Origin of the sequence: Aromatoleum evansii, from assembly GCF_012910805.1 — a bacterium.
GTDB lineage: Bacteria > Pseudomonadota > Gammaproteobacteria > Burkholderiales > Rhodocyclaceae > Aromatoleum > Aromatoleum evansii.
In genome coordinates, this window is sequence record NZ_WTVK01000015.1 from 1 (window position 1) to 109449 (window position 109449).

Here is a 109449-nt window from a genome sequence, read left to right on the forward strand (position 1 = left end):
ACGAAGCCGTCTAACGTCCGCCCCTTGCTCATCCACCACCTGATCAGTTCGGCACGCCCAACGGTGGTCGCCAGATCAACGGAAGCCTGAAGCTCGGGTAGCGTGAGCGCGAGCGCATGTAATCCACACGTGATCACCAGCGGCTGATCCTGCTCGATCAACGGCGATGCCTCGGCATACATCCCGGGGGCGACCAGATCCACGAAGCCGTCTAACGTCCGCCCCTTGCCCATCCACCACCTGATCAGTTCGGCACGCCCAAAGGTTGTCATCAGATCAACGGAAGCCTGAAGCTCGGGTAGCGTGAGCGCGAGCGCATGTAATCCACGCGTGATCACCAGCGGCTGATCCTGATCGACCAACGGCGATGCGTCGGCATACATCCCGGGGGCGACCAGATCCACGAAACCGTCTAACGTCCGCCCCTTGCTCATCCACCACCTGATCAGTTCGGCACGCCCAACGGTGGTCGCCAGATCAACGGAAGCCTGAAGCTCGGGTAGCGTGAGCGCGAGCGCATGTAATCCACGCGTGATCACCAACGGCTGATCCTGCTCGACCGACGGCGATTCTTCCTGGCACACGTACAACGGCACCAGATCGGCGCCATGAGCCTGCCTACGACCGTTTAGCAGCCACCATCCGGTCAAGGCCATCCCGCCATCATAAGTCGAGAGATCGATGACTGACTTCAGGGATGGAAGCGCCAGCCGGATTACCTCTAGGCCACGCGTCAATGGTATTGGAAGCCCCTCAAAGCCATGATCAGACAGGGATCCGTAGCAAGTCGGTGGCAACATTGGTGGCATGGACGCCTCAACCCGTCCCTGCAGAATCCACCAACACAGCAAATCGGAGCGCCCCTCGGAAGTATCTAAATCAATCTGCCCAACCAATTCGGGGCGAGAAAACGCCAGCGCAAGCAATCCGTTAGAAATAGGTAGCGGTTGATCCTGCTCTAACTGGTTACATTCGAATTGTAGCCATTTCAACTGTGTCTCGGTGAAAGCAGCATCATGAAGCGCCATCAGGGTCGCAACTTCGAGCTCACGGGGAACGCCTCTCGGCAACTGGTCGAACGGGGTGCCAGCCCTGAGCGCCGATACAAGGAGCGTCTCGGAGAAAGGCTCCGTACCGCCGCTCCCCAGTATCCTCTGAATCGCCACACGCGCTGGATAAGCTTGGCACTGCCCGGTGCCCGAGGACTGTCGAGGCACGGGATCCACATGACCCGAAACACCCACAGCTATCACTCAACGAGCTCCTTCAACAATGCTCTCGTGGCCAGTGCCTCGCTCCACCAACTGTGTATGCCAGCTTGGCACGTCTGAAGGAACAGAACCGCCTGCGATTTTTCTGTGCAGCCATGTCATATCCACCAGCGCACAGCCCTGTGCCTTAAGGCGATTGCTTAGCGACATTTCGTTGATGATCGCCTTGGCCTTGGCCTTGAAAAAAGGCAGTGAAGCCACATCGAGAACAAACCTGGAATGCCATTCAACCCCTTGTCCTGTGCCCTCTCCGGTTAGCCAGGAGGTCAGATTGTGGGCATAAGACGGGCTGACATCGCCCCCCGACACGAAGGGAACTGTCGGATCTCCGGAGAAAACTCCCTCCCCACCCTTGACGGTCGTGAGATCGCCAAGCATCACAACTTCGGCCGGAGGAATGAACATATAGGAACTGCGCAACCACGACTGAAAGCGAATGGACCGGAACGCCACCGGTTCGTTGTATACCTCTATATGCCCGAGAGCCACAGCCCGACCGCGATACAGCTCAAGCATCTCCTGCGAGACGAAACGGTGAAAATCCACATAGCCAAAATAGAAAGCCGACGTTACAAAATGAATGTAATCGAACTCCATCAGACGATGCCTGCAATACTCAACGCCTCGCCCCCAGGCGCCGAACTCCCAGTGGTCGTTTGAGGCTCCGAGGATCACCACGCCATCGCCGCGCACTTCCATAACATCCGGCCCCATGGCCGTATCTACAATAACGAACTCCCGATCTACACCAGCAAGGTCTTCTTGCAGTTGGCGACGAATCCTGGCGTCAACATCCCGATACTTCTCCGTTCCGTTTCGCGCAAACAACGTAAGTATTCGCATGCAACAACCTCTCAATTCGACTCAAGCACAAATCATCCGAACCAGTTTCTCGCGCTTCATCCACTGAGTCACATCGGAATTGGCCAGACGCTGCTCGACAGCATCAAGCATCCGTTGCGCGCAGGCTTTCCAGTCGAGCGGTTCTACGCCAACCAGACGCCCCTGCCGCAAGACCCGCGTAACATCGCCTCGAATGACGGAAAACAAAATTTCGCCCAGGGACTCTGCGTCGTCAAATGACATTAAAGTGCCGGGCAAATCAACATGGTCGGCAATCTCTTGCCATAGCGGCAGATCACGCACTATCACAGGTCGCCCATAGGCCAGAGCTTTCACGACCGGCAAGCCGAAGCCTTCATTCCAAGACGGGAACACCACTGCCCTCGCCAAAGCCACCAAGGACTCAATCTGCTCCTCGGGCAAACCGCCACTGGGGAGGAAAGTCACCCCGTCGAGACTCCCGCACTCTGGTCCAATAGCGACGATCGCCAGATCAGGAAAGCGGGCACGAATCCGTTGTACCGTGGGGAAAACATCCTTGTGGTCGTAGTTGTTTCCAAACACCAGCACGTAATTCTCAACTGCCCGGCCGTCAAAGCCATCAACCACATTCTCGGACCGCGCAAAGCTAAGGTAGCTGACCGACTCCATCACACCATCTGCCACCGGGAATCGATGATTGAATTGCATTCGGGAGAACTCGGAAATATAAAAGAGGATATCCAGGTACTCCGCATCAAGACTCCAGATGCGGCCAACATGAGCGGGAGCCCCCAGAACCATGTCCCACATGATGGTGTCGAGTATGTTGCACCCCCCCACGAAACCATGCCGATGCAGATCGGCAAGGATCCCCGAGAAACACAACTGGTTCATGTGAATCACTGCCGCATGGTTTCCGTTGGGCTGCTCCGAAATATTCAGCTTTGGGAAGCGTTCTGACAAACGATGCGCCTTGATGGCGAAATCCTGAGCCCACACATGGATATCCCAGTCAGTCTCCATAGACTGGAATCCCTCAAGAAACCCCAACTGCGCAACAGTCGTTCCACAAAAATGGGCCAGCATCCCCCGACAATCGATCACGATACTGCGCTGCCGACCTACAGGCGGATACGCCGCCACAAGCGATCTCTCCAGGCGATGAACGGGCAATTCGGCATACCATTCAGCCACCGAATCCTTTGACGGAAAGGATTTCGAAAAATAATCCGCGCCATCTCCCCCTGCTTGAGGAAACGTGAACCGGGAAAACACCGTCTCCACAAATGCTGCGTGATCGACCTGGGACAATTCGGGGAAAAGCAAATCACCCTCCGCATCCACTGATACGACAACCCGATTGGCAATCACAGGCCGGAAAGTACGACGCCGGATCGCGCAGAGAAGATGCTTCAAAACGCTCGCCGCTGCTTCGTAGTGCCCCAGCGGCGGCGGGTTGGCCACCACGGAGCTCCGAATCAAGCAGCATGCCACCGGAAATTCGGAAACGATCCAATATTCGGGCAGCGCCGCCAAAGCACGCCGGGTCAAAAGAGCCTTCGACTCGTCCCCCTCTTTAGGCAACAACCAAACCAGATCGGTAGCCGAATCCGCAAAGCGCGGGATCGCAGCACCAAACAAGGCGTCCTTGGCAAGGATCTCATGCAACCCAGCAAGCATGGAGTCGGTAAGCACAACCGGAGCTTGCAAATACAGAAGGTGCGAGCACGAAGCTTCCGCCGCCTCGAAAGCTCGAGTGAAGGCTTCGGCAGCGCTCAAGCCGGTCAGCACCTCCGAGCACGCAGGACGAGCCTCGACGTCGTCCAGTCCATAAATGAACAATTTTCCCCTTGCGCTCAGGGAGACCGTTAGTGCCCTGAAGTAGCTCCCAAGGCTCCCTGCTGGACTGCCCGTGACATCCACAAGTACTGTGGTTTCCAGCTTCATTTCAGCCCTCTTGAGCATAGTTCTCGAAAGATCCACAAACAAAATCTGCAATACCGGTGCCAGCCGGCCCGAGACGTTCGTCGACGACATCGAAAACATCCCTCACGAACACGCTGCGGGGGCGCGTCGCCGCATAGCGTTGCAATTTCGGCAGCACTTCCGCAAATCCATAACTACGACTGAGGCGTTGCACCAATCCAGGATCGCCAATACCACGCCTATTCAACTCGCCAAAGTACTCCGCCATACTTATATATAGATTGAGATACGAGGCAAGATGCCTGCGAGTTGGGACAGAATTGCAAATCGACGTCTTGCTTTGAAAGTAGTTCATCACAACTTTGCTAATCGAAACATAACGCATGCACTCGAGCGCAATTCGTGCGGTAAAGATAATATCCTCATGAAAATACCCTTCCACAAATCGAATTTCGTGCCGATCGAGGAATGACTTTCGGTATAGTTTGTTCCAGGCAATGGCTCCGATCTTGTATTGGGAGAAATAATCAACGCCTTCGATACCGCCTGAAGACTCGAAGTCCCAGGCATGATAAGGCTTTACTTCGCCATCCTCGGAAACTGTCTGTACGCCACAGGCGACAACATCCAAACCACGGGCTCTCGCAACCTCAAGGAGCCCAGCAACTCCACCCGGCTCCAACCAGTCATCCGCATCCACAAAGTAGACGAATTCACCCCTAGACGCATCGATACCAGTATTGCGAGCAGCTCCCAAATTTTTGTTGACTTCATGGGAGATAACCCTGAGAAATGAAAATTGCCGAGCGAACTCATCCAAGACCTCGAGCGTATCATCGTTGGAGCAATCATTGACAATCACGATCTCGAAAGCACTCAGCTTCTGGTTCATGATTGATTCGATCGCACGTCCAACAACCTTCGAGCAATTGTAGGCGGGGATCACAAATGAAACGTCGACATTTTCCATACAATATAATCCGTTAAACTAATTATTATTACCATCTCAACAGTAGAGCCTAGCTTCCTTTACACCGTAGGCCCAATAGTGATGATATGGATCCACGCCAGCCTCATGCACATCACGATTCAACTTCAAATATGTTTCAGCATCAAAACCATTCGGCACATAACTCACAAATGGAGAGTCTCGAAACAATTCAACCTGCTCTAGCATTGACAGACCTCTCTTTACTGCATATCCGCCATATCTTCCATAAATCACGTAATGCCGATACGGATCTAGCATTTTTACTTCTTCACACGACATCATGCCCAGAATCCCGCTCAACTCCACATAATCTTTGGCCGAAAACTTTTCTGGACAAAACTCTCCCCAAGGCGACATATTCCTCCGCAACTCAATTGCACGGCGGATAAAATCTTGTTGGGGAAGCGAGTCGACAACACGCCCCCCTGAGTTCGAAAAAGCGCCGCCGACCGGCAACTGGATCAACCCGTTACACTCGATCTCGTTCATTGCCTTGAGCAACACATCAATGCTCCGCCCCGAAAAACTGCTCGTGGTGAGCGCATCTTGATCAGTCGATGATGCCAAGCGATGCTCGCCTATAAACTCCGCTGACCTCACATTCAAATAGCCAGACAAGTAATCAAACAATCCTGAATGATGAGAATACGCGGTAGCAAAGTGGGCCGGATCAGGCTTGGGGACATCCCCTATCACTCCGGACTCTTCATAAATTAGCGAAAACTTCCGGGCCAAAGCATTAAGGCCGTTGCGATTCAAGCTAATTAGCATGGCATAAAATTCGCCACTCAAGGATACATTCCGCCTTAGCGCTCCCGTCGATTCTGGGACCAAATCGCCATCCGCCCTATCACAAACTCGAAAGAGAGCCTCAACAATATTCCCCTTGACGCGCTTAAAGGAAACCACCCTTATCTCCGGGAACGCTTCGCACCATTCTCTATAGAACCGGAATTGTGGCGAACCAGCAGGCATCGCATATAAAAATTCGTGAAACGATCCGCTGTAGTGTGAGAATTTAATTGCTTCGAGATAAGAGGAAAACACAAACTCGAGAGGATCTCTAATTACTACAATAGGCGTGACATTGAACCGTCTTTTTAACTCCAAAATAAACGGAGACCCGGGATTAGAAAAAACTGAAAGGCTCTCATCGGAAATGACGACATCTACGTTTTTTTCTCTCGCGACCTCGTCAATTCTCGCCAGCAAAGAAAAAGGAGCCGAACAGGCTAGAATCCGCTGACCATTATTGTGACGGACTTCATTGATGGAAAAATACTCCTCACTACCAGGCACAAATTTAAATCCGGGCAGAAGACTATCTTGTTCACAAAAAGGGTAGTAGAGGCTAAAATCCCTCAGCATAAAAGCGAAATTGTGATTCAAATAGTGCTGAAATGAAGTCGTCCCCGTCTTAGGACTTCCGATATGTAGATAAAGCCTAGGTTTCACGAAATAATCCCAAGCATATTACGTCGCTCACATATTGAAGAAGTGGATCATGACGATATTTCACAGCCCCCTAGTAGCTTCGGCCTTCAAAAAAACCGTACTCGAGATAATGGTTTTCTGCAGACACCCCTGCAGCCCTAACATCCGGATTTAGGTTCAGGTATTTTTCTGAATCAAACCCATTGGGAATACGAACCATTTCGTACAATTCGATCGGAACCCCGTTGCGCAATACCTTCGCTGCCTTTAGGGGAAAATCGCATGGCCGGACCCTTTCAAGAAATTCATTTTCACGCTCCACAGGAATCATAAAGAAGTCGTAATATATTGAGTCAACCGCCAACTTCCAGACATCCCGACTTACGAGCGGGTTCAGAAAAATGTCATAAATTCGATACCCTAAAGCCACCGAATAATCGTATAGGGTAAATTCATCGTTACCGTACGCGCTGTAACTTCCGCGACCATATTCAACCGAGACTATTGGGCGATATCTTTCAAGTACGCCTCCAGCACCTTTCAGCACCTCCATCTCTGCGCCCTCGACATCAATCTTTATGAACGACAGGGATGGCAAATCCTCGATAAATGTATCCAACTTTGTTGTTTCAACGAGAATCTGAATCGGGCGAGCATTCTGCGGATCTTGGAAAATTCGATTACGCAGACCGCTCTCCTGCGGCGAACCTTCCGCATAGGTAAACCATGAGGATCCTATATCATTGCAAAGTGCAAGATTCTTGATCCACACATTTGATATGCAAAAGTTGTTTTTCAGATAATCGAACTGAAGCGGAAGAGGTTCGAAGCCCATCACCTTACCCGCAACACCGACGCATTCAACAAATTTACTCAGGTGCCGGCCATGGTGAGCCCCAACATCGACAACCGTATCCCCCGGCCTAACCCACTTTGTATAGCAGTTTTCGAGGAGCGCCTCGTAGTCAATACTTAAAAGCCCCCTGAGCTTTAGATCGCGAAGCAACCACATAGGAAAATACATAGTGCTCATGTTCTAGTAGACTCCGATTAATAATAAATAAAGAACTATTCTTGCCCCAAAGCTGCATCAAGACATTCGGCGCCAGCATCCGACAAGCGCATACCCGTCTTATTTCCACCGAGTTTGCTCAGCATGACAAGAGTCCGCTCTATCCAAGTGCACCCTGCAACGAGATCAGCAACCTTCTCGGCCGAGTATCTACCGCCGTTCAGTAGGTCGTTAATCACGGCAGCAAATTCGGAAACATCGAGTCCTGTCCTGAGCCCTGCACAATGGGTGTGCGTAAAGTCCAATGGGGTAGCAGCTATAGGCAATCCGGCCGCCAAGTATTCGTAGTACTTCATCGGGAACATGCCGCGGGTGTAGTCGTTGATCAACGAGGGCAACAACCCTACCCGCACCCCGCGCAGGTAGTCCGGCAGCTCGGCATAGGGTTTGTAGCCCAAAAAGTGCACGTTGGGCAGCCTTGCCAATTCGGCCATGAGCGGGCTTTTCTGGCCTTCTCGCTCTTCGCCGATGAAGACCCAACTCCATTCGGGCTTCATGCGTGCCACATCGATCAGGAGCTGGAAGTCGATCTTGAAATCCGACAGCACGCCGTGGTAGCAGAGCCGCGGCTCGGGAATGCCGGCGAGGTCTTCCGGAATGGGGCCGGGCTCCAGCGCACGGCCGAAATGTTCCGCATCGACCACATTGGGCAAGAAATGCGTGTTCGCGTTGTGTTGGCGACAATGCTCGGCAAGGGATGGCGACGTCGCAAAGACAACGTCGGCACGTTGCAGCAGTATCCGCTCGGCAGCGCGGAAGGCTTCGGCATCCATGCCGGGCACAGCGGCCAGATCATCGACACAGTGGTAAAGCAGGGCACCGGTATCCATCCCCTCGATCGCGTCGAGCATGAAAGGATGGTAGGTCCAGACCAAGGGCTTCCGGAAATGCTGTTGCCCGGCAGTACGGGCAATGGAAGCCCTGAGCAGCCAACGGTTGAGCGAACGGGTGAACGGATGGCGATGGCCGGCCGGGACGAGTAGCGGTGACAGGACGAAGATGCCTGGCGAACGTTCGACCGCACCGGAGATCAGTGACGACAGCCCTTTGCACAAGCGCTTCCACAGTCGCCCCCAGTCTTTCGCGCTTCCCGCCTTGGGGCTGCGCAGGCCGACGCTTTCCACATAGAGCACCTGGGCGCCAAGCTCAGCCAGTGATTTCGCACAGTGCTGTTTATTGGTCCAGTAAGGTTCATCCCAATCTGCCGTAGCGAACAGGATACAGCTCTGCGGAACAATGATTTCGCGTTCAGCCATGGAAGGCCTCGCATGGCTCGCCATACAAAGCAGAAGCAATGCGCATGGAGGCGCAGCCGTCGCCATAGGGATTGGCAAGCGCGCGCAGGGCCGTGCGTCGGTCCGCATCATTGAGCCAGGCATACACCGCGGTCTCGATGTCAGCCGGATCCTGCCCTGCGAGCGTAGCAAAACCCGCCATTATCCCCTCGATACGTTCGGTGTGCTGGCGCATGACCACCACCGGCGTGCCGAAACTGGGTGCTTCTTCCTGGATGCCGCCGGAGTCACTCAGCACCAGGATGGCGCGGCTGATTAGATAGAGGCTGCAGTGGTAGTCCACTGGCTCGGTCAGCAGCAGATTCGGCAGCCTGGCCAGCAGGTGGTGAACCGGTTCGCGCACTGCCGGATTGAGATGTACCGGGAAAATCCACTGAATGTCGGGATACTGCACGCACAGGCGCACGAGCATGTGGCAAAAGGCCTCGAGCACGCTGCCGAAGTTCTCCCTGCGATGACAGGTGACCAGCACCGCCGGACCGGCCCCCAGCCGCTGCCGGATTTCCGCAGGCAAGCCCGCCGGAACACCACTTGGCCAAGCGGATCGCGCCTGCGCTATGGCATCGACAACGGTATTGCCGGTGACACGAATGCTGTCCTCCGGGATCCCTTCGCCGCGCAGGGCCGCAGCCGCCAGTTGCGTCGGCGCGAAATGAAGCGTGGCGATGCGTGCGAGCAGGCTGCGATTGGCTTCTTCAGGGAAAGGGCTGGCCAGATCACCGGTGCGCAACCCGGCTTCGACATGGCCGACCCTGATCTGCCTTTGAAAGGCGGCAAGGCCGGCGCAAAAAGCCGTGGTGGTGTCGCCTTGTACCAGCACCCAGTCCGGCTGCTCCTGTTCCAGCACGCCATCCAGCCCTTCCATCAAGCGGGCGGCAAGAACGTTCAGCGAGCGCCCCGGGGACATCGTTTCCAGCATGATGTCCGGCTGCAAACCAAGAGCATCGAGCGTCTGTTGCAACATTTCACGGTGTTGGCCGCTCGCGCAGACTCGCACCTCGGCCCGTCGCTGCAGCGCAACTATGACCGGCGCCAGTTTGATGACTTCGGGACGCGTGCCAAGAGCGACAAGAACCCTCATGCCAGCCTAGTCCCACAGGCGAGCGGCTGGACAGCATTCCGGAATTCGACGCCAAAGGCCAAGCCCTTGGGAGCGTCCGCCGCATGGCAAAGCAGGCCCGAGGCGTCTTCAGCGATCCTGATTGCTGCCCGCGAGCGCAGGAAATCCATGGCCTGAGTTTCATCCATAAATAGTGGACTGGTTGCACGGGAACGGATGTGCTGTATCAAACGCATGTGCGCCTCGATACGCTGATCTTCGTCGGACCAGCCATACTGATAGCGTGTGGAGAAGGGATGATCGAGATAGCCGAAGAGCGTGCGCGTTTCGAAAGCGCGGTCGTAAGCCGCTTTGAAGATGCGCAACGGATCGCCCTCGACGAGCATGCAGTCGCCATGCAACATGGTCTGCTGGCTGTGGCCGATGAAACCACGTGGCAGACCCGCCAGTTCGCCGCCACGTGCGAGCAGAAACTCGGGGTCATTGCGGATGATGCCGCCGATGCACCCCCGATAATCGGCATCGCACAGGCCGGCAAGCGCATAGGGTGGAGACTGGTGGAACGGAGAAACCGCATAGACCACCGACACCCCAGTGGCAGCCATGATCCGCGCACGCGACTCCCGCCCCTCCGTCAGCGCAGCCTCATAGCTGCCACCCCAATTGGGCGCATGAGTCGCAGTGTGGGAAAGCAAAGCCCCCCCCGCTTCAGCAAACCCGCGCACAAAGGCGTAATGCGTATCGTCATGCAGATTGCTGCTGTGAATGGCCAGAGACAGCGGCACGTTCATCTGGCGGTAGGCGTCCCACAAGGGCCGGGCAGAGGTGATGTCCTCGTCGCAATCGAGACGCATCGTGATGGCGCTATCGTACCCCCAGGGGATCTCACTGATCACCGGACAACAGGGTTGCGTGTCACTGCGCCAGTTGCTCAGGAAGCGTTCCACCAGGCGCCATTCGAAGGAGTCGAGCGGACCTACCGGGCGATTGAACCACAGCACCGAGGACGCTCCCACTTCAAACAAGGCACAATAGGTCAGCCGGGCCTCGCCATCGATGACCAGATCGGCCAATCCGCAATCATCCGGTGCCTGCAAGGGCTCGGCCAGCGCCCAAAGGCCGCCATCCGCACGAATCGCACCATAGGCCAGGTTGTTCCATTCGTCGGCGAAGTCGAAGCGTTCCAGCGCCCGCTCCCAGCCCGCTGCAGCGAAAGCCGAAGCCTTCGGGCGATAGACGATGCGCCCTGCGCTCTCGGCGCAGCCGCCAACCGGCGCCGGCGCACTGCGCGCCCAGCCTCCGGGCGACGCAGGCCATTCGACGGCTTTGACGTCTAACGGCACACGCAGGGAGGAAGGAAGGCGGCCGAACACGATCGACTTGCGAGGCTGCTCGCGGAGCCAGCGCCAAAGTTGTTCGCCCCGCGCTTCATCCGGGTGAATGCAGACAGCGATCGCGGCCTCCGACAAACCGGCAGACACCGCCGGGGTAACTAGGCCATGGCTGACGGAGCGACGGAGCGCGGCAATGACGAGACCCGACGCTTCTGCACCCGGCCGGGCGGCAACAACGTGGATCATGCCGTCACCACATGCCGGAACTTGGCACGATGGCCGACACGCACGAAGGCCTCATGACCGACGAACTCCACGATGAGCGCACCAGGCCAGTAGCCCTCGATCTTCGCAGCGATCTGCGCCGGATTGGCATGTGGCTCGGGCACGATGCGTAGCACGGGTTTCTCTCCGCGCACGTCGATCTGGAATTCCTGGATGCCCCCCACGCGATGGTCCAGCATGTCCTGGATGGTGTGGGTGGGATACGCGACGCCGGAGAGGTAGACGATGTCGTGAATGCGGCCGACGATGTCGGTGAGATAGAAGCCGTCCTCGCGTTGCTCAACACGCGCCAGATCCCCGGTGGCGTAACGTATGAGCGGCATGAGGCGATTGCGGAAACCGGTGAGCACCAACTCGTGCTCGCGATTGTCCAGCTCACGACTCTCGGGCCAGCCTTCGGAATCCAGCACCTGCAAGCCTTTCTCGGCACCATCCAGTTCGTAGGCCATCACCCCCAGTTCAGCCAGACCATAACGATCGACGACGCGACAGCGCAGGGCGCGAGCGATTTGCTCTCGCTGGTAGGGCTCCAGCAATTCACCGCTGGACTCGAAAACATCGAACGTCTTCGCGCTGCCGTGCTGCCGCTCGATGTAGCAAGCCAGCGCGTAGATCGTGGAAGGATGCGCATGCACCATGTAGGGCTTGCGGCGCTTCAGCATTTCCCAGATCTCGGCCAGGCCGATGTCGTCCAGACGATCGAAGAAGATATTGCTGCGGTTCATCGCGAAGCACTTAAGATCTTCACGCGACGGCCAGCCTGGATCACCCGTGTCTGGAAAACGGCAGGCGAAATGCAGCTCGGAGCGCCACTTATAATTGCCGGCCCGTTCGCGTGCATATAGTGTGACGGCGGACGAATAATCTGCCCCGGGCTGGTCGTAGGCAATATGACAAGCAAGACCGGTTGATCCACCTGTCTTGCACATATGATACCGAAGGCCTTCCAATGGCTGGGAGTACATGCGCTCGCCCTGCTCGCGCATGATTTCCTTCGTGAGATACGGCAGGTCGTTGAGATAGCGAATATCTTTCTCGATCGACTCCGGATTGAACCGCGTCTGAGCAAAAAGATCGCGGTAATACGGCACCTCACGCCCTGCAAAGCTCAAGGTTTCCAAGAGCCGGTTTCTGACTTTCGCCAAGCGTAACTCGAACGGTTGGCGGTAATGTTGGCGTAGTTCGCGGAGCTTAGAGCGCACGTCCCGCTGCTCGCGACGCTCCGCAATCGGATAGGCGATGACAGCACTGGCGAGACCTTTCATCAAACGGAAAGGCTGCAGGGAAAAGAGCTTCTCGGAGGCCAGCAAGGCCGGATGATTGGCGGAAATTCTCATATCAAGCCGCGGCCGCAACGTCCGATGCAACGGGGGCGAGCTTCTCGTCACTCAGAATCACGCCGTGTTCGAGATGAATCTTGCGATTACAAACTTTGGAAATCAGTTTCGGATTGTGAGACGCCAAAACAAGAATGGCTGCTCGGCTAACCAGCCTATCGAGCCTGGCCTGAGCCTTCTCGCTGAACTCGGTATCCCCTACACTGAGCCATTCATCCATGACCAGAATGTCAGCTTCCACGCTGGTGGAAATCGCGAACGCCAACCGCAGCAACATCCCACTAGAATACGTCCGAACAGGCAGATTGAGGTAATCCCCCAAACCAGTGAAGTCTGCAATCTCGTCAGTCTTGGCGCGAATCGCCGCAGGGAGCAGCCCATCCATGATGCCGCGGAGATAGATATTCTCGAAGCCGGTGGCATCGGGGTCCATGCCCATCGAGACATCCAGCAGGGAGGCCACACGACCAGTTATGCCCAGCCGCCCGCGCACTGGGCCATAGACGCCTGAGAGCACGCGCAATAATGTGGTCTTGCCCGAACCATTGTGCCCCACCAACCCGACGCGATCTCCTTCCCGGATATCCAGATCGATTTCATTGAGCGCCCGTACCACCGGATGCCGACTTGCGTCCACGCCGATTCGGCCGCCAGTCGACAAATTCATGACAACATTCTTCAGGGAACGATGCGAGTTCTCGTAAATGGGGAACTCCACGCACAACTTTTCAGCATTGATATGTGCAGTCATGTCACAACCAGTAAGCAACGCGCTCGCGGAACCGAGCCATCAGGTAGTGCGCGGCGGAAAAACCAACAATCAACAAAGCCACCGACCACACCCAGGATTCAAGGGCAACCGGGACCCCAAGAATGGGGCCGCGAACGATCTCAATCAGGTGATTGAAAGGGTTGATGTCAGCAACCCACGCTCTGTCTTTCAAATCTTCGGCACGCCAGAAGACCGGGGTCAGGAAAAACCCAACCTGAAAGAGGTTACCGATAATCGGAGCGACATCACGGTAACGAGCACACAGGACGCCGAACACGATACCGGACCAAACTGCATTAAGCGTCAAAACCAACAGACCGGGAATGAGTAGAATCGCCTCCAGCGTGAGCGCGTGCCCAAAGAAAATCATCAGCAGCACTACGACCGGCAAACTGTGCAAGAGGATGATGAAATTTCGCCAGACCATGCGTAGGACGTGCGTGGTTAATGGCATACGAACTTGCTTAATGATATGTCCCGCTCCAATCATCACGTTGCAGCCTTCGTTTGCCGCCGTGCTGATGAACTGCCAAATCACCAGTCCAATTCCGACGTACGGCAGATAGTCAGAAATCTCTTGCCCAAGCAATTGAGAATAGAGAAACCCAAGAACCCCCACCATAATCAGGGTGGTCAGCGTAAACCAGAAAGGACCCAATACCGAGCGACGATAGCGCTGGCGGATATCGTGCCAACCGAGCGCCAGCCAGACATGCATGGCGCGCATACCAGTGATAATGTCATTGCGCCCAGTATGGTTCCGCCACCTTACAAAAAGTCGGCTCTTGTCGTTGCTGATCATGGAACCTAAAGGGGGCACTGTTTGAAAATCGTTTGATGCCATTGAGAAGCGAATTCATCCATAGTTATTTTGAAAGAGAACGATACCATCCTCGGCGCAGCATTAACTGCGCAGCCCCTCGACCATCGCGCGATCGAGACTGCAATAACCCGTGACCAGCGTTCGCTACGTTCCGGGTAAGTTTGGGGCACGGCCGTAGGTATCCTCGAAACGAACGATGTCATCCTCACCAAGATAGCTCCCCGACTGCACCTCGATAATCTCGAGCGGCACCTTGCCGGGGTTCGCGAGGCGGTGCACATGGCCGAGGGGGATGTAGGTCGATTCGTTTTCCGACAGGAGGAACACCTTTTCGCCGTTAGTGACTTCGGCGGTACCCTTGACGACGATCCAGTGCTCGGCTCGGTGGTGGTGCATCTGCAGGCTGAGCTTGGCGCCGGGGTTCACAACGATGCGCTTGACTTGGAAGCGGTCGCCGCAGTCGATCGAGTCGTACCAACCCCAAGGGCGATAGATCTTACGGTGCGAGTCGGCGAGCGTGCGCCCTTCGGCCTTCAGGCGAGTGACAACTTTCTTAACATCCTGAGTTCGAGACTTATCGGCAACCAAGACCGCGTCGGCGGTCTCCACCACGATAACGTCCTTCAGGCCGACACCGGCAACAAGACGCCCCCCACCGTACAGCAGGCTGCCCTCGCACCCTTCGGCGATCGTTTCGCCGAAATGCGCATTTCCGCTTGCATCCTTCTCCATCACATCCCAAAGGGCGTCCCATGCACCGACGTCCGACCAGCCGGCGGACATGGGGATAACCACGCCCTCGATGCCGAGAGCACTCTGACTCGCAAGTTTTTCCATCACCGCATAGTCGATCGAGTCCGAGGGACATGCCACAAAAGAGCTCGATTCGATACGCAGGAAGTCGACGTCCTCGGTCGCTGCACCGTAGGCGTCGGCACAAGCATCGTACATCGAAGGATTCAACGCCTTCAGCGCCCTTAGCCAAATACTTGCGCGCATCATGAACAGGCCGCTATTCCAGAGATACTCACCCGAAGCAACGTACTCCATTGCGCGGTCCAAATTCGGCTTCTCGACGAAGGCGACGAGTTTGAGGGCACCGTCGTCACGACGAACACCGATACGGATGTAGCCATACCCCGTTTCGGGGCGAACCGGGACGATTCCGAAGGTGACGATCGCACCATTCGTCGCCGCGGGAAGGCCACTTGCGACGGCAGACTGGAAAGCATCGCGATCGGTGACAACGTGATCGGCCGGCATCACGAGCAGGATCGGATCCTCAGCTTCGGTTCTGGACGCGGCAAGCGCCGCGAGGGTCAGCGCTGGCGCAGTGTTTCGCCCTACGGGCTCAAGAACAATCCGAGGGTCCGAAACCCCCACCGAACGGAGCTGCTCAGCCGCCATGAAGCGATGTTCGCTATTACACACCACGATGACTGGGCCGCCCCCCCGCCCCTGCATGAATCCCTCAAGACGCAGCGCGGTCTCCTGCAGCATCGTACGTTCGCCATTAAGGGCGAGAAGCTGCTTGGGTTGCATTTCGCGGGACAACGGCCAAAGCCGCGTTCCCGAACCACCAGAGAGAATCACAGGAGTTATCATGTTCAACCGCGCGTGTATTTGAGTTAGACTAGATACGCAATGCCTTTGGCATTAGCATCCCTCAGGGAGCACCCCGCAAGGGCAACCCACAATGAGCGAGCACTTGCACGCCCCTATCGGGTAGCAAAAACCAAACATTATCGCACCGCGACAGGTGAGCTACTACTGGACCAAAGTAATAGAAAATTACATATGACAGAAAAGTAGCTGTAACACCTGCCTACGAAGCCCCCTTCACGGACGTCGTTGCCGGCACAAACCCTGTCCAGACGTTGAGTTCCGCTGTATCGGCATAGATTGCCGGCACTAACAACCATCCCGACAGGACTAGCAAAATAATCACGCATCACGGAAACAACTCCGCGACCGATAGCGACTGGGCGTCTGCATCTTTTGCTGCCAGTTTGGGCACACCATCGATCGGCCAATCGATCTGCAGGGCCGGGTCGTTCCAAAGCAAGCTGCGCTCGTGCTCCGGAGCGTAATAGTCCGTTGTCTTGTAGAGGAATTCGGCGGTCTCGCTCAACACCAGAAACCCGTGCGCGAATCCCTCCGGCACCCAGAGCTGACGCTTGTTTTCCGCACTTATGCGAACTCCGACCCACTGACCAAAGGTATTCGAGCTTCTGCGCAGATCGACCGCGACATCGAAGACCTCGCCCTGAACCACCCTTACGAGCTTTCCTTGCGGCTTCTGGATCTGGTAATGGAGGCCACGCAGGACGTTTCTGGAGGACTTCGAATGGTTGTCCTGCACGAAATCGCGCCTCAGTCCCGTTGCCAGCTCAAACACTTTGGCATTGAAGCTTTCAAAGAAAAAACCACGATCATCGCCAAATACTTTAGGTTCGATCAAGAGCACGTCTGGGATTCTTGTCGGGACGACGTTCATCAGTACACGGTTTCCTTGAGGATAGACATCAAGTATCGGCCGTAGCCGTTCTTGCATAGAGGTCGCGCAAGCGCCTCGAGTGCGCCCGCATCGATCCAGCCAAGGCGATAGGCAATTTCTTCCGGACAAGCCACCTTCAGCCCTTGGCGCTTTTCGATGGTCTGTATGAACAGGCTGGCGTCGAGCAGGGATTCATGCGTACCGGTGTCGAGCCACGCATAGCCGCGCCCCATGATTTCCACGCTGAGACGGCCTTGCTCTAGGTAAAGACGGTTCAGGTCGGTGATCTCGAGTTCGCCACGCGGCGATGGCTTGAGGCTCTTCGCCAGCTCGACGACCTGTTCGTCGTAGAAGTACAGACCGGTGACGGCGTAGTTCGACTTGGGCTTTGCGGGCTTTTCCTCGATCGAGAGGACCTTGCCGCCGGAGTCGAATTCGGCCACGCCGTAGCGTTCCGGGTCGTGCACGTGGTAGGCGAAGACGCTCGCGCCATTGCGCCGCTCCATCGCGTTGGCAAGCAACCCGGCGAAGTCGTGCCCGTAAAAGATGTTATCGCCCAGAACCAATGCGGACGGATCCTGCCCAATGAAACCCTTCCCGATAATGAAGGCTTGGGCGAGACCATCGGGTGACGGCTGCACCGCATACTGCAGGTTCAGCCCCCAGCGCGAACCGTCGCCGAGCAGGTGTTCAAAACGGGGGGTGTCCTGGGGTGTCGAGATGATCAGGATGTCACGCATCCCCGCAAGCATCAGGGTGCTGAGCGGATAGTAGATCATCGGCTTGTCGAAGACCGGCAGGAGTTGCTTGCTGATCGCCAAGGTGGCGGGATGAAGCCGGGTGCCGGATCCGCCGGCGAGAATGATGCCCTTGCGCGTCATTGGCGCTCCTCGTAGTTCTTGCTGATCCATTCCCGGTATGCACCGCTCTGGACATTCGCGACCCACTGGGGATTGGCGAGGTACCACTGGACAGTCTTGCGGATACCCGTCTCGAAGGTTTCCGCAGGTTTCCAGCCGAGTTCGCGCTCGAGCTTGCGTGCGTCGATGGCGTACCTGCGGTCGTGACCGGGGCGGTCGGTGACGTGCGTGACCAAGCGGCGATAGCTGCCTGCAAGGTCCGACTTAATCTCATCGAGCAGCGAACAGATGGTGTGGACGATCTCGATATTCGGCTTCTCGTTCCAGCCACCGACGTTATAGGTCTCCCCGAGGCGCCCCGCCTCCAACACTCGCCGTATAGCGCTACAGTGATCCTTGACATACAGCCAGTCGCGGATCTGCATGCCATCGCCGTATACGGGGAGCGGCTTGCCGGCCAGGGCATTGGTGATCATCAGCGGAATGAGCTTTTCCGGGAAGTGATATGGGCCGTAATTGTTCGAGCAGTTCGTGGTGAGGACCGGCAATCCGTAGGTGTGATACCAGGCACGGACGAGGTGGTCGCTGGCCGCCTTGCTCGCCGAATAGGGGCTGTTCGGCTCGAATGGATGCGCCTCGGTGAAGGCTGGATCGCCGGGACGAAGGCTTCCGTAGACCTCATCCGTGCTAACGTGCAGAAATCGGAAAGCCGCTTTGTGTTCCGCTGCCAGGTTGCTCCAGTACAGTCGCGCGGCCTCGAGCAGAGCGAAGGTACCGTCGATGTTCGTACGGATGAAGTCGGCCGGACCATGGATCGAACGGTCGACGTGGCTTTCAGCCGCAAAGTGAACGATCGCGCGCGGCCGATGTTCTTCAAGCAGACTTTCGACGAGCCCTCGGTCGCAGATATCACCGCGCACGAAGATGTGCCTGGGATCGCCGGACAGCACAGAGAGGGTCTCAAGATTGCCGGCGTAGGTGAGCTTGTCGAGATTAACCACGGGCTCGCCTACCAACGAAATCCAGTCGAGCACAAAGTTGGCACCGATGAATCCGGCACCCCCCGTTACGAGAATCATTCTTTATCCCTGCGAAGACTGAAGCTAGATGGCTTCACGAACTCCCGCGCCATCGACCACCGTGACCGCCATAAGTGGCAACGCGAGTGCCAAGTGAAAATCTTGGTGAAAAACAGAGAATTATTGCATTGCGGCAAACTTGTCGCCATTCACCGAAAGTAATAAGACATTACCTTCCGTAGTAGGCGCGATACCAGTTAACGAAGCGCCGGACCCCTTCGCGCACGCTCGTAGCCGGCGCAAACCCAGTCCAACCATTGAGTTCCGCCGTGTCGGCATAGGTGGCCGGTACGTCACCGTCCTGCATCGGCAGAAAGTTCTTCTCGGCCCTGGAGCCGATCGAGTCCTCGATCGCCTCGATGAAGCTCATCAGCTCGACGGGGTTGTGATTGCCGATATTGAAGACCCGGTAGGGGGCTGAGCTGCGGCCGGGGTCGGGCTGAAGGGGGTCGAAGGCGGGGTCCGGTTCGGCGACATGGTCGAGCGTGCGGATGACGCCCTGGACGATGTCGTCGATGTAGGTGAAGTCGCGTTTCATCTTGCCGTGGTTGAAGACGTCGATCGGACGGCCTTCGAGGATGGCATTGGTGAAGAGGAAGAGCGCCATGTCGGGGCGCCCCCAGGGGCCGTACACGGTGAAGAAGCGCAGGCCGGTGGTGGGCAGGCCGTAGAGGTGGCTGTAGGTGTGGGCCATCAGCTCGTTGGCCTTCTTGGTAGCCGCGTAGAGGCTGACGGGGTGGTCGACGCTGTCGTGCTCGGAGAACGGCATCTTGGTGTTGCCGCCGTACACGCTGGAGCTGCTGGCGTACACGAGGTGCTGCACCCTGTTGTGGCGGCAGCCTTCGAGGATGTTGATGAAGCCGACGAGGTTGCTGTCGACGTAGGCGTGCGGGTTCTGCAGCGAGTAGCGCACGCCGGCCTGGGCGGCGAGGTGGATGACGCGGTCGAACTTTTCCTCGGCGAAGAGGCGCTCCATGGCGGCGCGGTCGGCGACGTCGAGTTTGACGAAGTGGAAGGCGGGGTGCGGAGTGAGGCGCGCGAGGCGGTCGAGCTTGAGCTGCGGGTCGTAGTAGTCGTTGAGGTTGTCGAGGCCGACGACTTCGTCGCCGCGGGCGAGGAGCGCCTCGCTGGTGTGCATGCCGATGAAGCCGGCGGCGCCGGTTACGAGGATCTTCATACGCGTTACGACCGTTCGTGGGAAATTTGTCCGCGGATTATCTCATGCCCGAGGGGCGCTTTCGTTACAGGACGTTATCCGGGCAGGGCTATCGGATGATGAGAATCGCTTTAGTGCCGACGGCGGATCATGCTCGTGGGTTATGGGGCTCGATTGCGCCCGACATGCGGCGGAAGGCGCTTCGCTTTTCGGCCCGACGGTCCCTACCATGCAGTCCAGGGGGCGGAAGCGGCCCAAGGGCCGCACGGCGGGATACGCCTTTGGCTCCTCCCGCCCTACGTACCGTTACGCGGCGGCTCCACCTATCGTGCTCCGAACGTGGAGTAGCTCGGTTGCGGCAGGCCCGACAATTGCGCGATAGAGTTTGGCCTGCTCTTCGGGCAGGTATTCGTGGGCGATGCGATTGCGCGTGTCGCGCATCTCGAGCCACGCCCCGGTCGAGGTGATCGCCCGATACCTTTCCCTGCGATTCAGCAGGTCGCGAAAAGATTCCGAGGGAGCGACCTCGCGAACACCCTCCAGCGTGCGGAAGTAGCGGATGCTCGACTCGAATGCACGCAGGAAGCGGTCGCTCAGCGCGTCGTAGGGCTCGAGTTCCTTTGGCGTGTAGGCGCGGGCAGGATCGAAGTCGATGTAGGCATCGATCGAGGCAAAGAAGATGTCGAGCGAAGCCCGCAGCTTGCGGTCGGCGCCCTGCAGCAGGACGTCGTCGTTCATGCCAGATCCACGCGGTTGATTGATGCAAGGAAGGCGCGTTGCTCGGGGACTCCCCCGTCGGGCGGGAGCACGACGACATCGATCTTTTCCTCGCAGCGCTCGAAGAATCGCGTGGCGACGCGGCGCGATGTCTCGAAGGCCGGCGCTTCGGTGAGCACCAGGAGATCGATATCGCCGCCGCGACGCTCGGCTTGCGTGCGGGACCCGAAGAGCGCCACGCCTGCAGCGGACACCCCATCGAGGGCATAGGCGAGCGCGTCGATCTCCTCGCGGTCGAGCCGCACACGACCGCAGCGCTGCAGGTCGGAAAGGCGCTGCCTGAGATGCGGAATGGGACGCTCCATGGAAATCACCGTCGATGCGGACACCGGATAGCTTAGCGCATCGCTACCGTTTTCACCCGCCCTGCCCTACTCCCGGCCGGTCGTGGCGGCAGGCGACGATATACTTGGCGGCTCGCCAGAACCGGACGCCCGATGCTTGCCAGATTCTCCTATGCCTTATTGTGGTTGTGCGCCCTGCCTTTCGTGCTGCTGCGCCTGGCCTGGCGCGCGCGGCGGCAACCTGCCTACCTGAAGCATCTGGGCGAGCGCTTCGGACATTACGCGGGCCGCGCGCCGCTGCCGGTGATCTGGGTGCATGCGGTGTCGGTGGGGGAGACGCGCGCAGCGGAACCGCTGGTGCGGGCGCTGCTGGCGCGCTGGCCGGATCACATGGTGCTGCTGACGCACATGACGCCGACGGGGCGGGAGACGTCCGAGAGCCTGTTCGGCGGGGAGCCGCGCGTGATGCGCTGCTATCTGCCGTACGACTTGGGCTGGCCGTGCCGGCGCTTCCTCGCTCACTTCCGGCCGCGGGTGGGCATTGTGATGGAGACGGAGCTGTGGCCGACGCTGTTGGCGAGCTGTCGCGCGCGCGGGGTGCCGGTGCTGCTCGCGAATGCGCGGCTTTCGGAGCGTTCGGCGCGGCGCTATGCACGCTGGCCGACCCTGACGCGCATGACCGTGGGTGCGCTTGCCGCGGTTGGCGCGCAAACCGAAGCGGACGCGCGGCGACTGGGGGAGTTGGGAGCGAGCGGGGTTGCAGTGACGGGGAACATCAAGTTCGACATCTCACCGCCGGATGCGCTGATCACGCTGGGGGCGAGTTTCCGCGAACGCTTTGGCCGGCGCCCGGTCCTTCTCGCGGCAAGCACCCGCGAGGGGGAGGAGACGCTGATTCTCGATGCGTTCCGGGCGCAGGCGCCGGACGACGCGCTGCTCGCGCTTGTGCCGCGGCATCCGCAGCGTTTCGATGAGGTCGCACGGCTGGTCGAAGCCCGCGGGTTCAAGCTGCAGCGGCGTTCGGACGAGACGGCGGTCGCGGCCGACACGCGCGTGTGGCTGGGCGATTCGATGGGCGAGATGTTTGCGTATTACGCGGCAGCTGACGTGGCGCTGATCGGCGGCAGTTGGTTGCCTTTCGGCGGGCAGAATCTGATCGAGGCGTGCGCGGTGGGAACGCCGGTGGTGCTGGGACCGCATACCTTCAACTTCGCGCAGGTTGCGGAGCTGGCAATTGCGGCCGGGGCGGCGCGACGCGCGGCGGACGTCGATCAGGGGATGCGGATCGCTGTCGCGCTAGTGAAGGACGCGGCGGCGCGGCGGGCGGCGGGCGAAGCGGGAAGGAGTTTTGCCGCGGCTCATCGCGGGGCGACGGCGAGGTCGATGCAGATGGTGGAGCGACTGGTTCGCGGCTGACGCAGAATCGCTCGGAGGTATCTGCTTCGGACTTGTGACCTGAAGAATCAGAAGTGCTTTGGCAGACCGGCCTGCTTGAGCACCGCATTCGCCGTATGGCGCGATTTGATCTTGCTGTCGACGGGAAAGTGAATACCCGTGTGCGGGGAATGCCAGATGTCGTGATCACCCTTCCCCGGCCGGACGAAACGGCAACCCGCCTCATGCAGTAGTCGCTTCAGCTCAGGGGCGAAATTTCCGCCCACTATTAGACCCCGCGGTGAGCGACGGCGAATTTCCGAGCCCACAGTTCGAAAGGCACTTCCGGACCGTCAGGGTAGCCGTTGGCATCGAGCAGTTCCGGAACCATTGCTTCGAGCTTGTGCGACAGGGCTTCGATGGTTTCCGCCTCCGTTGCAAGCCCCGGAACGTCATCGGACGTCGCCACCCAGACACCCGCGTCGTCGTCCCACTCTGCACGAATGAAAAGAATCTTGGGCATTGCCGGCTCTCCTTCCGTCAGCGGCGAGTTCCCATTATCGCCCGAATCACTCCGCCAGCAGCGCGTCGATGAGCTGGATGTCTTCTTCGCCGAGGGTGCCGGCGGCGGCCTTGAGGCGCAGTTGGGCGAGGATGGTGTCGTAGCGGGCGCGGGCTAGCTGGCGCTGGGTGTCGGCGAGCTGGGACTGGGCGTTCAGGACGTCGATGTTGATGCGCACGCCGACTTCGTAGCCGAGGCGATTGGCTTCGAGGGCGGAGGTCGACGAGACCTGGGCGGCTTCCAGGGCTTTGACCTGCGCCATGCCGCTGGTGACGCCGAGGTAGGCCTGGCGCGCGGCGAGGGCGGCGGAGCGGCGGGCATCGTCGAGATCGGCGTCGGCCTTGATCTTGAGGGCCGCGGCTTCGCGTTCGCGCGACGAGACGGCCCCACCGGCGAAGATCGGGACGTTGAGCTGCAGGCCGACGGTGTTGGCGTCGGTGCGCGTCGAGCCGCCTGCTGCGCTGGAGCTGAAGCCTGCGCTGTTGTGACTGCGGGCGGCGACGACATCGAGGGTCGGGTAGTGGCCGGCGCGGTTGCGCTCGACTTCGCGCGCGGCGATTTCGCGCGCGATCTGCTGCGCCTGAACGGCATAGCTACCCTGCTCTGCCGCGGTGGCCCATTCGGCGATGCTGTCGGGCTGGGGGCGGGCCAGGGAGACGCCCTGTCGCAGGCCGGCGAGCGGCGACGGATCCAGACCAACGATCTGGACGAGGGCCTGGCGGCGCACATCCAGGTCGTTCTGCGCAGCGATTTCCTGCGCCGAGGCGAGGTCGAAGCGCGATTGCGCTTCATGCACGTCGGTGATCGTGACGGTGCCGACCTCGAAGCTGGCCTTGGCGAGTTCGAGCTGCTCGGAGGCGGCCTTCTTCAGCTGCGACTGCGCCGCGAGGGCGTCCTGGGCGTTGAGGACGTCGAAATAGGCTTGCGACACGCGCAGGATCAGGTCGTGGCGCGCCTGCCCGAGCTGGACTTCGGCGAGCGCGGTCTGGAGTTCGCCCTGCTTGTACTGGATCCAGTTCTGCCAGCGGAACAACGGTTGCGTGAGTTGCACGCCGTAGCCGTTGCTGTTGTATTCGCGTGTGCCGAAGACCCGGGTGTGCGTATCGACGTCGTTCCAGGTGGTGTTCGCATTGGCGCCGATCGTCGGCAGAAGCCCGGCGCGCCCCTGCACGACCCGTTCCTGCCCCGCCTCGTACTGGGCGCGGGCGGCGGCGAAGCGCGCGTCGTTGGCGAGCGCGTCGCGATAGACCTGCAGGAGGTCGGCCGACCAGGCGCTGGCCGAAAAGAAGGTGACGAGACTCAGGGCGATTGCGCGCTTCATTGACTTCTCCGTGCTCAATTCGCGGTAAGGTCAGTACTGCGGCATGGTCGGGTCGACCTGGGCAGCCCAGGCGGCAACCCCGCCGGCAAGATTGATGACTCGGGAGAAGCCCTGACGCTCGAGAAACATGCACACCTGGGCGCTGCGGCCACCGTGGTGGCAGATGACGACGATCTCGTCGTCGGGATCGAGTTCGGTCTGGCGCGCCGGAACGGAGGCCATCGGCATCAGCAGGGAGCCTTCGATGCGACAGATCTCGAACTCGATCGGCTCGCGCACGTCGAGCAGGAATGGCTTGTCGCCCTGAGGGGACGCGAGCCGTTCGGCGAGTTCGGTGGCGGTGATCTGTCGCATGCGGGGGTTCCTCAGAAGCGGAATTCGTCCTTGCGCTGGGCGTTCTTCAGCATCGGGACGACGGTTTCGAACACGTCTTCGGTCTGGTACTGGTCTTCCGAGACGCGGGTGATGAGGCGGGCTTCCATGACGGGCGCCTCGCCGACGAAGGCGAACATGCGGCCGCCGACCTTGAGCTGGTCGAGCAGGCTCTGCGGCATCATCGGCAGGCCGCCCGTGACGACGATGACGTCGTAGGGCGCGCGGCTGCTCCAGCCACGCGCGGCGTCGCCTTCCTCGACGATGACGTTCTCGACACCCGCGCGATTGAGGTTGTCGGTCGCGAAGCGGGCGAGTTCGGGCTCGATCTCGATCGAGCGGACCCAGTCGGTGCGCGCGGCAAGCAGCGCTGCGAAGTAGCCGGAGCCGGTGCCGATCTCGAGCACGGAGTCGGAACGCTTGAGCGGCAGCGCCTGCAGGATGCGGCCCTCGATGACGGGCTTGAGCATGGTCTGGCCGCAGCCGATGGGAATCTCGACGTCCGCGAAGGCAAGCGTCTTGTGGGCGGGAGGAACGAATTCCTCGCGCTTGACCGTCATCAGGAGGTCGAGAACGTCCATATCCAGCACATCCCAGGGGCGGATCTGCTGCTCGACCATGTTGAAGCGGGCGCGTTCGAAGTTCATGGCATTGGCTTCCTGTGCAAATATTAGCACACGCTAATTTAGTGAGCGATAAGTAAACTTGTGCATTTTAGCGTACTTGCTGCACTGGGGCGCGATGCATTCGCAAGGGAATCGCAAGCGGGGCGGGGGAAGACGGCCTTGTGGGAGCGGCTTCAGCCGCGAATCGGGACTATGCCATGTCGGAAAGCCCATTCGCGGCTGAAGCCGCTCCCACAGCGAAGGTTTCCATAAGGAAGGTTTCCACATGGCCTCACATGGGACGGCGCACGCGGTACCACGCCGCATACAGCGCGGGCAGGAAGATCAGGGTCAGCACGGTGGCGACGGTGAGGCCGCCCATGATGGCGACGGCCATGGGGCCGAAGAAGGCGCTGCGCGAGAGCGGGATCATCGCGAGGATCGCCGCGGCGGCGGTGAGCATGATGGGGCGGAAGCGGCGCACGGTCGATTCGACGATGGCGTCCCACGCGCTGCGGCCGTGTTCGCGGTCCTGCCGGATCTGGTCGACGAGGATTACCGAGTTGCGCATGATCATGCCGGAGAGCGCGATCGTGCCGAGCATCGCGACGAAGCCGAAGGGCTTGCCGAAGGCGAGCAGGAAGGCGGTCACGCCGATCAACCCCAACGGCGCAGTGAGCACCACCATCGCGACGAGCGAGAAGCTCTGCAACTGCAGCATGAGCACCGTGAGCACGGCGATGAGGAAGAGCGGCATGCCCGCGGCGACGGACGTGCCGCCCTTGGCGCTCTCCTCGACGGCTCCGCCGACCTCGACGCGGTAGCCCAGCGGCAGCGCGGCCTCGATGGACGCCATCTGCGGGGCGAGATCGGCGACGACGACTGCGGGCTGCACGCCGCCGTACAGGTTGGCGCGCACCGTGACGGTAGGCATGCGGTTGCGGCGCCAGACGACGCCCTGCTCGAATCCGTATTCGGCGGTTGCGACCTGGGCGAGCGACACGCTGCGGCCGCCGCCGACGGGGATTGCGAGGTCCGGCAGCAGGCCCAGATGCACGCGCTCGGACTCGGCACCGCGCAGCATCACGTCGATCGTTTCGGTGCCTTCGCGAAACTGGGTGACGGCAAAGCCTTGCACCGAGGTGTTGAGCAGGGTCGCGAGGTCCTGCGTCGTGAGGCCGAGGAGGCGCGCCTTGTCCTGATCGACCCTGAGACGCACGCGCTTGGACGGCTCTTCCCAGTCGAGATGCACGTTGGAGAGCTGCGGGTGGACGCGCATCTTCGCCGCGACCTCGTGGGCGATGCGCCGCAGTTCGTCGGGATCCTGGCCGCTGACGCGGTACTGAACGGGGAAGCCGACGGGCGGGCCGTTCTCCAGCCGATTGACGACACCGATGAGCTCGGCCGGGGCCTGCTCGAATAGCCCGATCAGTTTCGCGCGCAGGGCCTCGCGCGCCTCAGGGCCTTCGGTGAGGATCACGAATTGGGCGAAGCTGGTCTGCGGCAGCTGCTGGTCGAGCGGAAGGTAGAAGCGCGGGCTGCCGCCACCGACCCAGGCGACGTAGTTCTCGATGCCGGTTTGCGCATCGAGGAAGGTTTCCAGGCGCCTGACCGCGCGTTCTGTGGCCTGATGCGAGGCGCCTTCGGGCAGGCGCAGGTCGACGAGCAGTTCCGGTCGGGTGGATTCCGGGAAGAACTGCTGCGGCACGAAGCGGGCGAACACGAACAGCGAGCCGGCGAAGACGAACAGGGTCACGAGGATCACGAGCCAGCGATGGGCGACGCAGGTATCGACGAGGGCACGCAGGCGCGTATAGAAGGCGGTGTGGTAGATGGCGTATTCGTCGTGCAGCTCGTGGGCGCGGGCGTCGCGCTCGGCGAGTTTCGCTCCGAGCCGCGGCGACAGGCGACCGAGGAGACGCGCGAACACCGACTGCTTGCCGCGCTGCGCACGGAAGTCGGGCAGGATGTGGTAGCCGAGCCAGGGTACGAACAGCACCGCCGCGATCCAGGACACCAGCAGCGCGATGACCGTGACCTGGAAGATGGAGCGCGTGTATTCGCCCGTTGCCGACGCCGCGGTCGCGATCGGCAGGAAGCCCGCCGCGGTCACGAGCGTGCCGGAGAGCATGGGCATCGCGGTGGAGACGTAGGCAGCACTCGCGGCCTTTGCGCGCTCCCAGCCCTGTTCCATCTTTGTGGCCATCATCTCGACCGCGATGATCGCATCGTCGACGAGCAGGCCCAGCGCGAGGATCAGGGCACCGAGCGAAATCTTGTGCAAGCCGATGCCCAGAAGGTTCATGAAGAGGAAGGTGATCGCGAGCACGACCGGAATGATCACGAGCACGACGACGCCGGTGCGCAGGCCGAGCGAGAGCAGGCTCACCGCCATGACGATGACGACCGCCTCGGCGAGCACGCGGACGAACTCGCCGACCGAGCGCGCGACCGCGCGCGGCTGGTCGGCGACGCGCTCGAGGCGCACGCCGACGGGGAGCTGGGCGTCGATGCGGGCGGTAGCCTCGTCGAGGTGGCGGCCGAGCGCGATGATGTCGCCGCCGGCGCGCATCGACACGCCGATGCCGAGCGCGTCCTCGCCCCTGAAGCGCATGCGCTCGCGCGGCGGATCTGCGAAGCCGCGGCGCACCTCGGCGACGTCGCCGAGACGGAAGCTGCGCCCCTGGGCGCGGATGACGGTGTCGCGGATGGCATCGAGATCCTCGAAGGCACCGCTCGGGCGCAGCCACACGCGCTCGTCGGCGGTATCGAAGAAGCCGGCACCGGTGGTCGCGTTCTGGCCGGCGAGTGCGCCGGCAATGTCGCGCACCGAGAGGCCGAAGGTCGCGAGCTTGGTGTTCGAGAGTTCGATGTATATGCGTTCGGGCTGATCGCCAAAGAAGCTCACCTTGGCGACGTCCGGCACGCGCAGCAGTTCGCTGCGAATCGCCTCGGCGTAGCGCTTGAGTTCGGCATAGTCGAGCCCCTCGCCGACCAGCGCGAAGATGTTGCCGTAGGTGTCGCCGAATTCGTCATTGAACGTCGGGCCGACGATGCCCTGCGGCAGGGTGTGGCGGATGTCGCCGACCTTCTTGCGCACCTGGTACCAGACTTCGGGCATCTCGCGCGGCGGGGTCGAATCCTTTGCAACGAAGAACACCATCGACTCGCCGGGACGCGAGAAGCTGCGCAGCACGTCGACCTGGGCGACTTCCTGCAGCTTCTTCTCGATCTTGTCGGTGACTTGGCGCGCGACCTCCTCGGCGGTGGTGCCGGGCCACTCGGTGCGGATCACCATCACCTTGAAGGTGAAGGGCGGATCCTCCGACTGCCCCAGGCGCGAGTAGGAATACAGCCCGATCACGGCGAGCACGGCCATGAAGTAGAGCACCAGCGTCTGGTGGCGCAGGCCCCAGGCGGAGATGTTGAATCGCCCTTCGTGGAAATCGCGCGGGGTCGTCATTTGCGAGCATCCAGCGCGACCGGGGCGGCTTCATCGACCGCGCGCACCACTTCGCCCGCGACGAGGCGATGCACGCCCGTGACCACCACGCGCGCCCCGGCTGGCAGGCCGCTTGCGACCACGACGCCGTCTTCGCGGAACGCCCCCGTGTCCACGGCGTGCGGGACTAGTTTCGAAGCCTCGTCGACGACCCAGACGGTTGCGCGTCCATCCATGCGGGTCACCGCGGTCAATGGCAGGATCGCCTGCGCCGCATCGGGGGACTGCGCAAACGCAACGCTCGCCGTGGCACCGAGCGGCAGCGCATCATCTGCATCGACCACGCTGACGCGCACGGCGTAGGAGCGGGTCGCCGCGTCGGCCGCGGGAGCGATCTCGCGCACCGCAGCCACATAGGCATGTGCAGGGTTCGCCCAGGCGCGCACGGCGGCGGGCAAACCCGGCCGCAGTTCCGCGATGCGGCTTTCCGGAACGTAGATCAACACCTCGCGTTCGCCGGGGCGCGCGATGCGCAGCACGGGCTGGCCCGCCGCGACCACCTGCCCGGCTTCCGCAATGACCGCTGTGACCACCCCCTCGTCGGCAACCGTCAGGGCGGCGTAACCAGCCTGGTTGCCTGCCGTGGCGAGTTGCGCGCGGACCTGGCGCAGACGCGCTTCGGCGGCCTGCAGGGCGGTGCGTCGGCTGTCCAGCGCGGAGGCGCTGATGAAGTTGCGTGCGTGGAGATTCTGCACCCGCTCGAATTCCGCGCGGGCCAGCGCCACATCTGCCTCCGCCGCCGACACCTGCGCCGCTGCGGCCTGCTCGGCGAGCTTCACGTCCTGCGGATCGAGGCGGGCGAGCACCTGCCCTGGTCGCACGCGCGCGCCGGCGTCCACACTGCGCTCGATCAGCTTGCCGCCGATGCGAAAGCCGATGTCGGCCTCATGGCGCGCGCGCACCTCGCCGGTATAGACGCGCAGTTGCGGCTCCGAGGCGGCAGTCCCGATGGTGCGCACCAGGACGGCGCGGGGCGGCTTGTCGACCGGTGCGGGGCCGGAGCATCCGGCAAGCAGGGTAAGCAGGACGGTGCTCGTCAGTATTGTCTTCATCGTGCAGCTCCCCCGGGCGCCCCGGTCAGGAGGCCGTTCAGGATCAGGTCGAAATAGGTGCGCAGGTACTGCGCCGTATCGGTTTCCTGTCCGCAAGCAGGGCCGAAGGACTGTCGCCACATCGCCCGGTAGACGAGCGGCGCGATCAGGACGCTGCAGATCGCGTCGGTGTCGACCTGCCGGAACACGCCGCGCTCGATGCCGCGCATGACGGCCTTGCGCAGCAACGCGGTGCCGCGCTGCAGGACTTCCTGCTGGTAGTAGGCGGCAACGTCGGGGAAATTGCGCGCTTCGGACATCATCAGCTTCGGGATGCCGCCCAGTTCGGTATTGCCGATGCGTTCCCACCAGCCCTGCAGGATGGTGCGCAGCAGTTCCAGCGGATCGTCGTACTCGTCGAATAGCGCCTCGCCCGCATGCAGCGCGGAGACGATGCCTTCCTGGATCACCGCCTTGAACAGCGCGTCCTTGCTTTCGAAGTAGAGGTACAGGGTGCCCTTGGAAACGCCTGCGCGCTCGGCGATGTCATCGAGCCGCGTCGCGGCGAAACCCTTCTCGACGAAGAGCGACAGCGCGGCAGCGGTGAGTTCCTGCGGACGCGCCTCCTTGCGGCGTTGGCGTGCGGGCGGGCGGATGGAGTCGGACATGGGGGCGGGAAACCGGCGCGTGTCGCCGAATTAATGACTAACCAGTCAGTAATTTAGGCTGTCTCGCGAGCAAATACAAGGTGCGCCGGATTCATCTCATTGCCGCGACGCTGACGGGCACGCGTTCGGTCGCTAGCGTCCATTACCACATCGAACACGCCAGACATGTCAAAATGTTATGCTTTTGGTCTTTTCAAACCTCCACCGGCTCCACGCTCGACGACATGCACCCGCTCGCCGCCCACTCCCGCCTGTACGACCTGCACTGGCACACGGACGGCCCGCCGCTCGCGGTCGAAGCCTGGCGGGGACGCGAAAGCCTGTCGGGCGGCTTCGAGTTCCACATCGACACCCTGTCGCAAGATGCCTTCCTCGCCCTCGAGCCCCTGCTCGGACAGGCGATGACGCTGCGCACCGCGCTCTCCGACGGCAGTCACGGCGAACGCTCGGGCCTCGTGCGGGCCGCCGCGCATATCGGCAGCGACGGCGGCTGGAGCCGCTACCGGCTCACCGTGGTGCCGTGGACCTGGCTCCTCACGCGCGGCCGCCACAACCGCGTGTTCCAGGACAAGTCCGTGCCCGAGATCCTCGACGCCGTGTTCGCCGATTACCGCGAACATGCCGCGTGGCACTGGCAAGAGGACGTCGCACCCTTCCTCGCGGACGCCCGCCCGCGCAGCTACTGCGTCCAATACCGCGAATCCGACTATGCCTTCGTTTCGCGCCTGCTCGCCGAGGAAGGCCTGGGCTGGTGCATCGAGGAGGATGCGGAGGCCCCGGCGCGCCACCGCATGCGCCTCTTCGCCGGCAGCACGCGCTTCCCGGAAGACCCTCTCTCGGCGCACGCGCTCGGCGGTCGCGGCATCCGCTTCCACCGCGCCGATTCGCAGGAAGACCAGGACAGCATCGTCGCCTTCGGCGCGCAGCACCGCCTCGCACCCACCCTCGGCACCGTGCTCGGCTACGACTACCGCGCCAAGCGCTCGATCGCGGCGAGCGTGCCGACGGCGCATCGTGTCGGCAGCGCGGACCTGCCACCGCTCGAGCACTACGACTACGCCGGCCAGTACGCCCACGCAAACGTGACCGAGGCCGAGCGCTACCAGCGCCTCGCGATGGAGGCCGCGGAGGCACGCGCAAGCACCTGCCTCGGCCGCGGCACCGTGCGCAGCCTGCGCCCCGGCTGCTTCGTCGCGGTGAACGGCCTGCCGCTCGACCCCGCTGCGCCGCCCGCCCCCGCCGGCGAACGCTTCGCCGTGCTCGACGTCCTGCACGTCGGCATCAACAACCTCGACGCCGAGCGCATCGACGCGATCGCGGCGCGGCTGGCACAAGGCGATGCAGACGAGGACGACGCCGCGCTCGCGACCGGCGACACGCTCGAGCCGGTGAAGGCCCCGTCGGAACTCCCCGCCGCCCTCATTGACCTCGCGCGCAGCCGCGGCTACGGCAACGCCTTCGACGCGCTGCGCGCGGAGCGGCCGTGGCGCCCGGCGCTCGCCGACGACACTGGCCTGCGCATCAACCCGCGGCCCACCGCGCCCGGCCCGATGTGCGCCATCGTCGTCGGCCCGCAGGGCGAGAACGTGCCCAACGGCGCCGACGAGCTGTGGTGCGATGCGCTCGGCCGCATCAAGGTGCGCTTTCACTGGCAGGCGGGCGACACCCCGGACGACCGTTCGAGCTGCTGGGTGCGCGTCGCCAGCCGGCAGGCCGGCGCGGGCATGGGCTGGCAGTGGCTGCCGCGCATCGGCCAGGAAGTGCTGGTGAGCTTCCTCGGCGGCGACATCGACCGCCCCGTCGTGCTCGGCGCGCTCTACAACGGCCGCGGCGAAGGCGGCGTCGCCCCCACGCCGGGCGGCCGCCCCGGGCCGGCCTCCGACACCAGCGTGTTCGACGGCGCGAGCGACCATCGCGCGGCCGGGCAGGGCAATCTCGTTGGTCACTTTACGGGCGGCAACAGCCCCGCCTGGCACGGTGCGGCAGCGACAAGCCACCGCCACCCCGGCGCGCTGAGCGGCTTCAAGACCAGGGAATTCGGCGCCCACGGCCCCAATGCGGGTCACAACCAGCTCGTCTTCGACGACAGCGACCAGCAACTGCGCGTCCAGCTCAAGAGCACGCAGCATGCCTCGGAGCTCAACCTCGGCCACCTCATCCACCAAGCCGGCAACTACCGCGGATCCTTCCGTGGCAGCGGCGCCGAGCTGCGCACGGACGCCTGGGGGGCGCTGCGTGCGGGCCGCGGCATCATCATGAGCACCTGGCCCACCCGCCACGCGGGCGAACCGGCCGGCGATTTCGCTCCCGGCATGGCGCTACTGAAACAGGCTTGCACGCTTGCGGACACACTGTCGCGCGCGGCCGAGACACACCAGACCGTCAAGCTCGCGGCCGCGATCGGCAGCACCACGGCCCACGCCAGCGCCGCCGACCCGGACCACCCGCCCCTCGATGCGCTGAGCCGGCTCGCCGCCGGCATGGTCTCGGCGCGCGATCCGGCCGAGGCCATCGCCGACGCGGACGCCGGCAACACCGCCGTCACCGGCCAACGCGTCCCCCACCTCACCGCCCCCGCGATCCTGCAGGCCGCCCAGGCCGGCATCGGCCTCGTCGCCGGCCAGAGCGTGCAGATCGCCGCCGGAGACACGGCCACCCTCATGAGCGGCGCCGACACGAACCTCGCAGTGGCCGGAGCCGCGCGCATCCACGCCGGCGAGGCGATCGGCCTTGTCGTCGGCGCCATCCGGCCCGGCGACGACAACATCGGCATCCGCCTCATCGCCGCCAAGAACGACATCGCGCTGCAGGCGCAAAGCGACGAGATGAAACTCCTCGCCCGGGACGAGATGAAACTCGTCAGCGCTGGCGCGCACATCGACTTCGCCGCGGCGAAGAAGATCGTGTTGAGCGTCGAAGGCGGCGCCAGCATCACGATCGACGGCGGCATCACTGTGGCGTGCCCCGGGACGATTACGGTGCATGCGTCGAAGAAGAGTTTTGGGGGACCGACGAGCCTGAGTTACGACGCCCCGGCCTTCATGCCGCCGGACGCCTTCCACCGCCGTCCGGTCCTGACCTGGAACGGCAGCGACGATCCGATCGTCAATCGCCGGTTCCGCATGACTCTGGAGGACGGCCGCGTAATCGAAGGGCGGACCGATGCGCAAGGTTACGCCGACACTGCCGATGCCGCCCACTTCCAGCATATCGCCATCGAAATCCTGCCTGAAGACACCTCCGCTTCTGCCTGAACCCGCCCCGCCATGAAGAATTACTCGCCCAATCGACGCATCGAAGAAGCTCGCCGCAACGGCGACGTAGTGCGCACAACCACCACGGTCCCGAAGGCCGCCGCGGCCGAGGCGCGCGTCCGGATGCCTCGCCCCATGCCCGGCGTCGTCATTCTGGTACACGGCGTCAATGACATCGGCGAAGCCTATGCCACTCAGGCACGCGGCTTATGCGCGGGACTCAATATCCGCCTCGGGCGCAAGGATCTTACCCCGGGAGACTGGGACATCCCCAAAGCCTGCAAGGACAACCGCATCGCAAGTTACCAGCGCCGTGCCGACGCACAGGGCTACAACCCCATCATCCCGTTCTACTGGGGTTACCGGCCGGTGGACAACGTGACCTACGACGCCGACCAGGCGCGTTATCGCGAAGAGCTCAATCGCCGCGGTCCGGCGGGCGCCGAAGCGCCCTACGACGCATACTACATCGACGGCAAGAGCGATCCGAAGCGCGGCTTCGAAAATGTCGATTGCTTCAACAACCGCCTCGACGAGCACTTCGCCAAGAACGGCGGAGTCTTCGCCAACGCCACGACCACCCTCATCGATATGTGGGGGCCGGGCGGCGACATTCTCGGCCTCGCCCGCTGGGCCTCCCGCCATGTTGGCGAGGATCTCAGCCACCCCGTGTATGAGAATCCGCACCGCATCTACTTCGTCCACGCAGCGCAACGACTGGCAAACCTTGTCGCTAAGATTCGTGGTGAGCAGCGGACAGAGAACGATTCCATCAACATCGTCGCCCACAGTCAGGGCACGCTGGTGGCGCTGCTCGCCAATTTCCTCGTGACGCAGGCGACTCCGGCGAGACGCCCCGCCGATTGCCTGATCCTCAATCATTCGCCCTACAGCCTAGAGACGCCCCGCCTCGAGGGGATGCAGTCCTTCGGCCCGCAGCAGTCGCAGCGCGCACGCACGGCGACCCTCGCCAATCTGTGCCGGCTCATCGACGCGCAGCGCATGCCCGGCCCTGCCGCCACGCAACTCGCCGCAAGCGGCATCGCCAGCCGCGACGCCGCCTCGATCGTCGCCCACATGCGCGACAACCACGGCAAGGTATTCAACTACTTCTGCCCACACGACATGACCGTGTCGCTGCGGAACGTTCAGGGCATCGGCTGGCAGGGAGTCCCCCCGGGGGTCGCCGAACGGCTCGGCCCCGCCTTCGCGCAGCGCGCCTTCCTGCATGGCCGCCCGCTTCACGCCCCGCCGGGACGGATCGATCTGCCGGATCTGCAGCGCAAGGGGGCCAAGCCGGTAGCCACCAACGCCGATATTCCTACCGGCGCCCCGCGCGACATCAACGCCCCGGCACTTCCGGATCTCGGCTATACGTTCGCCCTGCCGGCCGGCTGCACAACGCTCGGCCCCTCCGACTGGGACGTTTTCGCGGCTGCGGCCGCCGAAACTGGCAACAATCTGATTACTGACCCCCGCCCGATGCCCGATCCGCGCCCGAACGCCCCCCCGTTGCGACCCGGCCAAATCCTGGAACTCCCGCCGAGCGACCTCGCGGCCGTCGAGGCGGCTTTCGACGCGCAAGGCAAGCGCTGGCAAATCGTTCGCGCGGTAAAGACGTCGGACGGCAATCTGCGTATTACGCGCGCCATGACTTCAGACGAGCTGCGCGCCAAGGCGCGCAATACCGAAACCGAAATCTCGAATCACTCCGCCATCGTCCTGGACGACAACGCCGCTCGCTGCGCAGCGGCCTTCGATCTGGCCATCGGGCGCTGCCGTAGCTATGACGAGACCAAGGTAGACGGCGGGGCATTCTGGCAGGAGTTGCTGCGGCAGGCGGACTGGCGGTTCAGCCAGGCAAAGGAAGACCACGAATATTACGCTCGCGGTCTCTTGCCGGATGGCATCAAGAAGCAGATGAACAGGCCTCCCATAATGTCAGGCATCGTGAATGAGCGTACCGCCACGGAACACTATTTCCTGGAGTTGCAGAAGATTGACGAGCGCATCGCCCGTCTGCAAAGCGAACGCCACAAATGGCCTCAGCGCGAATGGGAGGAGCGGATGCGCGATCTGCAGCGCGAACGGCAGACCGTAGATCACCTACACAGGGTCTCCCGAAATAAGCCCGCTGCCTTCCCCGTCGTGCACGGACAATAGGGAACTCAAAATGAGTACTCCGCTACTCTGGCTCATTTCTGCCTGGACCCTGTTACTTGCCGCGGGCTGTGCCCGGCTCGCCCGCGGCAAGCTCAGACGCGCCGCACAGCTATCTGCCGCGGCCCTCGCGCTTGGCGGTCTGGTTCCCATATTGCCATCGAACCACGCGCAACCGCCCCGAAAGCCAGCCACTCAAGTTATTTATCGCTTCGACGACCATCGCCACCTTGAGATCGTCGGCTACGCCTGCGAAGGGGCGGTTTACTACGTCGATATAAAGCGCGGCATCCGTAGTTCCTATATGGATCAATTCGCCCGACTGTTCCTTCCGCGTATTGTCCACGCCGACAATGACGGGGATTTCATCTTCATGCCGTATTCGGATGTTTCCGGTTTTGCCGTCTCCAAGGACTATGGCAAGACCTTTGAGGAAGGGTCGTGGGTCGGCACACGTTATTTCGGGGCCGAGAATATCTCCGCCATCACCGTCGTCAATCAACAGGCCTTCATCGAAACCAAGGACGGCCGCCTGTTCATGACCTCAAAGCCCTTCGGCGAAGGCTGGGGGCGGAACGTCATCGATCCCGTCAACGAACTCCCCACACACGTTTTCGATCGCCTGCCCGAATTCCAGAACCTCCCCCGGAAAATCCCCGAAGTGAAGAACTACACCGGCTGGACCGAGATGCACTGCGATCCTGATCTCGAAGGCGAGCCGATCGTGACGCCCGGTGTGCGCTGGAATCGCCTGCAAGGCGAAGTGCTCGACCTTCTGGGCCGCAGCGTCGCGCTGCCGGTCACGTTGATCGCACGAGCGATCGGTTGAGCGATCAGCAGGTCCGGGAGCGTCCCCACGACCGCACGCGCTGCGGGGTGCGCGACGCCACCTACCGGGCTGGCGCGACCGCCGTGCTCGCCCGTCAGCGCGACTCGAGAATCAGCCGGCCGTTGTGCGGCTGGATCGGGCGCCCGTTGCGCGCATAGAGGCGGGCGAAGATCGCGAGTTGCTCGGGCGAGAGGTATAGCGGTTCCTTCATCACCGCCCACAGCACGCCTTCGGTGCAGGGCGGGGATTCGAGCGAGCCCATGAAGAGGTAATGCGACGCGCTTGCGGGCAGCAATTGGGCGGGGTCTATCGTGACCGTGGGCGTGTAGTCCGTGCCGCGCTCGAGCGGCAGGTTGTTCCACAGGGTCTGGATCAGCGGATGCGGGCGTTCGCCGCTTTCGAGCAGTACGGCGACGATCGCGATGTCGCCGGCGGCATTGCGGTGATGGAAATGGACGACCATGTCGGAGGCCTGGCCGCCGATGCGCTCGACGGAGGGGCGGTGGAATTCGAAGGATTCCAGCTCGTAGCGCTGGCCGCGCAGCACGACACCCATGCCGGCTCCGACGTGCACGCGCAGCGTGCGGCCGGTGTCGGCGATACGGAAGCCGGTTTCGCGGTAGTCGAAGCGCGGCGCTTCTAGGTCAACCTTGATGCCGTTGCGCAGGTCGATCGGCGACTGGCGCTTGCCCTGCGCGCAGACGGCCCACTCCGGGCGCAGCGCCGACCATTTTTCGGGGCCGGTGTCGCCTTCGTAGCTCCACTCGGGACGCCGAAATGCGAAGTCGGGGGCAAGCGGCGGCCGCGATGCCGTGGGCGCGAGGGCAGCGACGGCCTCGCTGGCAGGTGCCGCGTTGCGTCGCGACGACGGCGCTTGCTTCGCAGGTGGCGAGGATTCCGCGGACGCGGTTTTCGTCTCGGTTGCCGGCGTCCGGCTCCGCGCGTGGCGCGCGATGCGCTCGGTCTCGCGCGCCGGCGTATCGGACGGCACGGCCGCCGAACGGCTGAGCGGCACCAGTGGGGTGATGCCCGCGTCGGCATTCGCGGCCTCGGCGATCGCCGTCACGTCGCGCGCAATTTTCTTGAGATCGGAGACCGAAGGCGGTTTGCACACTTCCTGCCATAGGCGCTCGTCCACGCTGTTGCGTGCCGCGAGCACCGGGCTCTCGTCGAGACCGCCCTCCTCGCGGAGGACCACGTGGCGTTCGTCCAGATAGACGCGTTTGAGGGTGAAGAAACTACGGTTGTAGCAGTCGTAGCGGTTCATCGCCTTCACCGAAGCGTAGCCCTCGATCGCGGCACGCTCGGGCGAGAGCACGATGCGCGCCCACGCGACCTTCTGCCCACCGTCGGACTGGATCACGCTGGAACGGTCGATCTCGACCGTGCGCTCACGATCGCGCACGACCATGTCCCAGGTCTGCTCGGCCGAGACGAGGCCCGGCAGCAGCAGGGCCGCGAGCAGTGCGTAGCGGACGGGAAGGCGAACGATCATGGCGGGCAGGAAGACGGACAACGCAACGCATCGACCTTACGGTCAGGTACCCCCGTTCGCCCCGAGCCTGTCGAAGGGCTCAGCCCGAACGGAAATTCGTCGGGATTCACAAACAGACCCGGCGATGGCCGGATCCTCCATGCAAAGATCTTCGGCCGCAATCCGCGAATCTTTAGCACGATCTTCTCCCCACCCTTCCCTTTGCCGCCGGCCAGCGGTTACAATCCGCGCCGTCATTAGGGAGTAGCCGCCTCCGAACCCATCGGAGGGACCACGTCAACAAACTTGCCCGTCCGGGCATGGCGTGTTCAGTCCTCGGACCTGGCGAGACTTTTGACCGCATGCTCTCCGATTGTTCGGGCCGGGGAGGCGTGCGGTCATCGGTCATGCGCCGGCCCGGAGAACCTGATGAACCTGCCTCTCGAAGCTTTTTCCGTATCCACCGGCATCGTCGCGCTCGCTGAAATCGGCGACAAGACGCAGTTGCTCGCCTTCATGCTTGCTGCGCGCTTCCGCAAGCCGTGGCCGATCATCGCCGGCATCTTCGTCGCGACGATCGCGAACCACGCCTTCGCCGGTGCAGTCGGCACCTGGGTCACGACGGTGCTCGGACCCGACGTGCTGCGCTGGGTGCTGGGTCTGTCCTTCATCGCGATGGCGGTGTGGATGATGATCCCGGACAAACTCGACGAGGACGAGATCACGGTGCCGAAGTTCGGCGTGTTCGCGACCACCGTCGTCGCCTTCTTCCTCGCCGAGATGGGCGACAAGACACAGATCGCCACCGTCGCGCTGGCGGCGCAGTACGGCGCCTTCGCCGCGGTGGTCACCGGCACGACGCTGGGGATGATGATCGCGAACGTGCCGGCCGTGCTCGCGGGCAACGGCATCGCGCAGCGCCTGCCGGTGCGGCTGATCCACGGCGTGGCGGCGTCGATCTTCGCCGTGCTGGGCATCGCCGCGCTGCTGGGGTTCGGGATGGCGTGAGGCCGCGCCCGGCCGGAGGCGGCCGGTTCAGCCGGCGCCCCCGTCGGCGCGCCCGATGAGGCCGCTCGTTGGCGAACTGGGCGACGCGCCGTAGAACTTGCGCGGCATGCGGCCGGCGAGGAAGGCCTCGCGGCCCGCGGCGACCGCCTTGCCCATCGCATCGGCCATCCTGACCGGATCGCCCGCGGCGGCGATCGCGGTGTTCATCAGCACGCCGTCGCAACCCAGTTCCATCGCGATCGCGGCGTCGGACGCGGTGCCGACGCCGGCGTCGACGATCACCGGCACTCTCGCGCGGTCGATGATGAGATTCAGGTTCCACGGATTCAGGATGCCCATGCCGGAGCCGATCAGGGACGCCAGCGGCATGATCGCGACGCAGCCGAGTTCCTCGAGGATGCGAGCCTGCACCGGGTCGTCGGCGCAATAGACCATCACGCGGAAGCCGTCCCGCACGAGACGCTCGGCCGCGCGCAGCGTCTCGGGCATGTTCGGGTACAGCGTGTCGCGGTCGCCGAGCACTTCGAGCTTGACGAGATCGTGACCGTCGAGGAGTTCGCGCGCGAGGCGCAGCGTGCGCACGGCGTCCTCGGCGGTATAGCAGCCGGCGGTGTTGGGCAGGATCGTGAAACGGTCCGGCGGCAGCACGTCGAGCAGATTCGGCTCGCCTGGATGCTGTCCGAGGTTGGTGCGGCGGATTGCGACGGTGACGATCTCGGCACCACTCGCGTCGAGCGCCGCGCGCGTGTGCGCGAAGTCGCGGTACTTGCCGGTGCCGACGAGCAGGCGCGAGCGATAGGCGCGACCGCCGATCACGAGCGGGTCGTCGCCCGCGGACAAGGCGTGCTGTTCCTTTGCGTGCATCCTTCAGCCTCCCCCGACTGCGATGACGATCTCGATGCGGTCGCCGGCGTTGAGCGCGATCTCGTGATGGCGTCCGCGCGGCACGATGTCGCCGTTGAGCTCGACCGCGATGCGCTTGCCCGCGTGACCGAGCGCGTTGACGAGGTCGACGACGCGCCCGCCCGCCGGGATCGGCATCGGCCGGCCGTTGACGACGATGGCGCTCATGTCGCCGCTCTGTCGGTCGCTGCGCGCGCCACCTCGTCGGCGCGATAGGACGAGCGCACGAGCGGCCCCGCGGCGACTTCGGCAAAACCCAGCGCGAGCGCCGCATCGCGCAGGCGTTCGAACTCCGCCGGCGACACGTAGCGGTCCACCGGCAAATGCGCGCTCGACGGGCGCAGGTACTGGCCGAGCGTGACGATGTCGCAGCCGTGCGCGCGCAGGTCGCGCAGCGTCGCGAGCACCTCGGCGTCGGTCTCGCCCAGGCCCAGCATCAGGCCGGACTTCGTCGGCACCTGCGGCAGCCGGCGCTTCACGGCCTGGATCAGCGCGAGCGAACCGGCATAGTCGCCGCCGGGGCGTGCGGCACGGAAGAGGCGCGGCACGGTCTCGATGTTGTGGTTGAAGACGTCGGGGGGCGACGCGGCGAGGCGGTCGAGCGCGACGGCCTCGCGGCCGCGGAAGTCCGGCGTCAGGACTTCGATGCGGATGCCGGGCACCGCGTCCCGGACGGCGGTGATGCAGTCGGCGAAATGGCCGGCGCCGCCGTCGCGCAGGTCATCACGATCGACCGAGGTGATTACGACGTAGCGCAGGCGCATCGCGGCGACGACCGCCGCGAGCTCGCGCGGCTCGTCCGGATCAGGCGGCAGCGGCCGGCCGTGCGCGACGTCACAGTAGGGGCAGCGCCGCGTGCACAGGCTGCCGAGGATCATGAAGGTCGCCGTGCCGCTGCCGAAGCATTCGCCGATGTTCGGGCAGGCGGCCTCTTCGCAGACGGTGTGGAGCTTGTGCTCGCGCAGCACGGATTGCAGGCGCAGCACTTCGGGCGTGCCGGGATCGCGGGCGCGCAGCCACGGGGGACGCGGCTCGGACGCGACGGCCGGGTCGATGCGGACCGGGATGCGCGCGAGCTTTTCCGCGCCGCGCGCGCCGGTGGCGACGAGAGTGGTTTGCATGAGGATTTCTCCTGTGGATGACCGCAAGTTGTCCGCCCGGTCCGCGCGGGCTTTATTTACCCGTAAAGCAATTAGTTGGACCTCCCTCCCCTTCAAGGGGGCGAAGGCGGGGTTTTGCAGAGCACTGCTCTGCGCCGCCGGAGCGGCGGAGCGAAGCGGAGACTCCCGGGTTGGGGTTGGGATGGGTTCATCAGACGCGGCCGAAACCCATCCCCCTCCTAACCTCCCCCTTGAAGGGGGAGGAACCATACCCGAACGGGCTGCATAAATTTGATCGCCAGTTGCTAGCCGAGGAAGCGCTTGACGAGTCGGTTCACCTCGTTCGCCGCCTCCATCTGCACCATGTGCCCCTGCCCCGCCAGCACTTCAACGAGCGCATCCTTGCCTGCGGCCCGCGCGTGCGCGACCGGGATGATCCGGTCGTTCTCGCCCCAGATCACCAGCACCGGTTTGCCGAGGCCCCCCGCCACCGAGGCGAGCACGGTCGCCTGCCGGCCGTTCCCGAACAGCGTGCCGCTGATCGTGCGCAGCGCGGCATCGACGCCTTCGAGGCGCTTGTACTTCAGCATGTCGTCGATGAGCTGGCGCGTGACGAGGCCGGCGTCCGAGAACAGCTCGGTCAGCACGGGCTTGAGCGCGCGGCGATCGCCCGCGGCGACGAAGCCGTCGAGGTAGGCGCCGTTGATCTCGTCACCGAGCGCGGCGCTCGCGATCAGCGTCAGCGATTTCACGCGCGCGGGCGCCGCCTGGGCGAGCGCGAGCGACACCGCACCGCCCATGGAGTGGCCGACGAAATGGGCCGAGTCCAGCCCCACCGCGTCCATGAAACCGGTCACGGCGGAGGCGAGCGTCGCGAGCGAGCCGTCGCCGACGTCCTTCACCGATTCGCCATGGCCCGGCAGGTCGAGCGCATACACCGCGCGATCGGCCGCGAGCGCCTCGTGGTTGAAAAGCCAGTTGTTGAGGTCGCCGCCGAAGCCGTGAACCAGGATCATCGGCTCGCCGCCCTCCCCACGTTTCAGGTAGCGCAGCTTGCGGCCGCCAACCTCGATCTTCTCGGGCTTCGGCCCGGCGTCCTCGTCTTCACCCGAATCCGGCGTAAAGTTCGCGAGGAAGTCCGCGACGGCCGCGTCGATCTCGGCGTCGGGCACTTCGGCATCCGCGACGACGCCGAGGAGCCCGCCGACCGGCAGCACGTCCTCGGCCGCGGCGATCTGGCGACGCAACACGCCCGCGACCGAGGCTTCGACCGCGCCGGCGATCTTCTCGCTCTCGACCTCGACGATCTCGTCGCCCACGGCGATGCTCTCACCGATCTCCTTCAACCAGCCATTCACCTTCCCCTCCTGCATCGAGAGGCCCCACTTGGGCATGGTGAGCTTATGAATCGCAGACATCAGCGGTACTCCTTGACTCGGGTGACGGCCGCTTCGATGCGGGCCGGACTCGGAACGTAAAGATCTTCCAGCGCGTCGCTGAAGGGCACGGGCACGTGCGGCGCGGTGACCTGCTCGATCGGCGCCTTGAGCGCGCCGAAAGCCTTCTGCGCGACGATGCCGGCGATGTCGGAGGCCATGCTGCAGCGGGGCGTCGACTCATCGACGATCACGAGCCGCCCGGTCTTCTCGACGCTTTCGAGAATCGTGTCCTCGTCGAGTGGCGAGGTCGTGCGCGGGTCGATCACTTCGCAGTGGATGCCCTGGTTCTGCAGCGCCGCGGCCGCGGTGAGCGCCTGGTTCACCATGCGACCGAAGGCGACGATGGTCACGTCGTCGCCCTCGCGCGCGACATTGGCCTCGCCGAATGGGATCGCGTAACTCTCCTCCGGCACCTCGCCTTCCATCGTGTACAGCACCTTGTGCTCGAGGAAGATCACCGGGTCGTTGTCGCGGATCGACTGGATCAGCAGGCCCTTCGCGTCGTACGGGTTCGACGGCACGACGACCTTCAGCCCCGGGATGTGCGTGAACATGTTGTACAGGCACTGCGAGTGCTGCGCGGCCGCACGGAAGCCCGCGCCGTACATCGCGCGGATCACGACCGGCGTCTCGGCCTTGCCGCCGAACATGTAGCGGAATTTCGCCGCCTGGTTGTAGATCTGGTCGAAGCACACGCCAATGAAATCGACGAACATCAACTCGGCGACCGGACGCAGTCCGTTGCAGGCCGCGCCGACCGCCGCCCCGACGTAGCCGGATTCGGAGATCGGGGTGTCGAGCACGCGGCCCGGGTACTTGTGGAAGAGGCCCTTCGTGACGCCCAGCACGCCGCCCCAGGCATCCTCCTCGCCCGGAGCACCGGCGCCACCGGCGTTGTCCTCGCCCATGATGATGACGCGCGGATCGCGCGCCATTTCCTGGTCCAGCGCCTCGTTGATGGCCTGCTGGTAGGTGATCTTTCTTGCCATTTGGATGTCTCCTTCGATTTCTTCGAGGTCACTCAGTACGATACGTAGACGTCGGTCAGCAGGTCGGCCGGCGCGGGCTTGGGATCGGCCTTCGCGCGCACGACCGAGTCGTCGATCAGCGTCTTCACCTCGCGATCGATCGCATCGAGCTGCTCGTTGGTGATCTCGCCGTCGGCGGTGATGCGGCGGCGGAACTGCAGCAGGCAGTCCTTCGTCTCGCGCAACTTCTGCACTTCGCCGGGCGCGCGGTAGGTCTGCTGGTCGCCCTCGAAGTGGCCGTAGTAGCGCGACAGCTTCACCTCCAGCAGGGTCGGACCGCCGCCTTCGCGCGCGCGCCTGATCGCCTCGCCCGCAGCCTTGTGCACGGCGAAGAAGTCGAAGCCGTCGACGATCACGCCCGGCATGCCGAAGGCGGGCGCACGGTCGGCGATGTTCTCGCAGGGCACCGAGTACTTCGACGAGGTCGCCTCGGCGTAGCCGTTGTTCTCCGCGACGAAGATCGCCGGCAGCTTCCACACCGCCGCCAGGTTCATCGCCTCGAAGATCGTCCCCTGGTTCGATGCGCCGTCGCCGAAGAAGCACACACCGACGTCCTGCGTGCCGCGGATCTTCGCGGCTAGCGCGGTGCCGCAGATCAGCGGACCGCCGCCGCCGACGATGCCGTTCGCGCCGAGCATGCCGACCGACAGGTCCGCGATGTGCATCGAGCCGCCCTTGCCCTTGCAGGTGCCGGTCGCCTTGCCCCAGATCTCGGCCATCATCCCGACCGGATCCACGCCCTTCGCGATGCAGTGGCCGTGGCCGCGGTGGGTGCTGGCGATGTAGTCATCGCCCGTCAGGTGCATGCACACGCCCGTCGCGGAGGCTTCCTCGCCGGCGTACAGATGCACGAAGCCGGGAATCTCGCCGGTCGCAAAATCGGTATGCACGCGTTCCTCGAACTCGCGGATCGTGCGCATGATCCGGTAAGCCTTGAGCAGGCTCTCGCGGTTCAGTGTCTCGCTCATCATTGCTCCTCGCTTGGTTGAAGGTGTCGAGTGCCGCGGCGCCTGCACCGATTGCCGCGGACCTGGACTTCCTTCCGCACGGGGCGTGCCACCTCCCCGCCCACACGCCTCGCCGACTGCCTGCACCACTACGCAAGCACATGAAAAGACAGATGAAACCGCAGACATGCTGTCGCACCGGATCCCCGCGATCGACTTCGGAGGGGCCCCAAATCCACGTCGTCCGCCACATCCGCTGAGACACCCGGCCCGGGAATCGCGGGACAGCCGTCTCAGGCGAGTGAGACACCTGTCCGCATTGATTTCACGCCGGTCCGGGAATAGGCTGAAAGCAAAGGAAAAAGCACTTCTATCCAATACATCCGGCGCGGGACGCCGGAGACGAGAGGAAGGCAATGAGGAGACCTCAGGAGATCGTCCAGCACGTCGGACGCGTGATCGACGTCGTCGAACGCGGCCTGCCGCTCGGACGCGACAGCACTTTCGAGCGCCTCGCGCGCTCGTGGCGGCGGTCGCTCAGTACCCATCAGGTCGACCCGGCGCTCGCGACCACGCCGCGCGTCGTCACTGCGCAGGAGCTGCGCGAGCATCGCGACCGCATCGACGCCTTCATGCGCATCGCGCGCGAAGGCATGGACCGCCTGCACGCGCAGCTGCGGCCGGTGAACTACTGCGTGCTGCTCACCGACGCCGACGGCGTGACGGTGGATTTCCGCACCGTCCCCGAACTCGACAAGGAATTCAAGGCGGAAGGCTTCCGCGTCGGCACCTGCTGGTCGGAGGCGCTCGAAGGGACCTGCGGCGTCGGCACGGCACTGATGGACGGCCAGCCGATGCTCGTGCACCGCGACGAACACTTCCGTTCGCACAACATCGCTTTCAGCTGCAGTTCGGTGCCGATCTTCGGCCCCGACGACCGCCCGGTCGCCGTGCTCGACGCCACCGCCCTGCACGCCCCCACTCAGCGCGAAAGCCAGCTCCTCGTCTATCGCCTCGTGCTCGACCGCGCGCAGCAGATCGAGAACGCCTTCGCCTGGTACAACCTGCGCCCCTACTGGGTGCTGCAGCTCGGGCGGCTGGCCGAATACCTCAGCGTTCAGACCGACTACCTCGTCGCCTTCGACGACAGTGGCCACATCGTCGGCGGCAACCGTCGCGCACGGCTGGAACTCCTCGACGGCGACGGCGGGCCTGCGCCGGCCTTCATCGACGACCTCTTCGAATGCACGACGAACGAGATCCTCGCCGCCGCGCACGCGCACCCCGGACAGGCCTTCCCGTTGCGCGTCACCGCGAACGGCGAACGCCTCTTCGCGATCCTGCGCGCCCCGGCGACGCGCACCCGCAGCGGACTCGCGCGGTCGCAGAGCGAGGACGAATCGGCCGACGACGGCGTGCGCGCGCAGATCCCCGGCTTCTCGCACCTCGCGCTCGACGACGCGCGCCTGCGCGGCAACGTCGAACGCGCGCTGAAGGTCGCCAACCGCGACATCCCGGTCATGCTGCTGGGCGAGACCGGCACCGGCAAGGAAGCCTTCGCGCGCGCGATCCACGACTACAGCGAGCGGCGCGACAAGCCTTTCGTCGCGCTCAACTGCGCCGCGATCCCGGAGACGCTGATCGAGAGCGAGCTTTTCGGCTATCGTGACGGCGCCTTCACCGGCGCACGCAGCAAGGGCGTGCGCGGCAAGATCCTGCAGTCCGACGGAGGTACGCTCTTCCTCGACGAGATCGGCGACATGCCGCTGCAACTGCAGAGCCGGCTGCTGCGCGTGCTCGCCGAAGGCGAAGTGCTGCCGCTGGGCGCCGAATCGCCGACGCCGGTGCGCCTGCACGTGATCTGTGCGACGCACCAGGACCTGCCCGAGCTCGTGCAGCAGGGGCGCTTCCGCGAAGACCTCTACTACCGCCTCAACGGTGCGGTCTTCCTGCTGCCCCCGCTGCGCGAGCGCGACGACATCCGCGGCGTGATCGACAAGGTCACGCGCGAGGAAGCCGCGGCGATGGAGCGTTCCGACCTGCGTCTCGCCGCGACGACGCTCGACGCGCTGGCCCGCCACGACTGGCCGGGCAACATCCGCCAGTTGCGCCACGCGATGCGCTACGCCTGCGCGATCGCCGACGGCGACGCCGTCGAACTCGAGCATCTGCCGCCCGATCTGTTCCGCGCTCGCCCCGGCGGTCACGCCGCGGCGCCACGCACCGATGCCTTTGACGACGCCCCGCCGCTGCGCCTGCCCGCGCCCGCCGACGCCCCGCGCCGGCCGCTATCGAACGCCGAAGCGGAACTCCGCGCCCTGATGCTCACGGCATTGCGCCGCCATCAGTGGCAGGTCACGGTGACCGCCCGCGAATTGGGCATGTCGCGCGCCACTTTCTACCGCAAGATGGCGCGGCTGCAGATCGTCAGCCCGAACCGGCGGGAGTTCGATGCGTGATGATGCGCCTCGGAGACTGACCATGACCGAGAATTCCCCCGGCACCGGTTCCACCGCCGACCGCCAGTTCGTCCATTCGCGCCTGATCGATGCCCCGCGGGAGCGCGTCTTCAAGGCGTTCAGCGATCCGTCGCACCTTGCCCGTTGGTGGGGCCCCAAGGGCTTCAGCAACACCTTCGACGAATTCGACTTCCGCCCCGGCGGCGCCTGGCGATTCGTGATGCACGGTCCGGATGGCACGAACTACCCGAACGAGAGCGTCTTCACCGAAATCGTCGCGCTCGAGCGGATCGTCCTGGAGCATCTCTCCGGGCATCACTTCGAATTGACCGTCACGCTCACGGCACAGGGCGAGCAGACGCTGCTCGGCTGGCGGCAGGTCTTCGATACGGCAGAAGAACGGCAACGCATCGCCGCGTTCGTGACCGAAGCCAACGAGCAGAATCTGGATCGCCTCACGGCGGAGTTGCGGCACGTGAGCCGACACCGCGGCGGCTGACGTCGACATTGTCGGCTGCCATCCGGACCCGTCTTCCACGCCAGCGACCTAGGACTGCGTCCCGAGAAAACGCAGGTAGGCCACCAGCTCCCAGATCTGCTCCGCGCTGAACGCCGCGCCCCACGGCGGCATCACGTCCGCACCGACGCGCCCGTGCGTGATCGTCTCGAACATCACCGCCACCGGCAGATCCTTGCGTCCCTTGAAATCCGGCGCGCGACCGCCGACGCCCTCGAAGCCGTGGCAATAGCCCGCGCAGGTCTTGTTGAAGCGCTTGCGGCCGGCCTCGATGCGCGCCGGATCGGCGAGGTCGAAAGGCGCGGCGAACTGGCCGCCGGCGGGGGCGGCCTCGCGCGCCGGCTCGACGGCCGCGGGGCCGACCGCGACGCTGTTGAAGGACAAGCCCGCGAGAAGGCTCAACAGGGAGAGGGCGCGCACAAACATGATTGTTCCATCCATGGCAAGGCGAGTGCAGAAAGGACGGGGCGGCGATCCGCAGCCGCCCCGTGAAGAAGGGCGGGAAGCAGACCCGCCCAAGGAGGAAGAAGGAACGGAAGCGCTCAATCCACCGTGAAGGCGATCAGCGCCGCCCCGCCCGGCAGATCCTTGATCTGCGGATAGGCCCCGGCGAGGAAGCCCGGCGCATGCGAGCCCAGCCCCGTTGGCACGACGACGTACTGGCGCCCGCCCGTGGCATAGCTCACCGGCCCGCCACGCAGCCCCGAGCCGGCGTTGAAGCGCCACAACTCCTTGCCGTCGTCGGCGTCATAGGCGTAGATGCGCCCTTCCATGTCGCCCGTGAACACCAGCCCGCCGGCCGTGGTCAGGACGCTTGAGAGCGGCGGCAGCTCGTAGCGGATGCTCCACTTCACCTTGCCCGTCAGCGGATCGCGCGCATCGAGCCGGCCGTGCGGCTTGTCGGCGGGCGGCGGCACGAGCTTGATCTCGTCGATGCCGAGCGACAGCGAGGAGATCGCCGTGAGGTTCGCCGGATCGTCGCGCCCGGCGACGACCTCGTTGCACACTTCCATCGCGTGCGAGTACCACAGCCCCGTCTGCGGGTTGAACGCACCGTGGTTCCAGCTGCGCGCGCCGAGGAGGTTCGGGCAGAACAGCTTGCGCTTGCCCTCCTCCGGATACACCGGGTCGATCAGCCGCCCGGTCTTCGGGTCGATGCCCTTCACCCAGTTCACGTGCTGCGCGAACTGCCACACGTTCTCGAGCTTGCCGTCGTCCTTGTCCATCACGAACACGAAGCCGCTCTTGTTCAGATGCACGATCACGTCCTTGCCGTCCGCGCCCTTCACCATCAGCGCCTCGTACGCGGAATCGAAGTCCCAGGAGTCGTGCGGGATCTCCTGCCGCGCCCACTTCAGCTTGCCGGTCTTCGGATCGAGCGCGAGCAGGCTCGCGGTCCACTTGTTGTCGCCCTTGCGGTCGGCGTTGAAGTAGTCCGGCGCGGCGTTCGAGGTGCCGATGTAGATCGTGTCCGTGCGCGGGTCGTAGGTCCCCGGCATCCACGCGCTGCCGCCGCCGCGCTGGCGCGAGTCGCCCGGCCAGCTCTCGGGGTCGTCGCGCAGGATCTCGAAGGTCCACGCGGGCTTGCCGGTGTCGGCATTCACCGCATGGATCTTCCCGCTGATCGGCTGGTCGCCGCCCGTCGTGCCGCCGAAGAGCACGTCGCCGGCGAGCTGCGGCGGCGCCGAGAAGAGCGCCCCGTACTGCGACTTGAGGTCCGTGAGCTGCGTCGACCAGACCTCCTTGCCGGTCTTCTGGTCGAGCGCGACGAAGCGCCCGTCGAGCGTGCCGAGGAATACCTTGCCGCGCCCCACCGTCACGCCGCGGCTCGCAGCCGCATAGAAAGTCTGCTTCGACAGCGGATCGAGCTTCGGCTCGTAGCGCCACAGCGTGCGCCCGCTCGCCGCATCGACGGCCCACACGTTGTTGTTCGCCGACACGTAGTACAGCACGCCATCGACCACGATAGGCGTGGCCTGGATGCCGTGGGTGATGTTGCCTGGCTGGTGGATCCACGCGACCTTCAGCCGCGCCACGTTGTCGCGGTTGATCTGCGCCAGCGGGCTGAAGCGCCACGCGTTGAAGCTGCGGTGGTACTGCGGCCAGTTGTCCGGGTCGTCGTAACCCGGGCCGCTCGCGGCTCCGACGCTTCCCGACAGCGCCCCCGCACAGGCGAGCGCGACGACCAGTTTCTTCATCTTCATGGTGTGTTCCTCCGCAATCGATCGCGCTTACCAGGCGTAGGCGTACTTGAGATTGAGGCTGTCGGTCGCCCCGTGGCTTTCGCCCGCGATGCCGCGCGAGTAGCGCAGGGTGATCGACTGGTTGCCGTAGTACTTGAACATCACGCCGATACCGGCGGTCGTCTCGTGGCTTGCGGGCCGCTTCACGCCGGCGGCGCGGTCCCGCCAGCCTTCCTGACGCTCGTAGTCGAGCGCGAGGAAGGGCTCGATCGCGTCGTTGATCTGGTAACCGAGGCGGTGATTGGTGTGGAACAGCGTTCCCGGCGTTGCATCCGCCGCGGTCGATTCGCCGAAGAACACGAAGCCCGCATCCGCCGTATAGGTCAGCCTGCCCAACTGCACGTCCCAGAACAGGCTCGACAGGTTCTTCCACACGTCGCCGCCGCCGATATCCTGATCACCGACCGGCACCTGCATGAAGGTCTGGAAGCCCAGCGTCGAGTTCGCGCTCGGCTTGTACCAGGCCGCGAAGCCGGTGATCGGGTCGCCGATGCCGCTCGCCGAGCTGCGCGTGTCCGAGTTCCGCACCCCGACTTCAGGGACGATGATCTCGTACGCGAGCCCGACCTTCGGATTCGACTCCGGCGTCCAGAAGCGCACGTATTTCGACAGGCCGACGATCGTGCGCGTCCTCGCCGCGCGCCGGCGGTCGCCGTCGGCGTCCCACTGGCGATCACCGTCCTGGAAGGTCGCGTACTGCACGAACACGTTGAAGGGCTTGAAATCGACCGGCAGGTCATACTCGTGCGGGCCGATCACGTCGAGCGTGACCTGCGCCTGGGCCGGCACGACCGCGCCGAGGGCAGCGGCGACGAGTGCCGCCCGCCAGGGCCGCGACGCGGCGACGGCGCGGCCGCGGCGGCGGCCGGATTGTTTCTTGTGCATTGAATGTCTCCTCGTTGTGTAGTGCTTGCACAGGAGACGAGCGCACCGATCGCTGCCCGCCCCCCTGCAGCTCACGCGAATCCCGTGCCACGACCGGTTTTCTTTTTCTTCAATGACTTGCGGGACACCGATGGCCCGCCGCGAGACAGCCGTCTCGATACGCGGGTGAGACGAACGAAACATCTGTCGCAGAAGCAGGCGGTCGGCTACATGAGTTCGCGATTAGCCTGGCGACTTGTCAGCTCGGGGAGGTTTCGGTAGCGTCGCCCGCCTGCTCTCCCATTTCGAGGTAAGACCGTGCAGCGCCAGATTCCCAACGTCGTCAGCATCGCCGGGGTCGACCCCAGCGGCGGGGCCGGCGTGTTCGCCGACATCAAGACCTTTTCCGCACTCGGCGCCTACGGCTGCGGCGTCGTCGCCGCGCTCACCGCGCAGAACACGCAGGCGGTCACCGGCGTGCACACGCCGCCGACCGACTTCCTGCGCCTGCAGATCGACACCCTGTTCGCGGATGTCGCGATCCACGCGGTCAAGCTCGGCATGTTGGGCAGTGCCGAGATCGTCGCGACGGTCGCGGACCGCCTCGCACACTTCGACGCGCCCTTCGTCGTGTGCGACCCGGTGATGGTCGCGAAGAGCGGCGACCATCTGCTCGCACGCAACGCGGTGGCGATGCTGATCGAAGCCCTGCTGCCGCGCAGCTTCATGATCACGCCGAACCTTCCGGAAGCCGGCGTGCTGCTGGAGCAGCGCCCGCCCGAGACGGTGAAGGAGATGTACCGCGCCGCCGAGCGCCTGCGCGAGATGCTGCCGCTCTCGTCCGAGCGCTGGGTGCTGCTCAAGGGCGGTCACCTCCCCGGCAGCGATGTCGTGGACCTCTTGTTCGACGGCGACCGCATGATCGAACTGCCCGCGCCGCGCATAGAGACGAAGAACACGCACGGCACCGGCTGCACGCTGTCGTCGGCGATCGCCGCCCTGCTGCCGCAGCGCGCCGGCGGCTTCCGTCCGGTCGAAGCGGCTGTGCGGGATGCGCGCGATTACCTGCTGCGCGCGATCGCCGCTTCCGGCGCGCTGTCAGTCGGCAAGGGGCACGGTCCCGTGCACCACTTCCACCGCTGGTGGCCGTCCGCCTGAAGCGACGGGCACACCACGGCGCGCCGGTCGGCGCCGATGCGCCAAGGCGTCAAGCCGCGGCAATCTCCCTCACGCCGACTTGAGCCGCTTCCACAGGGTCGTGCGCGACATCCCGAGACGTCGCGCCGCCTCCGCCTTGTTGCCCCCCGATTCCTCGACGACGCGCAGAATCTGCGCACGCTCCTCGTCTTCGGTCAGCCCTGACGTGTAGTAGTGCGTCAGCGGGACGCCAGCAGGGGGCGGCGCTGCAACGGATACCGCCAGTTCCCGCTGCAGGTGCCGCGGCAGGATCGTCGGGCCGTCGGCGTTCACCACGGCGTATTCCAGCGCGTTGAAGAGCTGGCGCACGTTGCCCGGCCAGGCGAAGGCTTCCATCATGCCGATGGCCTCCGGCGACAGGCGCAGGTCGGGCCGCCGGTAGCGCTCGCCCAGCTCGCCGAGCAGCCTGCCCGCGAGCAGCGGGATGTCCTCGCGGCGCTCGCGCAAGGCCGGCACATGCAGCGGCAGCACGTGCAGCCGGTAGTACAGGTCCTCGCGGAACTCGCCGCGGGCGACCATCGCGGCCAGGTCGCGGTGCGTTGCGGCGACGACGCGGACGTCGACCTTGCGCGGGTGGTTCTCGCCGACACGCACGACCTCGCGCTCCTGCAGCACGCGCAGCAGCCGCGTCTGCGTCGCGGGCGAGATCTCGCCGATCTCGTCGAGCAGCAGCGTGCCGCCATTGGCCGCTTCGAAACGGCCGACCCGCATGCCGGTGGCGCCCGAGAAGGAGCCCTTCGCGTGACCGAACAGTTCGGACTCCTGCAGGCTCTCCGGCAGCGAAGCGCAATGCACGGCGACGTACGGCCCCCTTGCGCGCGCCGAGTTGTCGTGCAGCGCACGGGCGACGAGCTCCTTGCCGACACCGCTTTCGCCGGTGATCAGCACGTTGGCGTCGCTCGCGGCGATGCGCAGCACCTTCTGGTAGAGCTCCTGCATCGCTCGGCTGCGGCCGGTGAGTCCGCCGAGTTGCCAGCGGTCGCGCACCTCGGCTTCGAGTTCGACCTCGCGGGAGCGGTCGCGCAGGATGATTGCGCAGTACAGGTCGGAATCATTCGGCGGCAGCAGCATCGCCCACATGCGCAGCGGCATGTCGAGGCCGGCGGGCGTCCGGAGGACGATGTCCTGGACCTTGTCGTCCTCGCCCTTCGCCGGCGTCAACGAACATCGGCCGCGGTCTTCGCACGCGCGCGCGCATTCGGTGCCGGAGAACAGCGTCGGGCACAGCCCATCGATGACGCGCTGATTGTCGCACCCGATCATGCGGCCGGCCGCGCTGTTCATTTCGAGCACACGCCGGTCGGCGTCGAGAAACAGGACGCCCTCTTCGAGGCTGTCGAGAAACACGCGCAAGGTAGCCAAGCTCGGCATGGAGATCGCCCTTCCGTTCAGATTGAACGTTCGCAATGAACGTCCAGTGTGGATCGATGAACGCATTTGAACATCCACGCCGCGACGGAAAAATGATTGGCATCAAGCGGTTGGCGAACGTGGCACGGCACTGGCTATGTGCAGTTCAGGGGGACACCCATGTCCCGACCACGAACACATGGACAGGAGAACCCATCGTGCAACCCATTGCCTGGCAACTATCACTCGTCTTGATGACGCTCGTGGCGTTCGGCTTCGCCTTTGTCGCCATCAATTCCGGCCGGCGACAGGACGACTATGCGCCGCTGCAGAAACGCGCCTACCGCCTGCGCACCCGTCTCTTCTGGGGGCTCGTGCTGGTGTTCGGACCGGCCATGATCTACACGCTCACGGATCTGCCCTATGGCGCCGCGCGTGCCCGGACCGGCTCGGGCCCCTTGCAGGTCATCGACGCCACCGGCTACCAGTGGCGCTGGGAACTGAGCCAGGACCACGTCACCGCCGGCCGGCCGGTCGAATTCCGCGTCACCAGCGCGGACGTCAACCACGGCTTCGGCATCTACGACGCGAACCTGCATCTGGTCGCGCAGACACAGGGGATGCCCGGCTACACCAACACGCTGCGCCACACCTTCGAGGAACCGGGGACGTACCGGATCCTGTGCATGGAGTACTGCGGCGTCGCACACCACAACATGATGACCGAAATCCGCGTCGACGCTCGGTAAGGGAGGACTCGAACATGGCGACCTACGCATACGAACACCGCCCCGACCACGGGGCGAAGGCCGGCGTGCTGGCCTATCTGGCGACCTCGGCGGCGGTGTTGCTGCTGATGATGGTCTTCGGCCTGCTGATGCGCCTCGAGCAGGCGCAATGGATCTCGATCGGCGCCGACCGCTTCTACCAGCTGATGACGCTGCACGGCGCCGGCATGGTCGGCATCGCGGCGATCGCGGGCGCGTCGGTGATGTGGCACTTCCTGCGCCAGTACGTCGACCTGTCGTCGCGCATCTTCATCGCGAACCTCGTACTGTTTCTCGCCGGCGTCGTGATGATTCTCGCGAGCGTGCTGCTCGGCCGCTTCCACGGCGCATGGACCTTCCTGTTCCCGCTTCCCGGCAAGTCGATGGGCATGTGGAGCGCGGACGCGGCGGCGCTCTTCATGGGCGGGCTGCTCGTGATCGGCGTCGGCTTCCTGCTGCTGCACCTCGACGTCGCCCGCGCGATCGTCGCGCGCTACGGCAACTTCGCGCGCGCGCTCGGCTGGCCGCAGCTCTTCGGCCACGACGACGGCAAGGCACCGCCGCCGACGGTGGTCGCGAGCGCGATGGTCACCATCGTCAACGTCATCGGCCTGGTCGTCGGCGCGAGCATCCTGACGATGATGCTGGTGAATCTCTACGTGCCCGGCTTCGACATCGACCCGCTGCTCGCCAAGGGGATGATCTACTTCTTCGGCCACGTCTTCATCAACGCGACGATCTACATGGCGGTGATCGCGGTGTACGAGATCCTGCCGCGCTACACGCAGCGGCCGTGGAAGTCGAACAAGGTGTTCCTCGCCTCGTGGACCGCGTCGACGCTGATGGTGCTGTTCATCTTCCCGCATCACCTGCTGATGGACTTCGCGTTCCCGAAGTGGATGCTGATCATGGGCCACATCATCGGCTACCTGAACACCGTGCCCATTCTCGTCGTCACCGGCTATGGCGCGCTGATGATCGTCTATCGCTCCGGCATCCGCTGGGACATGGCGTCGAAGCTGCTGTTCCTGTCGTTGTTCGGCTGGGCGGCGGGCGCGATGCCGGCCTTCATCGACGGCACGATCACCGTCAATTACGTGATGCACAACACGCTGTGGGTGCCCGGGCACTTCCACACCTACCTGCTGCTGGGCATGGTGACGATGGTGTTCGGCTTCATGTACTACCTCGGCAAGCCGGACCACGAGACCGACGACCGCCCGATCGACCGCATCGCGTTCTGGCTGTTCACGTCGTCGGTGCTCGGCTTCACGCTGAGCTTCCTGTATTCCGGCAAGGAAAGCGTCGCGCGTCGCTACGCCGCCCACCTGCCCGAATGGGTGCCGTACGACCGCATCGCGTCGGTGTTCGCGGTGCTGGTGATCGCCTCGGCGCTGCTGTTCGTCGGTCGCTTCTTCGCCCGCATCGGCCTGGCGCGTCACGACTACCAGCGTGCGCCGCTCGCGCGCGCCGCGACCGCGTGAGCTGCAAACAATGAAAGCGGTCGCGCGCAGCGTCACCGTCACGGCCCTGGTGACCGTCCTCGGCACCGGCGCCTTCTGGTGCGGCACCGACGGTTTCAAGGCCTTCACCGCCGAGACCGCACGCCGGGCCGACATCCTGCGCACGCCGCGCCCCTTGCCCGCGGCCATCCTCGAAGACCAGGACGGCCGCGTCTTCCGCCTCGACGACTACCGCGGACGGCTGCTCGCGGTGGAATTCATCTATACCCGCTGCACGACAATCTGCAATAGCCTTGGCGCGGCGTTCAAGCAGATCCGCGACCGCGTGCCGGCCGACGCGCTCGGGCGCGACGTCGCGCTGCTGAGCATCAGTTTCGATCCCGGGCACGACGATCCTGCGAACCTGAAGGCCTACGGGACCCGCCACGGCGCCGACGGCGAGCACTGGCGGATCGTGCGCGTGCGCGACGCAGATCAGCTGCAGGCGCTGCTCGGCGCCTTCGGCATCGTCGTGATTGCCGACCGCTTCGGCGGATTCGAACACAACGCCGCGATCCACCTCGTCGGCCGCGACGGCCGGCTCGCGGAGATCGCCGACCTCGATGCCCCGCTGCGCTTCGCCGACAGACTCAGGGAGGCGCTGTGATCAACGCCGCCACGCGCGCCGGCATCGGCCTGCGCATCCTCGTCGCGCTGTACCTGCTGCTGGCGACGCCGGCAGCGCGCACATGGCTCGAAGCGACGATGAGCGGCCACATGCTCGTGCAGATCCCGCTGCTCGCGGCCCTCGGCTTTATCGCCTGCCGCCTGTTGCCGGAGGCCTGGCAGGAAACGCTGCTCGCCGCCGCGGGCGGCCCGGTCCCGCACGTCGTCGTCGCGCTGTTCGCATCGACCTGGTGGATGCTGCCGCGGGCGCTCGACGAGGCGCTCACGCACTTGCCGGCCGAAGCGGCCAAATTCGTCAGCCTGCCCCTGCTCGTCGGGCTGCCGCTCGCGCTCGCATGGCGCCGGCTCGGTTCGATCGGCCGCGGCTTCCTCTGGACCAACTTCATCAGCATGCTCGCCGTGCTCGGCTGGCTCTATATCGCCGCGCCGGTACGGGTGTGCAACAGCTATCTGGTCGACCAGCAGGAGAGCGCCGGCTGGCTGATGGTGAAGCTCGCCGTGCTGCTGTTCGCAGGATGGCTCGCCTCGCTGTTCGTCGGCGGCCACGCGGAGTGCGGCGCCTCCGACATTACCGGCGCGAAAGCCGCAGGCACGCTAGGGCGCGCCTCTCCGCAGAATTCCACGTAATAGAATGTTTCGTTCCGATTTTTGGTGATTTACATGCGCCAAAGTTTGGCGTAACGTGTCGCAACTTACCTAGGGGTCCTTGCATCCGCCTTCGTTGCGGCTGCCGGGTGAGAAAAACCCTTTGAACCTGATCCGGGTAATTCCGGCGAAGGGAAGCGTAGGTGCAGTCTTGCGCCTCCTCCTTCCGGTCGTCCGCCCGGCCCTGCCCCACCGAGGAGAACGCATGAACGCCACCGAAAAATTCATCGCCGCGCAGGCCCACGTCGACGAGGCCGCGATCGCGCCGCTGCCCAATTCCCGCAAGGTCTACGTCGAGGGCTCGCGCCCGGACATCCAGGTGCCGATGCGCGAGATCTCGCAGGCCGACACCCCGACCGCGTTCGGCGGCGAGAAGAACCCGCCGATCTTCGTCTATGACACGTCCGGGATCTACACCGACCCGACGGCCAAGATCGACATCCGCTCCGGCCTGCCCGCGCTGCGCCAGCAGTGGATCGAGGAGCGTGGCGACACCGAAGTGCTCGCCGACCTGTCGTCCGAGTTCGGCCGCATGCGCGCCGCCGACAAGAGCCTGGACGAGCTGCGCTTCCCCGGCCTGCACCGCCATCCGCGCCGCGCCAAGGCCGGCGCGAACGTCTCGCAGATGCACTACGCGCGCAAGGGCATCATCACGCCCGAGATGGAATACGTCGCGATCCGCGAGAACATGAACCGCCGCGCCTACATAGAGACGCTGCGCGCTACGGGCCCGACCGGCGAGAAGATGGCCAAGCTGCTGACCCGCCAGCACCCGGGCCAGCATTTCGGCGCCTCGATCCCCGAGGAGATCACACCGGAGTTCGTGCGCTCCGAGGTCGCGCGGGGCCGCGCGATCATCCCCAACAACATCAACCACCCGGAAAGCGAGCCGATGATCATCGGCCGCAACTTCCTCGTGAAGATCAACGCCAACATCGGCAACTCGGCGCTCGGCTCGTCGATCTCGGAAGAGGTCGACAAGATGACCTGGTCGATCCGCTGGGGCGGCGACACGGTGATGGACCTCTCCACCGGCAAGAACATCCACGAGACGCGCGAGTGGATCATCCGCAATAGCCCGGTGCCGATCGGCACGGTGCCGATCTACCAGGCGCTCGAGAAGGTGAACGGCAAGGCCGAGGACCTCACCTGGGAGATCTTCCGCGACACGCTGATCGAGCAGGCCGAACAAGGCGTCGACTACTTCACGATCCACGCCGGCGTGCTGCTGCGCTACGTGCCGATGACCGCCAACCGCATGACCGGCATCGTCTCGCGCGGCGGCTCGATCATGGCGAAGTGGTGTCTCGCGCACCACAAGGAAAGCTTCCTCTACACGCACTTCGAGGACATCTGCGAGATCATGAAGGCCTACGACGTGGCCTTCTCGCTCGGCGACGGCCTGCGCCCCGGTTCGATCTACGACGCCAACGACGAGGCGCAGCTGGGCGAGCTGAAGACGCTGGGCGAGCTCACCGACATCGCGTGGAAGCACGACGTGCAGACCATCATCGAAGGTCCGGGCCACGTGCCGATGCACCTCATCAAGGAGAACATGGATCTCCAGCTCGAGCACTGCAAGGAAGCGCCCTTCTATACGCTGGGGCCGCTCACGACCGACATCGCCCCCGGCTACGACCACATCACCAGCGGCATCGGCGCCGCGCAGATCGGCTGGTACGGCACGGCAATGCTGTGTTACGTGACGCCCAAGGAGCACCTGGGCCTGCCGGACAAGAACGACGTCAAGGAAGGCATCATCACCTACAAGCTCGCCGCCCACGCCGCCGACCTCGCGAAGGGCCACCCCGGCGCGCAGATCCGCGACAACGCGCTGTCGAAGGCGCGCTTCGAGTTCCGCTGGGAAGACCAGTTCAACCTCGGCCTCGACCCGGACAAGGCGCGCGAATTCCACGACGAGACCCTGCCCAAGGAGTCGGCCAAGGTCGCGCACTTCTGCTCGATGTGCGGCCCGCACTTCTGCTCGATGAAGATCACGCAGGACGTGCGCGACTTTGCCGCGAAGGAAGGCCTCAAGGAAGAGGAAGCCCTCGCGAAGGGTATGGAAGTGAAGTCGGTCGAGTTCGTGAAGGCCGGCGCCGAGGTGTACAAGAAGCTCTGATGCCGCGTCGCAACGCAGGCAGGTGACAACGGGCCGCCCAGTGCGGCCCGTTTCTTTTGTACGTCGTTCCGCGGGATCAAGGTAAACCCCGAGCCCAATCCGGGCAGCCGCGGCGTCTGAGCTGTTGCACAGGCCCGCCGGACTGGGTAAAGTTTTTCTATAAGCACTTAATAATTTACTTACATCAATAGAGAGAGAAATTCATGGATGCACGTATTGTGGCAGGGAGCCTTGCGCTCCTGCTCGCGGCGGCGCCTGCGCTCGCCCAGGACGCCTCCAGGGTCAGCCTGATCGACCGTCCCGCCCCCGCCCTCGACAAGCTGCCGAAAGACGCCTACGGCGAGCTCGTGCGCTACGGCTACGAGCTGTCGACGCGCACCTTCGCGTTCATCGGACCGGAGGTGCAGAATCGCAAGATGCGCTTCGCAGGCAACAACCTCGCCTGCACGTCCTGCCACCAGAACGACGCCACCAAGCCCTTCGCAATGCCGTGGGTCGGCGTCTCCGCGACCTTCCCGCAGTACCGCGCACGCGAAGACGCGATCAGCACGGTCGAGGAGCGCGTGAACGGCTGCATGGAGCGCAGCATGAACGGCAAGCCGCTGCCGCTGGATTCGCATGAGATGAAAGCCTTCGCGGCCTACATCCACTACGTGTCGCGCGGGGTCCCGATCGGCGCGCGCGTCGAGGGCGCCGGCACGAAGCCGATCACTGTGCCCAACCGCCGCGCCGACCTCGCCGCCGGCGAGGCCGTGTACGGGGCCAAGTGCGCGGCCTGCCACGGCGCCGACGGACAGGGACAGCGCCGCGGCAAGGCCGGCGACGCCGAGGGCTACGTATTCCCGCCGCTGTGGGGCAAGGACACCTTCAACAACGGCGCCGGCATGAACCGCATGCTCACCGCAGCCGCCTTCATCAAGCACAACATGCCGCAGGGCACGACGCACGCGGCCCCGGTCCTGAGCGACGATGAAGCCTTCGACGTCGCCGGCTACGTGCTGTCGCAGCCGCGCCCGATCAAGGCCGGTCTCGACAAGGACTTCCCTGCGCGCTGGAACAAGCCGGTCGACGCCGCCTTCCCGCCCTACGTCGACGGTGCCTCGGCCGAGCAGCATCGCTACGGCCCCTATCCGCCCCTGACGGAGCTTGCAAAACAGCGCGCCGAAGCGTTGAAGGCCGCGCGCGAGGCAGCGGCAAGCCGCTGAGTTCGGGCCGCGGGGGCGAACTTCGCCCCCATCACCCCCTCCAATGTGAGTGCGCCGCTGCAGCCGTGCGCAGCCGCGGCGCACCCGCAATGGAGGATTCCACCATGCGCAAATTGCTTGCAGCGGTATTCACGGCGCTCGTTGCAGCCGTTCTCGTGCCGGCCACAGGATGCGCGACGGCCGCAAAGGACGGCACGCAGTCGCCCGCGCCATCGCGCGACAGCATGCGCGGCGGCGGCGGGGGCTACTGACCGGGCCGCCGACAGTTTCGTCCGGGCGCCTCGCGGTGCGACAATGGCGGATCACCCACGCGTGCCGCCGCCATGACCACCGACCAGTCCCTGCCGATCGCTGCCATCGTCTATCGCCCCACCGACCATATCGAGCCGGTGCTCCTGGAGGCTGCACGCGCACTGGCCGAACTGGGGGTGCGGCTCGGCGGCATCCTGCAACACGACATCGCGACGACCATCAACGATCCCTGCGGCATGGAGCTCGAGGACCTCGCGACCGGCGAGCGCTTCCCCCTGTCGCAGGATCTCGGCAGCGGTTCGGAAGCGTGCCGTCTCGACCCGAACGCGCTCGCGCACGCCGCGGTCGCGGTGCGCGGCGCGCTGGAGCGCGGGACGCAGGTGGTGTTCATCAACAAGTTCGGCGCACAGGAAGCGAGCGGATCGGGCCTGCGCTCCGAGATGGCGATGGCAGTGACGAGCGGCGTGCCGGTCATCACGGCGGTCGGGGAGCGCTTCCTCGCCGAATGGCAGCACTTTACCGGCGGCCACTCCACGCTGCTCGAACCGAAGGTCGCCGACATCCTCGCATGGTGGCGCGCACTGCCCGCGCGCACCTGAACGATGGAGTGCCGCCCGGCCTGCGCGGCCTGCTGCATTGCGCCGTCCATCTCCAGCCCCATCCCCGGCATGGAAGGCGGCAAGCCTGCCGGCGTGCGCTGCGTGCAGCTCGACGAGGCCGACCGTTGCCGCCTGTTCGGCGACCCGCGCCGTCCGGCCGTGTGCGGCAGCCTCGCGCCCAGCCCGCAGATGTGCGGCACGCATCGCGAGGCCGCGATGCGGTGGCTCGCCGATCTCGAGCGGCTCACCGCCCCGGCCTGACGCTTACTTCCCGTTGCAACTGAGGGACGATTTGTGCGGCCCTGCAACATGACGAGGGGTATCATCGCGCCTTTCGTTCATCATTGCCCCGGCACACGCCGTCACGCCTCATGGATCTCGCCCAGCTGTTCGTCGCCCTGATTCTCGGCATCATCGAAGGCCTCACCGAATTCCTGCCGGTCTCCTCGACCGGCCACCTGATCATCTTCGGCGACCTGCTCGGCTACAACGACGAGGCGAGCAAGGTGTTCAAGATCGTGATCCAGCTCGCGGCGATCCTCGCCGTGTGCTGGGACTACCGCGAACGCCTCGCGCGCGTCGCAGCCGGCGTCGCCAGCGATCGCGCCGCACAACGCTTCGTGGGCCTGCTGATCGTCGGCTTCCTGCCCGCGGCGGTGCTGGGAGTGATGTTCCACTCGAAGATCAAGGCCCTGCTCTTCAACCCACTCACGGTCGCCACCGCGCTGATCGTGGGCGGCCTCGTGATCCTGTGGCTGGAAAAGCGCAGCTACCATCCGCGCATCAATGCCGTCGACGAGATGCGCTGGCCCGACGCACTCAAGGTCGGCTTCGCGCAGGCGCTGGCGATGATTCCCGGCACCTCGCGCTCGGGCGCAACCATCATGGGCGGGCTGGTGTTCGGCCTGTCGCGCAAGACGGCGGCGGAGTTCTCCTTCTTCCTCGCGATCCCGACGATGTTCGCCGCCACCGCGTACGACCTCTACAAGGCGCGCGACATGCTTCACGCCGGCGACCTACCGGTGTTCGCCGTAGGCTTCGTCGCCTCCTTCGTCGCCGCGATGTGGGCGGTGAAGACCTTCATCCGCTTCGTCTCCAACCACACCTTCATCGTCTTCGCGTGGTACCGCATCGTCTTCGGCCTCATCGTGCTGGCGACATGGAAGTTCGGGCTGGTCGCGTGGAGCGAGATCTGAGCGACCGGGAAGCCGCCGGACGTGGTTAAACTAGGGGTTCCGCCCCAGCCCCTGCATACGCGATGATCATCTACCTGCACGGTTTCCGCTCCGCTCCCGCGTCGATCAAGGCACAGGCGCTGCAACGCCACATGGCCGAAAAGGGGCTCGCCGACGAATTCTGGTGCGAGCAGCTGCCGCACGAGCCGGACGCCGCGATTGCGCTGATCGAGCGCCGCATCGCGCGCTGCCGTGCAGAGCGCCCCGAGCTCCCGCCCACACTGGTCGGCAGCTCGCTGGGCGGCTACTACGCGACGCACCTCGCCGAAAAGCACGGCCTCAGGGCCGCGCTCGTCAACCCGGCGGTCGTCGCGCCGCTGTCGCTGGAGGCCTACGTCGGCATGCAGACCAACCTGTACACCGGCGAATCCTTCGACTTCAAGCACGAGTACATCGCGCAACTGCGTGCCATGGATGTCGCGACGATCACCCGCCCGCAGGACTTCTGGCTGCTGGTCGAGACCGGCGACGAGGTACTGGACTACCGCGATGCCGTCGCGAAATACGCCGGTGCGCGCCAGACCGTGCTCGAAGGCGGCGACCACGGCTTCTCGCGCTGGACCGACTACCTCGACGAGGTGATCGCCTTCGCCGGAATCACCCGATGAGCACGCACCCAGGCTTCGACGTGCGCCGCTTCAAGGCGCAGGAGCGCGCCGGTTTCAACCGCATCGCCGCGCGCTACGCGGAAGGCGCTCACCTGCGCGCCGACCTCGCACAAGCCCTGCTCGACGCGGCCGACCTCGCGCCCGGCCAGCGGGTGCTCGATCTCGCGAGCGGGCCGGGCCTCCTCGCCCGCGACGCTGCCGCCCGCATCGCACCGGGCGGCTGGGTGCTCGCGAGCGACATCGCCGAGGGCATGCTCGCCGAGGGCGCCCGCCGCACCGCCGCCGAGGGCAAGGCCGACGCCCTCGCCTTCGCCGCCGCCGACGCCGAACACCTGTGCCTGCCGGACGCGAGCTTCGACCGCGTGCTCGCGGGCCTCGCGCTCTTCATGTTCCCGCACCCGCAGCAGGCGCTCGCGGAGATGCGCCGCGTGCTGCGCCCCGGCGGGCGCATCGCGCTGTCGGTGTGGGGGCTGCGCGAGTACGTGCCGCTGATCGCGCGTGCGCAGGACTGCATCGCGCGGCTGCTGCCGCCGCCCAAGGTCGCACGTCCCTCGGTGTTCCGCTTCGGCGATGCCGCGGCCCTGACGGCCATCCTCGAAGACGCGGGCTTCGCGGACGTGCGCATCGCCCCCTGCCCCTTCCGCTGCCACTTTGCCGACGCCGAAGGCTACTGGCAGGCCTTCCTCGATCTCGCCGGCGGAGCGGCCGAGGCCCTGTCGCGCCTGCCCGAGGCCACCCAGGCGACCCTGCGCGCGGCGGTCGCGGCCGACCTCGAAGGCCACCGCGGCGCGGACGGCGGCTACACCGTCGAAGCCCTCGCGCTCGTCGCCACCGCCGCCGCATGACGGGCGCCGCGGCCGAATCGCACCGGCGCCGCCAGGGTGTCATCGCGACGCTGATCGCCTTCACGATGTGGGGGCTGATGCCGCTCTACTTCAAGGCGGTCGGCAGCGTGCCGCCGGGCGAGATCGTCGCGCATCGCGTGCTGTGGTCGGTCGTCTTCCTCCTCGCGCTGCTCGCGCTGTGGCGCGGCTTCGACGGCCTGCGCCGCGTCGCGGCCCAGCCGCGCCTGATCGGCCTGCTCGCGCTGTCGGCCTCGCTCACCGGCAGCAACTGGCTGGTCTTCGTGTGGGCGATCTCCGCCGACAAGCTGCTCGAAGCGAGCCTGGGTTACTTCATCAACCCCCTGGTGAGCATCCTCCTCGGCCGCCTCGTGCTCGGCGAGCGCATGCGCCCGCTGCAGCAGGCGGCCGTCGCGCTCGCCTGCGCCGGCGTGGCGTGGCGCGTGTGGCAGGTCGGCACGCTACCGTGGATCGCGCTCTTCCTCGCGGGCACCTTCGGCCTGTACGGCCTGCTGCGCAAGCGCGCGCCCGTCGATGCGATCAACGGCCTGTTCGTCGAAACCCTGGTCACGGCGCCGCTCGCGCTCGGCTGGCTGGCCTGGCTCGCCAGCCACGGCACGCTGCAGTTCGGCCAGGCGTTCGCGACCGACGCGCTGCTACCCCTCGCCGGCGTGCTCACGGCCGTGCCGCTGATGCTGTTCGCGCTCGGCGCCCAGCGCCTGCCGCTGTCGACGATCGGCTTCCTGCAGTACCTCGCGCCCAGCCTCAACTTCCTGCTCGCCGTGTTCGTCTTCCGCGAACCCTTCGATGCCGGCCAGTTCGCCGGCTTCGCGCTGATCTGGGCCGCGCTCGCCGTCTATTCGGTCGACATGCTGCGGGCGAACCGGGCAGCCCGATAGTCCCCGCCCCCTCTGCGCCCGACGGTCGAATCCTTTAAACTGTCGGGCTTGCTCAAGTATGGCGGTTCCGATGTTCGTGCTGTTCGAAGAGGATGGGGCCTTCAAGGCCGGGACCGTCCTCGCTGATAACGATTCCTCGCTGCAGGTCGAGACGTCCCACGGCAAGCGCGTGAAGCTCAAAAGCAACCACGTGCTGATGCGCTTCCGCGAGCCCGCGCCGGCCGAACTGCTCAACCGCGCCGAAGCCGGCGCCGAGGAGCTGGACACCGCCTTCCTGTGGGAAGTGTGCGGCGACGACGAATTCGCCTTCGACGCGTTCGCCGCCGAATACCACGGACACGCACCGAACGCGGTCGAGTCGGCGAGCATCCTGCTGCGCCTGCACTCGGCGCCGATCTACTTCCACCGCAAGGGCCGCGGCCGCTTCCGCAAGGCGCCCGCCGACATCCTGCAGGCCGCGCTCGCCGGCCTGGAGAAGAAACGCCAGCAGGCCGAGGCGATCGAGCGCATGCGCGCCGAACTGGTCGAGGGCCGCATGCCGCCCGAGATCGCCGGCATGCTGCCGCAACTGCTCTACCGCCCGGACCGCAACCGCGTCGAGACCAAGGCCTTCGAGGCCGCCTGCGTCGACACCGGGCTGTCGGCGCCGCGCCTGCTGCTGCAATGCGGCGCGCTGGAGTCGAGCTACGACTTCCACTACAACCGCTTCCTGTTCGAATACTTCGAGGAAGGCACCGCCTTCCCGGCCTTCGAAGCCCCGGCCGACCCGGCGGATCTCCCGCTCGCACGAGTCGCCGCGTTCTCGATCGACGACGCCACCACCACCGAGATCGACGACGCCTTCTCGGTAACGCCGCGCGAAGGCGGCGGCTGGCGCATCGGCATCCACATCGCCGCGCCCGCGCTCGGCTTCGCGCGCGGCTCCTCGCTCGACGCGATCGCGCGCCGGCGCCTGTCGACCGTCTATATGCCGGGCAACAAGATCACGATGCTGCCCGACGCGGTCGTCGAGACCTTCACGCTCGCCGCCGGCCGCGACTGCCCGGCCGTGTCGCTGTACCTCGACGTCACCGCGGCGCTCGCCGTCCAGCGCCACGAGACCGTCGTCGAGCGCGTGCCCATCGTCGCCAACCTGCGCCACCACGACATCGAGCCGCTCTTCAACGAGCAGGTGCTGCACGACCACTCCGGCGGCCCCGACTTCGAATGGAAGCGCGAACTCACCCTGCTGTGGGACCTCGCCAACGTGCTCGAGGCCGGCCGCGGCAAGGCCGAGGACAACCGCAACCAGGTCGACTTCAACTTCTACGTCGATTGGCAGACGCACACCGCGGACGGCCCCGGCTACGTCACGATCACCCAGAGGAAGCGCGGCTCGCCACTCGACAAGCTGGTGGCCGAGATGATGATTCTCGCCAACTCCACCTGGGGCAAGCTCCTCGACGAGGCCGGCATCCCCGGCCTGTATCGCGTGCAGAGCGGCGGCAAGGTGCGCATGTCGACCGCCGCCGGCCCGCACGACGGCCTGGGCGTGGACTGCTATGCGTGGTCGAGCTCGCCGCTGCGCCGCTACGTCGACATGGTCAACCAGTGGCAGATCATCTCGGTGCTGCGCGACGAGGCGCCCGCGTTCGCGCCCAAGTCCGCCGACCTGATGGCCGCGATGCGCGACTTCGACGTCACCTACGCCGCCTACGCCGAGTTCCAGCGCCAGATGGAGCGCTACTGGTGCCTGCGCTGGCTGCGCCAGCAGCCCGGCATCGCCGTCGACGGCAAGGTGCTGCGCGACAACCTCGTGCGCCTCGACGCGATCCCGCTGATGGTCAAGGTGCCCTCGCTGCCGGTCATGCTGCCCGGCACGCGTGTGCGCCTGACGGTCGAGCACAGCGACCTGCTCGACGTCGACATCAGCGCGCGCTTCGTCGAGATGCTCGCCGAACCCGACCCCGCCGACGCGGCCGACGCGGCGCTCGAAGGCAACTGAAAACCGCACGGCATGGCTCGCAACCAGGACCTTCGTTCCCCGCACATGAACGGCGCCCCGGCGCGCAGCGCGCCTGCCGCCCGCGCCTCCGGCGGCGGCATCCTGCAGGGCGACCCCTTGCTCGCGATCGCCTTCCTGCTGTCCCTCGCGATCCATGCGCTGGCGCTGTCCGTCGGCTTCACGATGGACAGTGGTCCGCGCCCGCGCGAACTCGATCGCGGCCTGGAAGTGGTGCTGGTAAACGCACGCCACGCCCGCGCCCCCGAGAAGGCCGATGTGCTCGCTCAGGCCAACCTCGACGGCGGCGGCAACAGCGAACAGAACGCGCGGCCGAAGTCGCCCCTGCCGCCGCAACCGACGCAGCGCGACGGCGACGCCCTCGCCGAATCCCGCAAGCGCACCTCGGATCGCAGCGCCGCACGGCCCGAGGTCATGACGACCCAGAAATCGGCCGCACAGACCCAGGCCGCGGTGCAGCAGCCCGACCCCGCCGCCGTCGAGCCCAAGCCGTCCGGCCTCGATCTCCTCGACAGCGTTGCCGCCGCCGCGCGCCTCGAGGCCGAGATCGACCGCAAGCTCGACGAATACGCCAAGCGCCCGCGCAGGAAGTTCGTCGGCGCGAAGGCGAAGGAGTATCGCCTCGCCCAGTACGTGGAGGACTGGCGCCAGAAGATCGAACGCGTCGGCACCCTCAACTACCCCGATGCCGCTCGCGGCCGCCTGTACGGCAGCCTGCTGCTGCTCGTCGCGATCCGCGCCGACGGCTCGGTGGAGCGCGTCGAGGTGCAGCGCTCGTCGGGCGAACCCGTCCTCGACGAAGCCGCCAAACGCATCGTCACGCTCGCGGCCCCCTTTTCGAGTTTCCCGAACGACGTCCGCGCCGACACCGATATCATCGAGATCGTCAGGACCTGGACCTTCACCAACGCCGACCGCCTCACCGCCCACTAGACCCGTCCATGGACCGCTACGCCGTCATCGGAAACCCCGTCGCCCACAGCAAGTCCCCGACGATCCACGCGGCCTTCGCCGCACAGACCGGCCAGACGCTCGCCTACGAGGCCCTGCTCGCGCCGCTGGACGGCTTCGCCGCGACGGTCGCGGCCTTCCGCGCTGCCGGCGGGCGCGGCTGCAACGTCACTGTGCCGTTCAAGCTCGAGGCCTTCGCGCTGGCGGAGCGCCGCTCGCCGCGCGCGCAGGCCGCCGGCGCCGTGAACACCCTCAAGTTCGACGCCGACGGCATCTACGGCGACAACACCGACGGTGCCGGCCTCGTGCGCGACCTCACGCACAACCTCGACTGCCCGCTCGCCGGCCGCCGCATCCTGCTGCTGGGCGCAGGCGGCGCTGCGCGCGGCGTGATGCTGCCGCTGCTGGCCGCGGCCCCCGCCCGCCTCACGCTCGCCAACCGCACGGTCGCACGCGCCGAGGCGCTGGTCGCCGAGTTCGCCGCCGGCGCCGGCAACACGCCGCTCGCCGCCGGCGGCTTCACCGACCTGGCCGGCGCGCAGTTCGACGTCGTCATCAACGCAACCGCGGCGAGCCTCGCCGACGAGGCCCCGCCGCTGCCTCCCGGCCTGTACGCCCCCGGCGCGCTGGCCTACGACATGATGTACGGCCGTGGCGACACCGCCTTCCTCGCCGCGGCCCGCCGCGACGGCGCGGCGCGTCTTGCCGACGGGCTCGGCATGCTCGTCGAGCAGGCCGCCGAGAGCTTCCTGCTGTGGCGCGACGTGCGGCCCGAGACCGCGCCGGTCCTCGCCGAGTTGCGGCGCCAGATCGAAGGCCGATGAAGGCACTCCTGCGGCGCGCCGGCTGGGTGGGCGTGGCGCTCCTGGCGCTACTCGCGCTGTACCAGCTGTGGATCTTCCTGCTGGTGCTGTGGTGGAGCCACTTCAACCCGTCCAGCACCAGCTTCATGGACATCCGTCTCGACGAGCTGCAGGAAAAGCGCCCCAACGCCGAGCTGCGCCACGAGTGGGTGCCCTACGAACGCATCTCCATCCATCTCAAGCGCGCCGTGATCGCCGCGGAAGACGACAGCTTCGTCGACCACGAAGGCTTCGACTGGGAAGGCATCCAGCGCGCGATGGAAAAGAACCAGCGCAAGGGGCGCGCCGTCGCGGGCGGCTCCACGATCAGCCAGCAGCTCGCCAAGAACCTGTTCCTGTCACCCGCGCGCAGCTACTTCCGCAAGGCGCAGGAGGCGGTCATCACCGTGATGATCGAAACCGTGTGGAGCAAGCGCCGCATCCTCGAGGTGTACCTCAACGTGGTCGAATGGGGCACCGGCATCTTCGGCTGCGAGGCGGCCGCGCGGCGCTACTACGGGGTGCCCGCCGGCCGGCTGGGCCCCGACGAGGCCGCCCGCCTCGCGGTGATGCTGCCCAATCCGCGCAAGTACGAGAAGCAGTTCGGCCCGCGGCTGGCCGCCCACGCGGCGCGCATCCGCGGGCGCATGGCCTACGCGCAGGTGCCCTGAACGCGCCCCCGGCGGCAGCGCGGCACCGCACGCCTGCCGCGATGCAACATTTTCGGTTTTCCGGGGTCGCAAGAGCACCGCGAAATCCGTAGAATTCGCGCCTTACGACCGAAGCCCACACACCACCCGGAGGCGCCGATGAGCGAGCAGGACGAACGCCACCCGGACGACGTTCAGCAGCACCTGCGCGAAGTCCAGGAGCTGCTCGCACGCCACAAGGTGGTGGAGGATCTCGTCCATCGGCAGGACATGCCCCGCCACGAGCTGGTGGAGAACCTCGTCCACAAGCAGCACGTCGCCGAACTCCAGGCCAAGCTCGACACGCTGCACCCCGCGGACATCGCCTACATCCTCGAGGCACTTCCCCTCCAGGACCGCCTGTTCGTGTGGGACCTGGTCAAGGCCGAGCGCGACGGCGACATCCTGCTCGAAGTCTCCGACGCGGTGCGCGAGTCCCTCATCGAGACGATGGACCCGCACGAGCTCAAGGCCGCGGCGGAAACCCTCGATGCCGACGAGCTCGCCGACCTCGCCCCCGACCTGCCGCCCGAGGTCATGCTGGACGTGTTCCAGTCGCTCGACAGCGAGGAACGCGAACAGCTGCGCGCAGCGATGTCCTTTCCCGAGGACTCGGTCGGCGCGCTGATGGACTTCGACATGGTGACCGTCCGCGAGGACGTCACGCTCGAGGTCGTGCTGCGCTACCTGCGCCGCTTCGACGAGCTGCCCGACCACACCGACAAGCTCTTCGTGATCGACCGCGAAGACCATCTGAAAGGCATCCTGACGCTCGAATCGCTGCTCATCAACGACCCGGAGATGGTGGTCGGCGAGGTCATGCACAAGGAAAACGTCATCAGCTTCGAGCCCGAGGACGAAGCCGACGACGCCGCCCAGGCGTTCGAGCGCTACGACCTCGTGTCCGCGCCGGTGATCGACGCCGAGAAGCGCGTCATTGGCCGGCTGACCGTCGCCGACGTCGTCGATTACATCCGCGAGGAATCCGAGCACGAGATCCTCAGCCACGCCGGTCTGCGCGAGGAGGAAGACATCTTCGCGTCGGTGTGGGACTCGGTGAAGAACCGCTGGGCGTGGCTGGCGATCAACCTCGTCACCGCCTTCATCGCCTCGCGCGTGATCGGCGCCTTCGAAGGCTCGATCGAGAAGCTCGTCGCGCTGGCCGCGCTGATGCCCATCGTCGCCGGCATCGGCGGCAACTCCGGCAACCAGACGGTGACGATGATCGTGCGCGCAATCGCGATGGGGCAGGTCGAGCAGTCCGCGATGCAGCGCCTGATGCGCAAGGAGATGGGTGTTGCCGTCGTCAACGGCCTGGTATGGGGCGGGCTGCTCGGGATCCTCGCGTGGGTCCTCTACGGCAGCGCCTCGCTGGGCGCCGTGATGACCGCCGCGATGACGCTCAACCTGCTGCTCGCCGCCTGCGCCGGCGTGCTGATCCCGATGGTGCGCCTGCGCTTCGGCGCCGACCCGGCGATGGGCGGTTCGGTGCTGATCACCGCGCTGACCGACTCGGGCGGCTTCTTCATTTTCCTCGGGCTGGCGACGCTGTTCCTGCTGTAGGGCGCCAATTTTCCTGTGGGAGCGGCTTCAGCCGCGAATCAGCCCGGCAGCGTGCGATACCGCCCATTCGCGGCTGAAGCCGCTCCCACATAGACGTGCGCCCCTCAGTCCAGCTGTGCGAACACCTCGCGCGCCGCCGCAATCGTCGCGTCGATATCCGCCGCGGTGTGCGCCGCCGACACGAAGCCCGCCTCGAAGGCCGAGGGCGCGAAGTAGTGGCCCGCCTCCAGCATCGCGTGGAAGAAGCGGTTGAAGGTGTCGCGGTCGGAGGCCATCACCTCGGTGAAGGAACGCGGCACGCGCTCGGCGAAGTACAGACCGAACATGCCGCCCACCGAATCGGCGCAGAAGCTCACGCCCGCATCACGCGCGGCGGCCGACAGGCCGTCCACGAGTTGCGTCGCCCGCACGGCGAGGGCGTCGTAGAAGCCCGGCTCGCGCACGAGCTTCAGGGACGCGAGACCGGCCGCGACCGCGACCGGGCTGCCCGACAGCGTGCCGGCCTGATACACCGAGCCCAGCGGCGCGATGTGGTTCATGATGTCGCGCCGGCCGCCGAAGGCGCCCACCGGCATGCCGCCGCCGATCACCTTGCCCAGCGTCGTCAGATCCGGTGTGATGCCGTAAAGCCCCTGCACGCCCTGCGCGCCGACGCGGAAGCCGGTCATGACCTCGTCGAAGATCAGCACGGCACCGTACTTGGTGCACAGCTCGCGCAACCCCTCGAGGAAACCCGGCAGCGGCTTGATCAGGTTCATGTTGCCGGCGACCGCTTCGACGATCACAGCAGCGACCTCGTTGCCGCGCGCCTTGAAGACATCCTCGACCTGCCCCAGGTCGTTGTAGTCGAGCACGATCGTGTGCTTCGCGAAGTCCGCCGGCACGCCGCCGGAGGACGGATTGCCGAAGGTCAGCAGGCCCGAGCCCGCCTTCACCAGCAGGCTGTCGGCGTGGCCGTGGTAGCAGCCCTCGAACTTGATGATCGCATCGCGCCCGGTGAAGCCACGCGCGAGACGGATCGCGCTCATCGTCGCCTCGGTGCCGGAGCTCACCAGCCGCACCATGTCGATCGACGGCATCAGCTCGCAGATGAGCTCCGCCATCTCCACCTCGGCCTCGGTCGGCGCCCCGAAGGACAAGCCGCGCAGCGCCGCCTCGCGCACCGCCTCGACGATGGCCGGATGGGCGTGGCCGGTGATCGCCGGGCCCCACGAACCGACGTAGTCGATATAGTCCTTGCCGTCCGCATCCCACACGCGCGCGCCCTGCGCGCGCTCGATGAAGCGCGGCGAACCGCCCACCGAGCGGAAGGCCCGCACGGGCGAATTGACGCCGCCCGGGATGGTTGCCTGGGCTCGCTGGAAGAGGATTTCGTTCTTGCTCGTCATGTCGGTGTGCACTCGTCTATTGGCAATGGTGGAAGAAGGACCGCGCCGGGCGCGGAGAATTCAGCCGGGCAGGCCGAAGGCCGCACGATATGCGGCCGCGCGGGCGCCCGGATCGGGATAGTCGAACACGTCGGCGATCACCGCCAGCAGGTCCGCCCCTGCGGCGATCGCCTGCGGCGCATTGTCCAGCGTGATGCCGCCGATCGCCGCGACCGGCAGCTCGAGCTCGCGCCGCGCGCGCGTCAGCAGATCGAGCGGCGCATGTACCGCCGCGGGCTTGGTCGAGGACGCGAACACCGCGCCGAAAGCCACGTAGTCGGCCCCCGCCGCGGCACCCTCCTCGGCCCGCTCCCATTCGTTGTAACAGGTCACGCCGAGGATGCGCCCCGGTCCCAGCGCCGCGCGCGCCGCGCGCAGGTCGCCGTCGTCGCGCCCGAGATGCACGCCGTCCGCTTCGAGCGCGAGGGCCAGCTCGAGGCTGTCGTTCACGATGAAGGGCACGCCGGCCTCCCGGCACAGCGCGGCAACGCCCGCCGCCTGCTCGCGCCGCAAGGCCGCATCGGCATGCTTGCTGCGGTACTGCACGAGGGCCGGCCGCCCCGCGAGCGCCCGGCGGACTCCCGCCAACAAGGCCGCGCTGTCGGCGGTGTCGGGGGTGATCAGATAGAGACCGCGCAGGGCGAAGTCACGCTTTGCCATCTTCATCCTCGTTTGCCCGCGCCCAGAAGAAGCGATCCGGGATCGCCATGCCCATGCCGGGCCGATACGCGCTCGTCAGCGCCTGCACGGTGAATTCCTGCGCCTCGCGCACCGCCTCGGCCACCGCCATGCCTTGCGCCAGCGCGCCCACGAGTGCCGCCGCCAGCGTCGCCCCGGCCCCGAGGAAGGGCCCCGGCAGTCGCTCCCACGCATCCGTCCGCACGACGCCCTCGCGGCCCACCAGCACGTTCACGAGCTGCGGCCCGGGCTCACCGGCACCGGTCAGCAACACATATTGCACGCCGCGCCCGAGCACGCGCGCAATCGCATCCGCCAGCGACAGGGCCTCGTCCTCCTCGCTGTCGTCGTCGTCCGTGTCGTCCGTGTCGTCCGCTTCGCCGCCCTCGAAGATCTCGCCGAGCGCATCGAATTCGTCGGCATCGACGAATTCGCCGTCCTCATCGTCGCCGTCGTCGCCTTCCGGCGTCAGGGCCGCAAGCTGCAACACCTCGCTGCGGCTGGCGACCAGCACCGTCACCTGCGGCAGCACCAGCTCCGCGAGCGCCGCCAGCATGTCCTCGCCCGCGGCTTCCTCGCCATCGACGATGGACAGCGCCGGCTCCAGCACCAGCGGGACATCGGGATAATCGGAAAGGATCTCGGCGATCGCCGCGACATTCTCGACACTGCCGAGCAGGCCCAGCTTGAAGGCCTGCACCGGGATATCCTCAAGCAAGGCCCGCGCCTGCGAATCGACCGCATCGGCATCCAGCGCGAGCAGCTCCTCGACGCCGCGCGTGTCGCGCACCGCGATCGCGGCCACGACGGACAGGGGATGACATCCCATGCTCGCCAGCGTCAGGACATCCGACTGGAGGCCGGCACCGGCGGTCGCGTCGCTGGTGGCGAAGCACAGCACGACAGGGGGAACTGCGGTGAATCCGAGGGGCATGACGGAATCTGCCGGTTACGCCAGACGCCTGTTCTGGCACGGCATGAAAAATGCGGTAAGATGCGGCGGATTTTACAGCCAATTTGCCCGGAGCATGCTTACAGATGGCCAATACGCGCCCCCATACCGGAAGCATCCGGCGCGCGCGCTCATCGGCCACCCTGATGGGGGCGCTTGCGACAACGCCGCGGCCATCGGACGGGACACGGGGATGCGGCCCGCATGCCGCCGGCGCGAAGCAGTGCCTTCGCCGCATGCTCCTGAAGACATGTGGATGCATCGCCGCGCCGGCACAAGCGGCATCTCGCAGCACGTGCGCGACGCCGGAGCGCGCGCGCAGCCACCACGCCGGCCACGCCAGCAAGGATTGAAGCCATGGATCTGACCGGACTCAAGGTGATGGTGATCGACGACAGCAACACCATCCGCCGCAGCGCCGAGATTTTTCTCACCAACTCGGGCTGCCAGGTGCTGCTGGCGGAAGACGGCTTCGACGCCCTCGCGAAAATCGCCGACCACCATCCCGACGTGATCTTCGTAGACATCATGATGCCGCGGCTCGACGGCTACCAGACCTGCGCGCTGATCAAGAAAAATCCGCAGCTCGCCGCGACCCCGGTGATCATGCTGTCGTCCAAGGACGGCCTGTTCGACCGCGCGCGCGGCCGCATGGTCGGATCCGACGAATACCTCACCAAGCCCTTCACCAAGGACAGCCTGCTCAAGGCGGTCGCCACCCATGCCGCGCGCAAGGCCGGCACGGGCCTTTGACTGGAGACTCATCGCAATGCCGATCAAGAAGATTCTGGTGGTCGACGATTCCCCGACCGAACGCCTCGCCCTGACCGAGCTGCTGACTGCGAAAGGCTACCAGGTCGTCACCGCCGAAAGCGGCGAAGACGCCATTGCGCGCAGCAAGAGCGAAAAGCCCGATCTCATCCTGATGGACGTCGTCATGCCCGGCATGAACGGCTACCAGGCCACGCGCACCATCTCGCGCGACGAGGCCACGAGCGCCATCCCGATCATCATGTGCACCAGCAAGGGTCTCGAGACCGACCGCATCTGGGGGATGCGTCAGGGCGCGCACGACTACCTCGTCAAGCCCGTCAACCCCGCGGATCTTCTCGCACGCATCCAGGCGCTGGGCTGACGCTCGATGACCAAGCGACTCAGCCTGCGCGAATTCCAGGAAGACCTGGTGAAGCGCTTTGCCGAAGCACAGAGCGGCAACCGCCGCGCATTGCTGGGCGTGCGGGCGGGGCGCGAAAACTGGCTGATCAACCTCACCGACAGCGGCGAGATCCTGCCCGCCCCGCCGCTCGCGCCCGTGCCGCTCACGCACGACTGGTTTCGCGGCCTCGCGAACGTGCGCGGCACGCTGTTCAGCGTGGTCGATTTCTCCGCCTTTCATGACGGACCGCTCACCCCGCCCGGCGGATCTGCGCGCCTGCTGCTGGTCGGCGCACGCCACGGCACGAACTGCGCGCTGCTGATCTCGAGCGCCCTCGGACTGCGCAACCCGGACGACTTCCATGTCGATCCCGATGGCGGCGCGGACGATCGCCCCTGGGTCGCCGAGCGCCTGCTCGACACCCGCGACCAGCACTGGCTGCGGCTGGACGTGCCGACGCTGCTCGCACAACGCGGCTTCCTGCAGGCCGGACTCGAGTGAGCACGCACGCGCCCCATTTCCCAAACCTTCACGGCAACCCATCATCCGATCTCGCGGAGCACACACCATGGCCCTCAAGCTTCCGACGCTGAACTTCAAGAAAAAGAAGAAGGCCGACCCGGAAGGCGCGCCCCTCGCCACCACCATCATGGAGGCGGTCCCGCCGCGGCGCAGCCCCGAACCGGCAGCAGCGAAGGGCGGCGGCAAGCGGGCAGGCAACGCTGCCAACCGCTTCGGCATGCTCGCCACGGTCTTCGCCGCAGCGTCCATGGTGGGTCTGGGCCTGCTCTACTACCAGTACCGCCAGTCGGGCAACGCGACGGCCTACATCGCCGCGGCAGGCGAGATGGAAACCACCGCGCAGCGCATCGCCAAGGCCGCCCAGCTCTCCCTGCAAGGCAACACGCAGGCCTTCGCCGAGCTGCGCACGAGCACGAACCGCTTCACCGCGCTGCTGGACGCCCTGGCGAACGGCGGCGACATCGAAGGCCGCAGCCTCCCGGCCGCGCCCGCGGACGTACAGCCGCGGGTGGAAGACCTCGCGGCAAAATGGCGCCCCACCGCGGAGCTCGCCAACCAGCTGATCGCCCAGGAAAGCAATCTCCTCGTGCTCAACCGCTCGGTCGCCACGATCAACCAGCAGAACGAGTCCCTGTATGAACAGGCGCGGCAGATCGTACAGGCGCGCGTCGGCAGCAATGCGCGCGACGTCACGGCCGCCACGAACAGCGTCGTGCTGACGCAGCGCATCGCCAAGAACGCCAACGCGCTGCTGGTCGCGAACGCGATCGACCCGGAAACGGCCTTCGCGCTGGGCAAGGATGCCAAGTCGCTGACCGAGGTGATCAACGAGCTGCGCGCGACCACCACCGATCCCGAAGGGCGGCGACGCGTAAATGAATTCGCGACCGGCGCCACCGAGACCCTCGACGCCGTCGACGACATCCTGCAGCACATCCAGACGCTCGTGCAGGCGAAGAAGGCCGGCAGCGACATCTTCGGCGCGTCCGAGCCGCTGTCGAGCAGCGCTAGCGAACTCTCCGCGGCGCTGTCCGGCGCCACCGGCGGCCTGTCGCCGGCGACGCTCGGCGTCGCGCTCGCCGCGATTGTCGGCCTCATGGCCCTGAGCCGCATGGCGCAGGTGAACAACCGCGAACTCGCCGCGCGCCAGCACGAAGCCGAACAGCACCAGCGCACCGCGGAGAACGAGCGCAACATGGCGCAGCAGGCGATCCTGCGCCTGATGAACGAGATGGGCGATCTCGCCGACGGCGACCTCACCGTACGCACCACCGTTTCCGAAGACATCACCGGCGCGATCGCCGACTCGGTCAACTACACCATCGAGGAACTCTCGGTGCTGGTGCGCCGCATCAACGACGCCGCAACGCGCGTGACGCAGGCGACCGAATCCGCGCAGAAGACCTCCACCGAGCTCCTCGGCGCGACCGAACGGCAATCGCGCGAGATCGAGGAAGTCGGCGCAACCGTCGAGCAGATGGCCAAGACCATGACGGAATCGTCCGAACGTGCCCTGCGCTCCGCCCAGGTCGCGCGGCGCTCGCTGGAATCGGCACGCAAGGGCGCGGGCGCCGTGGAAAACACCATCAAGGGCATGAACGGCATCCGCGAGCAGATCCAGGAAACCTCGAAGCGGATCAAACGCCTCGGCGAATCCTCGCAGGAGATCGGCGAGATCGTCGAACTGATTTCCGACATTACCGAACAGACCAACGTCCTCGCGCTGAACGCGGCCATCCAGGCCGCCTCGGCAGGCGAAGCGGGCCGCGGCTTCACCGTCGTCGCGGAAGAAGTGCAGCGCCTCGCGGAGCGCTCCGCCGAGGCGACCAAGCAGATCGCGGCGATCGTGAAGACGATTCAGACCGACACCAAGGACGCCGTCGGCTCAATGGAAAACGCCACCCGCGACGTGGTCGAAGGCGCGCAGCTGTCCGATGCTGCCGGCCAGGCGCTGGCCGAGATCGGCGAGGTGTCGACCGAGGCCGCGCGCCTCATTGAACAGATTTCCAGTGACACGCAGCACCAGGCAGCCACCGCGACCCGCGTCGCCGAAACCATGAAGGAAATTCTCGCGATTACCGAACAGACCGCGACCGGCACGCGCCAGACCGCCGTGTCGGTCGGCCAGCTCGCCGACCTCGCCGTCGAACTCAAGGGTTCGGTGTCGGGCTTCAAGGTCTGACGCACTCGCCCCTCGCTCGGGAACCGGCCATGACGCACCCCTCTGAACTGGATCTGGGCCCGCTCACCTGGGTCAAGAACGAAATCGACCTCGCCCTCGCGCGGGCCGACGAGTCGCTCGAACAGGCGCTATCCGCATCCGACGCCCCGGGCCGCCTGCAGTTCGCGCAGACCCACCTGCATCAGGTGCGCGGCGCGCTCTCGATCGTCGGCCTGGACGGCCTCACCCAGTTCGCCTCCTCGCTCGACCAGTCGCTCGGGCTGCTTGCCCGCGGCGAACGCCCCATCGATGCAGCGACCATCGCCCTGGCGCGGCGCGCGCTCGCGACGATGGGCAACTACATCGAAGAGCTGGTGCATGGCACGGCCGATCAGCCGCTGCGCCTGCTGCCGCTGTACCGCGAAATCAACGCCATCCGCAGCGCGGACCCGGTCACGCCGGCCGAACTGTTCTTCCCCGACCTCACGCAACGTCCGCCGCGCCGCCAGATCGCCAGCGTCACGCTGACCGACGAAGCCCGTCAGGCGCAGCTGCGGGCGCAGCGCGCCCTGTTCCAGCGCGGCCTGCTGCAGTGGCTGCGCACGCCCAACGACTCGGCCGGCCCCTCGGCCATGCTGGACGCCGTCAAGGGCATGGAGGTACTGCATACCGGCGCCCCCGTCACCAACCTGTGGTACGCCGCGCAGGCCTTCCTCGAAGCGCTGGCGCACGGCGACCTGCCGGCTCAACCCGAGGTCAAGCGTCTGTGCTCGCAGCTCGATGCGCAGCTCAAACGGCTTGCCGATGCGCCCGTCGCGATACCGGATCGCTTCATCCGCGAACTGCTGTACTGGGTCGCACAAGCCCCCGCCCGCACCGCCCAGCAGCAGGCCGTGCGCGACACCTGGCACCCCCATGCCCTGATTCCCGAGGCCGGCTCGACCGTCAGCGTCACGCCGCTTGCGCCGCTGCTCAAGTCGCTGCAGACCTCGATGTCCGCCACCAAACACGCGTGGGACGAGTTCTCGGAAGGCCATGCCGCCGCCCTGCCGCGCTTCGCCGGCGGCCTCGCCGATGTCGCGGCCCAGGCGCCTCAGCTCGGGCGGCCCGCACTCGATCGCCTGCTCGAAGCCCTGATCGAGTTCGTCCGCTGGCTGCGCAAGGACCCGCTGCAGAACACCGACAAGGTCGCCATCGAGGTCGCCACCGCGCTGCTGCTCGCGGAAGGAGCGCTCGACCGCGTCGTGCCCGACGCGGGCTTCTCGACGCAGGTCGCTGACACCGTCAGCCGCCTGGGCGCGGTGACGCGCGGCGAGTCGGTCGAACCTGCCGAGCACTCGCCGACGGTCGAGACGGCACGCCGCCTGCAGGAACGCGAAGCGGTCGGCCAGCTGGCCCGGGAGATCCTCTCGAGCCTCGCGCAGGTCGAACAGATCCTCGACGACTTCTTCCGCAACCAGCAGAAGCGCGCACCGCTCGAGAATCTCGCGACGCCGCTCAAGCAGGTGGAAGGGGCGCTGACCCTGATCGGCGACCCCGACGCGATCGCGCTCGTGCACGACGCCGCAGGCACCGTTGCCCGGCTCGCAGCGAGCGACGCAGAGCCGGAAGCAGGCCAGTTCGAAGGACTCGCGCAGCGCCTGTCGGCCCTCGGTTTCTACGTCCAGGCCCTGCAGCACGGCCCGGCGAACCTACAGGCCTTCCTCGACCCGAGCGCCCGGCGCGCGCAGGCAAGCGCCGAAACGGCCGCCCTGACGATCGAGCTGCCGCGCTTCGCCGAAGTGGTTCAGCCGGCCACCACGGCAACAACGGCCGGCGTAGCGGCAGCGCCCTCCGCGGCCGAGCAGCCCCCTGCCGCTGCGACGCCCGCGGCTGAAGTGGAGGAACTCGCCGCTGCGGCGCCCGCTGAAGCTCCCGCGCCCGCAGCGCCGGCCGTCGAGGAGGCAGCGCTCGAGGCTCCGCTCCCGATCGAGGAAGTCGAAACCGACCTCAACTTCCAGCCGCCGCTCGAACCGGCCGAGCCGAGCCCGCCCCAGATCCACGTCGACTTCGCTCCGATCGAGTTGCCGCCCGAGACACCGGCACCTGCGCTTGCTCCGGCGCCAACCCCGACGACACCGCCCGCAGCGGCGCCCAGTGCCGCGGAAATCGACGCCGAACTGCTCGAGATCTTCATCGAGGAAGCCCACGAGGTTCTCGCCAACATCGCCGAGCAGGTCGAGCTGTCGCGCACGGCACCGGGCAACGCCGAGCACCTCACGTCGATCCGGCGCGGCTTCCACACACTCAAGGGCAGCGGCCGCATGGTCGGCCTACGCGATCTCGGCGAGGCTGCCTGGGGGCTGGAGCAGACCCTCAACCGCTGGCTCCAGCTCGAATGGCCGCCGACCCCGGCCCTTCACCATCTCATCGGGGATGCCTGCGAGAGCTTCTCCGCGTGGGTCTCCGATCTGGAGGCGGGAGGCAGCCAGGCACGCGACGTCGCCGCCCTGATGGCGGAAGCCGAGCGCCTGCGCAGCAGCGACACGCCGATCAGCGAGCCGGCGCCCCAGGGTGCGGCGACGCCTGCCGCCGAACCCGCGGCAGCCGCTGAGGCCGCCCTCGCCTTCGCGACGCTCGAACAGGCCGCAAGCGGCGAGATCCTGCCGGTCACAACCCCGGCGGCCGAAGAGGAAGAGATCGTCGTCGAGGAATCCCTCGAGGCGCTCGAACTCGAGGCGCCGGGCGAGGAAATCGCGCTCGACGAGGAAGAGGCCGGCGAAGGCTTCGAAGCTGCGGCCGGGAGCGAGTACGCACCGAAGACGAGCCAGCTCGACGAGTTCCGGACGAGCGGTGCAATCGCACAGCCGGAAGAGACGGCGACATTCGAGGAAATATCCCTCGAGCCCGCCGCTGAAGAGACCTTCGTACTCGAGGAACTGGAAGAAGCGCCGTCGGCAGTAATCGGCGAAGAGCTCCTGTTCCCCCTCGAAACCGGCGACCTGGCAACCGGCGAGCCCTCGGGCGCAACGCCCCCCGCCGCGGAAGCGGAACAGCCGCCAGCGCTCGATTTCACCGCCGAACCCGAAGAAGCGATCACGCTCGAAGCCCTGCCCGAACTCGAACTTCCGCCGGCGACCGGGGAGCGGCCCGGCTTCGAGACGAACGTCGCGCTGGAACGGACGACCGGAATCGAGGAGCCCATCCCGCTGACAGAGGCGGAGGCGGCCGACGCCGCCGAGGCACAGGAACTCGAGGAACTGGCCGAACTCGAGGAGGTGCTCGATCTTGAGGACAGCATCGATCTCGAAGAGGCGGTGGAACTGGAAGAGCCCCTCGAGGAGGAGCCCCCCGCCGCCATCGAGCCTCTCGAGCTGGAAGAGACCGGCGCACTCGCAACGCCCTTTGCCGAGGAAACCCCTGCCGCAAGCGAAGCACCGCAGGAGATCGAGGAGGCGACCGTCGACCTCGAGGAACTCGAGGTGCCGATCGAGCGCGACGTCGTCCACGTCGGCGACAACGAGATCAGCCGCCCGCTCTACGACCTGTACCTCGGAGAGGCGCGGCACCATCTGGGCACCCTGCGCGACGAACTTGGCCGCCTCGCGGCCAACCCCACCCTGATCCCGGCCGAAGCCGCCCTGCGCGCCGCGCACACGCTTGCCGGCATCTCGGGCACCACGCGCCTGATGAGCGTGCAAGGTCTCGCACGCGCGCTCGAGCACGCGATCGAGCGCCTGCGAGAGGGCGCCCACCCGCCGACCGCCGAGCAGTCCGCGGTCATGAAGAGCTCCAACGACACCCTCGAGGCGATGGTCGCGCAGGTTGCATTGCGCCAGATGCCGATCGAGGTGCCCGAACTGATCGAGCAGCTCGACGGCATCGGCCGCACGCTCGCCCTCGACGTCGGCTTCGAGCCGGAAGGCGCAGTCATCGAGGAGGAGGTTCCCGAACAGCCGTCCGCCGCTGGGCAAGCCCCCGAGGCCGCGGCCCCCGCTGCGACCGTCGCCGACGATCTCGACGAGCAGCTCCTGCCGGTCTTCCTCGAGGAAGGCGCGGAACTGCTTGCCGATCTGCACGCGACGCTGCGACGCTGGAGCAGTGGCGACCCCTCGGCCGATCACGCCAAGGCGACGGCCCGCCTGCTGCACACGCTCAAGGGCAGCGCGCGCATGGCCGGCGCGATGAGCCTCGGCGAGCACGTGCACCAGCTCGAATCGCAGCTCGAAGCCGGCCGCGAAGCGGGGCGCGACGCCGCCGAGATGATCGACGAGCTCGTCGGCGGACTGGACCGCACCGAGCAGATGATGGGCGCGCTCACCGGCACACCCGCCCCGGCAACGCCGGCGGCCGCTGGCGCGACCGAAGTCGCGGTCTCCGTGGCTGCGCCCGAAGCCGCGCCGACCGAGGGCGAAACCAGCGCGACGGCGACGCTGCGCGTGCGCGCCGACACCGTCGACCGCTTCGTCAATGAAGCCGGCGAGATCGGCATCGCCCGCACCCGCATCGCCGGCGAACTGCGCACGCTGCGCCGCTCGCTGCTGGACCTGACCGAAAACGTCATCCGCCTGCGCAACCAGCTGCGCGAGGTCGAGATCCAGGCCGACGTGCAGATGCAGTCGCGCATCGCCCATACCGGCACCAGCGAGGGGGACTTCGATCCGCTGGAGATGGACCGCTACACCCGCCTGCAGGAGCTCACGCGGATGATGGCGGAGAGCGTCGGCGACGTCACGACCGTGCAACAGAGCCTGCTGCGCAACCTCGACGGCGCCGAACTCGCGCTGAACAGCCAGGCCCGCCTGTCGCGCGACCTGCAGCAGGCGCTGATGCAGGTGCGCATGGTGCCCTTCGACAGCCTCGCCGACCGCCTCTATCGTGTCACGCGCCAGACGGCCAAGGATCTCGGCAAGCGCGCCAACCTCGACCTGCGCGGCGGTCGCATCGAGATCGACCGCAGCGTGCTGGAACATATCACCGCACCGCTCGAACACCTGCTGCGCAACGCCATCGCACACGGCCTCGAGGCCCCGGAGACGCGCAGCGCCGCCGGCAAGAACGAGATCGGCCAGATCACGCTGAGCGTCAGCCAGGAAGGCAACGAAATCGCGATCAGCCTCGCCGACGACGGCGCCGGCCTCGATTACGAACGCATCGCCGAGCGGGCACGTGCTAACGGCCTGCTCGGGCCGGCCGAGATCGCCGACGAGCGCCGCCTGACGAACCTGATCTTCCTCCCCGGCTTCTCCACCGCCAGCAACGTATCCACGGTGTCCGGCCGCGGCGTCGGCATGGACGTCGTGAAGTCCGAGACCGCGGCGGTGGGCGGGCGCATCGACATCCGCTCGACGCGCGGCGCCGGCACGGAATTCCGCATCTACCTGCCGCTCACGCTGGCCGTGACGCAGGCCCTGCTGGTCAGCGCGGGCGGGCGTACCTACGCCATCCCCTCGAGCATGGTCGCGCAGGTCATGGAGCTGAAGGCCGGGGCGCTGCGGGAGCTGCGCGCCGCCGGCGGCACGGACTGGCAGGACATGCACTTCAACTATCGCTACCTGCCGCGCCTGCTCGGCGACGCGGCGAGCCAGCCCGAGGAGCAGCGCTTCAACTGGGTGCTGCTGCTGCGCGCCGGCGCCCAGACGCTCGCGCTGCACGTCGATGCGCTGCGCGGCAACCAGGAAATCGTCGTCAAGAACGCCGGCCCGCAGCTCGCTCGCGTGGTCGGCATTTCCGGCGCGACGGTGCTGGGCGACGGCGAGATCGTGCTGATCCTCAACCCGGTCGCGCTCGCCAGCCGCAGCCTCGCGGAGGCGGAAGGCGCCGCGCAGGCGCCGGGTGCCGCCGCGCCGGTCGAGGCGACGCAGGTCGTCCAGCCGACCGTGATGGTCGTCGACGACTCGCTGACGGTGCGCAAGATCACCGGCCGCCTGCTCGAACGCGAAGGCTATCGCGTGATCACCGCCAAGGACGGCGTCGAGGCGCTGGAGCGCCTGATCGAGTCGGTGCCCGACGTCATCCTGTCGGACATCGAGATGCCGCGCATGGACGGCTTCGACCTGCTGCGCAACATCCGCGCCGATGAGCGCACGCGCGACGTGCCGGTGATCATGATCACCTCGCGCCTGGCGGACAAGCATCGCCAGTTGGCCGAGAAGATCGGCGCCAGCGAGTATCTCGGCAAACCCTACGAGGAAGGCGAGCTGCTGGCCCTGCTGCAGCACTACACCGGGAAGGCGCGCGCGGAGGCCTGATCGCGCCGCCCGGCTCGGTCCCGCGCCACGGCAAAGCGCGCGAGCGTACGCTCGCGCGCCGTGGCGTGATCGACCACCGGCGCCGGGTAGTCCCGGCCGATACGCACGCCCGCAGCCGTCTGGTCCGCCGCGCCCATCTTCCACGGCGCATGGACGTACTTGTCCGGCACGCGCGCGAGTTCCGGCAGGTAGCGACGGACGAAGCGCCCCTCCGGATCGAAGCGCAGCGACTGCGTGACCGGATTGAAGATGCGGAAATACGGCTGCGCGTCGCAGCCCGTCGACGCCGCCCACTGCCATCCGCCGTTGTTGGCCGCGAGGTCGTAGTCCAGCAGATGGTCGGCGAAATGGCGCTCGCCGCGCCGCCAGTCGACGCCCAGGTCCTTGGTGAGGAAGGACGCCACGATCATGCGCAGCCGGTTGTGCATGTAGCCCGTGGCGTCGAGCTGGCGCATCGCCGCATCGACCAGCGGATACCCGGTGCGTCCCTCGCACCACGCCGCAAACAGCTCCGGCGCCGCGTCCCACGCGATCCGGTCGCACTCGGGCCTGAAGCTCCCCGTCACGACGCGTGGGTGGTGCCACAGGATCATGTGGTAGAAGTCGCGCCACACCAGTTCGCCGAGCCAGCTCTGCGCCCCGGCCCCGCCGTCGGCCCATGCGAACGCCGCCAGTTCGCGGACGGACACGGTGCCGAAGCGCAGGTGCGTGGACAGGTAGGACACGCCCTTGACAGCGGGAAAGTCGCGCGCCTCGCGATAGCGCCCGATGCGCCCGGCGAAGTCCGCGAACAGCGCCCGGCCGCCGCTCATGCCGGTCGGTATGCGCAGCCCGGCGAGGTTGGTCGGCACGAACCCCAGCTCCTCGAGGCCGGGCACGCGCTCGCCCGCGGCCTTGGGCGCGAGCTGCGCGGCGTAGCGCTCCACCGGGTAGGCCTGCACATAAAAGCCGTCGAGCTTCTTCAACCACGCGTTGCGGTAGGGCGTGAATACGCTGTACGGCTGGCCGCCCTGGGTCAGGATCTCGTCGCGCTCGAAGATCACCTGGTCCTTGAAGTCCTCGAAGCCGATCCGCGCTTCCGCAAGCCGCTCCGCCACGCGCCGGTCGCGCGCGATCGCCGCCGGTTCGTAGTCGCGATTGCTCAGCACCGCCTCCACGCCGAGTTGCGCCGCCAGGGCCGGGATCAGCTCATCGGCGCGCCCGTGTCGCACGATCAGGCCCGATCCGCTCCCGCCCGCCCGGCGCGACAGGGCGTCGAGCGCAGCGTCGAGCTCCTGCACGCTGCGCCAGATGAACTCGACGCGCCGGTCGCTGCGGCTCGGCAGTGCGTCGAGAATCTCCGTATCGAACACGAAGACGCAATGGACCCGCCCGAAGCGACGCAGCGCGTGATACAGCGCAGCGTGATCGAAACTGCGCAGGTCGCGGCGAAACCACACGAGAGCTGAGGACATGAAGAAACCCGGGAATTCGGAAAGTCGCATTCTGACGCACCCATGCCGCACAGGTTCCTGCTCCATGCCGCGCGCGAGAGGCTAAAATGCAGCCATGAGCGAAATCATGTCGAACCTCACGCATCATTTCCTGATCGCCATGCCCAGCATGGCCGATCCGAATTTCTCGCGCACGCTGACCTACATCGCCGAGCACAACGACCAGGGCGCGCTCGGGATCATCGTCAACCGGCCGATCGACATGACGCTCGCCACGCTCTTCGAGCGCGTCGAACTGCCGCTCGACGCCGCGGGCTTCGCCGACCAGCCGGTGTACTTCGGCGGCCCGGTGCAGACCGACCGCGGCTTCGTGCTGCATCGGCCCGCGGGCGAATGGCACTCCACCCTGAACGTGAATGACGAAGCCGGCCTGACCAGCTCACGCGACATCCTGCAGGCCATCGGCAGCACCGGCCAGCCCGCCGACGTGCTCGTGACGCTGGGCTACGCCGGCTGGACCGCCGGCCAGCTCGAACAGGAGATCGCCGACAACGCGTGGCTGACCGTGCGCGCCGATCTCTCTATCGTCTTCGACCTGCCGCCCGAGGAGCGCCTCGCCGCCGCCATGCAGAAGCTCGGCATCGACTTCACGAACCTCAGCGAGACGGCCGGGCATGCCTGAGGCGGCCGCGCCCGAACCTCGGCCAACCCCGGACCTCCCCGCGCGCGGCACCCTGCTCGGCTTCGACTTCGGTCTCGTGCGCCTCGGCGTCGCCGTCGGCGAACTCGAGACCGGCCGGGCCAGCGCACTCGTGACCATCAGCGGCGAGGCCAACGCGCCGCGCTTCGCCGCCATCGAAAAACTCATCGCCGAGTGGCGCCCCGTCGGCCTCGTCGTCGGCATCCCCTGCCACCTCGACGGCACTCCGCACGAAATGACCGCCCGCTGCCGCCGCTTCGCAAACCAGCTGCACGGCCGCTATCGCCTGCCGGTCATGGAAAGCGACGAACGCCTGTCCTCCGCCGCGGCCGAAGCCGCGTTGGAGGAAGCGGGGCAGCGCAGTTGGCAAGCACGCAAGCCGGTGCTCGACGCAGTCGCCGCCCAGATCATCCTGCAACACTTCCTGGACACCCTCCAACATGCAAAAGCTTGATGCCGAAGCGCTCTTCCAGACCCTGGTCGAGCAGATGCGGCCGCACGTGACGCCCGACACCGCACTGGTGGGCATCCACACGGGCGGCGTGTGGCTGGCCGAACGCCTGCACCAGGCCCTCGGCCTGAAGCACCCGACCGGCTCGATCGACGTGTCCTTCTATCGCGACGACTTCGGCTCCAAGGGCCTGCATCCCCAGCCCAAGCGCACCGAGATCCCGTTCGACGTCGAAGCCGCCCACGTCATCATCGTCGATGACGTGCTCTACACCGGGCGCACGACGCGCGCCGCGATCAACGAATTGTTCGACTTCGGCCGCCCCGCGCGCGTCGACCTTGCCGTGCTCGTCGACCGCGGCGGCCGCGAGCTGCCGATTGCCGCGCGCTACTGCGCCCTCACCCTGCCCCAACCCCTGCCCGCAAGCCAGAACCTGCAGCTCGAGACCGACGCTGCCGGCGCGCTCACCCTGAGGCTGATCGATGCATAACCCCCAGCTCAACAAACACGGCGAACTGCAGCACCTGCTGACGATCGACGGCCTGCCGCGCGACGTCATCACCGCGATCCTCGACACCGCCGCCCCGTTCACCGAAGTCGCCGAACGCGAAGTCAAGAAGCTGCCGCTCTTGCGCGGCAAGAGCATCTTCAACCTGTTCTTCGAGAACTCCACGCGCACCCGCACGACCTTCGAGATCGCCGCGAAGCGCCTGTCGGCCGACGTCGTCAACCTCAACGTATCGACCAGCTCCACGGCCAAGGGCGAGAGCCTGCTCGATACGGTCGACAACCTGTGCGCGATGCAGGCCGACATGTTCGTCGTGCGCCATGCCGCGAGCGGCGCGCCCTTCCTGATCGCGCAGCATCTCCTCGCGACCGGGCGCGACCACATCCACGTCGTCAATGCCGGCGACGGACGCCATGCGCATCCGACGCAGGGCCTGCTCGACATGTACACCATCCGGCACTACAAGAAGGACTTCACGAACCTCACCGTCGCGATCGTCGGCGACGTGCTGCACTCGCGCGTGGCGCGCTCGCAGATCGCCGCGCTGACCACGCTGGGCGTGCCCGAGGTACGCGTCATCGGCCCCAAGACGCTGCTGCCGACCGAGGTCGAGCGCATGGGCGTGCGCGTCTTCCACGACATCCGCGAGGGCCTCAAGGGCGTCGACGTCGTCATGATGCTGCGCCTGCAGAACGAGCGGATGAACGGCGCGCTGCTGCCGACCCCGCAGGAATACTACAAGGTGTGGGGTCTCACCGCCGAGAAGCTGGCACTCGCCAAGCCCGACGCCATCGTCATGCACCCGGGACCGATGAACCGCGGCGTCGAGATCGATTCCTCCGTCGCCGACGGCGCGCAGGCCGTGATCCTGCCCCAGGTCACCTTCGGCATCGCGGTCCGCATGGCCGTCATGAGCATGCTGGCCGGCCAGCAAGGGAGCAACAAGTAATGAAGATCCGCATCACCAACGGCCGCGTCATCGACCCCGCGAACGGCCTCGACGACCAGCGCGACCTGTATCTCGCCGACGGCAAGATCGTCGCGACCGGCGCGGCGCCGGACGGTTTCGCCGCGGAGCGCACGATCGACGCCGCCAATCTCGTCGTCGCCCCGGGCCTCATCGATCTCGCGGCGCGCCTGCGCGAGCCCGGCTTCGAATACCGCGCGACGCTCGAATCCGAGATGGACGCGGCGATGGCCGGCGGCGTCACCAGCCTCGCGATCCCGCCCGACACCGACCCCGCACTCGACGAACCCGGTCTCGTCGAGATGCTGTGCTACCGCGCGAAGAAGCTCAATCGCGCCCACGTCTACCCGGTCGGGGCGCTGACCATCGGTCTCAAGGGCGAGCGCCTGTCCGAGATGGCCGAACTGGTGGAAGCCGGCTGCGTCGCCTTCAGCCAGGCCAACGTGCCCATCGTCGACAACAACGTGCTGATGCGCGCGATGCAGTACGCCGCGACCTTCGGTTTCCGCGTCTGGCTGCAACCGCTCGCGCCCTTCCTCGGCCGCAATGGCGTCGCGCACGACGGCGAGGTCGCCTCGCGCCTGGGCCTGCCCGGCATTCCCGTCGCCGCCGAGACGATCGCGCTGTACACCTACATCCAGCTCGCCCGCGCCACCGGCGCGCGGCTGCACGTCACACGCCTGTCCAGCGCCGAAGGCCTCGCGCTGGTCGAGCAGGCCCGCGCCGACGGCATGGACATCACCTGCGACGTGTCGATCAACCACCTGCACCTGTCCGACATGGACATCGGCTACTTCAACAGCAACTGCCACCTCGTGCCGCCGCTGCGCAGCCAGCGCGACCGCGACGCGCTGCGCCAGGGGCTCGCCGACGGCCGCATCAACGCGCTGTGCTCGGACCACACGCCGGTGGACGACGACGGCAAGCTCACCCCCTTCAGCGAATCGGAACCCGGCGCGACCGGCCTCGAACTGCTGCTGCCGCTCACCCTCAAGTGGGCGCAGGAGACGGGCCTGCCGCTGGTGAAGGCGCTGGCGCGCGTGACCTCGGATGCCGCGCGCATCGTCGGCATCACCAAGGCCGGCCACCTGACGCCCGGCGCGCGTGCCGACCTGTGCCTGTTCGACCCCGCCGCCCACACCACCGTGAGCCGCGACAACCTGCGCAGCCAGGGCAAGAACACGCCCTTCCTCGGCCTGGAACTGCCCGGCCGCGTGCACTACACCCTGGTCGAAGGCCAGGTCATGCACGAACTGGGCTGAGATCGCTGCGCGTGCCACACGGGCGCCCGGCTGCGGGCGCCCGTTTCAACCCACGCCCCTCTCGTTCACCTCGCGCCACGCCGCGATGATCGAGTCGGTCGACATATCTACATCGGCCTCCGTCGTCGGCCATGAGATCACCGACACCCGCATCACCCAGCGCTCTCGCCAGCTTCCGCCGCCGACATAGCACACGCCCGCCGCCTGGGTGCGCGCAATCACCGCCTTCGTCAGCGCATCGCCCTCCTCCGGCGACCCAGCCGCTGCGCCGAAGCGCACGACGAACTGATTCAGTTCCACGTCGTTAAGCACTTCGATCCCCGACTCAGCCGCCAAGCGGTCGGCCATGCGCCGCGCGAGCGCACAATGCCGTCCGACCATCGCCGCGATCCCCTCACGCCCCAGCACGCGCAGCATCGTCCAGGTTGCGAAGCCACGAGCCCGGCGCGATAGCTCGGGCGCGAAATGCAGCGGATCGCGGATATCCTCGCCCGTCGTCGGCAAATAGCTCGCCCCGACCGTCATCGCCTCGCGATGCGCCTGCGCGTCGCGCACGATTGCATAGCCACAGTCGTAGGGCGTCTGAAGCCACTTGTGGCCGTCGGTCGCCCAGGAATCCGCCTTCTCCGCGCCCGCGGCGAGCGCCGCACGCTCCGGACAGGTCCGAGCCCAAAGGCCGAAGGCCCCGTCCACATGCACCCACCCGCCACACTCGTGCGTGAGTTCGGCGATCTCGTCGAACGGATCGAACGCGCCGGTGTTGATCTGCCCTGCCTGCGCGATTACGACCAGCGGCCCGCGCTCGCCCGACAGCGCATCGCTCAAGGCCGACGCGTCCATCCGGCCGGCGGCGTCCGTCGCGACCCGCGTCACGCGCCGATATCCCAAGCCCAGATAACGCAACGCCGAAAAAACCGTCGCATGCGCGTCGTCCCCGATGCACACGCGCAAAGGCGGGGCGCCATGCAGGCCGTCCGCCTCGACGTCCCAGCCCGCCTCGCGCAGCAGCTTGTTGCGCGCCGCCGCGAGACAGACGAAATTTGCCATCGTCGCGCCGGTCGTGAAGCCGACCGACGACTCGGGCGGCAGCCCCAGCAGATCGAGTAACCAGCGCGCCGCGACCTGCTCGGCGACGGCGTTCGCGGGCGCCGCGTAGAAACTGCCGCCGTTCTGTCCCCAGATGCTAGTGAGCCAGTCGGCGGCAACCCCCGCCGGATGCGAGGCGCCGATGACCCAGCCGAAGAATCGCCCGCCGGTCGTCCCCATCACGCCCGGTTCGGCACCGCGTATCAGATTGTCGATGACGACCGCGGCGGATGTACCCTGCTCCGGCGTCGGCCCGTCGAGCGCGGCGCGCAGGGCCTCGACGCCGGCTAGCACGTTCGGGGAACGCGACCGTCGCGCCTCGTCGAATCCGAGAGCATGCGCATATGCCCTCTCCAGTGCCGCCCGGCCATCATCGGACATCGCGCACCTCCGTCGCGTCTGCGCGCCCGCCGACGGCTGCCGGCAGGCAGGGGGAACGGTCGCGGGCGCGCCGCCCTCCCGAGGCCGTAGAGGCAGTCTAGCCGAGGAGGCGGAGTCGTGCTGCGAGCCCTGCGTCGCCGCCCGCTATGCGCACCCGCTTGGCTCGCGAAGTCTCACCGCTGAGCAGCGTCACAGCAGATTTCGGAAGCTTGCAGAAGTCGGCGAGAAAGGCGCACAGCGCCGCATTCGCCTTACCGTCCACGGGCGGCGCGGCCAGGCGGATCTTCATCGCCTCGCCATGCAGGCCGACGAATTCGGTCTTCTTCGCGCCCGGCTGGATGTGCAGCGTCAGCACGAGGCCGCCGTCGGCCGCCTCGCGCAGCCATTCCATGCTCACCCGACCAGCAGCGACGCGAAATTCCCGCGCAGCCCGCCCAGCAGCATCAGCACGATCTGCAGCACCAGCAGCAACACCAGCGGCGACAGGTCCACATTGGCGATCGGCGGGAGGATGCGTCGGAACGGACGCAGGAAGGGCGCGGAGAGATTGTGGAAGACGGGCGCGGCCGGCGCATGCGGGCTCACCCACGACAGGATCGCCGACATCAGCACCACGCCGAACACCAGGTAGATCGCCATGCGGGCGACTTCCAGCAGCCCCAGCCCCCACAGGCCGAGGATCAGGCCACCGGGATTGCCGTTGAGCGCTGCGCCGCGCAGCGACAGTTCGATGAACACGAACAGCGTCTGCAGCACCCACGCCGGCAGCAGGCTCGCGAGATCGAGCCCCATCACGCCCGGGATCACGCGGCGCAGCGGCCGCACGATCCAGTCGGTGGTCGCAACGACGAAGGCTCCCACCTGGTTGCGGAAGGACACGCGCTGCCACTGCATGAAGAAGCGTGCCAGCAGCATCAGGGTGATGAAGCCGAAGGCCGTGTCGAGGACCAGCAGCAGTACGTTGCCCAGCATCGCGTCAGTCCTTGCCCAGTTGTTCGCCGAGTTCGCGCCCGCGCACCTCGGCGGCCTTCACCGCGGCGGCGATCGCGTCAAAGAAGCCCGATGCCTTCATGCTCGCAAGTGCCGCCTCGGTCGTGCCGCCCTTCGACGTGACGCGCTCGCGCAGCACGCCCGGCGCCTCGTCTGAGCCGGCCGCGAGCTTCGCCGCGCCCAGCACCGTGTCGATCGCGAGCTTGCGTGCCGTCGCCGCATCGAAGCCGAGCGACGCGCCGGCCGCCTCCAGCGCCTCGATGAAGTGGAAGACATAGGCCGGACCGCTGCCCGACACCGCCGTCACCGCATCCATCTGCGCCTCATCGGCGATCCACGCCGTACTGCCGACCGCGGCCAGCACGCGCTCGGTCGCGGCGCGCCCGGCGGCGTCCACCGACGGGTCCGCATACAGCCCCGACACCCCTGCGCCGATCAGCGCCGGCGTGTTCGGCATCACCCGCACGAGCCGCGCGTAGCCGCCCAACCAGCGGCCGATGTCCGCCAGCCGCAGTCCGGCGGCGATGCTCACCACCACTTGGCGCGCCAGCCGGCCCGCCAGCGGCGCGAGCGCCGCCTTCATCTGCTGCGGCTTCACCGCCAGCACCAGCACGTCGCAATCGAGCAGCGCGTCATCGACCGCGCCCACCGCGCGCACGCCAAAACGCTCCTCCAGGCGCTTGCGCCCTTCTTCCTGCAACTCCACCACCTGGATGTCGGCCGCAGCGAAGCCGCGCTCCAGCATGCCGCCGATCAGCGCCGACGCCATGTTGCCGCCCCCCAGGAAACTGATCCTGATCCGTTCCGCCACGTCCTTTCCCGTCATGTCCGTTCCTCACGCGCCTTGCGTGTTCCGAAAATCGCGGTGCCCACCCGCACCATGGTCGCCCCTTCGGCGATCGCCAGTTCGAGATCGTGCGACATACCCATCGACAGCGTGTCGAGCGCCAAACCTGCAGCATTGAGTTCGTCGCGCAGCCGACGCAGCGTCGCGAAGCGGCTGCGCAGCAGCGCCTCGTCGCCGCCGGGCTCGGGAATCGCCATCAGTCCGCGCAGGCGCAGCCGCGGCAAGGCCGCCACCTGCCGCGCAAGTCCGGGCACCTCGTCCGGCGCCACCCCGCTCTTGCTCGCCTCGCCGCTCACGTTCACCTGGATGCACACGTTCAGCGGCGCCGTCTCCGCGTCGCGCTGCTCGGACAGGCGCTCGGCGAGCTTCAGGCGGTCGACCGAATGCACCCAGTCGAAGTGCGCCGCAACGGGGCGCGTCTTGTTGCTCTGCAGCGGCCCGATGAAGTGCCATTCCAATCCACGCGCCTTCAGTTCGGCGACCTTCGCCACCCCTTCCTGCACGTAGTTCTCGCCGAACAGGCGCTGCCCGGCATCGGCCGCCTCTGCCACGCAATATGCCGGCCAGGTTTTGCTGACGGCCAGCAGCGCGACCTCCCCGGGCCGGCGCCCCGCGGCGATCGCGGCATTGGCGACGCGCTCGCGCACGGCTTGCAAGTTGGCGGCGATTGTTGTCATATAGCGGCGGCACTGGTCTCGAAAATCCGGCCCGGGCGAGTATAGCATCGCGCCGCAGCCGGCCTTTCCGCGCGCACCCTTCCGAATTCCGTCGAAGAATCCATGGACATCACCGAACTGCTGGCCTTTGCGGTCAAGAACAAGGCCTCCGACCTCCATCTCTCATCCGGCCTGCCGCCCATGATCCGCGTGCATGGCGACGTGCGGCGCATCAACCTGCCGCCGATGGAGCACAAGGACGTGCACTCCATGGTGTACGACATCATGAACGACCAGCAGCGCAAGCAGTACGAGGAAGTGCTGGAGTGCGACTTCTCGTTCGCGGTGCCCAACCTCGCGCGCTTCCGCGTCAACGCCTTCAACCAGAACCGCGGCGCGGCAGCGGTATTCCGGACCATTCCGTCCAAGGTGCTGACGCTCGAGGAGCTCAACTGCCCGAAGATCTTCAAGGACATCTCCAACCAGCCGCGTGGCATCGTGCTCGTCACCGGGCCGACCGGCTCGGGCAAGTCGACGACGCTCGCGGCAATGGTCGACCACATCAACGACAACGAATACGGCCACATCCTCACCATCGAGGACCCGATCGAATTCGTGCATGAGTCGAAGCGTTGCCTGATCAACCAGCGCGAAGTCGCGCGCGACACGCTGTCCTTCAACAACGCGCTGCGCTCGGCGCTGCGCGAGGACCCGGACGTGATCCTGGTCGGCGAAATGCGCGACCTCGAAACCATCCGCCTCGCGCTCACCGGCGCCGAGACCGGCCACCTGGTGTTCGGCACCCTGCACACCTCCTCGGCCGCCAAGACCATCGACCGTATCGTCGACGTCTTCCCGGCCGCCGAGAAGGAGATGGTGCGCTCGATGCTTTCCGAATCGCTGCGCGCCGTCATCTCGCAGACCCTGCTGAAGACCAAGGACGGCCAGGGGCGCGTCGCCGCGCACGAGATCATGATCGGCACCCCCGCCATCCGCAACCTGATCCGCGAGAACAAGATCGCCCAGATGTACTCGTCGATCCAGACCGGCCAGAACGTCGGCATGCAGACGCTGGACCAGTGCCTGCTCGATCTCGTGCGCCGCAACATCGTGTCGCCCGCCGAAGCCAAGATGAAGGCGCAGAACAAGGACAACTTCGGCTGATCGCCGCCCCGCGCAGCGGGACGACCACCACGTCACACCCGCCGTCGCATCCCGCCCGCCGCGCCGTTCCCTCCGGCGCGCGCGAGGAACATAATTCTTTTTGCGACACCCCGAAATTCCGCTGGAGCGCAACACATGGAACGCGATCAGGCCCTCAAGTTCATGCACGACCTGCTCAGGCTGATGGTGCAGAAGAACGGCTCCGACCTCTTCATCACCGCCGGCTTCCCGCCCGCGATCAAGGTCGACGGACGCGTCATCCCGCAGTCCAACCAGTCGCTCACGCAGCAGCACACCGCCGAGCTCGCGCGCGCGGTCATGAACGACCGCCAGGCCGCGGAGTTCGAATCGACCAAGGAATGCAACTTCGCGATCTCGCCCGCGGGCATCGGCCGTTTCCGCGCCAACGCCTTCATCCAGCAGGGCAAGGTCGGCCTCGTGCTGCGCACGATCGCGCAGAAGATCCCGACCTTCGACGATCTGGGCATGCCCGCGGTGCTGCGTGACGTCGCGATGGCCAAGCGCGGTCTCGTGATCTTCGTCGGCGGCACCGGTACCGGCAAGACGACCTCGCTCGCCGCGATGGTGGACTTCCGCAACGAGCACTCCTACGGCCACATCATCACCGTCGAGGATCCGATCGAATACGTGCATCTGCACAAGAACTGCATCGTCACGCAGCGCGAGATCGGCATCGACACCGACACCTGGGAAGCGGCGCTGAAGAACACCCTGCGCCAGGCGCCCGACGTGATCCTGATGGGCGAAATCCGCGACCGCGAAACGATGGACTACGCGATCGCCTTCGCCGAAACCGGCCACCTGTGCCTCGCCACGCTGCACGCGAACAGCGCCAACCAAGCGCTCGACCGCATCATCAACTTCTTCCCGGAAGACCGCCGCCAGCAGCTGCTGATGGACCTCTCGCTCAACCTGCGCGCGCTGATCTCGCAGCGCCTGCTGCCGAAGAAGGGCGAGAAGGGACGCGTGCCGGCCGTCGAGGTGCTACTCAACTCGCCGCTGATCTCGGACCTGATCTTCAAGGGCGAGGTGCCGGGCATCAAGGAAGTGATGAAGCGCTCGCGCGAACTCGGGATGCAGACCTTCGACCAGGCGCTCTTCGACCTCTACGAGGAGGAGCGGATCACCTACGAGGACGCGCTGCGCAACGCCGATTCGGTGAACGACCTGCGCCTGCAGATCAAGCTCAACAGCAAGCTCGGCGAGAAGGACCTCGTGTCCGGGATCCAGCACCTCGATATCGTCTGAGTTTGCGAATAAATCTACTGCGCGGCCGGATTCCGCTCCCGTCGAATCCGGCAACCGGCTTCGTGGGAGCGGCTTCAGCCGCGAACGGGCCGATTCGCGGCTGAAGCCGCTCCCACGGGACCTCTCGGTCGTCAGCCCTCTTCCGCCGTCTTGCGCCGATTGCTGCCGGCAATCATCTTGTATTCGAACACGCGGCACTCAAGCGCGCCGTTGAACAGCGGCGTGCGCTTGCTCGCCTTCAGGCCGATCAGCTTGGGTAGCGCCGGGTCCGCCGACAGGAAATAGCAGCGCCACCCGCTCCAGCGCTTCTTCAGCGCGTCGCCGAACTGTGGATACAGCGCCGCCAGCTCCTCCGCCTCGCCGATGCGCACGCCGTAGGGCGGATTCGTCACCATCACGCCTTCGGGAGCGGGCGCCTCGCGCGTCAGGAAGTCCGCGCGGTCGAGCGTCACGCAGTCGGCCAGCCCGGCCGACTGCAGATTCACACGCGTGCGCCGCACCTGTTCGCCGACCACGTCCGAGCCATAGATCCGCAGCGGCCGCACCGGCTTGCGCCGCCCCTCCGCGGCCTGGCGTATGGCCGCCCAGGCTGCGCGGTCGAAATGGCGGAAACGCTCGAACGCGAAGCTGCGCCCGAGACCGGGCGCGATGTCGAGCGCAATCTGCGCCGCCTCGATGAGGAAAGTGCCGCTGCCGCACATCGGGTCGATCAGCGCCTCACCGGGTTGCCAACCGCTGATGCGCAGGATGCCCGCAGCGAGGTTCTCCTTCAGCGGCGCCTCGACGGCGGCGGGCTTGTAACCGCGCTTGTACAGCGGCTCGCCGGAGGTATCGAGATACAGCGTGACACGGTCGCGCGTCAGGAAGGCGTGAATGCGCACCGCCGGGTCCGCGGTATCGACGCTGGGGCGCTTGCCGGTCACGGTGCGGAAGTGATCGCACACCGCATCCTTGATCTTCAGCGTGATGAACTCGAGGCTCTTCAGGGGCGACTGCTTCGCCGTCACGTAGATGCGGATCGTGTCGTCGACGGTGAACCATTTCGCCCAGGTCGCGCCATAGGCGAGCCGGTAGATGTCCTCTTCGGACTGGTAGCGTCCCTGCGCGAGGCGCCACATCACGCGGGTGGCGAGCCGACTCTCGAGATTGGCGCGATAGCAGGTCTGCCAGTCGCCGGAGAAGCCGACGCCGCCATGGGTTGCCTCGACGTCCCGCGCCCCGAGCGCGGCAAGTTCCTCGGCAAGCATCGGCTCGAGACCGCGCGGACAGGGGGAAAAGAAGGATTCGGACATGAGGACCAGAGAAATTCAGAGCGGACGAAAATGGAAACAGCGCGCGGACGAGGCCGATCAGAACGGCTTCAGCACGACCAGGAACACGACCGTAAACAACACCAGCACCGGCACCTCGTTGAACACGCGGTACCACTTGTGGCTGCGCGTGTTGCGCCCGGCGGCGAAATCGCGCACGAGCCTGCCGCAGTACAGGTGGTAGACGATCAGGAAGCTCACCAGCGCGGTCTTGGCGTGCAGCCAGCCGCCCGAGAATCCATAGCCGAACCACAGCCAGAAGCCGAGCACGACCGCGAGGATGCCCAGCGGCGTCATGAAGCGATAGAGCTTGTGCTCCATCAGCGCGAGCCGCTCGCGCGTCGCTGCATCATCCACCATCGCGTGGTTCACAAACAGGCGCGGCAGGTAGAACAGGCCGGCGAACCAGGCGACGACGAAGGAAATGTGCAGGGCTTTCACTACCAGCATCGACTACTCCTAACTTGATTGTTTGCGATTGAGCGCCGCGGCGAAGCCTTCGCGCACGGTCGGGTACAGCAGGCGCGCCCGCAGCTCCCGCCGGATGCGGCGATTGTCCAGCTGGCGCGACTCGCCCATGAAGGACAAGGCCATCGGCGAAAGGCGTGACGCAAGTTCCGCGCGGGAGAGACGCTGCGGCCGCGGCAGGCCGAAGGTATCGGCGGCGAAGTCGAAATACTCGCCCATCTTCATGCGGGTATCATCGACGGCATTGTAGACGCGTCCCGCCCCGGCGCGAAAAAGCGCGAGGCATGCCAGGCGCGCGAGATCGTCGGCGTGGATGTGATTGGTGTGGACGTCCTCTTCCGCGCGCAGCACCGGCTCGCCACGCTCCAGGCGAGCCACCGGCAGACGATCGCCGGCATAGATGCCCGGCGCACGCAGCACGCTCACCCGCACGCCGTTGCGCGCGCCAAAACCGCGCAGCCGACGCTCCGCATCGACGCGACGCTGTGCCCGCGCGGTCTGCGGATGGCAGGGCTGGCTCTCGTCGATATACCGACCGCCGCAATCGCCATACACGCCCGTCGTACTTATATAGACGAGGCGCTGTGGTAGACTCGACCCGCACGCAAGTGCCGCCAGCAGTCTTGCCGTACGGGTATCCCGCGTGCCGCGGTCGGGGGGAGGCGCGAAATGCATGACAGCATCCGCGATCCCGGCCAAGCGCCGCAGGCTGCGCCGGTCGTCGAGATCCGCGAACACCGGCGTCACGCCGAGCGCACGCAATCCGGCGAGCCCGCCTGCATCGCGCACCAGGGCGAACACCCTGAAGCGCTGCACGAGCCACGGAATCGCGCGCCGGGCCACGTCACCGCTGCCGACGATCAATATTCTTTTCATCGACGGATTATCTCACGCCCGATGTCGTTCCAGATTTCACTCGAGCCAGGTGGCCAGCAATTCCAGGCCGATGCGGACCAGACCATCCTCGAGGCAGCCCTCGCCGCAGGCCTCGTACTTCCCTACGGCTGCCGCGACGGCGCCTGCGGCGCGTGCAAGGGCAAGGTCATCCGCGGCGAGGTCGCCCTCACCGGCGCGGCGACCGCGCTCAGCGACGCGGACCGCGCCGCCGGCATGACGCTCTTCTGCAGCGCCCATGCGCATTCGGACCTGACCCTCGAGGCGCGCAACGTGAGCCGCGCCGGCGACATCCCGATCAAGAAGCTCCCGTGTCGCGTGCAGCGCCTGACCCGTGCCGCGCCGGACGTGATGGTGATCGAACTGAAGCTCCCCGCGAGCGAGCCCTTCCGCTTCCGCGCCGGCCAGTACGTCGATTTCCTGCTCGCCGACGGCCGCCGTCGCAGCTTCTCGATCGCGAACGCCCCGCATCGCGAAGACGCCATGGAACTGCACGTGCGCCTCGTGCCCGGCGGCGCGTTCACCGAACACGTCTTCAACGGCATGAAGGAGCGCGACATCCTGCGTTTCGAGGGACCGCTCGGCAGCTTCGGCCTGCACGAGGAGTCGCGGGCGCCGGTCGTGCTGATTGCTGGCGGAACCGGTTTCGCACCGATCAAGAGCATCGTCGAGTACGCGATCCATGCCGGCATTGCGCGACCGATGACGCTTTACTGGGGCTCGCGCAATCGTCCCGGTCTCTACATGGACGAGCTCGCGCGCTCGTGGGAACAATCCCTGCCCGGCTTCCGCTACATTCCGGTATTGTCCGAAGCGGCAGCCGCGGACGACTGGCACGGGCGCACCGGGCTCGTGCACCGCGCAGTGATCGAGGACCTGCCCGACCTGTCGGCGCACGAAGTCTATGCCTGCGGATCACCGGCCATGATCGACGCCGCGCGCGACGAACTTGCCGCACAGTGCGGGCTGCCGCCGGACGCGTTCTTCGCCGACGCCTTTACCTTCGCCACCGACGCACGCTGAGCTCATGACCCAGACCACGATCCTTACCCGCGAACCCGTCGTCAACCGGAATCGTGCGATCACGGCGAACCGGCTCGTCGCCCACGGGCCCAACATCGGCGCGGTGGTCGAGACGCTGAACAGCCTCGCGGACATCTGGCCGACCCACCACACGGTGTTCGTCTGCCTCGGCCGGCTGGTGCCGACACCCGAGCTGATGAACTGGCAGGCTCCCCCCAACGCGATGGTGGAGATCCCCGCGCAGGCACTCGCGCATCCGCAGGCGCAGGCGCTGCTGCCGCAGCTGCGCGACGCCGGGATCAGCATGTGCCTGAGCTGGTTCGCCCCGGGCACCGCCCTGCCGCCGGACATCGACTGGCGCTTCGTGCTGATGGACCGCCGCCGGCACGCGACACCGGCCGGCTCGCCCGGCATCACGCTCGCCTGGGGGCTACCCAACGTGAACGCCTTCCAGGAATCCGTCCAGGCGGGCTTCGACGGCGCCTCGGGTTGGTTCTTCCTGTACGGCAACCCGGCAGCCAAGGAGCTGTCACCCGCGCACGCGCAGATCGTGCGACTCCTTAACCTCGTGCGCAACAATGCCGACATCAAGGAGATCGAGGCGGTGCTGCGGCAGGACGTCGCTGTGTCGTACAAGCTGCTGCGCTACATCAACTCGGCGGGTTTCGGCCTGAGCTGCGAGATCCAGTCCTTCCGCCACGCGGTGAGCATCCTCGGCTACACCAACCTGAACAAGTGGCTGTCGCTGCTGCTGGTCAGCGCGAGCCGCGATCCGGGGGCGCCGGCGATGATGCAGACCTCGATCGCGCGCGGGCGCTTCATGGAGCAGATCGGCGCATCCTTCTTCGACAAGTCGGAGCTCGACAACCTGTTCATCACAGGCGCCTTCTCGCTGCTCAACGCCCTGCTGGGCACGTCGATGCAGAGCGTACTCGAGGAGATGCACCTACCCTCGGCGATCACCGATGCGCTGCTGCTCGAGCAGGGCCCCTACGCCCCCTTCCTCAAGCTTGCGCGCCTGTGCGAGTCCTTCGACGCGACGGAACTGCAGAAGCAGGCGGCCGAGCTGCAGCTCGCGCCCGAGCAGATCAACCGCGCGATCGTCGGCGCGCTCGGCTTCGCCGACAGCCTGCAGTCCTGAGCGCCCGACTGGCAGACGAAAAAAAGCCAGCCCGCGGGCTGGCTTTTTTGCATCGACCGGAGCCGATTACTTCTGCGACAGGACCCAGGCAGCCAGGGTCTTGGCTTCTTCGGCGTTGACCTGCGGGTTGGCCGGCATCGGCATCGTGCCCCAGACACCCGAACCACCCTTCTGGATCTTCTCGGCCAGCTTGGCAGCCGCACCAGCGTCGCCAGCGTACTTCTTGGCGACGTCCTGGTAGGACGGGCCGACCAGCTTCTTGTCTACGGCGTGACAGGCGAGGCAGTTCTTGGCCTTGGCCAGGTCAGCGGAAGCGAAAGCCGGAGCGGCGGAGAGAAGGCCCGCGGCAACCGCGGCAGCAACGAAAACTTTCATGCTCTTTTCCTTTAGATGGTGGTGTGAAACCGGCCGGATATTAAACCAAGCATCCCCGCCTTGACTACCCGGAAAACGCGTCTTGCAATTTGGCGTCCCCTGCAGCCTCGCCGGATCGTCCGACCCATGCAATTAACGCCCCTCACCGGAGGAGCGTTGACACGAATGCGCGCGTCAGAACTCCCAGGCACACCCCACATTGGCGATATTGCGGTCGCTGCCCCGCCCGATCGCTGCGGACACGGTGAAGCCGTCGACGACTTCGTAACGCAGGCCGATCTGGCGGTCCGGGCGTGCGTCCTCCGCACCGAACACTTCGGCGCCCAGGGTCAGCCGGTCGCCCAGCGGCTGCTCGAAGCCGATACCCCAGATGTTGACGACCTCGTTCGTGCCGCTGACCCGCACCCATTCCCGACCGAGGTTCAGGTGCACGCGCTGGCCCGACGCGAAGCCCCAGCTCGACAAGGCGGTAAGCGTGTTTGCGCGGGCGACCTCATCCGGTTCGCCGCGGAGGTCGACGCGGGCCCGCTCGTAGTCGTACTTGAGGCCGGCCGACAGGCCCGTTTCGGCCTGCAGGGGCACCCATTTCACCGCCACGCCCACTCCGTGCGCCCACAGCGACGGTCCCGGCTGGTGGTCGCGCGTGTGCGAATAACCGAGTTCGATTTTGAGCTTGTCGACCGGGATGTAGGCGATCGACGCCTCGCCGCCGCGTTCCTTGTCGTCACGCACCCAGCCGAATTCCAGCTCTGCGCTGCCCTTCTCGCCGGTGGCCGCATCATCCACCGCCATCGGCCGCTCGGCCAGCGCAGGAGCGGCTGCACAGGCCAAGATGAACGCGGCCCCGATCAGTGCGGCTTGCCGCAGGCCTGCACGCTTGGGTCCATTATTCTGCTCCCCGACCATACCCTTCCCCTTGTGTGAAAACGCGATGCTAACGCACTCCTGCGACGCCGACGCATGCAGCCGCGACAAACCGACGGTCAAGGGGTCATTGGCGGACTTCGGCGTCGTTTTCCGGTGCGAGGAAGCGTCCGGTCGAGCGGAACGGATTGATGTCGAGACCGCCGCGGCGCGTGTAGCGCGCCCACACAGCCAGGTCCCGGGGTTTGCAGCGCTGCATGATGTCGCAGAAGACGCGCTCGACGCATTGCTCGTGGAACTCGTTGTGCTTGCGGAACGAGACGATGTAGCGCAACAGGCCGGCACGATCGATCGCCGGCCCGGTATAGCGCACCACGATGCAGCCCCAGTCGGGCTGGCCGGTCACCAGGCAGTTGGACTTGAGCAGGTGCGAGTGCAGGGTTTCGCTGACCTCGACGCCGCCGCTGGCCGCCGACAGGAAGTCCGCGCAAGGCTGGTAGGTGTCGATGTCGATATCGAGGCCATCGAGCGACTCGCCCGGCGGCGGAGCGATCACACGCACGGGCCCCGCGCCCAGCGGCTGGATCTCGACTGCGACCGGCGCGCCCGCGGCTTCGGAGAGATCGCGCACGAAGGTCGCCCGGACGACATCGACGCTGTCGAAGCGCGTCTGGTTGCAGGAGTTTAGGTAGAGCTTGAGCGATTTCGACTCGATCAGGCGTGGCGAATCGGCCGGCACGCGGAAGCTTGCGAGCGCAACGACGGGTTTGCCGCGCGGATTGAGCCACGACAGTTCGTATGCGTTCCACAGGTCCTCGCCGACGAAGGGCAGCCTTCCGGGAAGGATGCCGATCTCGTCGCGCTTGATCTGACGTGCAATCGGGAACAGTAGACCGGGAGAATAGGTGTCGCAATAGTCTGCCGGCTTGCCCAAGGGCGAAGACTCGGCGCCATGCGCGGGGGAAACTGTTGGATTCATGCGGCGGATTGTACGGGATCGCGTCCGATGGACCGAGGCCGCAACAGAGGGTTCCACCGTACCGAATGCTTCTCCCGGACACAGAACCGCCAGCCCCCGTGAGGAGGCCGGCGGCAAGGTGACAACGGTCGGCCCTTACCCGCTTCTTTACTTGCCCGTGGTGCCGGCCGGAGGCACCGAACCCACGGCCTTCATTGCCTCAGACAGCAGCGCAGCCTTGTCGATGTTCATCGGCACCGGGGCGTCGGGCGGGCACATCGTCTCGGGGTCGATGCCGCTGCGGTCTTGCCCAAGCTCGGCCGGTGTCGGCAGGTCCTCGCGTGCGACGCCGAGCGTGCCCATCAGCTGGCCCATGCCCGACAGCGCACGCGCTTGGGCGATGATCTGGTCGTAGCTCGCATTCACGTAGGCACGCCGGGCCTGGAAGTACTCGTTCTCGGTGTCCAGCAGGTCGAGCAGCGTGCGCTGGCCGATATCGAACTGACGGCGATAGGCTTCACGGGCCTTCTCGATCGACAGTTGATGCTGGTCGAGGTAGCGCATCTGTTCCTGCAGGCGCTGCACGTCGTTGTAGGCGATCGCGAGGGTCTGGCGCAGGTCGCGGCAGGCTTTCTCGCGCAGATCCTTGGCCTGATTGCTCAGGTCGCCGGCCTGGCGCAGCCGGGCGTCGTCGGCGCCGCCGCGGAAGATGTTGTAGCTGAGCACCAGTTCGACGACCGCTTCGCGCGAATGACCATCGAAGCCGTCGAGCTTGTAGTCGAGCGCCTGACGCGCGCGCAGGTCGAGGCGCGGATGGAAGGCGGCACGGCGCGAATCGATGAGGGCCTGGCTGGCGCGCACGTTCTCGACGGCGGCATTCAGGGCCGGGCTGGTGTTGAAGGCGGTGCGCAGGGCGTCCTTGGCGGTCGGCGGGATCTGCCCGAGCGCCGTCCCGACCGGCAGGCCGGGCATGGCGTCCTGCGGCACCTCGCCGACGATGCGCTGGTAGCGCGCGCTCACGTCGTGCAGGTTCGACACTTCGGTGAGCAGGTTGGATTCGGCGAGCGCAAGGCGTCCGGTCGCCTGCTCGAGGTCGACGCGGCGGCCGACTCCGGCACCGGCGCGCTCGGCGATCTGGTCGTAGATCTGCTTGTGCTGGACGTAATTGGCTTGCGCGAGGCGTGTGAGCTCGCGGTAGCGCATGACATCTCCATAGGCCCGCACCGCTTCCAGTGCGGCCCCTTCGGAGGCGTCCACCAGTTCGTAGTAGCGCGTCAGCTTCGCAAACCCGAAGCGGGCGACCTCGCTGCGGGTGAAGAAGCCGTCATACACCATCTGGTTGAGCGACAGGGTGAGGTTGCGGTGGGTGAAGGTGTCGGTGCCATCGGCACCTTCGCCTGAGCGATGCTGCTGCTCGCGGCCGATACTGCCGACGGCATCGACCTGCGGCAGGTAGCCCGCACGTGCAACCTCCTGATCCTCGCGTGCCGCACGGAACGCGTTCCAGGTCGCCTGGACTTCGGGATTGGCCACTACCGCCTTGCGCGCCGCATCGCGCAGGGCATCCGGCCCGGCCCCCGTTGCAAGCAACGGAAGCGCGGCCAGCACGGCCATCGCAATCACGGATCGACACGTTTTCATATTTTCTCCAGTTAGCGCCACGCCTATGCACTCGGAATATACGCGATTCCTTCGCCATCCTGTGCGGCGTGCACTGCATAATTGATGTTGTAAATGAATATTACAGCCGGCCACCAACCCGAGAACGCCAACTACGCAACACTGGCGAGGCGAAAATACCGAAAGCGGGCGCAGGACGACGCCTCGGATGACGTTGGTGGCTGATAATGGGCATGACACCATGCCCCCCGACGCGATGACAGGAGCCCCTTGCCCGCGCAGACAGCACGCTTTTCCGGGTGCGCTGTCTGCAGTCGTGATCAGCCTCGCGGCAATCGCGAGCCTGCTGTCCGGCCTGTCGTTCGCCGCACCGGACCTGGACCGCATGCTGCGCTTGGCGCGCGAACGCTATGGTGCCGAAGCGGTGGAGTCGGTCGGCGCATGGCGCCAGATGCTCGGCGACGCGGCCGCGCTCGACGAGCAGGAAAAGCTGCAGCGGGTGAACACCTTCTTCAATCGCCGCACCGCGTTCGACGACGACAGCGTGATCTGGCAGCAGAAGGATTACTGGGCCACGCCCCTGGAGACGCTCGGCCGCAGGGCCGGTGACTGCGAGGACTTCTCGATCGCCAAATACATGAGCCTGCGCCTGCTGGGCATCCCGGCCGACAAGCTGCGCCTGATTTATGTCCGCGCCAGCATGGGCGCACCGGGCAGCGGCATCTCGCAGGCGCACATGGTGCTCGGCTATTACCCCTCGCCCGCGGACGAACCGCTGGTGCTCGACAACCTCATCGGCGACATCCGCACCGCGTCGCGCCGGCCGGACCTTTTCCCGATCTTCAGTTTCAATGCCGAGGGCCTGTGGGTGAGCGGCGCGACCAGCTCGTCCGCCGACCCGACGACGCGGCTGTCGCGCTGGCGCAGCGTGCTCGAACGCATGCGCGAGGACGGTTTGCCATGATTGCCGCCACGGCCAGGATTTCCGGAGAACCCATGTCATGTCCCTGATCAAGCAGCTGTGGATCGCCATCGCGATCGTGACCCTCATCGCCCTGGGCGGCAGCCTGGTGGTGAGCACGCTGTCCGCGCGGCACTACCTGGAGCAGCAACTGCAGGTGAAGAACCTCGACAACGCCACCTCGCTCGCCTTGTCGCTGTCGCAGATGCCCAAGGACGCGGTGACCGTGGAGTTGCAGATCTCGGCGCAGTTCGACGCCGGACACTACCGCCTGATCCGGCTGACCAGCCCGACGGGCGAGGTTCTCGCGGAACGCGAATATGCAGGCGTCCTCGACGGCGCACCCGAGTGGTTCATCCGACTCATCCCGATCGAGGCGCATGCCGGTGTTGCGCAGGTGCAGGATGGCTGGCGCCAGTTCGGCACACTGACGCTGGAAAGCCACAAGCGCTACGCCTATACCGCCCTGTGGCAAGGGACGCTGCAGCTGCTGGGATGGTTCGCGCTGGGCGGAGTGCTGACCGGCCTGATCGGCACCCTGATCATCAAGCACATCACCCGCCCCCTCGGCCGCGTCGTCGAGCAGGCGGAAGCGATCGGCGGGCGGCGCTTCGTCACGACCCCCGAACCCAGCACGCGGGAGTTCCGCAGCGTGGTGCGCGCGATGAACACGCTGTCGGATCGCGTGCGCACCATCCTTGCTGAGGAGGCGCGGCGCCTCGAACAGCTGCGGCGCCAGACGCAGCACGACGAGATGACCGGGCTGCTGAACCGCAGCCAGTTCCTCAACCAGCTGGATTCCGCGCTTGCCCGCGACGACGCACATGCGGCCGGAACGCTGCTGCTCGCGCGCGTGGGCGACCTGGCGGGACTGAACCAGCGCATCGGTCGGGAGGCGACCGACCGGTTGCTGCGCGACCTGGGGGAGCGGTTTGCCGATTTCACTTCCGCAAACGGCAACTGGGAAGCCGGGCGCATGAACGGCAGCGACTTCGCCTTGCTGGCGCCCGGCCGCGAGGATGCGGACGTGCTGGCACGCGAACTGGCGCGCGCGCTTCACGACACACTCGACGCGCACCTGAAGGATGTGCTGGTCGGCCTGCCTGTGGCGGCGACGAACTACGCCGCCGGCGAAGCCCGCTCCCAAGTGCTCGCGCGTGCGGACGGCGCACTCGCGACGGCCGAACAGACCGGGGATCGCAGCCTGCGCGTGGAAAGCGGCGGCGCCCCTGCTCCCTACCCGGATCTCCAGTCCTGGCGGGCGGCCCTGTTGTCGGCACTCGAGCACGACCGCGTGCGCCTGGGCGCCTATCCGGTAGTGACCAACGGCGGGCGCCTGCTGCACGACGAAGCGCCGATCCGCATCCAGCTCGACGACACCTGGCAGCCTGCGGGTCATTTCATGCCGCACGCCGCGCGCCTGGGGCTGATGCCGCGCTTCGACATCGCCGTCGTGCGCGCGGCCTTGCGCGCCATCGCGCACGACGGCCGGGAGCGCGGCATCAACGTATCGGCCGAATCACTGCGCGACGCGAACTTCCGCGGGGAGCTGTTCTCCCTGCTGCAGGCGGATCCGGCAACGGCCAAATTGTTGTGGATCGAGGTGCCGGAGTACGGTGCGCTGCGCCACCTGGCGGAGTTCCGCACCTTGTGCGTGGCCCTGCAACCCCTGGGCTGCCGCGTGGGCATCGAGCACGTGGGCGCGCATTTCGGCGAACTCGGCGACCTGCACGAGCTCGGGCTAGACTACGTGAAGATCGACTCGGCCATCATCCGCGGCATCGACACGAATGCCGGCAACCAGGCCTTCCTGCGCGGGCTGTGCATGATCGCGCACTCGCTCGGACTGATGACGATTGCCGAAGGCGTGGCGTCCGCAGCGGAACAGGAGGCCTTGCCGGGCCTCGGTATCGACGGCATGACGGGACCGGCGGTGCGCGAAGGATAGTCGGCGTAGCGCAGCCCGCCCACCGACCACGGGGCGGCGGTTCAGATCACGCCGTCATCGTCGAGCAGGCTCAGATGCTGCATCGCCTCGCGGGCGCCGCGGCGCTCCATGAGCTTGCGTTGCGCGGGCACCGGCAGGTCGGTAAAACGGATCAGCGAGCGCTCGACGAGGAGTTCGATCAGATCCTCGAGGACGCGCACGAGGCCGAGGTCGGTGGCGCCCATCGGGTTCGTACCCTCGATGATGTCGCGCCCGAACCCGAGCAGGTCGGCGTCGTCCGCCCCTGCGGCGCTCCAGCCGTCGCCATCGACCGCTTCGCGGCTGACGGCGATGATCTTCCCCTCGGGGTCACGTCGTATATACATCATCAATGCACCGGCAGCGAAACGTCGTGATGCTCGGACAGGCGCAGCACGAGCTGCAGCCGGTCGCGCACCCCGAGCTTTTCGAAGATCGCGCCCATGTGGGCCTTCACGGTGCGCTCGGTGATGCCGAGCTTCGCTGCGATCTCCTTATTGCTCAAGCCGTTGACCACCTCGCGGGCCACTTCGGCCTCGCGCTCGGACAAGGACGGCGGTTGCACCTCCGCCTGCGGCGCGAGCGCACGCCCGGCAGCGCCGACGACGCGGGCCATCAGGTCGGGACCGACCCACAGGCCGCCGTGGCGGACGACCAGTTCGACGTCCCGGAACATGGATGGGACCGCCAGCGCATGACAGTACCCGCGCGCACCGCGGTCGAGAGCCGCCAGCGCCTCGGTGCTGTCGGGCGTCATGCTGACGACGACGAGGTGACAGCCGGGCAACCGCTTCACCAGGGCGCCGAGCCTGTCCAGCCAGTCGTCGTGAGCAGCCTCGACCCAGACGACGTCACCCGGGCGGGCGGAGGCAAGCAGGCCCGCCTGCTCGTGGCAGACGCCTTCGGGAAACGCGTCCAGCCATCGCGCCGACGGGCGGGCCGTTCCGGAGCAGAGAAAGAGGTTCTGACTCATCGTTCGGACAGTGCATTCGCCTTGGCCCGCAGGACGGGCTTCAGCAGGTAGGAAAGAATCGTCTTCTTGCCTGTGAGGATGTCGATTTCCGCCACCATGCCCGGAATGATCGGCAGGCTCTCGCCCAGGCTCGACTCCAGGGTTCTCACACGTACAGTGTAAAAGGCATTGCCCTTCTCGTCGGTGACCGTATCCGCGCCGATATGCTCGACGACTGCATCGAGGCCGCCGTAGATCGCGAAATCGTAGGCGGTGAACTTGACCAGAGCTTTCTGTCCCGGTCGCAGGAAGGCGATGTCCTTGGGCTTGACCTGCGCTTCGAGGATCAGCGCGTCGTCCAGCGGCACGATCTCGACGACCTCCTTGCCCGGCTGCACGACGCCGCCGACCGTGTTCACCAGCAGGCGCTTGACCGTGCCGCGCACCGGCGAACGCACCTCAGCGTGCTTGACGCGATCCTCCAGCGCGCGCCCGCCCTCGGTAAGGGCGCCGAGCTTGGCCATCGTGTCGGAAAGTTCATTGCGCTGCACGTTGCGCACGTTCAGCTCCACCTCCTGGATCTTGCGCGTGGCCTCGGAGATCGCGGAATGGATGCGCGACATCTGCGCCGCAGCCTGATCGCGCTCGCCCCGCAGGCGTGCAACGTCGCGCTGCAGGCGCAGGATCTCGACCTCGGATACCGCCCCGGAATTCATCAGCGGCCGCGTGACGTTCAACTCCTGTTGCACCAGTTCGAGGCCGCTGCTGCTCTGCGCGTGGCGCGCACGCACTTCGTTGAGTTCCTGCTGGCGTTGCGTGAGCTGCTGTCGCGCGATCGACAGCTGAGCGTCGAGTTCCGCGACCGTTGATTCGTACAGGCGCCGCTCGTGGTCCGCGATCTCGGGCGCGTCGCGCAGGACGTCGCGCGGCATGCTCAAGGGGGTGCCCGAGGTCAGTGCTTCCAGCCGCGCGGACTTGGCGCGCAAGGCGAAGTACTGCGAGCGGTTCTCCGCGAAAGAGGCGACGAAACGCGTCGAATCGATGCGCAGCAGCAGGTCCCCGGCCTCGACCGTCTGCCCCTCGCGCACCAGCATCTCCTCGACCACCCCGCCGTCCACGCTCTGGATGATCTGCACCTGCGAGGAAGGAATCACCTTCGCCTCGCCACGCGTGACCTCGTCGACGGGCGCGAACGCGGACCACAGCAGCAGCAGGAGCAACACGACGGCGACAACACGCAGCAGCATGCGCGCGCGCAGCGGCTCCTCCTGGATGAGGGCCCAATCGGCGTCCGCCGCCCAGTCGAGGCGTCCGTTCGCCGAAGTCTCGGGAAGGAAGCGCGCGAACAGCCGATCGAACCACGGCCTCAGGGGCTTGCCGACGCGCTCCGATACATTCCCGATGCGCTCGAAGGATTGCTGACCGATCTCGCTCATCACTTG

The 109449-nt window shown here is 65.9% G+C and carries 99 protein-coding genes and 2 riboswitches; of the genes, 42 read left to right on the plus strand and 57 right to left on the minus strand.

What is annotated here, in order from left to right; genetic code table 11:
• The 19 genes from GO615_RS09430 to GO615_RS09520 all read right to left on the minus strand — a co-directional run.
• On the minus strand, positions 1-1028 hold a 1028-nt coding region (locus tag GO615_RS09430; protein WP_169127288.1), incomplete at its 3' end, for a hypothetical protein.
• Between the two features lie 225 nt (positions 1029-1253).
• Positions 1254-2114, minus strand: a complete 861-nt coding sequence (locus GO615_RS09435; RefSeq protein ID WP_169127290.1) for a hypothetical protein — start codon at positions 2112-2114, stop codon at positions 1254-1256.
• 21 nt (positions 2115-2135) lie between these two features.
• On the minus strand, positions 2136-4043 hold the full coding sequence (locus GO615_RS09440; protein WP_169127292.1) for a glycosyltransferase: 1908 nt from the start codon (positions 4041-4043) through the stop codon (positions 2136-2138).
• A 1-nt stretch (position 4044) separates the two neighbouring features.
• On the minus strand, positions 4045-4992 hold the full coding sequence (locus tag GO615_RS09445) for a glycosyltransferase family 2 protein (protein WP_169127293.1): 948 nt from the start codon (positions 4990-4992) through the stop codon (positions 4045-4047).
• 36 nt (positions 4993-5028) lie between these two features.
• Complete coding sequence (locus tag GO615_RS09450) at positions 5029-6468, minus strand: hypothetical protein (RefSeq protein WP_169127294.1); 1440 nt, start codon at positions 6466-6468, stop codon at positions 5029-5031.
• 70 nt (positions 6469-6538) lie between these two features.
• Positions 6539-7480, minus strand: coding sequence for an FkbM family methyltransferase (locus GO615_RS09455; RefSeq protein ID WP_211167024.1), 942 nt, complete (start codon positions 7478-7480; stop codon positions 6539-6541).
• Positions 7481-7515: 35 nt separating this feature from the next.
• The gene (locus GO615_RS09460) at positions 7516-8775 is read right to left on the minus strand and encodes a glycosyltransferase (RefSeq protein WP_169127295.1); all 1260 of its coding nucleotides are present in this window, start codon (positions 8773-8775) and stop codon (positions 7516-7518) included.
• Positions 8768-9895 (minus strand): non-hydrolyzing UDP-N-acetylglucosamine 2-epimerase, encoded by a 1128-nt coding sequence (gene wecB, locus GO615_RS09465; protein ID WP_169127297.1) that lies wholly within the window; start codon positions 9893-9895, stop codon positions 8768-8770. Before wecB ends, GO615_RS09460 begins: the two co-directional genes overlap by 8 nt.
• Positions 9892-11454 carry a polysaccharide deacetylase family protein gene (locus GO615_RS09470; protein ID WP_169127298.1) on the minus strand — a complete coding sequence of 521 codons (1563 nt, stop codon included), beginning with the start codon at positions 11452-11454 and terminating at the stop codon, positions 9892-9894. Before GO615_RS09470 ends, wecB begins: the two co-directional genes overlap by 4 nt.
• Positions 11451-12830, minus strand: a complete 1380-nt coding sequence (locus GO615_RS09475) for a phenylacetate--CoA ligase family protein (RefSeq protein WP_211167025.1) — start codon at positions 12828-12830, stop codon at positions 11451-11453. The genes GO615_RS09470 and GO615_RS09475 overlap by 4 nt, the downstream gene beginning before the upstream one ends.
• A gap of 1 nt (position 12831) precedes the next feature.
• A complete protein-coding gene (locus GO615_RS09480) occupies positions 12832-13581 on the minus strand; it encodes an ABC transporter ATP-binding protein (protein WP_169127299.1) in 750 nt (249 codons plus the stop codon).
• A 1-nt stretch (position 13582) separates the two neighbouring features.
• The gene (locus GO615_RS09485) at positions 13583-14404 is read right to left on the minus strand and encodes an ABC transporter permease (protein WP_211167026.1); all 822 of its coding nucleotides are present in this window, start codon (positions 14402-14404) and stop codon (positions 13583-13585) included.
• A 165-nt stretch (positions 14405-14569) separates the two neighbouring features.
• Positions 14570-16030: a mannose-1-phosphate guanylyltransferase/mannose-6-phosphate isomerase gene (locus GO615_RS09490; protein WP_169127300.1), complete on the minus strand. Its 1461-nt coding sequence runs from the start codon at positions 16028-16030 to the stop codon at positions 14570-14572.
• 346 nt (positions 16031-16376) lie between these two features.
• On the minus strand, positions 16377-16922 hold the full coding sequence (rfbC, locus tag GO615_RS09495; RefSeq protein ID WP_169127301.1) for a dTDP-4-dehydrorhamnose 3,5-epimerase: 546 nt from the start codon (positions 16920-16922) through the stop codon (positions 16377-16379).
• Positions 16922-17803, minus strand: a complete 882-nt coding sequence (gene rfbA / locus GO615_RS09500; RefSeq protein ID WP_169127302.1) for a glucose-1-phosphate thymidylyltransferase RfbA — start codon at positions 17801-17803, stop codon at positions 16922-16924. The genes rfbC and rfbA overlap by 1 nt, the downstream gene beginning before the upstream one ends.
• Positions 17800-18861, minus strand: coding sequence for a dTDP-glucose 4,6-dehydratase (rfbB, locus tag GO615_RS09505; RefSeq protein ID WP_169127303.1), 1062 nt, complete (start codon positions 18859-18861; stop codon positions 17800-17802). The genes rfbA and rfbB overlap by 4 nt, the downstream gene beginning before the upstream one ends.
• Before the next feature lie 169 nt (positions 18862-19030).
• Entirely contained in the window at positions 19031-20038 is a 1008-nt protein-coding gene (locus GO615_RS09510; protein ID WP_169127305.1) for an NAD-dependent epimerase, read from the minus strand.
• 285 nt (positions 20039-20323) lie between these two features.
• A complete protein-coding gene (locus tag GO615_RS09515; RefSeq protein WP_169127307.1) occupies positions 20324-20755 on the minus strand; it encodes a hypothetical protein in 432 nt (143 codons plus the stop codon).
• The gene (locus GO615_RS09520) at positions 20752-21099 is read right to left on the minus strand and encodes a nucleotidyltransferase domain-containing protein (protein WP_169127309.1); all 348 of its coding nucleotides are present in this window, start codon (positions 21097-21099) and stop codon (positions 20752-20754) included. The genes GO615_RS09515 and GO615_RS09520 overlap by 4 nt, the downstream gene beginning before the upstream one ends.
• A gap of 132 nt (positions 21100-21231) precedes the next feature.
• On the opposite strand from GO615_RS09520, the gene waaA reads away from it, so the two are divergent.
• Positions 21232-22494, plus strand: a complete 1263-nt coding sequence (waaA, locus tag GO615_RS09525; protein ID WP_169127311.1) for a lipid IV(A) 3-deoxy-D-manno-octulosonic acid transferase — start codon at positions 21232-21234, stop codon at positions 22492-22494.
• Positions 22495-22541: 47 nt separating this feature from the next.
• Here the strand turns inward: waaA and GO615_RS29365 are convergent, their stop codons facing one another.
• The 8 genes from GO615_RS29365 to GO615_RS09565 all read right to left on the minus strand — a co-directional run bounded on the left by GO615_RS29365 (position 22542) and on the right by GO615_RS09565 (position 30513).
• The gene (locus tag GO615_RS29365; RefSeq protein WP_343037743.1) at positions 22542-22781 is read right to left on the minus strand and encodes a type II toxin-antitoxin system HicA family toxin; all 240 of its coding nucleotides are present in this window, start codon (positions 22779-22781) and stop codon (positions 22542-22544) included.
• The gene (locus GO615_RS09535) at positions 22742-22975 is read right to left on the minus strand and encodes a DUF1902 domain-containing protein (protein WP_169127315.1); all 234 of its coding nucleotides are present in this window, start codon (positions 22973-22975) and stop codon (positions 22742-22744) included. Before GO615_RS09535 ends, GO615_RS29365 begins: the two co-directional genes overlap by 40 nt.
• Positions 22976-23021: 46 nt before the next feature.
• Complete coding sequence (locus GO615_RS09540) at positions 23022-24335, minus strand: TolC family outer membrane protein (protein WP_169127317.1); 1314 nt, start codon at positions 24333-24335, stop codon at positions 23022-23024.
• A gap of 30 nt (positions 24336-24365) precedes the next feature.
• The gene (locus GO615_RS09545) at positions 24366-24689 is read right to left on the minus strand and encodes a rhodanese-like domain-containing protein (RefSeq protein ID WP_169127319.1); all 324 of its coding nucleotides are present in this window, start codon (positions 24687-24689) and stop codon (positions 24366-24368) included.
• Positions 24690-24700: 11 nt separating this feature from the next.
• Complete coding sequence (locus GO615_RS09550) at positions 24701-25354, minus strand: protein-L-isoaspartate O-methyltransferase family protein (RefSeq protein ID WP_169127321.1); 654 nt, start codon at positions 25352-25354, stop codon at positions 24701-24703.
• A 250-nt stretch (positions 25355-25604) separates the two neighbouring features.
• A complete protein-coding gene (locus GO615_RS09555; RefSeq protein ID WP_169127323.1) occupies positions 25605-28775 on the minus strand; it encodes an efflux RND transporter permease subunit in 3171 nt (1056 codons plus the stop codon).
• On the minus strand, positions 28772-29866 hold the full coding sequence (locus tag GO615_RS09560; protein WP_169127325.1) for an efflux RND transporter periplasmic adaptor subunit: 1095 nt from the start codon (positions 29864-29866) through the stop codon (positions 28772-28774). Before GO615_RS09560 ends, GO615_RS09555 begins: the two co-directional genes overlap by 4 nt.
• Positions 29863-30513 carry a TetR/AcrR family transcriptional regulator gene (locus GO615_RS09565; RefSeq protein ID WP_169127327.1) on the minus strand — a complete coding sequence of 217 codons (651 nt, stop codon included), beginning with the start codon at positions 30511-30513 and terminating at the stop codon, positions 29863-29865. The genes GO615_RS09560 and GO615_RS09565 overlap by 4 nt, the downstream gene beginning before the upstream one ends.
• Before the next feature lie 224 nt (positions 30514-30737).
• Between GO615_RS09565 and GO615_RS09570 the strand changes: the two genes are divergently transcribed.
• The 3 genes from GO615_RS09570 to GO615_RS09580 are packed head-to-tail and all read left to right on the plus strand — an operon-like array spanning position 30738 to position 36756.
• The gene (locus tag GO615_RS09570) at positions 30738-33767 is read left to right on the plus strand and encodes a type VI secretion system Vgr family protein (protein WP_246262212.1); all 3030 of its coding nucleotides are present in this window, start codon (positions 30738-30740) and stop codon (positions 33765-33767) included.
• A gap of 12 nt (positions 33768-33779) precedes the next feature.
• A complete protein-coding gene (locus GO615_RS09575; protein ID WP_169127329.1) occupies positions 33780-35930 on the plus strand; it encodes a T6SS effector phospholipase Tle3 domain-containing protein in 2151 nt (716 codons plus the stop codon).
• A 10-nt stretch (positions 35931-35940) separates the two neighbouring features.
• Complete coding sequence (locus tag GO615_RS09580) at positions 35941-36756, plus strand: T6SS immunity protein Tli3 family protein (RefSeq protein WP_169127331.1); 816 nt, start codon at positions 35941-35943, stop codon at positions 36754-36756.
• Between the two features lie 94 nt (positions 36757-36850).
• Here the strand turns inward: GO615_RS09580 and GO615_RS09585 are convergent, their stop codons facing one another.
• Complete coding sequence (locus GO615_RS09585; protein ID WP_246262213.1) at positions 36851-38251, minus strand: carbonic anhydrase; 1401 nt, start codon at positions 38249-38251, stop codon at positions 36851-36853.
• Between the two features lie 226 nt (positions 38252-38477).
• Positions 38478-38658: riboswitch (yybP-ykoY riboswitch) on the plus strand.
• Between the two features lies 1 nt (position 38659).
• Between GO615_RS09585 and GO615_RS09590 the strand changes: the two genes are divergently transcribed.
• Positions 38660-39238: a TMEM165/GDT1 family protein gene (locus GO615_RS09590; protein WP_169127335.1), complete on the plus strand. Its 579-nt coding sequence runs from the start codon at positions 38660-38662 to the stop codon at positions 39236-39238.
• A gap of 27 nt (positions 39239-39265) precedes the next feature.
• On the opposite strand, the gene GO615_RS09595 is transcribed toward GO615_RS09590, so the two are convergent.
• From GO615_RS09595 to GO615_RS09620, 6 genes are all read right to left on the minus strand, one after another.
• The gene (locus GO615_RS09595) at positions 39266-40102 is read right to left on the minus strand and encodes a thiazole synthase (protein WP_169127337.1); all 837 of its coding nucleotides are present in this window, start codon (positions 40100-40102) and stop codon (positions 39266-39268) included.
• A 3-nt stretch (positions 40103-40105) separates the two neighbouring features.
• On the minus strand, positions 40106-40309 hold the full coding sequence (gene thiS, locus GO615_RS09600) for a sulfur carrier protein ThiS (RefSeq protein ID WP_169127339.1): 204 nt from the start codon (positions 40307-40309) through the stop codon (positions 40106-40108).
• A complete protein-coding gene (lipA, locus tag GO615_RS09605) occupies positions 40306-41262 on the minus strand; it encodes a lipoyl synthase (RefSeq protein ID WP_169127341.1) in 957 nt (318 codons plus the stop codon). The genes thiS and lipA overlap by 4 nt, the downstream gene beginning before the upstream one ends.
• Positions 41263-41546: 284 nt before the next feature.
• On the minus strand, positions 41547-42659 hold the full coding sequence (locus GO615_RS09610) for an acetoin dehydrogenase dihydrolipoyllysine-residue acetyltransferase subunit (protein WP_169127343.1): 1113 nt from the start codon (positions 42657-42659) through the stop codon (positions 41547-41549).
• The gene (locus GO615_RS09615; protein ID WP_169127345.1) at positions 42659-43669 is read right to left on the minus strand and encodes an alpha-ketoacid dehydrogenase subunit beta; all 1011 of its coding nucleotides are present in this window, start codon (positions 43667-43669) and stop codon (positions 42659-42661) included. Before GO615_RS09615 ends, GO615_RS09610 begins: the two co-directional genes overlap by 1 nt.
• Positions 43670-43701: 32 nt before the next feature.
• Positions 43702-44676, minus strand: coding sequence for a thiamine pyrophosphate-dependent dehydrogenase E1 component subunit alpha (locus tag GO615_RS09620; protein ID WP_169127347.1), 975 nt, complete (start codon positions 44674-44676; stop codon positions 43702-43704).
• A 395-nt stretch (positions 44677-45071) separates the two neighbouring features.
• Between GO615_RS09620 and GO615_RS09625 the strand changes: the two genes are divergently transcribed.
• Together GO615_RS09625 and GO615_RS09630 are read left to right on the plus strand one after the other, a co-directional pair.
• Positions 45072-47114 carry a sigma-54-dependent Fis family transcriptional regulator gene (locus GO615_RS09625; RefSeq protein WP_169127349.1) on the plus strand — a complete coding sequence of 681 codons (2043 nt, stop codon included), beginning with the start codon at positions 45072-45074 and terminating at the stop codon, positions 47112-47114.
• 22 nt (positions 47115-47136) lie between these two features.
• Positions 47137-47613: an SRPBCC family protein gene (locus GO615_RS09630; protein ID WP_169127351.1), complete on the plus strand. Its 477-nt coding sequence runs from the start codon at positions 47137-47139 to the stop codon at positions 47611-47613.
• Between the two features lie 48 nt (positions 47614-47661).
• Here the strand turns inward: GO615_RS09630 and GO615_RS09635 are convergent, their stop codons facing one another.
• From GO615_RS09635 to GO615_RS09645, 3 genes are all read right to left on the minus strand, one after another.
• Positions 47662-48057 carry a c-type cytochrome gene (locus GO615_RS09635; RefSeq protein ID WP_169127353.1) on the minus strand — a complete coding sequence of 132 codons (396 nt, stop codon included), beginning with the start codon at positions 48055-48057 and terminating at the stop codon, positions 47662-47664.
• A gap of 116 nt (positions 48058-48173) precedes the next feature.
• Positions 48174-49835 carry a pyrroloquinoline quinone-dependent dehydrogenase gene (locus tag GO615_RS09640; protein WP_169127355.1) on the minus strand — a complete coding sequence of 554 codons (1662 nt, stop codon included), beginning with the start codon at positions 49833-49835 and terminating at the stop codon, positions 48174-48176.
• Positions 49836-49862: 27 nt separating this feature from the next.
• On the minus strand, positions 49863-50759 hold the full coding sequence (locus GO615_RS09645; RefSeq protein ID WP_169127357.1) for a transporter: 897 nt from the start codon (positions 50757-50759) through the stop codon (positions 49863-49865).
• Positions 50760-51056: 297 nt separating this feature from the next.
• On the opposite strand from GO615_RS09645, the gene thiD (GO615_RS09650) reads away from it, so the two are divergent.
• On the plus strand, positions 51057-51896 hold the full coding sequence (gene thiD / locus GO615_RS09650; protein ID WP_169127359.1) for a bifunctional hydroxymethylpyrimidine kinase/phosphomethylpyrimidine kinase: 840 nt from the start codon (positions 51057-51059) through the stop codon (positions 51894-51896).
• Between the two features lie 69 nt (positions 51897-51965).
• Here thiD (GO615_RS09650) and GO615_RS09655 read toward each other — a convergent pair whose 3' ends face one another.
• On the minus strand, positions 51966-53306 hold the full coding sequence (locus GO615_RS09655; protein WP_169127361.1) for a sigma-54 interaction domain-containing protein: 1341 nt from the start codon (positions 53304-53306) through the stop codon (positions 51966-51968).
• Positions 53307-53503: 197 nt separating this feature from the next.
• Here GO615_RS09655 and GO615_RS09660 point away from each other — a divergent pair, with 197 nt between their 5' ends.
• From GO615_RS09660 to mgtE, 18 genes are all read left to right on the plus strand, one after another.
• Entirely contained in the window at positions 53504-54034 is a 531-nt protein-coding gene (locus GO615_RS09660; protein ID WP_169127363.1) for a cupredoxin domain-containing protein, read from the plus strand.
• A gap of 14 nt (positions 54035-54048) precedes the next feature.
• Entirely contained in the window at positions 54049-55536 is a 1488-nt protein-coding gene (locus GO615_RS09665) for a cbb3-type cytochrome c oxidase subunit I (protein ID WP_169127365.1), read from the plus strand.
• A gap of 10 nt (positions 55537-55546) precedes the next feature.
• Positions 55547-56161 carry an SCO family protein gene (locus GO615_RS09670; protein WP_169127367.1) on the plus strand — a complete coding sequence of 205 codons (615 nt, stop codon included), beginning with the start codon at positions 55547-55549 and terminating at the stop codon, positions 56159-56161.
• Positions 56158-56808: a hypothetical protein gene (locus GO615_RS09675; RefSeq protein ID WP_339379995.1), complete on the plus strand. Its 651-nt coding sequence runs from the start codon at positions 56158-56160 to the stop codon at positions 56806-56808. The genes GO615_RS09670 and GO615_RS09675 overlap by 4 nt, the downstream gene beginning before the upstream one ends.
• Before the next feature lie 61 nt (positions 56809-56869).
• Positions 56870-56979: riboswitch (TPP riboswitch) on the plus strand.
• Between the two features lie 52 nt (positions 56980-57031).
• Positions 57032-58948, plus strand: coding sequence for a phosphomethylpyrimidine synthase ThiC (thiC, locus tag GO615_RS09680; protein ID WP_169127369.1), 1917 nt, complete (start codon positions 57032-57034; stop codon positions 58946-58948).
• Positions 58949-59151: 203 nt separating this feature from the next.
• Positions 59152-60153: a c-type cytochrome gene (locus GO615_RS09685; RefSeq protein ID WP_169127370.1), complete on the plus strand. Its 1002-nt coding sequence runs from the start codon at positions 59152-59154 to the stop codon at positions 60151-60153.
• Positions 60154-60257: 104 nt separating this feature from the next.
• Positions 60258-60404, plus strand: coding sequence for a hypothetical protein (locus GO615_RS09690; RefSeq protein WP_169127372.1), 147 nt, complete (start codon positions 60258-60260; stop codon positions 60402-60404).
• A 72-nt stretch (positions 60405-60476) separates the two neighbouring features.
• Complete coding sequence (locus GO615_RS09695; protein ID WP_169127374.1) at positions 60477-61004, plus strand: DUF2478 domain-containing protein; 528 nt, start codon at positions 60477-60479, stop codon at positions 61002-61004.
• Between the two features lie 3 nt (positions 61005-61007).
• Complete coding sequence (locus tag GO615_RS09700; protein ID WP_169127376.1) at positions 61008-61265, plus strand: YkgJ family cysteine cluster protein; 258 nt, start codon at positions 61008-61010, stop codon at positions 61263-61265.
• A 110-nt stretch (positions 61266-61375) separates the two neighbouring features.
• Positions 61376-62200, plus strand: coding sequence for an undecaprenyl-diphosphate phosphatase (locus GO615_RS09705; RefSeq protein ID WP_169127378.1), 825 nt, complete (start codon positions 61376-61378; stop codon positions 62198-62200).
• A 62-nt stretch (positions 62201-62262) separates the two neighbouring features.
• On the plus strand, positions 62263-62847 hold the full coding sequence (locus GO615_RS09710; protein ID WP_169127379.1) for a YqiA/YcfP family alpha/beta fold hydrolase: 585 nt from the start codon (positions 62263-62265) through the stop codon (positions 62845-62847).
• Entirely contained in the window at positions 62844-63692 is an 849-nt protein-coding gene (locus GO615_RS09715; RefSeq protein WP_169127381.1) for a methyltransferase domain-containing protein, read from the plus strand. The genes GO615_RS09710 and GO615_RS09715 overlap by 4 nt, the downstream gene beginning before the upstream one ends.
• On the plus strand, positions 63689-64588 hold the full coding sequence (gene rarD, locus GO615_RS09720; RefSeq protein ID WP_169127383.1) for an EamA family transporter RarD: 900 nt from the start codon (positions 63689-63691) through the stop codon (positions 64586-64588). The genes GO615_RS09715 and rarD overlap by 4 nt, the downstream gene beginning before the upstream one ends.
• A gap of 70 nt (positions 64589-64658) precedes the next feature.
• Positions 64659-66572, plus strand: a complete 1914-nt coding sequence (locus GO615_RS09725; RefSeq protein ID WP_169127385.1) for a ribonuclease catalytic domain-containing protein — start codon at positions 64659-64661, stop codon at positions 66570-66572.
• Positions 66573-66584: 12 nt separating this feature from the next.
• Positions 66585-67523 carry an energy transducer TonB gene (locus tag GO615_RS09730; protein WP_169127387.1) on the plus strand — a complete coding sequence of 313 codons (939 nt, stop codon included), beginning with the start codon at positions 66585-66587 and terminating at the stop codon, positions 67521-67523.
• Between the two features lie 8 nt (positions 67524-67531).
• Positions 67532-68365, plus strand: coding sequence for a shikimate dehydrogenase (gene aroE, locus GO615_RS09735; protein WP_169127389.1), 834 nt, complete (start codon positions 67532-67534; stop codon positions 68363-68365).
• The gene (mtgA, locus tag GO615_RS09740) at positions 68362-69054 is read left to right on the plus strand and encodes a monofunctional biosynthetic peptidoglycan transglycosylase (RefSeq protein ID WP_169127391.1); all 693 of its coding nucleotides are present in this window, start codon (positions 68362-68364) and stop codon (positions 69052-69054) included. Before aroE ends, mtgA begins: the two co-directional genes overlap by 4 nt.
• A 138-nt stretch (positions 69055-69192) precedes the next feature.
• On the plus strand, positions 69193-70635 hold the full coding sequence (gene mgtE / locus GO615_RS09745) for a magnesium transporter (protein ID WP_169127393.1): 1443 nt from the start codon (positions 69193-69195) through the stop codon (positions 70633-70635).
• Positions 70636-70739: 104 nt separating this feature from the next.
• Here mgtE and hemL read toward each other — a convergent pair whose 3' ends face one another.
• The 3 genes from hemL to thiD (GO615_RS09760) are packed head-to-tail and all read right to left on the minus strand — an operon-like array spanning position 70740 to position 73674.
• Positions 70740-72023, minus strand: a complete 1284-nt coding sequence (hemL, locus tag GO615_RS09750) for a glutamate-1-semialdehyde 2,1-aminomutase (RefSeq protein WP_169127395.1) — start codon at positions 72021-72023, stop codon at positions 70740-70742.
• 60 nt (positions 72024-72083) lie between these two features.
• A complete protein-coding gene (gene thiE / locus GO615_RS09755) occupies positions 72084-72728 on the minus strand; it encodes a thiamine phosphate synthase (protein WP_422614265.1) in 645 nt (214 codons plus the stop codon).
• Positions 72709-73674, minus strand: a complete 966-nt coding sequence (thiD, locus tag GO615_RS09760; protein ID WP_169127399.1) for a bifunctional hydroxymethylpyrimidine kinase/phosphomethylpyrimidine kinase — start codon at positions 73672-73674, stop codon at positions 72709-72711. Before thiD (GO615_RS09760) ends, thiE begins: the two co-directional genes overlap by 20 nt.
• A gap of 375 nt (positions 73675-74049) precedes the next feature.
• On the opposite strand from thiD (GO615_RS09760), the gene GO615_RS09765 reads away from it, so the two are divergent.
• From GO615_RS09765 to GO615_RS09785, 5 genes are all read left to right on the plus strand, one after another.
• Positions 74050-74445 carry a response regulator gene (locus tag GO615_RS09765; RefSeq protein WP_169127401.1) on the plus strand — a complete coding sequence of 132 codons (396 nt, stop codon included), beginning with the start codon at positions 74050-74052 and terminating at the stop codon, positions 74443-74445.
• 16 nt (positions 74446-74461) lie between these two features.
• On the plus strand, positions 74462-74827 hold the full coding sequence (locus GO615_RS09770) for a response regulator (RefSeq protein ID WP_169127403.1): 366 nt from the start codon (positions 74462-74464) through the stop codon (positions 74825-74827).
• 6 nt (positions 74828-74833) lie between these two features.
• Positions 74834-75349, plus strand: a complete 516-nt coding sequence (locus tag GO615_RS09775; protein WP_169127404.1) for a chemotaxis protein CheW — start codon at positions 74834-74836, stop codon at positions 75347-75349.
• A gap of 67 nt (positions 75350-75416) precedes the next feature.
• The gene (locus GO615_RS09780; protein WP_169127406.1) at positions 75417-77552 is read left to right on the plus strand and encodes a methyl-accepting chemotaxis protein; all 2136 of its coding nucleotides are present in this window, start codon (positions 75417-75419) and stop codon (positions 77550-77552) included.
• Between the two features lie 29 nt (positions 77553-77581).
• Positions 77582-83761, plus strand: a complete 6180-nt coding sequence (locus tag GO615_RS09785; protein WP_169127408.1) for a hybrid sensor histidine kinase/response regulator — start codon at positions 77582-77584, stop codon at positions 83759-83761.
• On the opposite strand, the gene GO615_RS09790 is transcribed toward GO615_RS09785, so the two are convergent.
• Entirely contained in the window at positions 83731-85215 is a 1485-nt protein-coding gene (locus GO615_RS09790) for a cryptochrome/photolyase family protein (RefSeq protein ID WP_169127410.1), read from the minus strand. The two genes, GO615_RS09785 and GO615_RS09790, sit on opposite strands and share 31 nt — an antisense overlap.
• Positions 85216-85309: 94 nt before the next feature.
• Between GO615_RS09790 and GO615_RS09795 the strand changes: the two genes are divergently transcribed.
• Genes GO615_RS09795 through GO615_RS09815 form a run of 5 tightly spaced genes read left to right on the plus strand, consistent with a single transcriptional unit; the run spans position 85310 to position 89082 of the window.
• Positions 85310-85876, plus strand: a complete 567-nt coding sequence (locus tag GO615_RS09795) for a YqgE/AlgH family protein (protein ID WP_169127412.1) — start codon at positions 85310-85312, stop codon at positions 85874-85876.
• A complete protein-coding gene (gene ruvX / locus GO615_RS09800) occupies positions 85869-86348 on the plus strand; it encodes a Holliday junction resolvase RuvX (RefSeq protein WP_169127414.1) in 480 nt (159 codons plus the stop codon). Before GO615_RS09795 ends, ruvX begins: the two co-directional genes overlap by 8 nt.
• Positions 86335-86835 (plus strand): bifunctional pyr operon transcriptional regulator/uracil phosphoribosyltransferase PyrR, encoded by a 501-nt coding sequence (gene pyrR, locus GO615_RS09805; RefSeq protein ID WP_169127416.1) that lies wholly within the window; start codon positions 86335-86337, stop codon positions 86833-86835. Before ruvX ends, pyrR begins: the two co-directional genes overlap by 14 nt.
• Positions 86828-87802 carry an aspartate carbamoyltransferase catalytic subunit gene (locus tag GO615_RS09810; protein ID WP_169127418.1) on the plus strand — a complete coding sequence of 325 codons (975 nt, stop codon included), beginning with the start codon at positions 86828-86830 and terminating at the stop codon, positions 87800-87802. Before pyrR ends, GO615_RS09810 begins: the two co-directional genes overlap by 8 nt.
• Positions 87802-89082, plus strand: a complete 1281-nt coding sequence (locus tag GO615_RS09815; RefSeq protein ID WP_169127420.1) for a dihydroorotase — start codon at positions 87802-87804, stop codon at positions 89080-89082. The genes GO615_RS09810 and GO615_RS09815 overlap by 1 nt, the downstream gene beginning before the upstream one ends.
• Before the next feature lie 45 nt (positions 89083-89127).
• Here GO615_RS09815 and GO615_RS09820 read toward each other — a convergent pair whose 3' ends face one another.
• The 5 genes from GO615_RS09820 to GO615_RS09840 form a co-directional block, all read right to left on the minus strand.
• Positions 89128-90549, minus strand: a complete 1422-nt coding sequence (locus tag GO615_RS09820) for a pyridoxal phosphate-dependent decarboxylase family protein (protein WP_169127422.1) — start codon at positions 90547-90549, stop codon at positions 89128-89130.
• 97 nt (positions 90550-90646) lie between these two features.
• Entirely contained in the window at positions 90647-90940 is a 294-nt protein-coding gene (locus GO615_RS09825) for a DUF167 domain-containing protein (RefSeq protein WP_169127424.1), read from the minus strand.
• Positions 90941-90942: 2 nt separating this feature from the next.
• On the minus strand, positions 90943-91521 hold the full coding sequence (locus GO615_RS09830) for a YggT family protein (protein WP_169127426.1): 579 nt from the start codon (positions 91519-91521) through the stop codon (positions 90943-90945).
• A gap of 4 nt (positions 91522-91525) precedes the next feature.
• Complete coding sequence (gene proC, locus GO615_RS09835) at positions 91526-92338, minus strand: pyrroline-5-carboxylate reductase (protein WP_169127462.1); 813 nt, start codon at positions 92336-92338, stop codon at positions 91526-91528.
• Positions 92339-92361: 23 nt separating this feature from the next.
• Complete coding sequence (locus GO615_RS09840; protein WP_169127428.1) at positions 92362-93063, minus strand: YggS family pyridoxal phosphate-dependent enzyme; 702 nt, start codon at positions 93061-93063, stop codon at positions 92362-92364.
• A gap of 102 nt (positions 93064-93165) precedes the next feature.
• On the opposite strand from GO615_RS09840, the gene GO615_RS09845 reads away from it, so the two are divergent.
• Together GO615_RS09845 and GO615_RS09850 are read left to right on the plus strand one after the other, a co-directional pair.
• Entirely contained in the window at positions 93166-94206 is a 1041-nt protein-coding gene (locus GO615_RS09845; protein ID WP_169127430.1) for a type IV pilus twitching motility protein PilT, read from the plus strand.
• 135 nt (positions 94207-94341) lie between these two features.
• Positions 94342-95475 (plus strand): PilT/PilU family type 4a pilus ATPase, encoded by a 1134-nt coding sequence (locus GO615_RS09850; protein WP_169127432.1) that lies wholly within the window; start codon positions 94342-94344, stop codon positions 95473-95475.
• Between the two features lie 131 nt (positions 95476-95606).
• Here GO615_RS09850 and GO615_RS09855 read toward each other — a convergent pair whose 3' ends face one another.
• From GO615_RS09855 to GO615_RS09865, 3 genes are read right to left on the minus strand one after another with little or no spacing between them, the layout of a single operon-like run.
• Entirely contained in the window at positions 95607-96767 is a 1161-nt protein-coding gene (locus tag GO615_RS09855) for a THUMP domain-containing class I SAM-dependent RNA methyltransferase (protein ID WP_169127434.1), read from the minus strand.
• A 57-nt stretch (positions 96768-96824) separates the two neighbouring features.
• A complete protein-coding gene (locus GO615_RS09860; RefSeq protein ID WP_169127436.1) occupies positions 96825-97235 on the minus strand; it encodes a CopD family protein in 411 nt (136 codons plus the stop codon).
• 9 nt (positions 97236-97244) lie between these two features.
• Positions 97245-98129, minus strand: a complete 885-nt coding sequence (locus GO615_RS09865) for an SDR family oxidoreductase (RefSeq protein WP_169127438.1) — start codon at positions 98127-98129, stop codon at positions 97245-97247.
• Positions 98130-98150: 21 nt separating this feature from the next.
• Here GO615_RS09865 and GO615_RS09870 point away from each other — a divergent pair, with 21 nt between their 5' ends.
• Both GO615_RS09870 and GO615_RS09875 read left to right on the plus strand, forming a co-directional pair.
• Positions 98151-99170 (plus strand): CDP-6-deoxy-delta-3,4-glucoseen reductase, encoded by a 1020-nt coding sequence (locus GO615_RS09870; protein WP_169127440.1) that lies wholly within the window; start codon positions 98151-98153, stop codon positions 99168-99170.
• 4 nt (positions 99171-99174) lie between these two features.
• Positions 99175-100311 carry an EAL and HDOD domain-containing protein gene (locus tag GO615_RS09875; RefSeq protein ID WP_169127442.1) on the plus strand — a complete coding sequence of 379 codons (1137 nt, stop codon included), beginning with the start codon at positions 99175-99177 and terminating at the stop codon, positions 100309-100311.
• A 66-nt stretch (positions 100312-100377) separates the two neighbouring features.
• Here the strand turns inward: GO615_RS09875 and GO615_RS09880 are convergent, their stop codons facing one another.
• From GO615_RS09880 to GO615_RS09895, 4 genes are all read right to left on the minus strand, one after another.
• Complete coding sequence (locus GO615_RS09880; protein WP_169127444.1) at positions 100378-100686, minus strand: c-type cytochrome; 309 nt, start codon at positions 100684-100686, stop codon at positions 100378-100380.
• Between the two features lie 174 nt (positions 100687-100860).
• Entirely contained in the window at positions 100861-101592 is a 732-nt protein-coding gene (locus tag GO615_RS09885; protein ID WP_246262214.1) for a PA4824 family protein, read from the minus strand.
• 85 nt (positions 101593-101677) lie between these two features.
• A complete protein-coding gene (gene queF, locus GO615_RS09890) occupies positions 101678-102529 on the minus strand; it encodes an NADPH-dependent 7-cyano-7-deazaguanine reductase QueF (protein WP_169127446.1) in 852 nt (283 codons plus the stop codon).
• A gap of 147 nt (positions 102530-102676) precedes the next feature.
• Positions 102677-104149 (minus strand): TolC family outer membrane protein, encoded by a 1473-nt coding sequence (locus GO615_RS09895; protein WP_169127448.1) that lies wholly within the window; start codon positions 104147-104149, stop codon positions 102677-102679.
• Positions 104150-104444: 295 nt separating this feature from the next.
• Here GO615_RS09895 and GO615_RS09900 point away from each other — a divergent pair, with 295 nt between their 5' ends.
• Together GO615_RS09900 and GO615_RS09905 are read left to right on the plus strand one after the other, a co-directional pair.
• The gene (locus tag GO615_RS09900; protein WP_339379996.1) at positions 104445-105092 is read left to right on the plus strand and encodes a transglutaminase-like cysteine peptidase; all 648 of its coding nucleotides are present in this window, start codon (positions 104445-104447) and stop codon (positions 105090-105092) included.
• A gap of 37 nt (positions 105093-105129) precedes the next feature.
• Positions 105130-107037: a bifunctional diguanylate cyclase/phosphodiesterase gene (locus GO615_RS09905; protein ID WP_169127452.1), complete on the plus strand. Its 1908-nt coding sequence runs from the start codon at positions 105130-105132 to the stop codon at positions 107035-107037.
• Positions 107038-107078: 41 nt separating this feature from the next.
• Here GO615_RS09905 and GO615_RS09910 read toward each other — a convergent pair whose 3' ends face one another.
• Genes GO615_RS09910 through GO615_RS09920 form a run of 3 tightly spaced genes read right to left on the minus strand, consistent with a single transcriptional unit; the run spans position 107079 to position 109443 of the window.
• Positions 107079-107405 carry a hypothetical protein gene (locus tag GO615_RS09910; protein WP_169127454.1) on the minus strand — a complete coding sequence of 109 codons (327 nt, stop codon included), beginning with the start codon at positions 107403-107405 and terminating at the stop codon, positions 107079-107081.
• Complete coding sequence (locus tag GO615_RS09915) at positions 107405-108028, minus strand: LuxR family transcriptional regulator (RefSeq protein WP_169127456.1); 624 nt, start codon at positions 108026-108028, stop codon at positions 107405-107407. The genes GO615_RS09910 and GO615_RS09915 overlap by 1 nt, the downstream gene beginning before the upstream one ends.
• Entirely contained in the window at positions 108025-109443 is a 1419-nt protein-coding gene (locus GO615_RS09920) for an HlyD family type I secretion periplasmic adaptor subunit (RefSeq protein WP_169127466.1), read from the minus strand. Before GO615_RS09920 ends, GO615_RS09915 begins: the two co-directional genes overlap by 4 nt.
• Between the last annotated feature and the right edge of the window lie 6 nt (positions 109444-109449).

Excerpts from the sequence above, each read along its gene's own strand:
- GO615_RS09435 (WP_169127290.1), bottom strand. The coding sequence starts at position 2,114 with ATGCGAATACTTACGTTGTTTGCGCGAAACGGAACGGAGAAGTATCGG.
- GO615_RS09440 (WP_169127292.1), bottom strand. The coding sequence starts at position 4,043 with ATGAAGCTGGAAACCACAGTACTTGTGGATGTCACGGGCAGTCCAGCA.
- GO615_RS09445 (WP_169127293.1), bottom strand. The coding sequence starts at position 4,992 with ATGGAAAATGTCGACGTTTCATTTGTGATCCCCGCCTACAATTGCTCG.
- GO615_RS09455 (WP_211167024.1), bottom strand. The coding sequence starts at position 7,480 with ATGAGCACTATGTATTTTCCTATGTGGTTGCTTCGCGATCTAAAGCTC.
- GO615_RS09460 (WP_169127295.1), bottom strand. The coding sequence starts at position 8,775 with ATGGCTGAACGCGAAATCATTGTTCCGCAGAGCTGTATCCTGTTCGCT.
- wecB (WP_169127297.1), bottom strand. The coding sequence starts at position 9,895 with ATGAGGGTTCTTGTCGCTCTTGGCACGCGTCCCGAAGTCATCAAACTG.
- GO615_RS09470 (WP_169127298.1), bottom strand. The coding sequence starts at position 11,454 with ATGATCCACGTTGTTGCCGCCCGGCCGGGTGCAGAAGCGTCGGGTCTC.
- GO615_RS09475 (WP_211167025.1), bottom strand. The coding sequence starts at position 12,830 with ATGAGAATTTCCGCCAATCATCCGGCCTTGCTGGCCTCCGAGAAGCTC.
- GO615_RS09480 (WP_169127299.1), bottom strand. The coding sequence starts at position 13,581 with ATGACTGCACATATCAATGCTGAAAAGTTGTGCGTGGAGTTCCCCATT.
- GO615_RS09485 (WP_211167026.1), bottom strand. The coding sequence starts at position 14,404 with ATGATCAGCAACGACAAGAGCCGACTTTTTGTAAGGTGGCGGAACCAT.
- GO615_RS09490 (WP_169127300.1), bottom strand. The coding sequence starts at position 16,030 with ATGATAACTCCTGTGATTCTCTCTGGTGGTTCGGGAACGCGGCTTTGG.
- rfbC (WP_169127301.1), bottom strand. The coding sequence starts at position 16,922 with ATGAACGTCGTCCCGACAAGAATCCCAGACGTGCTCTTGATCGAACCT.
- rfbA (WP_169127302.1), bottom strand. The coding sequence starts at position 17,803 with ATGACGCGCAAGGGCATCATTCTCGCCGGCGGATCCGGCACCCGGCTT.
- rfbB (WP_169127303.1), bottom strand. The coding sequence starts at position 18,861 with ATGATTCTCGTAACGGGGGGTGCCGGATTCATCGGTGCCAACTTTGTG.
- GO615_RS09510 (WP_169127305.1), bottom strand. The coding sequence starts at position 20,038 with ATGAAGATCCTCGTAACCGGCGCCGCCGGCTTCATCGGCATGCACACC.
- GO615_RS09515 (WP_169127307.1), bottom strand. The coding sequence starts at position 20,755 with ATGAACGACGACGTCCTGCTGCAGGGCGCCGACCGCAAGCTGCGGGCT.
- GO615_RS09520 (WP_169127309.1), bottom strand. The coding sequence starts at position 21,099 with ATGGAGCGTCCCATTCCGCATCTCAGGCAGCGCCTTTCCGACCTGCAG.
- waaA (WP_169127311.1), top strand. The coding sequence starts at position 21,232 with ATGCTTGCCAGATTCTCCTATGCCTTATTGTGGTTGTGCGCCCTGCCT.
- GO615_RS09535 (WP_169127315.1), bottom strand. The coding sequence starts at position 22,975 with ATGCCCAAGATTCTTTTCATTCGTGCAGAGTGGGACGACGACGCGGGT.
- GO615_RS09540 (WP_169127317.1), bottom strand. The coding sequence starts at position 24,335 with ATGAAGCGCGCAATCGCCCTGAGTCTCGTCACCTTCTTTTCGGCCAGC.
- GO615_RS09545 (WP_169127319.1), bottom strand. The coding sequence starts at position 24,689 with ATGCGACAGATCACCGCCACCGAACTCGCCGAACGGCTCGCGTCCCCT.
- GO615_RS09550 (WP_169127321.1), bottom strand. The coding sequence starts at position 25,354 with ATGAACTTCGAACGCGCCCGCTTCAACATGGTCGAGCAGCAGATCCGC.
- GO615_RS09555 (WP_169127323.1), bottom strand. The coding sequence starts at position 28,775 with ATGACGACCCCGCGCGATTTCCACGAAGGGCGATTCAACATCTCCGCC.
- GO615_RS09560 (WP_169127325.1), bottom strand. The coding sequence starts at position 29,866 with ATGAAGACAATACTGACGAGCACCGTCCTGCTTACCCTGCTTGCCGGA.
- GO615_RS09565 (WP_169127327.1), bottom strand. The coding sequence starts at position 30,513 with ATGTCCGACTCCATCCGCCCGCCCGCACGCCAACGCCGCAAGGAGGCG.
- GO615_RS09570 (WP_246262212.1), top strand. The coding sequence starts at position 30,738 with ATGCACCCGCTCGCCGCCCACTCCCGCCTGTACGACCTGCACTGGCAC.
- GO615_RS09575 (WP_169127329.1), top strand. The coding sequence starts at position 33,780 with ATGAAGAATTACTCGCCCAATCGACGCATCGAAGAAGCTCGCCGCAAC.
- GO615_RS09580 (WP_169127331.1), top strand. The coding sequence starts at position 35,941 with ATGAGTACTCCGCTACTCTGGCTCATTTCTGCCTGGACCCTGTTACTT.
- GO615_RS09585 (WP_246262213.1), bottom strand. The coding sequence starts at position 38,251 with ATGATCGTTCGCCTTCCCGTCCGCTACGCACTGCTCGCGGCCCTGCTG.
- GO615_RS09590 (WP_169127335.1), top strand. The coding sequence starts at position 38,660 with ATGAACCTGCCTCTCGAAGCTTTTTCCGTATCCACCGGCATCGTCGCG.
- GO615_RS09595 (WP_169127337.1), bottom strand. The coding sequence starts at position 40,102 with ATGCACGCAAAGGAACAGCACGCCTTGTCCGCGGGCGACGACCCGCTC.
- thiS (WP_169127339.1), bottom strand. The coding sequence starts at position 40,309 with ATGAGCGCCATCGTCGTCAACGGCCGGCCGATGCCGATCCCGGCGGGC.
- lipA (WP_169127341.1), bottom strand. The coding sequence starts at position 41,262 with ATGCAAACCACTCTCGTCGCCACCGGCGCGCGCGGCGCGGAAAAGCTC.
- GO615_RS09610 (WP_169127343.1), bottom strand. The coding sequence starts at position 42,659 with ATGTCTGCGATTCATAAGCTCACCATGCCCAAGTGGGGCCTCTCGATG.
- GO615_RS09615 (WP_169127345.1), bottom strand. The coding sequence starts at position 43,669 with ATGGCAAGAAAGATCACCTACCAGCAGGCCATCAACGAGGCGCTGGAC.
- GO615_RS09620 (WP_169127347.1), bottom strand. The coding sequence starts at position 44,676 with ATGAGCGAGACACTGAACCGCGAGAGCCTGCTCAAGGCTTACCGGATC.
- GO615_RS09625 (WP_169127349.1), top strand. The coding sequence starts at position 45,072 with ATGAGGAGACCTCAGGAGATCGTCCAGCACGTCGGACGCGTGATCGAC.
- GO615_RS09630 (WP_169127351.1), top strand. The coding sequence starts at position 47,137 with ATGACCGAGAATTCCCCCGGCACCGGTTCCACCGCCGACCGCCAGTTC.
- GO615_RS09635 (WP_169127353.1), bottom strand. The coding sequence starts at position 48,057 with ATGTTTGTGCGCGCCCTCTCCCTGTTGAGCCTTCTCGCGGGCTTGTCC.
- GO615_RS09640 (WP_169127355.1), bottom strand. The coding sequence starts at position 49,835 with ATGAAGATGAAGAAACTGGTCGTCGCGCTCGCCTGTGCGGGGGCGCTG.
- GO615_RS09645 (WP_169127357.1), bottom strand. The coding sequence starts at position 50,759 with ATGCACAAGAAACAATCCGGCCGCCGCCGCGGCCGCGCCGTCGCCGCG.
- GO615_RS09655 (WP_169127361.1), bottom strand. The coding sequence starts at position 53,306 with ATGCCGAGCTTGGCTACCTTGCGCGTGTTTCTCGACAGCCTCGAAGAG.
- GO615_RS09665 (WP_169127365.1), top strand. The coding sequence starts at position 54,049 with ATGGCGACCTACGCATACGAACACCGCCCCGACCACGGGGCGAAGGCC.
- GO615_RS09670 (WP_169127367.1), top strand. The coding sequence starts at position 55,547 with ATGAAAGCGGTCGCGCGCAGCGTCACCGTCACGGCCCTGGTGACCGTC.
- thiC (WP_169127369.1), top strand. The coding sequence starts at position 57,032 with ATGAACGCCACCGAAAAATTCATCGCCGCGCAGGCCCACGTCGACGAG.
- GO615_RS09685 (WP_169127370.1), top strand. The coding sequence starts at position 59,152 with ATGGATGCACGTATTGTGGCAGGGAGCCTTGCGCTCCTGCTCGCGGCG.
- GO615_RS09690 (WP_169127372.1), top strand. The coding sequence starts at position 60,258 with ATGCGCAAATTGCTTGCAGCGGTATTCACGGCGCTCGTTGCAGCCGTT.
- GO615_RS09695 (WP_169127374.1), top strand. The coding sequence starts at position 60,477 with ATGACCACCGACCAGTCCCTGCCGATCGCTGCCATCGTCTATCGCCCC.
- GO615_RS09700 (WP_169127376.1), top strand. The coding sequence starts at position 61,008 with ATGGAGTGCCGCCCGGCCTGCGCGGCCTGCTGCATTGCGCCGTCCATC.
- GO615_RS09705 (WP_169127378.1), top strand. The coding sequence starts at position 61,376 with ATGGATCTCGCCCAGCTGTTCGTCGCCCTGATTCTCGGCATCATCGAA.
- GO615_RS09710 (WP_169127379.1), top strand. The coding sequence starts at position 62,263 with ATGATCATCTACCTGCACGGTTTCCGCTCCGCTCCCGCGTCGATCAAG.
- GO615_RS09715 (WP_169127381.1), top strand. The coding sequence starts at position 62,844 with ATGAGCACGCACCCAGGCTTCGACGTGCGCCGCTTCAAGGCGCAGGAG.
- rarD (WP_169127383.1), top strand. The coding sequence starts at position 63,689 with ATGACGGGCGCCGCGGCCGAATCGCACCGGCGCCGCCAGGGTGTCATC.
- GO615_RS09725 (WP_169127385.1), top strand. The coding sequence starts at position 64,659 with ATGTTCGTGCTGTTCGAAGAGGATGGGGCCTTCAAGGCCGGGACCGTC.
- GO615_RS09730 (WP_169127387.1), top strand. The coding sequence starts at position 66,585 with ATGGCTCGCAACCAGGACCTTCGTTCCCCGCACATGAACGGCGCCCCG.
- aroE (WP_169127389.1), top strand. The coding sequence starts at position 67,532 with ATGGACCGCTACGCCGTCATCGGAAACCCCGTCGCCCACAGCAAGTCC.
- mtgA (WP_169127391.1), top strand. The coding sequence starts at position 68,362 with ATGAAGGCACTCCTGCGGCGCGCCGGCTGGGTGGGCGTGGCGCTCCTG.
- mgtE (WP_169127393.1), top strand. The coding sequence starts at position 69,193 with ATGAGCGAGCAGGACGAACGCCACCCGGACGACGTTCAGCAGCACCTG.
- hemL (WP_169127395.1), bottom strand. The coding sequence starts at position 72,023 with ATGACGAGCAAGAACGAAATCCTCTTCCAGCGAGCCCAGGCAACCATC.
- thiE (WP_422614265.1), bottom strand. The coding sequence starts at position 72,728 with ATGAAGATGGCAAAGCGTGACTTCGCCCTGCGCGGTCTCTATCTGATC.
- thiD (WP_169127399.1), bottom strand. The coding sequence starts at position 73,674 with ATGCCCCTCGGATTCACCGCAGTTCCCCCTGTCGTGCTGTGCTTCGCC.
- GO615_RS09765 (WP_169127401.1), top strand. The coding sequence starts at position 74,050 with ATGGATCTGACCGGACTCAAGGTGATGGTGATCGACGACAGCAACACC.
- GO615_RS09770 (WP_169127403.1), top strand. The coding sequence starts at position 74,462 with ATGCCGATCAAGAAGATTCTGGTGGTCGACGATTCCCCGACCGAACGC.
- GO615_RS09775 (WP_169127404.1), top strand. The coding sequence starts at position 74,834 with ATGACCAAGCGACTCAGCCTGCGCGAATTCCAGGAAGACCTGGTGAAG.
- GO615_RS09780 (WP_169127406.1), top strand. The coding sequence starts at position 75,417 with ATGGCCCTCAAGCTTCCGACGCTGAACTTCAAGAAAAAGAAGAAGGCC.
- GO615_RS09785 (WP_169127408.1), top strand. The coding sequence starts at position 77,582 with ATGACGCACCCCTCTGAACTGGATCTGGGCCCGCTCACCTGGGTCAAG.
- GO615_RS09790 (WP_169127410.1), bottom strand. The coding sequence starts at position 85,215 with ATGTCCTCAGCTCTCGTGTGGTTTCGCCGCGACCTGCGCAGTTTCGAT.
- GO615_RS09795 (WP_169127412.1), top strand. The coding sequence starts at position 85,310 with ATGAGCGAAATCATGTCGAACCTCACGCATCATTTCCTGATCGCCATG.
- ruvX (WP_169127414.1), top strand. The coding sequence starts at position 85,869 with ATGCCTGAGGCGGCCGCGCCCGAACCTCGGCCAACCCCGGACCTCCCC.
- pyrR (WP_169127416.1), top strand. The coding sequence starts at position 86,335 with ATGCAAAAGCTTGATGCCGAAGCGCTCTTCCAGACCCTGGTCGAGCAG.
- GO615_RS09810 (WP_169127418.1), top strand. The coding sequence starts at position 86,828 with ATGCATAACCCCCAGCTCAACAAACACGGCGAACTGCAGCACCTGCTG.
- GO615_RS09815 (WP_169127420.1), top strand. The coding sequence starts at position 87,802 with ATGAAGATCCGCATCACCAACGGCCGCGTCATCGACCCCGCGAACGGC.
- GO615_RS09820 (WP_169127422.1), bottom strand. The coding sequence starts at position 90,549 with ATGTCCGATGATGGCCGGGCGGCACTGGAGAGGGCATATGCGCATGCT.
- GO615_RS09825 (WP_169127424.1), bottom strand. The coding sequence starts at position 90,940 with ATGGAATGGCTGCGCGAGGCGGCCGACGGCGGCCTCGTGCTGACGCTG.
- GO615_RS09830 (WP_169127426.1), bottom strand. The coding sequence starts at position 91,521 with ATGCTGGGCAACGTACTGCTGCTGGTCCTCGACACGGCCTTCGGCTTC.
- GO615_RS09840 (WP_169127428.1), bottom strand. The coding sequence starts at position 93,063 with ATGACAACAATCGCCGCCAACTTGCAAGCCGTGCGCGAGCGCGTCGCC.
- GO615_RS09845 (WP_169127430.1), top strand. The coding sequence starts at position 93,166 with ATGGACATCACCGAACTGCTGGCCTTTGCGGTCAAGAACAAGGCCTCC.
- GO615_RS09850 (WP_169127432.1), top strand. The coding sequence starts at position 94,342 with ATGGAACGCGATCAGGCCCTCAAGTTCATGCACGACCTGCTCAGGCTG.
- GO615_RS09855 (WP_169127434.1), bottom strand. The coding sequence starts at position 96,767 with ATGTCCGAATCCTTCTTTTCCCCCTGTCCGCGCGGTCTCGAGCCGATG.
- GO615_RS09860 (WP_169127436.1), bottom strand. The coding sequence starts at position 97,235 with ATGCTGGTAGTGAAAGCCCTGCACATTTCCTTCGTCGTCGCCTGGTTC.
- GO615_RS09865 (WP_169127438.1), bottom strand. The coding sequence starts at position 98,129 with ATGAAAAGAATATTGATCGTCGGCAGCGGTGACGTGGCCCGGCGCGCG.
- GO615_RS09870 (WP_169127440.1), top strand. The coding sequence starts at position 98,151 with ATGTCGTTCCAGATTTCACTCGAGCCAGGTGGCCAGCAATTCCAGGCC.
- GO615_RS09875 (WP_169127442.1), top strand. The coding sequence starts at position 99,175 with ATGACCCAGACCACGATCCTTACCCGCGAACCCGTCGTCAACCGGAAT.
- GO615_RS09880 (WP_169127444.1), bottom strand. The coding sequence starts at position 100,686 with ATGAAAGTTTTCGTTGCTGCCGCGGTTGCCGCGGGCCTTCTCTCCGCC.
- GO615_RS09885 (WP_246262214.1), bottom strand. The coding sequence starts at position 101,592 with ATGGTCGGGGAGCAGAATAATGGACCCAAGCGTGCAGGCCTGCGGCAA.
- queF (WP_169127446.1), bottom strand. The coding sequence starts at position 102,529 with ATGAATCCAACAGTTTCCCCCGCGCATGGCGCCGAGTCTTCGCCCTTG.
- GO615_RS09895 (WP_169127448.1), bottom strand. The coding sequence starts at position 104,149 with ATGAAAACGTGTCGATCCGTGATTGCGATGGCCGTGCTGGCCGCGCTT.
- GO615_RS09905 (WP_169127452.1), top strand. The coding sequence starts at position 105,130 with ATGTCCCTGATCAAGCAGCTGTGGATCGCCATCGCGATCGTGACCCTC.
- GO615_RS09910 (WP_169127454.1), bottom strand. The coding sequence starts at position 107,405 with ATGATGTATATACGACGTGACCCCGAGGGGAAGATCATCGCCGTCAGC.
- GO615_RS09915 (WP_169127456.1), bottom strand. The coding sequence starts at position 108,028 with ATGAGTCAGAACCTCTTTCTCTGCTCCGGAACGGCCCGCCCGTCGGCG.
- GO615_RS09920 (WP_169127466.1), bottom strand. The coding sequence starts at position 109,443 with ATGAGCGAGATCGGTCAGCAATCCTTCGAGCGCATCGGGAATGTATCG.